The sequence below is a fragment of the Kitasatospora sp. NPDC087861 genome (assembly GCF_044742585.1).
Taxonomy (GTDB): domain Bacteria; phylum Actinomycetota; class Actinomycetes; order Streptomycetales; family Streptomycetaceae; genus Kitasatospora.
In genome coordinates this window covers 54625-166170 of record NZ_JBIUUS010000002.1, presented here as the reverse complement: position 1 = coordinate 166170, position 111546 = coordinate 54625, and the positions used below count along the sequence as shown (strand labels likewise).

The window sequence follows — 111546 nt, the reverse complement described above, 5'->3', positions numbered from 1 at the left end:
CTGGTGGCCACCGACCTCGACGGGACGATCGTGCGCGGCGACCGCACCGTCTCGGCCCGCACCGTCGCCGCCCTCGCCCGGGTCGAACGGGCCGGCGGGCTCGTCGTCCTGGTCACCGGGCGACCGCCGCGCCTGATGGGCGAGATCGCGGCGGCCTTCGGCCACCGGGGCGTCGCGATCTGCTCCAACGGCGCCTTCGGCTACGACATGCGCACCCGCGCGGTGATCGCCGAGAACCCGATCCCGGTCGACGTGCTCGGCGAGAGCGCCCGGCTGCTGCGCGAGGCCGTGCCGGGCATCGGACTGGCCGTCGAGTACGCCCAGGAGCTGGCCGGGGACGCGCAGTACGAGGCGGGCGCCTGGGATGCCGACACCACCGTGCAACGCCTGGACGACGCACGGCTGTTCGGCCGCCCGGCGCCCAAGCTGATCGGCCGCCACCCGGAGCTGTCCGCGGACGAGCTGCTGGCGCTGGCCCGCCCGGTGCTCGGCGACCTGGTGACCGTGTACCACGCGAACGGCGAGCGGCTGGTCGAGGTCGTCGCGAAGGGCGTGAGCAAGGCCGCCGCGCTCGGCGACCTGGCGCGACGGCGCGGGATCGCCCGCGAACAGGCGGTCGCGTTCGGTGACATGCCCAACGACCTGCCGATGATGGCCTGGGCGGGCACCTCGTACGGCGTCGCCAACGCCCACCCGGAGGTGCTGGCCACCGCGGACCACGTGATCGGCAGCAACGACGAGGACGGGGTGGCCGCCGTCCTGGAGGCCCTGTTCCCCGAGGGGTGAGCCGCGCGCGGAACGGACGTTCCCGGAACGTCCGTTCCCGGGCGGGGCGCAGCCGGAACGGTGGTTCCGGGCGGGCGCACGCCCGGAACCACCGTTCCCCGCCCGGGCGGTCAGGGCGCGCTGGTGTGGGTCAGGGTCTCCCATCCGATGAAGTAGTTGGCCCCGAACGGGCTGTGCGCGGCCACGTACTGCTCGGTCTGCGGCATCGCGAGGCCCTCGCGCAGGTGGTACTCGTTGTACGCGAGCTGGACGGCCGGGCCGAGGCCGGTCTTCACCGAGCCGTCGCAGAGCCAGTCCGGCACGTCCGCCCCGTTGTCGTAGGCGGCGTGGAACTCCAGCGCCTTGACCAGCCGTTCACGCCCCTCTCCCCACAGGTCGAGGCCCTGCAGCCGGGCGGTCTCGGCGGTCTGGGCGGCGGCCTCCAGGCCCCAGCCGGTGTGGCCGAAGTCGCGACAGGTCTCCTGCGACAGCCCGTCGACGAAGGTAGACTGGCCGGACCAGTACGTGACCAGCGCGGACTCGCCCTCGATCCCGGCCTTGGGCGGCGGCACCGGCAGGTCGCCGTCGGAGGCGAGGTAGACGTAGGCGGGCAGGCGCTTGCGCCACATGCCGGCGGCCTGGTCGAACAGGCCGTGGTCGTCCAGGAAGACCGCGATCCCCATCAGGGCGTCGGTCTCGATCAGCTCCCAGTTGCCGTTCTTGCGCGGGCTGCCGGGGGACAGCAGCGGCACGTAGACGGTGCGCAGCATGGTGGCGAAGCGGTCGATCGAGGCGGCCGACCAGCCCGCGCCGGAGTAGCGGATCAGCTCGGCGGCCCGGGACCAGTTGTTGCCCGACCAGCCGGTCTGCAGCGGGGCGTTGCTGTTGGTGTGCTCCTGGATCACGGCCGACCAGGCGTCCATGATCTCGATGGCCTTGTCGGCGTACCGCTGGTCGCGGGTGAGCGCCCACTGCAGGGCGTCGGCGTAGGCGGCCATCGCGTCGTCGCGCTCGTCGGAGCAGCCGTTGTTGGGGTTCGAGCTGGAGCCGCACTCGACGTTGGCGCGCGGCCGGGGCTTCCAGTCCAGTGCGGCGTACTTGCTGGACTGCAGATCCGCGAAGGCGGACTTCCAGGGCTCGGCCCCGGCGTCCAGTTTGCCCTTGACGAAGGCGAGTTGCTGGTTGCCGACCAGCACGCCCGGGTGCTGGAAGCCGGCCGCCCGGGTGTGCTGGGCGGGTTCCGCCGCCGCGCCGGTGGCCCCGGCCGGTGCGCCCGCGAGCGGGAGTAGGGCGGCGAGCGCCGCCGCGGCGATCAGTGCCCTGGTGGTGCGACGACCCATGGGAGGTCCTCTCGTGGGGGGAGGAGGTCGTGCTCTGATGTCAGGTTAGGAAAGTTGCCTAACATGAGAATTGAACCATTGGCTCATGGACACGCCAAGAGGCTGCAGATGAGGGGTGGCCGCGTCCGCACGCCCGGCCGCGGTGTGTTTATCGCCTGTTGATCGCCAAGGCCTAGCCTCGGGCCCATGAACGAGATGGTGGCCGAGTGGCCGGGGGCGGCGGCGCCCGAGGGGCGGATGACGGAGCAGGACGCCGGGCGGTTCCGGCAGTTGCTGGCGCGACTTGAGGGCTCGCTGGCGGCGGACCGGGCGGCGGCCCGGGTCGCGGACCAGGCGGCCGGCCGGGCGGCGACGGCGGGGCCCGATGCCTGACGGGCCCCGCCGCCGCCCGGTGGTCGTGAGGCCGCCGGAGGGCTGACGCTGCGTCAGCAGTCGCACCCGCAGTCGCAGCCGTCGCAGCAGTCACAACCATCGCAGCCGTTGCAGCAGTCGCACCCGTTGCACCCGTCGCAGCAGTCCGGGCAGTCGCAGTCGTGCCGCTGGCACCAGCCCTCGCGGCGCTCCCGGCTGAACGGGTCGTTGTGGTCGCAGCAGAGCAGCTGGCAGCTGCAGGCCATCAGCGCCCACACCGCGCAGCCGGCCAGCAGGTTGCGCGGCCGCGGCGGCTTCTCGCCGATCGGGCCGAAGCCCGGGCCCTGCGGCACCCACGGCGGGATCGGCGCCTGGCCCGGGTCCTGGCCGGGCGGCGCCTGGCGCGGCGGCGCGTCGTTCGGGTGCTCGCCGTCCGCGGAAGCGGCGGGCGAGCCGGGCCCGGCGTTCCGGGTGCGGCAGGCGGTGGTGTGGGCGGCCGGGCCGAAGACCCGGTCGACGGCCCGCTCGGTCTCGTGCGCGAGCAGCAGGTGCACCAGGGCCCGGTCGGTGAGTTCCACCTCGCGCAGCGCGAGCCGGATGCCGTGCACGGCGTCGCGGCAGAGGCGTTCGGCCTCGGCGCGGTCGGTGCCGGTGGCGGTGAGCGGGTTCCAGGCGCCGGTCTCGGCGTCGGCGGCCTGGTCCTCGGCGGCGTCGAGGAGGTGGGCGAGTCGGCCGAAGAGTCGCCCGGCCTCGGCGAGCGGGGCGGCGTTGCCGGGGCGCCCGGCGAGGACGGCGGTGTGCGCGAACGCGGCCGAGGTGGCGGTCTCGGTGGGCTCGGTGACCAGCAGGACGGAACCGCCCGGCGCCAGTGACCGCTCCAACGCGCCCTGCCGGGCGGCGGCTTCGAGCAGGACGCCGGTGTCGAAGCCGATCGTCGAGGCACTGCCGGCGCTCTGCCGGTCCCATCGCCGGGTGACCGCCCGGGCCCCGGCGGCGACCGGGCGGCGGGCGAAGACGCCGTCGCGGTCCTCGACGTGGTCGCGGATCTTGACCGAGGCGAGGGCGAGCGAGACGGCGGCGGCGAGCCGGGCGCCCTCGCCCCTGGCGACGGAGGCGGTGCGCATGCCGCGCAGCGGGCACGGCCCGGCGGTGCGCCGCCAGGAGGCGTCCTCGCGGGCGGCCTGGGCCTCGACCAGGACCGAGATGATCAGACCGTCGTAGTTGGTGGCGGTGCGGGCGAGTTGGCCGTGGTCGTCGCGCAGGGCGAGGCAGAGCCCGCACAGGTGCGCCATCCACGAGCTCTGGAGCCGCTCGGACAGCCGGTGCCTGCACGGTCTGATGATGCCGAACATGATTCCCCCAAGCCCTGGCCTGCGGCCGCTGACCGGCCCAGATCCGCCGCACATCATATGATCACCGCCCCTCCCGGGCCGAGGGGGCGGGAGGGGCGGAGGCCGTCGGGAGGGGCGGACCCTGGGACCTCAGGCCCGCCGGGTCGCCCGCAGCGCGTGGCCGTCCCGCCGTGCCCGGTGGAAGACCAGCGCCAGCGCCGCGGCGGTGAGCGCCACCAGGATCCCGGTCTCGACGAGTTGGATCGGTACGAAGTGGTCGGCAGGGTGGTACTCGATCCAGCTGTGGGTGGTGCTCGCGCAGCGCTCCCAGTGGCCCCGGCAGGAGTCCGTCGAGACCCACCGGCCGTCCGCGAGCACCGGCCCGCGGTCGACCAGCCACGCGTTGTGGGGCTGCCAGCCGTTGAGCGGGACCACCTCCTTCACCGTCGGGTAGAAGAAGGGGCGGGTCCACCGGACCAGGCCGTGGGCGGCGGCCACCAGGACGCCGGTGACCAGGATCGCGGCCACCGTGCGGCGCAGCAACTGCCCGACCAGCAGGCCCAGCGCCAGCGCGAACAGCGACCAGGCGACCGGCACCACCCCGAGGACGGGGTAGGTGAAACTCTGGAACGGCGGATCGAAGGCGACCGGGCCGTGCGCGATGTCCACCCACCACACCCAGGTCATCAACACGGCGAGCACCCCGGCGGCGGCCAGCGCCACCAGTCCGGGCAGGGCGATCCGCGCGCCGAGCCAGCGCAGCGGACTGACGGACTGGGTCCAGGCCAGGCGGACGGTTCCGCGCTCGTACTCCTGGGCCAGCAGCGGGGCGCCGACGAACATGCCGAGCAGCAGCGGGACGGCGGCGGCGGCCGGTTGGAGCCACTGGGTGTACACCACGGAGCGCCTGTCGATGGGGTCGATCAGGGACCAGCAGTTGATCGTGCTCCAGCTGTCGGAGTCGTGGCAGCCGGCCCGGTCCAGATCGTCGACCATCTGCTGGAGGGAGAAGTGGAGCCAGAGCAGGGTGGCCGAGGCGAGGACCAGCAGGCCGGCGATCGCCCACAGCGTGATGCGGCTCTGGCGCCAGGTCAGCCAGAGCAGCCTGCCCCGGCGGCGCGGGGTCGGCGGCTCTGGCGCGGCGGGCGCGGCGGGCGCGGCGGCGGCGCGCTCGGTCAGGACGTCGGTGGTCATGCGGCGATCCCGTTCTCGGTCGTCTGCGCCTGGGTGGCCGGCCCGGCGGTGGCCCCAGCGGTGACCGGGGCGGTGAGCGGGGCCCGGAGGTAGCCGAGCAGCAGCTCCTCCAGGCTCGGCCGGCCGCCCTCCCACGGGCCGTCCAGCGGTTCCCCGGTGCGGACCAGCACGTCGACCCGACGGCCGGTGGAGCGCTGCTCGACCAGGACGCCCGTGGGGACCGCGGTGCCTGCCGGGCCGGTGAGCAGCCGGTGCCCGTCCAGCAGGTCCTCCAGGTCGCCGCAGAGGCGGACCCGCCCGGACTGCACCAGCAGCAGGTGGTCGATGACGCCGTCCAGCTCGGGGAGCAGGTGCGAGGAGAGCACGATGGTGGTGCCGCGCTCGGCGGCCTCGGCCATCAGGGTGCCCATCAGCTGGTGCCGGGCGAGCGGGTCGAGGTCGGCCATCGGCTCGTCGAGCAGCAGCAGGTCGGGTCGCTTGCCGAGGGCGAGCGCGAGGGTGACCCGGGTGCGCTGGCCGCCGGAGAGCGAGCCGATCTTCGCCCTGGGCCTCAACTCGCCCTGGTCGATGATCTGCTGGGCGAAGTCCTGGTCCCAGGCCGGGTTCAGCTCCTGGCCGAGCCGCAGCGTCTCGGCCACCGTGAAGCCGGGGTAGAGCGGCTTGTCCTGGGCCACGTACGCGATCCGGCCGCGCAGGTCGTCGGTGGTGGACGGCTCACCGAACACCCGCAGCTCACCCTCGGTGGGGGTGAGCAGGCGGGCGGCGATGCCGAGCAGGGTGCTCTTGCCCGCGCCGTTGGCGCCGACCACCCCGCAGATCCGCCCGGCCGGGACGGCGAAGGTGCAGTCGCGCAGCGCCCAGTCGCGGCGGTACCGCTTGCCCAGGCCGTCGGCCGCCAGCGCCGCCGGTGCCTGCGGTGCTGCCGGTATCGAAGGCGCCGCCGATGCCGGCGGCGTGTTCGTCGGGTCGTTCACCCGGTCCCCCCAGTGTCCTTAACTCGGTGTTGCCGGGGAGACCCCGGTGTCGAATCGCTGTTCCAGGACGGAGGCCATCAGCGCGGAGATGTCCTCACGCTCCAGCCCGGCCTCCCGGGCCCGGTCCACCCAGCCGACCAGGTCCGCGCGCAGCGGCCCGTCGGCGGCCGCCTCCGGCCGGGCGAGCGAGCGCCGGACGAAGGTGCCGAGCCCCGGCCGGGGCTCGACCAGGCCCTCGCGTTCCAGTTCGCGGTAGGCCTTCAGCACGGTGTTGGGGTTGATCGCGGTCAGCTCGACCACCTCCCGTGCGGTCGGCAGTTTGTCTCCGGGCTGGAGCAGCCCGAGCCGCAGGGCCTGCTTCGTCTGCTGAACGATCTGCTGGTACGTGGAGACCCCGCTGCGCCGCTCGATGCGGTACTCGATCACACGCGATTCGACCTTTCACTAGTCCAATAGTGGAATGGTGGCGCAAGGCGGTGCGCGGGTCAAGCCGGACCGGGGGGTGCCGGGCGGTGCGGACGATCAGGGCCGGCGCAGCAGCAGGAGGTCGTCCGCGTCGATGACCCGCCGGTAGCCGCGTCGCTCGTACTCCGTCAGCATCCGGTCGGTGGCGGCCGTCGCGCACGGGGCCTGCACGCTCGGGTCCGTCCGGTCGGCGACCACCCACTCGGGCCCGGGCCCGGTCGGCTCCTGGCAGACCAGGGTGACGGTGTCCCGGCTGGTCAGCTGTGCGGCGAGCCGGTTGGAGGCGGCGACGGTCGCGCCGTCGGGTATCGAGTCGAGCACCGCCCGGACGTGGGTGAGCCGGGCGGAGGTGCGCCACGCCTCGGGCATCACCACCTCGTGCAGCGGATAGACCGGCACGGTCACGGCCGCCACCAGGGCGGCGGCGGTGAGCGCGCGCCGCGCCCGGCGCGGGTCGGCGCGGGTGAGGGCGTCCACCAGGGCCGCGATCACGAGCGGCATCAGTACCGCGCTGTAGTGGTAACTGACGCCCCAGTAGTGCGGGTTGGCCGAGAACAGTCGCCAGGCCAGGGTGGGTGCGCAGAGCAGGATCAGCGGCGAGCGCAGCCCGAGGAAGCCGGCGGTCGCGGCGAGCAGGAACAGCAGCAGCCACTTGACCGGGGGCCAGCCGATCCGGGCCGCCAGCGACCAACCGGAGGACTGCCCGCCGCCGTCGAGCTGCTGCCAGTAGTCGAAGCCGCCGTGCGGGTTGAACGAGGGCAGCACCACGAGCATGGTGAGCACGGTGGCCGCGACCCCGACGCCTGCGAGCGCGAGTCCCGGCAGCGGGCTGCGCCGGTCCTGCCGCGACTGCCAGGCGATCAGCAGGCCGACGGCGGCCACGGTCAGGCCGAGGTCCTCCTTCACCAGGAGCAGCGGCAGCGACCACAGCGCAGCGGTCAGGTGCCGGCGCCGGCCGAGCGCGGTGGCCGCGAAGGCCAACAGCGGGACGGCGAAGGCGATCTCGTGGAAGTCGTCACTGGCGGCCCGGACGATGCCCCAGGACACCCCGGTGACGCACCCGATGACCAGCGCGACTCGCGGCCCGCCCACCTCGTGCGCCCACCGGGTGAGCGGCACGACCGCCAGCGCCATCAGCAGCGCCTGCGCGACCAGCAGGGTGACCGGACTCGGAAACACCCGGTAGGCCGGGGCGAGCACGGCGATCAGCGGGTGGAAGTGGTCCCCGAGCAGGTGGTACCCGGGCCCCTTGAGCGGCACGATCGGTGCCTGGCCGTGCGCGTAGGCGCGGATGGCCTGCTCGAAGATGCCCAGGTCGTAGGCCTTGGTCAGGCCGCGCCGGTGCCGGTTGACGGCGACGCAGGTGTAGAGCGCGGCGAATCCCGCGGCCAGGCCCCAGGCCAGGGCGGCGGGTCGGCGTGACGGGGGGAACAGGCGCATGGGCAAAGTACCCTTTCACTATTCGATTAGTGGAAGGGTGATGGAAGGAGAGATCACCGTCAACTCCGGTCCGGCTGCGCCGACCGGGCCTGTGACCTGCCCGAATGCGGTCCGTCAGACGGTTGTCGAAGGCCCTCTGGGGTGGGGCGGGATCCGGTGGGGCGGGTTCGGTGCGCCCGTGGTCCGAGCGTCGTGCGCCGCCGGGCGCGCGTCAGTGGGCGGGTTCGATGCCCCAGGCGGCCGCTCGGGCGGCGGCGGCCGCGCGGTTGGGGAGGTCGAGCTTGGCGAGGATGTGCTCGATGTGGGTCCCGACCGTGCGCGGCGTGATGTACAGCCGCTCGGCGATCTCCCGGTTGGTGCGGCCGGCGGTCAGTTCGGCCAGCACCTGGAGCTCCCGTGGGGAGAGCCCGCCAGGCCGCCGGGCGGCCGCGGCGGGGCCGGCGGGCTTGGCGGGGCCGGCGGCGGCGACCTCCTCGGGCGGCGGGCCCGGGTGCGGGGCGACGGCCGCCGCGAGGGACTCGGTGAGCAGGGTGACCACGGCGCGCGCCGGATCGGACGAGCGCCGCGGTCGACGGGTGCTGACGTTCAGCATGCCGACGTACCGGCCGTCGGCGGCGAACAGGCACTGGGCCACGCCGTCCTCGATGCCGAGGGGGGACAGCACCTGCTGGAACCCCGGGGACGCCGCCAGGAGCTGCCCGGGGACGTCCCTGAGCCAGAGGCCGCCCCGGGCCGGGCTGCGGAGCACGGGGAACACCGGATCGTGGTGGAGGCGGGTCTCGATGTAGGCCGTGGCGTCGTCCGGGTAGCTGCCGGCCAGCGTGGTGTGGCGCCGACGCAGCGGATCCCAGCGGGCCAGGGAGGCGTGGTCGTAGTCCACCACCTCCGACAGCGCCGCCAGGACCGCGTCGACGCCGGTCGCGCCGCTCGTGGCGCTCCTGGCGGCCGCACGGACGTGGAGGGCCGCGTCCAGGATGTCCGCCGTGCTCCGCTCCGCTGCCATCATCCAAGGATGATCATGTGCCCGGAAGACGTCAATCGCGCAGGGTGTCGTGCACGACCCGCCCGTCCACGACGGTGAGGACGACGGGCAACTGCGGGATGTCGTGGGGGTCGGCGGTGAGCAGGTCCCCGTCGAGCACGCAGAGGTCGGCGACCTTGCCCGGCTCCAGGGAGCCCTTCCAGTCGTCGGCGAAGTCCTGCCAGGCCGCGTCGACGGTGTACGTGCGGATCGCCTCGGCCAGGCCGATGCGCTGCTCGGGGCCGCTGACCCGGCCGGCGGCCTTCGACTCGCGCAGCATCATGGTGGCGACGCCCTGGCGCCAGTCCGGGTACGTGACGGGGGCGTCGGACCCGCTCGCGACCCGCACGCCGGCGTCGAGGGCATCGCGGTAGGGCCATGCGTACGCGGCCCGTCCGGCGCCGACGAACTCCTCCTCCAGGTCGGCGACGGTCCACTTGATGGTGGGGTTCATGTTGACGCCGAAGCCGTGCGCGGCCAGCACCTTCATGCTGTGCGCGGTGAGGAAGTCGCCGTGGATGACGTAGTGGCGAGCGTCCGGCCGCGGGTGCTCGGCCATGGCCGCGGCGAAGGCGTCCGCGACGGTGTCGATGGCCCGGTCGCCGGTGACGTGGACGCCCAACTGGTGCCCGGCGGCGTGGGCGTGCCGGATGATGGCCCCGATCTCGGCGATCCGCTCGGCGTCGGTCTCGCCGCCGACGCACAGCGAGCCGCAGCCGCCGCCGACGTACGGCTCGTGCATCCAGGACGTCCTGTTGGGGACGATGCCGTCGGCGAAGATCTTGACCCCGTGGATCGCGAGGCGGCGCGGGTCGGTGTCGCCGGACTCGTCGAGGAGGGCGAGGGTGTGGGCGAACTCGTCGGCGCTGCTCGCCATTCCGGTGGGCAGGAGCAGGACGCCGACGCGGGCGGTCAGTTCGCCGTCGGCCAGCAGCCGGCGGTAGACGTCGAGGGTCTCCGCGCCGAGCGCGCCCCGCATGATGCCGTCGCCGCCGGGGCCGAGCCCGGGCTCGGTGTAGCTGGTCACGCCGAGCCGGGCGAGCGTGGCGAGGGTCGACCGGATCGCGTCGGTCCGCTCCTGCCGGCCGAGCGGCGGCAGCGCGTTCTGGACGAGGGCCTGCGCCCCCTCGTGGAGCAGCCCGGTCGGCTCCCCGGCCTCGTCCACGACGATCGCCCCGCCGGGCGGCGCGACGGTCTGCCGGTCGATCCCGATGAGCTCCAGGGCCTTGGAGTTGACCCAGGTGGCGTGCCCGGAGAAGGAGTACAGGACGACGGGGTGGTCCGGGCTCACGGCGTCGAGGTCGCGCCGCGAGGGCGACCGCGACGGATCGGCGAGGCACTCGTCGAGGTAACCGGTGTCCCAGCCGTGCCCCGTGATCCACTGTCCGGCCGGAAGCCGTCCGACGGCCTCCGCCACCGCCGCGACCACGTCCGCCAGCGAGGACACGGCCGGGTGGCCGAGGTCGAGGGAGAGCGGCGGCGTCGCCATGCCGAAGGCGCATCCGTGCAGATGCGAGTCGTTGATGCCGGGAAGCAGCGTCGCCCCGCGCAGGTCGACGACGCGGGTGGCGGGCCCGACGAGCGGCGCGACGTCGTCGCGCCCGCCGACGGCGCTGATGACCCCGCCGGTCACCGCCAGGGCCGAGGCGACGGTGAACTCCGCATCGACCGTGACCACCTTCCCACCGACGAACACCAGATCCGCATACGCGTCCACAGAAGGTCCTTTCGAAAACCGGGCGCACCGCACGGCCGCCCGCGAGCGATCTCCCGAGGACTATGGCCGCGCCCCCGCCCGCCGCACATCGGTCATTCCACCGATACGCGCTCCGGGCCCCGGACGTGATCTCATATCCGGGATAGCATCGCGAATATGGGAATCGAGACGGCCGCCGACGAGCGGCTCGCCAACCGGCTCGCCGAGTTGAGGGTGGAACGGGGCTGGACGCTGGAGGAGTTGGCCCGGCTGGCGGACATCAGCCGGTCCACGCTGTCGCGGGTCGAACGCGCCGAGGTCAGCCCGACCGCCGCGCTGCTCGGACGGCTCTGCGCCGTGTACGGACGGACCATGTCCCGGCTGCTCGCCGAGGTCGAGTCGGCGCCGGCCCGGCTGGTGCGGGTCGCGGACCAGCGGGTCTGGCGCGACGAGGCCACCGGCTTCGTCCGCCGGTCGGTCTCCCCGCCGCACGGCTCGCTGCGCGCCGAGATCGTCGAGGGCCGCCTGCCCGCCGGCGCCGACATCGCCTACGACCGCCCCTGCGTGGCGGACCTGGAACACCACCTCTGGGTGTTCCAGGGGACGTTGGAGCTGACCGTCGACGGTGAGATGCACCTGCTCGGCCCCGGCGACTGCCTGCGCTACGTCTCCGGGACCAGCCGCTTCCGCGCCCCCGGCCCGGACGAGGCCCGCTACGCGCTGGTGGTGGTCGAACCGTGAGGTCTCCGAAGGCCCGGATAGCCGCCGCGCCCCGCGAGCGCTTCGACGCCGCCGGGCGCCGCGTCCTGCTGGTCTGCGTCGCCGGCGGCTTCACCACGCTGCTCGACCAGTCCGTCCTCAACACCTCCATCCCGGCGCTGCGCGAGAGCCTGCACGCCCAGCCCGCCCACCTGCAGTGGATCGTCGCCGGCTACTCGCTCGCCTTCGGCCTCGCGCTGATCCCCGGCGGCCGGCTCGGCGACGTCCGGGGCCGCAAGTGGTTCTTCGTCACCGGCCTCGCCCTGTTCACCCTGGTCAGCCTGGTCTCCGCGACCGCCACCACACCCGGGGTGCTGATCGCCGCCCGGCTGCTCCAGGGCGTCGGCGCCGGACTGGTCAACTCACAGATGATCGGCACCCTCCAGGACGTCTTCGACGGCCAGCTGCGGGCCCGCGCCCTCGGCATGTACGCCGTCACCGGCGGGCTGGCCTTCGCGCTCGGCCCGCCGATCGGCGGCGCGGTCCTGGCGGCCGTCGGCCCGGAGCACGGCTGGCGGCTGACCTTCCTGCTCAACGTGCCGTTCGGCCTGGCCACCGTCGCGCTGGCGGTGCGTCACCTGCCCAGGCCCCGCCCGAGCGCCCGGCACGCCGACCTCGACCTGGTCGGCCTGCTGCTGGTCGCCGCGCTCACCCTCGCCCTGATGCTGCCGTTCGTCCAACCGCCCGGCTGGAGCGGCTGGCTGGCCTTCGCGGCCGCCGCCGTCCTGCTGCTCGGTGCGCTCGCCTGGTGGCAGCGCCGCTACGCCCGCGCCGGCGGCCACCCACTGATCCACCCGGCGCTCACCCGCTCCGCGCCGTACGCGCTCGGCACCGCGACCGCGATGGCGCAGTTCGGTTCCTCGCTCGCCGCCGGACTGGTGCTCACCATGTTCCTCCAGGACGGCCTCGGGCTCTCCCCGATGGGCGCGGCGCTGGTCGCACTGCCCTCGGCGCTGGCCATGGGCGTCGCCTCGGCGCTGGCCTGGCGGGTGGTGCAGCGCTTCGGCCGACGCACCGTCACCGCGGGCATGACCGGCTCCGCCCTGGTCATGCTGGCGAGCGGACTGGTCGCGCACTGGGCGCCCGCCGCCGTCCTGCCCTGGCTGCTGGCGCTGCTGCAACTGTGCGGCGGCGCCTCGATCGGCCTGATGAGCGCCACGAACCAGGCGTACGTGCTGCGCCACGCGCCCGCCGAGGCGGCCGGGGTGAGCGGGGCGATCCTGCAGATGGCGCAGCGGATCGCGGCGGCGGTCTCGGTCTCGGCGCTGTCCGGGGTGTACCTGCGGCAGACGGCCGGGGGCGGCGGCCACCGCTCCGCCTACCTGGCCACCAGCGCGGTGTGCGCGGCGGTCGCCGCCCTCGCCGTCCTGGCCTCGGTGTTCGCCGGCCGGGCGGCGGCCCGCGGCGCGACGGGCGAGCCCGTCGCGGTGAGCCGTGGGCGAACACCCGTCCGGTGACGGCCGGTCGGCGCGTACGGTGACGAGCATGACCGAGATCCGGACCGTGGAACTGCCCGAGCTGACGATCGCCTACCGCGCGAGCGGCCCGGCGGACGGCCCGCCGCTGGTGCTGCTGCACGCCCTCGGCGAGCGCGCCACTGACTGGGACGTCGTCCTGCCCGCCCTCGCGCCCGGGCACCACGTGTACGCGCTCGACCTGCGCGGCCACGGCGACAGCGGCCGCACCACCCCCTACGGCCTGGAGGAGATGCGCGACGACGTGCTCGCCTTCCTCGACGCGCTCGGCCTGGCCCGGGTCGACCTGGTCGGCCACTCGATGGGCGGCGCGGTCGGCTACCTGGTCGCCCAGGCCCGGCCGGAACGGATCGACCGCCTGGTCCTGGAGGACATCCCGGCGCCGTACTCGCGCCCGGCCAGTGCGGTGCCGGACGCGCCGGACGAACCGGTGCACTTCGACTGGGCCGTGGTGAAGGCGGTCAAGGCGCAGATCGACACCCCCGACCCGGCCTGGCGGGAGGGGATGAAGAGGATCACCGCCCGCACCCTGCTGGTCGCGGGCGGTTCGGCCAGCCACATCCCGCAGGAGCGGCTGGCCGAACTCGCCCGGCTGATCCCGGACTGCCGGCTGGTCACCATCGAGGCCGGGCACCTGGTGCACAGTGCCCGGCCCGCCGAGTACGTCGCCGCGGTGGCGCCGTTCCTGGCGCGCTGACGCGGACCTCGCCGGCGCGGACCTCGCTGATGCGGACCTCGCCGGCGCGGACCCCGTTGGTCCGGACCCTGTTGGTCCAGACCCTGTGACTCAGGCCCTGTGACTCAGACCCCGTGCTCGGCCGGCAGGCGGCCGCTGCGCACCGCCGCGACCAGGTCGGCGTGGTCGGCCTCGGTCCGGTCCGCGTACGCGACCGCGAAGGCGGCGACCGCCTCGTCCAGTTCCTCGCTCTTGCCGCAGTAGCCGGCCAGCAGGCCGGGGTCGGCGGTGTGCGCGTGCGCCCGGGCCAGCAGGGCGCCGGTGATCCGGGCGTAGTCGTCCAGTTGGCCCGGCAGCAGCGCGGCCGGGTCGACGCTGCCCTTGCGGTTGCGGAACTGCCGTACCTGGTAGGGCAGTCCGTCCACCGTCGTCCAACCCAGCAGGGTGTCGCTGACCACCTGCATGTGCTTCTGCCCGAGCACCACCCGGCGGCCCTCGTGGCCGTCCTGCCCGGCCACCGGGTGGCCGGCGCGCTCCAGGTAGGGCAGCAGCGCCGACGGACGGGCCTCCTTCACCTGGAGCACCAGCGGCTGGTCCCGGTGGTCGGTGAGCAGCACCACGTACGAGCGGGTGCCGACGCTGCCCGTGCCCACCACCCGGAACGCCACGTCCTGCACCCGGTAGCGGGACAGCAGGGTACGCACCTCGGCGGGCACCGTCGCCACGTACGGGCCGAGCGACTCCGCGACGGCCCGCGCGGTCGCGTCGGTCACCTCGGTGAGCACCGGGGGAGCGGCCGTGAACCGCAGGCCGCCGTCCGCCGTGCGGGCGGTGCTGCGGGCGGCGAATCTGGCGCTCGTGTTGCCCAGCGCCTTCGCGCCGACCTTCTGCAGCACCTCGGCCAGGTCGTGCGCCTCGGTGAAGGAGACCAACTGCTCGTCCGCGACGGCGTTCCAGGCGTCCAGCGCGGGCAGTTTGGCGAGCGTGCGCATGGTCCGGCGGTAGGAGCCGGCCGCGTGCTCGGCGGCCTCCCGGGCGGTGGCCTCGTCGGCCCCGGTCTCCCGGCCGGCCAGCACCAGACTCGCGGCCAGCCGCTTGAGGTCCCACTCCCAGGGACCGGGCACGGTTTCGTCGAAGTCGTTGATGTCCATCACCAGCCGGCCGCGGGCGTCCCCGTACAGGCCGAAGTTGGCGGCGTGCGCGTCCCCGCACAGCTGGGCGCCCACCCCGGTGTCCGGTGTGCCCATCAGATCGGCGGCCATCAGCCCGGCCGAACCGCGCAGGAACGCGAACGGCGTGGCGGCCATCCGCCCCACCCGGATCGGCACCAGCTCGGCGATCCGGCCCGCGTTGGAGGCCTCGATCGCCTCCACGGCCGTCGGCCGCCCCGCCGCGGGTGCGAACTCGGCATGCCGCTCCCGCGGCACCCGCCGGCGCAAGGCCTTCCCGCGCTCCCGCGCGCGCCCGTCCTGCCCCGAGGCGAACCCGGCCACCGCGAAGGCCCGGTGGCCCTGCGGCCCCACTCCGTTCGAGTCCGCCCTGCCCGCGTCCGTCACGGCCCTGTCCACCACGGCCCCGTCCACCGCACCGGTCACCTGTGTCACCGCTCCCCGCCCGTCCCTTCCGGCTCCCACCCGCCCACGACCTGCGCGAACGGCCTGCAGGGGGAGTGACGTCCGGCGCCTGACGTCGGTTCCTGCGGCGCGGGGTGCTTCCTGCGGCCGTCGGCGCGGACGGTGGTGCCCTCGCCCTGACCGCCTGCCAGCCCGGCGACGTGACGGGCTCGCCTCCGCTCGCCCCACCACGAGGAGCGCCGTAGCATCACCGCTGTGAAGGTCGCGATTCTGGACGACTACCAGGGCGTCGCCCTCGACTGCGCCGACTGGGGCCGGCTGGACGCCGAGATCGAGGTGTTCACCGACCACATCCCCGATGCGGACGAACTGGTTCGCAGGCTCGCCGGCTTCGAGGTCGTCGTCGCGATGCGCGAGCGCACGTGGTTCACCGCCGAGGTTCTGCGTCGGCTGCCCGATCTCAAGCTGCTGGTCACCACCGGCCCAGGGAACGCGGCGATAGACGTGGCGGCCGCCGCACGGCAGGGCATCGTGGTCTCCGCGACCGGATACTTCGGGTCGCCCACCGCCGAACTCACCTGGGCGTTGATCCTCGCCGCCGCACGCAACCTCCCGGTCGAGGAGCGTGCGATGCGGGACGGCGGCTGGCAACGCACGGTCGGCACCGGGCTGGACGGGAAAACCCTCGGCCTTCTCGGACTGGGAAACCTGGGCAGCAGCGTGGCCAGGATCGGCCAGGCGTTCGGTATGGGCACCATCGCCTGGAGCCAGCACCTCACACCCGAACGCGCGGCCGAGCACGGGGTGACGGCTGTGACCAAACAGGAGCTGTTCGCCGCCGCGGACGTGCTGTCGGTGCACCTGGTGCTCAGCGACCGCACCAGAGGACTGGTCGGCAGTGCGGAACTCGCCGCGATGAAACCGTCCGCGATCCTGGTGAACACCTCGCGGGGGCCGATCGTCGATCAGGACGCCCTGCTGGACACCCTGCGGCGCAAGGCGATCCGGTGCGCGGCGCTCGATGTCTACGACGTCGAGCCGCTGCCCGCCGACCATCCCTTCCGTACGCTGCCGAACACCGTCCTCACCCCGCACATCGGCTACGTGACCCGCGAGCTCTACGAGGTCTTCTACCGCGACGCGGTCGAGGACATCGCCGCCTTCCAGGCGGGACGACCGATACGCACCCTCACCTAGGGCCTGTCCGGCGGCCGGATGCGTGGTGCAAGGGTGCCGTCGCTGCGCCGACCGAGGTGTCGGCGCCTGCGGTGAGCGCTGCCGAGGCGTGCGGGTTACGATCCCTGCAGAGGGCGGGTCTGACAATGCCCATTCGCCATAGCGCGGCCGGCGGGCTCCAGCAGATTTCAAGCATTGATCGCCGCAACATCTCCGAGCCTCAACAGTCAACGGACTTTCCGGCAATCCAGTCACGCTTTTGGGTGATGTCGCACGCAGAAAGGTCGAGGTGATGAAGGCTATTCGGTTAGCTCGACACGGTGAGCCATCCGAGGTCCTGGAAGTCGAGGACGTGCCTGTCCCGGAGCCCGGGGACGGGCAGGTGAGGATTCGCATTCTGGCGGCCCCCGTGAACCCGTCGGACCTGCTGTACGTGCGGGGGTTCTACGCCGGCGTTCAGGCCAGGTTCCCGGCGCCGGTCGGATTCGAGGGCGTCGGAATCGTGGATGCCCTCGGGCCCGGGGTGAAAGGCCTGACCAGTGGGCAGCGGGTGTCGGTCGTCAACGGGCAGGGCGGAAACTGGGCGGAATACGCTGTCGTTCCTGCGGGTGATCTGTTCCAGGTGCCCGATGAGATCCCCGATGAACAGGTGGCCTCCTTCGTCATCAATCCCGCCTCCGTGGTCCTCATGGTCCGTCGTGTGCTGGCGGTCCCCAAGGGGGAGTGGCTGCTGCAGTCCGCGGCCGGTTCCGAGCTGGGACGCATGGTCATCAGGCTGGCCAAACGCGACGGTATCCGCACCCTGAACGTCGTCCGCAGACGCGAATCGGTGGCCGAGCTGGAAGCTCTCGGCGCTGACGCCGTCATCGTGTCCACCGAGGGGCCGATCGACGAACAGGTCCGCAAGATCGTCGGGCCCGAGGGTGTGAAGTACGCCATCGATCCGGTGGTCGGAGAGACCGGAACACAGATGTTCAAGGCGCTCCACGAGGACGGGCGGATGCTGGTGTACGGCTCCCTGACGGGCGAGCCGATCCGTGTCGGCGAGGACCCGCGGTACATCCTGGCGGGCCGCCGTATCGTGGAGGTCTACTGGCTCGGCTACTGGCTTCCGCGGCTCACCGAAGCAGAACGACGGCAGTTGGGGGAAGACATCGTGGCGCTGATGCGAGAGGGAATCATTGAAACCTCTCCCGGGCGTCAATATTCTCTCGACGAGATCGGTGACGCCGTCGCCCAAGCGGAGCAGAAGGGCCGGCGGGGAAAGGTGTTCCTCGTACCCGGGAAGTAGCGGGGGCCGGTCTTGCCGCCCGCAGCGGGGCGCCGGAAGCACGGCTGAACGCGATGTCCTCGCCGGTGCTTCCGGCCGCCTCCTGCGGGAATCCCGCACCGCTGATCCAGACGTCATCCTGGTCGGATCCCCGCCCGACGTCTGCGCTCGGCGACCGGTCGCAGAGCCAGGAGGTCGATGTGACGGAGTTGCGCTACGAGGTGCTGGTTTTCGACGGGGTGCGTCGCGAGCGGCCCATGCGCCTGCCCGACGGGGGACCGATCGTGTCCTCGCCGCTGGCGTGCACCTTGATCCTGGGTGAGACGGACGCGGTCCTGGTCGACGTGCCGTTCACCCGCGAGCAGGTGCAGGGCGTCGGCGACTGGATCGAGCGCTGGGGCAGGCGACTGGCTCACGTCTACGCCACCCACGGGCACGGCGACCACTGGTTCGGCACCGATCTGCTGATGCAGCGATTCCCCGACGCCGTGCCGTACGCGACCGAGGGCACGATCCGGCTGATGCACAAGCAGGCGACCGAGGGGCGCGAACAGATGTGGGACGTGGATTTTCCCGGACTCATTCCCGACAGTCCCGTGGCCTACCAGGTGATTCCCGCGGACGGGTTCGAACTGGAGGGCCACCGCCTCCTGGCGGTGGAGACGGGCCACACCGACACCGACGACACCACCGTCCTGCACGTGCCGTCGATCGGCCTCGTCGTGGCAGGTGACGTCGCGTACAACGGAGTCCACCAGTACCTGCTGGAAAGCCCCGGCGGCGGAATCGACAAGTGGCTCACCGCGCTCGACACCGTCACCGCACTGCGCCCGCGCGCGGTCGTCGCCGGCCACAAGAACAGAGAACTCCCCGACGACCCGTCGATCCTGGAACAGACCCGCGACTACCTGCTCGACGCGCAGCGTCTGCTGGCGGCGAAGCCGAGCCCACGCGAGTTCTTCGACCAGATGCTGCGGCTCCATCCGGACCGACTCAACGTGAGCCCGGTCTGGTACAGCGCGCTGGCACTCCTGTCATGACCGGCCTCGCCCACGGCGATCCCGTCTCGGTCAGGCTCGTGCCCGAACGGGCAGGTTGCCACGATGAACGGCGGCACTGACGTGGCGGGCGCGCGTGACGATGCGGTCCGCACCGAGGTCACGCAGTGGTTCTTCGACGACTACCTGCCGACCTGGGTAGGAGTGGGAAGCGGCGCGATCCCCCGCGGGCCGGAGTTCATCCTCGACTACTGGGCCGTGCCGCTGCACCACAGCTCGCCGGCGTCACGGGAGTGGCTCCTCGACAGCGAGGCCGTTATCGGGCTGCTCGAGAGCAACCAGGCCCCACTGAAGGCGCAGGGCTATTCCTACACGGCCGTGCCGGACCGGAGGGTGACGGTCTACCACGATGCCGGAGCGGCGATCGAGGCGATCTGGTCACGGCGTCGCTCGGACGGCAGCGAGATCGAGCGTCTCGCCGTTCACTTCGAGATCGCCCGGGAATCCGCCGGCTGGCGGATCGTCGGCATTCAGTACGCGCCGACGACGGCGGATTCCTTGGACGCGGCGGGCAGCTGGCTGAGCAGGATGCGGCACTGCGAGAGCGCTTGCGTCCCCGGCGCCGGACACCGGTCCCACGTCGAGCAACCCGCAGCCGTGGCGCGCATCCTCACAGACTTCGTGGACAGGATCGCAACCACACAGAGAGGTGAAGGTTCATGGGCTTCGAGGAGGTATTCGTGCCCGCCGCTGACAACGTACAGCTGCACGCCTGGGTCTTCCGCCCGCCCACGGGCAACGGTCCCTTTCCGGCGATCACCATGGCGCACGGCTTCGCCGGTGTGAAGTACCAGAGCCTGCAGGGCTATGCGGAACGCTTCAGCCGGGCCGGGTTCGTCGTCCTCCACCGACTGGTTCCGTGAGCAACTCACCGGACCGGGATGAGCACAACCCGCCGGCGCACCACGAGGGCGGAGGAGTCGCCGGTCGACGCGATCCCTTTCGGTTGGCGCGAGCTCGCCGTTTGCCGCCGGAGTCGACGACAGCGCGTTGCCCGGGTCGACAACGCGGCCGGTCAGGCCGCTGACCCGCCCGACGTCGTCGCGCCGGCTCGGACCTCTGAATCACGCATCCCGGTGCCGCACGGCATCGGAGCACCCCCGAGGAGGAAGCCATGAATCCGATGCCGACCCGCTGGAACGCCCGTTACCGGCGATGGGACACGGCGGCCAGGGGCCGCGCCGTGCTGGCCGATCCCCGGCTGAACAGGGGCACCGCCTTCACCGAGGACGAACGGCAGGCGCTCGACCTCGTCGGCCTGCTTCCGCCGCACGTGCTCACGATCGAGCAACAGTCCTCCCGCGCCCACGCGCAATTCCGGGCACAGCCCGACGACTTGGCCAAACACGTCAACCTGACCGCTCTACAGGACCGCAATGAGGTGCTGTTCTACCGGCTGGTCGGCGAGCACCTGGACGAGATGCTGCCGATCGTGTACACCCCGACCGTCGGCACCGCGATCGAGCGCTACAGCTCCCAGTACCGGCGACCCCGCGGGGTCTACCTGTCGGTCGACGCGCCCGAGGACGTCGAACGCTCGCTGCGGGCCACCGGACTGGGACCGGACGAGGTCGACCTGATCGTCGCCACCGACGGCGAAGCGATCCTGGGCATCGGCGACTGGGGGGTGGGCGGCATCAACATCTCGGTGGGCAAGCTCGCCGTGTACACCGCCGCGGGCGGCATCGATCCGGCTCGCACCCTGCCCGTCATGCTCGACGTGGGCACCAACCGCGAGGAACTGCTGGACGACCCGCTCTACCTCGGCAACCGCCACCCCCGGGTCGACCGGGAGACCTACGACGCCTTCGTCCAGACCTACACGGACACCGCGACCCGGCTCTTCCCCGGCGCCCTGCTGCACTGGGAGGACTTCGGGCCGGACAACGCGCGGCGCATCCTGGCGCGCTACCGCGACCAGGTGCTCACCTTCAACGACGACGTCCAGGGCACGGGTGCGGTGAACCTGGCGGCGGTGCTGTCCGGCGTGCGGGCGAGCGGCACACCACTGCGGGAGCACCGGGTGGTGATCTTCGGTGCGGGCACGGCGGGTGTCGGCATCGCCGACCAACTGCGTGACGCGCTCATCGCTGACGGTCTGACGCCGGGCGAGGCCACCCGCCGCATCTGGTGCATCGCCCGGCACGGCCTGCTCACGGACGGCACGACCGGCATGCGGGACTTCCAGGCCCCCTATGCACGCCCCGCGGACGAGGTGGTCGGCTGGGCACGCGACCCGAACGTCGGCGGCATCGCGCTGGCGGAGGTCGTGCACCGGGTCGAACCGACCGTGCTCATCGGCACCTCCGGCCAGGCCGGCGCCTTCACCGAACCCGTCGTCCGCGAGATGGCCGCAGCCGTACGACGCCCGATCATCCTGCCCATGTCCAACCCCACACCGCTCGCCGAGGCAACGCCCGCCGACCTGATCGCCTGGACCGACGGCCAGGCCCTGGTAGCCACCGGCAGCCCCTTCGCACCAGTGACCCACGACGGCATCACCCACCGGATCGGACAGGCCAACAACGCGCTGATCTTCCCCGGTCTCGGCCTGGGAGCCATTGTGGCCCGAGCCACCCGCATCACCGACGGCATGCTCACCGCCGCGGCCCACGCGGTCGCCGCACAGGTCGACTCGACCACCCCCGGAGCGCCGCTCCTCCCACCCACCCTGCAGCTGCGGGAGACCTCCGCCGCCGTGGCCGCGGCAGTCGCCCGGAGCGCCGCCCACGACGGGGTGGCGCGCGCAACCGTCGGCGACGACATCGGTGCCCGGGTCCGCGCGGCCATGTGGCAGCCGAACTACCCTCCGGTGCACGCGATCTGACCGCACCAACCGGAAGCCCGCAAAGGAACTGATCATGCTCGGAACACCGCTGAGTTGGAGTGTCCACACCGCGCCGTCGATCCCCACGGAGACCTCGGACCTGCCGCCCGGCCTGCCCCGACGCATGTGGTCACCGATCACGGCGACGCTCATCACCGGCGAGCGCGACGCGGTGCTGGTCGACGCGCTGATGACCACCGAGCAGGCCGGCCACCTGGCGGACCGGGTCGCCGCCAGCGGCAAGAACCTCACCACGGTCTTCGTGACCCACGGGCACGGTGACCACTGGTTCGGGCTGGGCATCCTGCTGGAGCGCTTCCCGCAGGCCCGCGCCGTCGCCACGCCGGCCGTGGTGGCGCAGATGGGGAAGCAGATGGCGCCGGAGTCCGTCGCGTCGCTCTGGAACACGCGTTTCCCCGGCCAGATCCCTGACAGGCTCGTCGTGGCCGAGCCGTTGGTCGGCGACCGGCTGGAGTTGGAAGGCCACGACCTCGTCGTCGTGGGGCTCGGGCACACCGACACCGACGACACCACGTGTCTGCACGTGCCCTCCATCGGCCTGGTCGTGGCCAGCGACGCCGTCTACAACGACGTCCACCTCTACCTCGCCGAATCGTCCGCCGAGGGCCGCCAGGCCTGGCTCCACGCACTCGACACCATCGCCGCCCTGGACCCACAGGCGGTCATCGCAGGGCACAAGCGCCCGGGCAGCCCCGACGACCCGGCGAACATCGCCGAGACCGCGAAGTACATCCACGACTTCGAGACGGTCGCCGAGCGCACCACAACCACCCTGGAGCTCTACCAGGGCATGCTGGACCTGCACCCGACCCGGGTCAACCGGGGCGCGCTCTGGGGCTCGGCCAGATCGGCCAAAGGCTGACCGCCGTCATCTCCTGCTCGTCCCGGTCCGCGTGCGGCAGCCGGTCCTCCACGTGTGCCCCGGTATCGGGCACGCCGTCACCCGCTCCCAGGACGTCAGCTGGAACCTCGAACCGGTGTGGACCAGCGGGAACCGGCGGGGAAGGACGCTGGTGCAGGGCCACGATCAGCCCTTCCTCACTATGGGCCTGTCCGGCGCACCGGGCTGCTTCCACAACGGGAAGTCCCGGGCCTCCACGTCGACCGGGAGCTGACCGGGCGTCCGGTACCTGACCGGGTATCCGGGGGCGCCCAGGGCGGCGTCCGGCGTCAGTCGTCCGTGGGGGCTTCCAGGAGCCACCAGACGCACAGCACGCACGGGGTGCCGAGCCCGCCCACGGCAATCGCGATCCACAGCGCCCAGTAGACGCCGCTGACCACGGCCGCCCGCTGCGGGTGCGCGGGATCGATCCGTACGCTCACCCGGTGCCCGTCGGGCCACCGGTGGTCCGCGCCCTCGCGGGTGCTGTACTCGTGCTCGCCCGCCGACCAGTGGTAGGTGCACTCGGTGCTGGAGTCGCCGGTGGACCGACAGCCGGTGACGGTGGCCGTCACCCGCAGCGTGGCGGCGTGGTCGCGGTCGCGCTCGTGGGACCAGTCGCTGAGGGCGAAGGCGAAGCAGCCGGCGAAGACGCAGAGCATCAGGGCGAGCAGGGTGCCGTTGAACAGGGCGAGGAGTGCGGCGCCGGGGCGCGGGCCCCGGCGCAGCAGCAGGCGCGCCGGTGCGGCCAGTGCCGCGAGCGCGGCTGCGGCGGCCGCGCCGATCCAGCCGTCGTACCAGGTGGTCGATCCCCATGGCGCGAAGGCCGTGGTCGCCGCGCCGACCAGGACGGCGGCCCAGGCGACGCGCTGGAGCGGGCGCGTGGCGCGGCGCGCCCGCTCGCGCAGCCGCCCGGACCGGCCCGCGCCAGCGGCCGGGGCGACGGCGGGGATACCGCCGGGGGCACTGGAGGGCCGGTGGTCCTCCGGAACGGTGGAGGGCCTGCGGTCCTCGGGGACAGGAGGCGGCGCGTCCGCGATCGTGGTCACCCGGCCACGCTGGCAGAGGGCCGCGCCGGGCACCAGAAAGCACAGCTCACTCCCGGCGTTCAGCAACGCTTACGGCGTCACGGTGGGCGGGCCCTGCCCGTCGGGTGCGGCCTGCTCGCTGGGGTCGACCAGGTGCCCGTTCACGCGTGGCTCGCCCTCGGTCAGCCCCTGGGCCGCCAGCCGCTCGCTCGCCATCAGCAGCGCGCTCTGCAGCGCCTCGGCCGCCGCCAGCACCGCCGGGGGCGCCCCCCACGGACCGGTGCGGCGCAGCAGGCGCACCAGGTAGGTGCCGGGCACCGGCAGGGTGGTGACGGTGCCGGCGCCCGGGCCGATCAGGGCGGCCGCGTGGGCGGGCAGGATCGCGGCGCCCAGGCGGGCGGCGAGCATGCTGTAGACGGCGAAGCGGTAGCGGGCGGTGTGCTCGACCGAGGGCGCGATGCCGTGCTGGGCGGCCAGGCGCTGGAAGGCCAGCTGCCGGGGCGAGCCGGCCGGGGCGCCGATCCAGGGGCGGGCGGACAGGTGGGCGGCGTCGGTGGGCGCGGGCCAGTCGTGCGGGACGACCAGGCGGTAGGCGTCCTCGACCATGACGCTCGCCTCCACGCCGTTCGGCAGCGGGGTCGGTTCCTGCTGGTCGTCCTCGATGACCAGCAGGTCCAGTTCGCCCAGCCGCAGCGCGCGCAGTCCGTCCTGCCGGTCGCTCTCCACCAGACGGGGGGCGAGGTCGGGGTGGGTGCGGGCGAGGACGTGGACGGCGGTCGTGGCGAAGAAGGTGATGGCGGGCGGCGGCACGCCGATGGCGACCGGGCCGGCGGCGGCGCCGCCGAGCGCGCGCAGGTCGCGGGCGGCGTCCTGGAGCGCCTGGCCGATCCGGTCGCCGTGGCCGGCCAGCAGGCGCCCGGCGGCGGTGAGTTCGGCCCGCCCGCCGGTGCGGTCCACCAGCGGGACGCCGACCTCGCGTTCCAGGCGGCCCAGCTGCTGGGAGACCGCGGACGGGGTGTGGCCCAGCGCGCGCGAGGCGCCCGCCACGCTGCCGGCGTCGGCGATCCGGCGCAGGATCAGCAGTCTCTTCGGGTCGAGCTCCACCGCACCGCCGTCCTTTCGCGCCGCCCGAGGTGGCGGACGCCCATCCTGGCAGAGCCCGCAGCGGAGGGCAGTTCGGTCAGGGCCCCGTCGCCGCCGGGGCGCCGGGTGCTGCGGACCGCGTGGGCGGCGTGGGCCGTGTGGACCACGCGGATCACCCGGGCCGCAGCACCTGAGGATGCTTGACGGATCGTCAGAGCGGCATCAGGTCGGGGCGCTTGGCCTCGACGTGGTCGCCCGAGGACTCCCCGCGCAGCCGTCGGCCGACCCAGGGCAGCAGGTACTCGCGGGCCCACTGGAGGTTCTCGCGCCGCTGGTCGGCGGCGGACAGCTCCGGAGTGGCCGGCCAGGGCGCCTCCGGGTCCTGTTCGGTGCGCAGCCCCAGCGAGCGGGCGGCCAGCAGGGCGACCCGCTGGTGGCCTTCGGGGGACAGGTGCAGCCGGTCCTCGCTCCAGGCCCGGCGGTCCTGGACGGCGCGCAGCGACCAGAGGTCGGCGACCTTGCAGCCGTTGCGGTCGGCGACCGCCCGCATGTGCCCGTTGTAGGTGGCGATCTTGCCGCGCAGGTGCTTGAACAGCGGCACGTCGCGGGTGTCGAAGCCGGTGCAGATCAGCACCGTCCCGCTGGACTCGGTGAGTTGGACGATCGCGGCCTCGAAGCGCTCGGCGACCTCGTCCGGGTCGCTGCCGGGCCGCAGGATGTCGTTCCCGCCGGCACAGAAGGTGACCAGGTCGGGCTGGAGCCGGCGGACCTGCGGCACCTGCTCGGCCGCGATCTGGTCCAGCAGCCGGCCGCGCACCGCGAGGTTGGCGTAGCGGAACCCGCCCGGCGGCCGTCCGTCGGCGAGCAGTCCGGCCAGGCGGTCGGCCCAGCCGGCGAAGGCGCCGTCGGCGCCGGGGTCGTTCAGACCCTCGGTGAAGCTGTCGCCGAGGGCGGCATACGAACTGAGGTCAAGGGTCTCCTGGAGGTTCGGCATGAAGGAGATAGTTCACCTATTCAAGTGACCTACGCCACCGTAGGTGCCCCCGGCGGCACGTGAGATGGGCCACGTGCCCCACCCGACTCGTAGAGCGCCGGGCCCCGGAAACCACAAGATCCCTGCCCCCTTCCGCTTTTGGGCCCGCCCGGACGATCCTCGAAGGGTGCGGCCGACGCGGCCGCCGTCCTTCCAGGGGGAACACATCCATGGCTATGAACCCGACCTCCGGCATGCCCGGACAGTGGTCCGTCGACGACCGCTGCACCAACTGCGACGTGGCCCGCCAGCTCGCGCCCGGACTGATCCGCGAGCACGCCGGCCGCTCCGAGCTGGTCCGCCAGCCGCGTGACGAGGCCGAGCACCGCAGCCTGCTCGCCGCCGCCCACGCCTGCCCCACCCGCTCCATCCGCCCGGGCACCGGCCCGCTCGACCCGGCCACCGACCCCTTCCCGCTCGCCCTCGACGACGGCCTGCTGCTGCTCGGCCACAACTCCCGCCACACTGCGGGGGCCAACTCCTACCTGCTGCGCCGCGCCACGGGCTGGTTGATGGTCGACACGCCCCGCTACGCCGAGCCGCTGGCCGCCCGCTACGAGGCGCTCGGCCCGGTCACCGACGTCCTGCTGACGCACCGTGACCACGCCGCGCACGGCCGGGCGTACGCCGAGCGGTTCGGCGCCCGGCTCTGGATCCACGAGGGCGACCTGGAGGCCGCGCCCGACGCCGACCGGGTGCTGCGCGGCGTCGACCCGGTGGAGATCGCCCCGGGCGTCACCGCCCACCCCTTCCCCGGCCACACCCGCGGCAGCGTGCTGTACCTGGCCGACGAGCGCTACTGCTTCACCGGCGACACCCTGTACTGGTCCCGCACCACCGGGGACCTGGAGGTGTACGACACCGTCACCTGGTACTCGATCGAGGAGCTCTCCGCCTCGCTGGACCGCAGCCTGGGCGCGCTGCGCTTCGAGTGGCTGCTCCCCGGCCACGGCGAGCGGCGCCGGATGCCCGCCGAGGAAGCGGCGGTGCGGCTGCGGGCGCTCGCCGACCGCTGCCGGGGTCGGCGGACCGCGCCGGTGGACTTCGGCGCGGTCCGCTGGTGACACCCGGGCACGCGTGCGCCGGTGCCCGCGCCGGGTGCGCGGGGGCCTGCGCCCGCCGGGGGCGCCCGCGCGGGTGTGCGAACGGCATCGACGGGGCAGCCGATGTGGAACGGAATCCCCGAACTCCCCCGCAACCGAGGACGGTTGAGCAATGCCCACGCAGACCCCGGAGCGCACCGCCCGGCCGCGGCGCTACCTGATGTGCCGACCGACCCACTTCACCGTGGACTACGCGATCAACCCGTGGATGGACCCGGCACAGCCCACCGACACCGCGCTCGCCGTCCGCCAGTGGGAGCGGCTGTACTGGCTCTACCGCCGCCTCGGCCACACCGTCGAGCTGATCGACCCGGTGCCCGGCCTGCCCGACATGGTGTACGCCGCCAACGGCGCGACCGTGCTGGACGGCCGGGCGCTGGTCGCCACCTTCCGCTACCCGGAGCGGGCCGCCGAATCCGAGGCCTACCAGGCCTGGTTCCGGGCGCACGGCTACCGGGAGGTGCGCCGCGCCGGGCACGTCAACGAGGGCGAGGGCGACCACCTGGTGGCCGGCCGCCGGCTGCTCGCCGGGACGGGCTTCCGCACCTCCCGGGCCGCGCACGCCGAGGCGGGCGAGGTGTTCGGCGTCCCGGTGGTGACCCTGACCCTGGTCGACCCGCGCTTCTACCACCTGGACACGGCGCTGGCGGTGCTCGCCGACGACCACGTCATGTACTACCCGGAGGCCTTCGACGCCGACAGCCGGGCCGTGCTGCGCACCCTGTACCCGGACGCGATCCTCGCCGACCGGGCCGACGCCGAGGTCTTCGGCCTCAACGCGGTCTCGGACGGCCGCCGGGTGCTGCTGCCCGAGGCGGCGAAGAACCTGACCGGGCGGCTCGCCGAGCACGGCTACGAGCCCGTCCCGGTGGACGTCTCGGAACTGCTGAAGGGCGGCGGCGGGGCCAAGTGCTGCACGCTGGAGCTCCGCCCGCGGTGAGCCGTTCGCACGAGTCCGGTCCGGTGACGCTGCGGCGGCCGCCGGTCAGCCCTCGACCAGCAGGACCTCCAGGGTGCGCGGGCCGTGCACGCCCTCGACCCGGTCGAGTTCGATGTCGCTGGTCGCGGAGGGCCCGGAGATCCAGGTCTGCGGGCGGGCCGGGTCGAGCCGGGGCAGGGCGAGCGGCACGGAGGCGACGACCTGCCCGGGGGCCCGGACGACGCACAGGTGGTGGTCCGGGACGAGGCTGAGCAGCCGCCGCCCCTGGCCCGGTCCGCCGTCCAGCACGATCGTCCCGGTCTCGGCGATCGCGAGCGCGCAGCCGGTGACGACGCTGTCCGCGGTGTCGAGCCGGGCGGCGGTGAGCGTGCCGTCGTCCGGGACGGCCGTGACGGCGGCGGCGCCGAGCCAGGCGGGCGGCAGACCGGGCGGCACGGCGACCGTACGGCTGCCGCGCTCGGCCAGCAACCCGGCCAGGGCACCAGGGAGTTCGGCCTCGTTGCAGCGGTGGACGCGGGCCCGGTAGTCGGCCAGGTTGTGGTGCAGCAGATCGAGCAGCGCCGCCGGATCGTCGGGGCTGTGGGTGCGCAGGTAGTCCCGGGGAATCGGCTGTTCCGGTGCCGGGGCGGGGTCGGCGAGGGCGGCGCGGATCCGGGCGAGGATCGACTCCCGTGAGGTCATGAGCGGTTCCTCCGCCACCAGTCGCGGAACGGTTCGGCGGGCACCTGCGGGAGGTCCCGGGTGTCGGTCCAGGCCCGGCCGGGGCCGGGCAGCCGCCGCGGGTGCAGGGCGCGGGTACGCCCGGCCAGCCGTTCGGCGGCCGCGAGCGCCGCCGGGTGGTCGAACAGGTACCCGGCGGCGGCGATCGCGGCCCGCTCCAGCGGGTGCCCGCCCTGCTCGGCGACCCGCTCGCGCAGGTGCACCAGCACCTCGGGGATGTCGATCGCCACCGGGCACACCTCGTAGCAGGCCCCGCAGAGCGAGGAGGCGTACGGCAGCGAGGCGTCCACCGGGCTTGTGATGCCGCGCAGTTGGGGCGTCAGGATGGCGCCGATCGGGCCCGGGTAGACCGAGCCGTACGCGTGGCCGCCGGCCCGCTCGTACACCGGGCACACGTTGAGGCAGGCCGAGCAGCGGATGCAGCGCAGCGCCTGGCGGCCGACCTGGTCGGCGAGCGCGGTGGTGCGCCCGTTGTCGAGCAGCACGAGATGGAACGCGGACGGGCCGTCGCCGTCGGCCCCCTTCGACGGCCCCAGCCCCGTCCACAGCGAGGTGTACGGGTTCATCCGCTCGGCGGTGGAGGAGCGGGGGAGCAGTTGCAGGAAGACCTCCAGGTCCCGCCAGGTGGGCACGACCTTCTCGATCCCGACCACGGAGATCAGGGTGCGCGGCAGGGTGAGGCACATCCGGCCGTTGCCCTCGGACTCGACGACCACCAGGGTGCCGGTCTCGGCGACCATGAAGTTGGCGCCGGAGACGGCGACCCGGGCGCGCAGGAACTTCTCCCGCAGGTGCAGCCGGGCGGCCTCGGCGAGTTCGGCGGGGGAGTCGGTGAGGTCCGCGGGCGCGGGGCGGCCCCAGGCGGCCATCCGCTCGGCGAAGATCTCCCGGATCTCGGCGCGGTTGCGGTGGATCGCGGGCACCAGGATGTGCGAGGGCCGGTCGTCGCCCAACTGGACGATCAGCTCGGCGAGATCGGTCTCGTAGGCGGTGATCCCCTCGGCGGCGAGTGCCTCGTTGAGCCCGATCTCCTGGGTGGCCATCGACTTGACCTTGACGACCTCCGTCTCGCCGGTGGCGTGGACCAGGTCGGCGACGATCCGGTTGGCCTCCTCGGCGTCGGCCGCCCAGTGCACGGCGCCGCCGGCGGCGGCGACCGCCTCCTCCAACTGGACGAGGTAGCGGTCGAGATGGCGCAGTGTGTGGTCCTTGATCGCCTTGCCGGCGGCACGCAGCTCGGCCCAGTCGTCGAGTTCGGCGACGGCCCGGGCCCGTTTGTCCCGGATGGTGTGGGTGGCGTGCCGCAGGTTGGCGCGCAGCCGCCCGTCCCGGAGGGCGGCCGCGGCGGCCTGCGGGAAGGCGGGCATGCCGAGGAAGGTGCCGGTCACGAGGGCCTCCACGGGTGCTGCTCGGTGCTGGCGAGGATCTCCGCGAGGTGCAGCGGGCGCAGCGCCTCGCCCCGGCGGTGCAGGGTGGCGCCGAGGTGCAGCAGGCAGGAGTTGTCGGCGCCGCACAGGACGTCGGCGCCGGTGCCGAGCGCGTGGGCGAGCTTGTCCTCGGCCATGGCCGCCGAGACCGCCGCGTTCTTGACCGCGAAGGTGCCGCCGAAGCCGCAGCACTCCTCGGCGCCGGGCAGCTCGACCAGCTCCAGCCCCCGGACGGCGCGCAGCAGCCGCAGCGGCCGCTCGCCGAGGCCGAGCACGCGCAGGCCGTGGCAGGACGGGTGGTAGGTGACGGTGTGCGGGAAGTACGCGCCGACGTCCTCGACGCCGAGCACGTCGGTGAGGAACTCGGTCAGTTCGTGGACCCGGGGCGCCAAGGCGTCGGCGGCCTCGGCGAGTTCGGTGCCCCGGCCGTCGGCGGCGGCCCGGGCGCCGATCCGGGGGTAGTTGTCCCGGACCATCGCGACGCAGGAGCCGGAGGGCGTCACCACGTGCTCGTACCCGGCGAAGGCCCGCGCGGTGCGCCGGACCAGCGGTTCGCAGGCCTGCCGGTAGCCGGTGTTGTACTGCGGCTGCCCGCAGCAGGTCTGCCCGGCGGGGAAGTCCACGTCCACGCCGAGGCGTTCCAGCAGCCGGACGGTCGCGACCGCCGTGGCGGGGAACAGCGCGTCGTTGACGCAGGTGGCGAACAGCGCGACCCGCATCGGACCTCCCTTCGTCCGACGCCGTCGTCGGCCCGCTCGTGATCGTACCGAGCGGGCCGCGGCGGGCGGGGGATCTCGGGTGAGCCCGCGTGGGACCTCAGGCGAGCCAGAGGTCCGGGCCGAACACCTTGTAGTGGATGTCCGCCGCCGGGACGCCCGCCGTGAGGAGCTGCTCGCGGACGGCGCGCAGGAAGGGCAGCGGCCCGCACAGGTAGGCGGTGGTGCCGGCCGGGACGTCGACGGTGGACAGGTCCACCAACCCGGTGCGCTCGGCGGGCCAGTCGCCGAGCGGCCGCTCGTAGAAGACGTGGGCGGTGGCGTTCGGCAGCTTGGCGGTGAGCTGGGCGAGGTCGGCGCGGAAGGCGTGGGTGAGCTGGTCGCGGTCGCCGTGTACCGAGACGACGGTCCGGGGGGAGCCGGCGGCGGCGAGGTGGTCGAGCATCGCGGTCATCGGGGTGTTGCCGATGCCGGCCGAGGCGAGCAGCACCGGCCCGTCGCCGTCGGCGAGGGCGATGTCGCCGAGCGGGGGCGCGAGTTCGACGGTGTCGCCGGTGTGCAGGTGGTCGTGTAGGTGGGCGGAGACCTCGCCGCCGGGCTCGCGCTTGACGGTGAAGCGCAGCGCGCCGTGGGCGCTGCCGGAGAGGCTGTACTGGCGGATCTGCCGGGCGCCGTCGGCCAGGCGGGTGCGCACCGAGACGTACTGGCCGGGGCGGGAGGCCGGGGTGGGACCGCCGTCGGCCGGGCGGACCAGGAAGGTGGTGACGTCGCCCGTCTCCTGGTAGCGGGCGACGACGGTGTAGGGGCGCCAGAGCTCGGCCGGGTCGCCGCCGGCGGCGGTCTCGGCGCGCAGCCGGTCCTCGATGGCGACGAGCGCGTTGGCCATCAGCCAGTACACCTCGTCCCAGGCGGCCGCGACCTCGGGGGTGACGGCTTCGCCGAGCACCTCGACGATGGCGGCGAAGAGGTGCTCGTGGACGATCCGGTACTGGTCGTCGGTGATGCCGACGGAGACGTGCTTGTGCGCGATCCGGGCGAGCATCGCGTCGGGCCGCTGGTCGGGGTGGGCGATCAGCGCACTCGCGAAGGCGGCTATCGCCCCGGCGAGCGCCTGCCGCTGGGCGCCGTTGGCCTGGTTGCCCCGGTTGAACAGGTCGCGCAGCAGCTCCGGGTGCGCGGCGAACAGGCGGTCGTAGAAGCGCGGGGTGATGTCCCCGATGGCGGCGCCCACGACGGGCAGGGTGGCCTCGACGACCTCGGCGGACTTGGTGGACAGCATCAGTCGGGCTCCTAACTGGTATATAAGATTCGCATTAAAGGCCGTGCGGAGGCGCGGCCCGGCCGGGGTCGGCCGATGGGGTGGGCGGGGTTCAGTCGGTGGAGCGGTTCGCGGGGCGGGTGGTGAGGCCGAGCAGCACCGGTCCGGTGGGGGAGGCCACCAGGTCGTCGATGCTGAGCGGGTCGAGCGCGGCGAAGAAGGCCTCCTGGGCGGTCCGCAGCGCACCGCGCAGGCGGCACGCGGCCCGCAGCGGGCACGGCGGGTCGTCCTCGCAGCCGACCACGTCGCCGACCCCCTCCAGCTCGCGCAGGAGCAGTCCGAGCGAGCCGGTGCGCCCGGCGAAGGTGAGCAGCAGCCCGCCGCCGCGCCCGCGCCGGGCCTCCACCACCCCGAGGTGCTGCAGCCGGCTGACCACCTTCGCCGCGTGGGTGTACGGCACGCCGACCGCCTCGGCCACCTCGCGGGTGGTCGGGTTGGCGTCCTCGCCCAGCACGGCCAGCCGCATGGCGATCCGCAGGGCGATGTCGGTGCTCTTGGTCAGCCTCACGTTCGAAACGCTATCGAATACGACTCCGGAACTCCAATTTTCTGCACGCACCCCCCAGAGGCCCCCGGGAGCCCCCCTCGGCAGGCTCCCGGGCGTTGGCGGCCGGCGGCGGGCGCCGGGACGGAAGGGGCGACCGGGGGCCGCCACGGCCGAATCCCGGTCGAATCTGAACAGTTGACGACATTACCGATCAGCTCCTGACGGATGGTCATACCGGCTTCTACGCTTCGTGCGGCTCCGGATCCGCAGGGGGTCGGAGCGACCGGCGTTGCATCCCTTGACCGACCATCCTGGAGAGACCCGTGAGAACACGTCGTGCACCTGGGCGCGCCTGGACGGCCGTGACCGCGATAGCTGCGGCCACGGCCGCACTGCTGTCCCAGCCCGCCGCCGCCGAGGCCGTCACCCCGCCGCCGACCGTCACGGCCCACGTGCCGGTGGCGCCCTACCCGGCGGGCCTGGCGCTCACGCCGGACGGCACCCGGGCCTACGTGGCCAGCCAGAGCAGCGGCGCGGTGAGCGTGCTGGACACCACGAGCAACACGGTGGCCGCCACCTTCACCGCCGGCACCGGCTCCTACGCGGTCGCCCTCTCGCCCGACGGGCACCGCGCCTACCTGACCCACCACCTCGACGGCGCCGTCAGCGTCGTCGACACCGCGAGCAACACCGTGACCGCCACCGTTCCGGTCGGCGCCCAGCCGTGGGGCCTCGCGCTCTCCGCGGACGGCTCGCGCGCCTACGTCGGCAACGCCGGGGCCGACACCGTGAGCGTGCTGGACACCGCCACCAACACCGTGACCGCCACCGTCCCGGTCGGTGCCGAGCCGCACGGGCTGGCCCTCTCGGCGGACGGCAAGCGGCTCTACGTCGCGGCCACCGGTGCCAAGGCGGTGAGCGTCGTCGACACCGTGAGCAGCACGGTGAGCGCCACCGTTCCCGTCGGCCACAGCGTCTTCGGCCTCGCGCTCAGCCCGGACGGCACCCGGCTCTGGGCGGCCGACGCCGACGACGGCACCGCCAGCGTCGTCGACACCACCGGCAACACGCTGGTCGGCACCGTCGCCGTCGGCTCCGGTCCGTACGCCGTCGCGCTGGCCCCGGACGGCAGCGCCGCGTACGTCTCCAACTACGCCGACAACACCGTCAGCGTGGTGGACACCGCCAGTCGGACGGTCACCGCGACCGTCCCGGTCGGCGCCAGCCCGTACACCCTGGCGGTCACCGGCGACGGCCGGCGCGGCTACCTCGCCGACTTCACCGGCAACGCCGTCGACGTGTTGAAGTTCCCGCTGCCCGTCCCGGCCGTCGCCGCGATCAGCCCGTCCGGCGGCTCGGGGACCGGCGGCACCACGGTGACCGTCACCGGCACCGACCTGAACGGCGCCACCGCCGTGACCTTCGGCGCGGCCGGGGCCGCCACCGCGTTCAGCTGCACGAAGACCAGCTGCACCGCCACGGCCCCCGCCACCACGGTGACCGGGCCGGTGGACGTCCAGGTCACCACGCCCGGCGGCACCAGTGCCGCCGTCGCCGCCGACCGCTTCACCTACACGGCCCCCAGTGCCCACCTCGGCGTCGCCCTCACCGCCACGCCGGTGAGCAACCTGCTGAGCGGCCGGGTCGACTACACCGTCACCCTGACCGGCCAGGGTCCCGACCCGGTCACCGCGGCCACCGTCTCCGCCGACCTCCCGGCCGGGCTGGCGGCGACCTCCGGTGACTGCGCGATCGCGGGCGGCAAGCTCACCTGCACGCTCGCCGCGCCGCTGGCCAAGGGCGCGAGCACCACCCGGCACTTCTCGATCTCGGTCGGCCTGCTCAGCCTGATCCGCAGCTTCGACGTCACCGTGGCCCGCACCGCCGGTGCGCCCGCCGACCCGTCCCCGGCCACCAGCCGGGACACCCGCAGCTGCACCGCCGTCCTCGGCATGCTGATCACCTGCCACTGATCGCCCCCGCGCACCGAAGGCCCCGCCCGGCCCATGACACTCCAGGAGTCGGCGGGGCCTTCGCCGGTCCAGCTCTGGACGAATCGTCCGGACTGGACGTACAGTCCAGGCATGACCACCGAAACCCCCGACCCGCGGGTCCGGACCTGGGGACCGGCCTGCCGCGCCGTGGCCCTGCTGCTCGGGCCGTACGCCGAGGTGGTGCTGCACGACGCCGCCACCGACCGGGTGCTGGCCGTCTGGAACCCGATGACCCCCCGGGCCCCCGGCGACCCGTCGATGCTCGGCGAACTCGACGCCCTCGACCCCTCCGCCCCCGACGTCTACGGCCCCTACGAGAAGCTGCTGCCCGACGGGCGCCGGCTCTCCTCCGTCAGCGCCGTGCTGCGCGACGACGCCGGACGGCCCTCGGCGATGCTGTGCGTCAACCTCGACCGGGGCCCGCTGGAGCAGGCCGCCGCCCTGCTGGCGGGCTTCGCCGCGCCCACCGCGCCCCGCCCCGAACCGCTCTTCGAGCGCGACTGGACCGAGCGGATGAACGACGTGATCGGCGGCTACGTCCGCGCGCAGGGCCGCCCGCTCGAACGCTTCGGTCGCGAGGACCGGCTCGCCGTGCTGCGCGAACTCGACCAGGCCGGGGTGTTCGCCGTCCGCCGCGCCGCTCCCGCCGTCGCCACCGCGCTGCGGATCTCCCGCTCGACCGTCTACACCCTGCTCGCCGAGCTCAAGCAGGCCCCCGCCCGCCGGAACGCGCACCAGAACCAGGACGAGAAATGACCATGCTCCCCGACTTCCGGCTCGAAACCTACTTCTCGCGCTGGGAGTTCACCGCCCGACACCACCTCACCGCCTCCGACGCCCAGACCATGACGATGGCCGAACTCCTCGCCCTGGCCGGCCCCGAGGACCGGCAGGCCTGGGACGGGCTCGCGCTCGGCTACACCGAGAGCTACGGGGACCCGGCGCTGCGCCGCGCCATCGCGGGGATGTACCAGGAGGTCGACGCCGACGACGTGATCTGCTTCGGCGGTGCCCAGGAGGGGCTCAACCTCGCCATGCAGGTGCTCCTCGACCGGGGTGACCACGCCGTGGTGGTGACCCCCAACTACCAGTCCGCCGAGACCATCCCGCTCTCCCTCTGCGAGGTCACCGGCGTCGCCCTGGACGAGCGGGACGACTGGGCGCTCGACCTCGACGCGGTCACGGCCGCGCTGCGCCCGAACACCCGGGTGCTGTCGGTGAACTTCCCCAACAACCCGACCGGCAAGGTGATCGACGCCGCCGACTTCGGGCGCCTGGTGGAGCTGTGCGAGGAACGCGGCATCCGGCTCTTCTCGGACGAGGTCTACCGCGGCCTGGAGCGCGATCCGGCCCGCGCCCTGCCGCAGGCCGCCGACCTCTCCGAGCGCGCCCTCTCGCTCAACGTCACCTCGAAGTCGCTCGGCCTGCCCGGCCTGCGGATCGGCTGGATCGCCTGCCGCGACCGGGAGTTGCGCTCCCGGCTGGAGCGGGCCAAGCACTACACCACGATCTGCAACTCGGCGCCGAGCGAGGTGCTGGCCCGGATCGCGATCAACGCCCGCGAGCGGATCCTGGCGCGCAACCGCGCGATCATCGCGGAGAACCTGCCGCAGTTCGACGCGTTCTTCGCCGAGTTCGCCGACCTCTTCGAGTGGCACGCCCCGGACGGCGGCTGCGTCGCCTACCCGCGCTACCTCGGGGCGGACGGGGTGGAGGACTTCTGCACCGCGCTGGTCGAGCAGGCGGGCGTCCTGCTGCTGCCCGCGAGCATGTACCGCTCCGAGCTGACGCCCACCCCCGCCGACCGCTTCCGGATCGGCCTCGGCCGTCGCGACCCCGGCCCCGCCCTGGCGGACTTCGCCGACTGGCTCCGCAGGCGCTGACCGTCGGGGTGGGGCCGGGACGTCATCCGGGCCGGTACCGGAAGCGACCGCTTCCGGTACCGGCCCGGGGGACCTCAGAGACCCTGCCAGGCCGGCTTGGCGGCGTAGGTGTCGCGGAAGTAGTCGGCGAGCCTGAGGCCGGAGGCGGCGGCCTCGTCGACCACCACGGTGGCGTGCGGGTGGAGCTGCAGCGCCGAGGCGGGGACGGCGGCGGACAGCGGACCCTCGACGGCGAGGGCGACGGCCTCGGCCTTGGCCTCGCCGGTGGCGAGCAGGACCAGGTGCCGCGCCTCCAGGATGGTCCCGATGCCCTGGGTGATGACGTGGTGCGGGACCTCGTCGAGGCTGTCGAAGAACCGGGCGTTGTCCTCGCGGGTCTGCCGGGTGAGCGTCTTGATCCGGGTGCGGGAGGCCAGCGAGGAGCAGGGCTCGTTGAAGCCGATGTGGCCGTCGGTGCCGATGCCGAGCAGCTGGAGGTCGACGCCGCCGGCCGCGGCCAGTGCGCGGTCGTAGGCGGCGGCCGCCGCGGCGATGTCCGTCGCGTTGCCGTCGGGGCCCAGGAAGGAGTCCTCGGTCAGGCCGAGCGGTTCGACGACCTCGCGCAGCACCACCGAACGGTAGGACTCGGGGTGGCCGGCGGGCAGGCCGACGTACTCGTCGAGCTGGCAGATGCGCGCCCGGGAGGCGTCGAGCCGGCCGTCGCGGACCCGCTCGGCGAGGGCCTGGTAGATCGGCAGCGGGGTCGAGCCGGTCGCCACGCCGAGCAGGGCCTCGGGCTTGCCGGACAGCAGATCGGTGATCGCCGCGGCGATGAGTTCGCCGGCCGCTGAGGCGTCAGGGACGATCACGATTTCCATACTGGTCCACCGTTCTAGCCGGATTTCTGGTCTAGACCTCCTTTGAGGTCTAGACCAGTTTGCCGTGAACGGGTGCCCCAGGTCCACCCGGGCCTGGTCAACGCCGTCCGTCCGGCTTGCGGGCGGCCTGCCCGGCACCGATCCGGCACCGATCGGCGGGGGCACGGACGCCGACGGGCCGGCCGCCACGTGCGGTGGCGGCCGGCCCTGGAGCCGGGGCGCGGGCGCCCCGGTTCACCCGGTCCGTGAGGTTCCGCGACGGCCCGGTGGCCGTTGTCGAGCCGGTGGCCGTTGACGACCGGGTGGCCGTTGACGACCCGACGCTCGTCGAGGAACCCGGTCGGTCAGAACGGGTTGGTACAGGTGGTGACCCGCTGGGTCGCCTCCAGCGCCGGGCCGGCGGTGGCGCAGATCATCCGCAGGTCGGTGGTGACGACGCGCGGGGTGACCGCCTTCGCGGAGCCGAGTCGCACGGTGGTGGCGGAGGCGACCGTCTCCCACGGGCTGCCCCAGGCCTTCTGCGTCCGGACCTCGACCCGGACCACCGTCAACTGGCCCGGGTCGGCCGAGACCTGGGCGACGCCGAAGACGCCCTCGCCGTCGTGCTGGTGGGAGATGCACGGCGTGTTGACCACTGCGGTGCAGGTCGCCGTGTCGTTCTCGGTCGTCGCCGCGGCCGCCGTGGCCGGTCCGGCCGTCAGGCCTGCGATCCCTGCCACCGCCATCATCACAGCTGCGATCCGAGCGCGCATGATATGAACCTCCTTGGAAATTAAGGGGATCTCACTCCTTGAGATGAGTCTTGCATAGAACGTGGACATGTCGAGTGTGTGTTGCGTCACACTCATGGTGATCGTTCAATTACGTAGTGCAACCATCCGCTCCGGTTGCTCGGCGGCCCGTCCGGCATCCGTCGGGCGGGCGCCTGACGGATGATCAGTCCGGCGGTCGGCAACTCCGCGAGGCCCGGGCCGGATTGGCCGCGTTCCTTCACTCGTCCGGGTGGCGAACTGCCGTCGGGGCGAATCGGGCGGATAGCATCGACCCCGAACCGCGGAGGTGTCTGCGTGGACACGGTCATCGTGCAACTGCCCGACCGGGGGCCTGTGGTGGCGTCCGGCGCACCGCCCGGCCTGCTGCGGATGGGCCCCGGTGAGGCCGCGGTGTTCGGACGCGGCGAGCCGGGCCGGCCGGTCCCCATCCCGCTGCCCGACCAGGGCGTGTCCCGCCGTGCGGGGGAGGTCACCGCCGCCGAGGACTACTGGCGGCTCTCCAACTTCAGCACCTCCGCCACCTATGTGGTGGAGAACCTGGAGGGCGCGGGCGAGCACGTCAAGGTGGCGCCCGGGCGGCTCGGCGCGCCCGTCCCGTTCGAGTTCTCCCGGGTGCTGCTGCCGGCCCTCGGCGAACCCGCCTCGTTCAAGGTCTTCGCCCCGCAACACGCCTACCTGGAGGGCCGGTCCGGCGGCGCCGAGGGCGAACGCACCGTCAGCCCGTTCGCCCTCGACCCGACCGCCAAGTACTTCCTGGTGCTGCTCGCGCTCTGCGAGCCCCGGCTGCGCTCGCCCTCCGCCGCCGCCGTCCCCGGCGTCACCGACGTGCTGGCCCGGCTGCGCGCCCTGCCCTCCTGTCGCGGCCTGACCCGCTCGGCGGTCAACTACCACATCGACTACCTGGTGTGGACGAAACTGCGGCTGCGCGAGCCGTACGAGGACGGCCCGGGCGGGGGCAAGCGCGAGGAACTCGTCGCCCTGGCACTGAAGTTCGACCTGGTCCGGGAGGAGCACCTGGCCCTGCTCCCGCCCCGGCGCCCGGTCGCCCGAACGTGAGGCCCTCCGACCCGGAGCACGACCGGCCGCCGGATCCGGACCGGCCCCCGCCGGCGGCAGGCCGGACCTCACCGGAGCCCGATCAGCCCTCCGACCAGCCGCCGGAGCGGCCGTTCGAGGTCCCGCCCGGCTACTCGCTCGCGGGCTACCGCACCGGCGCCTTCCTCGGCGAGGGCGCCTGGGGCAGCGTGTACGCGGCCGAAGGCCCCGACGGCACCCCGGCCGCCGTCAAGCTGCTCAGCCCCGCCCGGCTCAGCCCGGGCCAGCGCCGGACCATGGCCCAGATCGCCCGCAGCGAGATGCGCTTCAGCCGCCGCGCCGACCACCCCCACCTGATCCGCACCCTCGCGGTGACAGTCGTCGACGATCCGGCCGCCCCCGGCCTGGACGGCGCCGTCGCCCTGGTGATGGAACGCGCCGCCCGCAGCCTCCAGGACGTGCTCGCCGCCGCCCGCCCCGGCGCCCCGGTGCCCGGCGCCGAACGCGTGCTCACCGAGGTCTGCGCCGGGCTCACCCACATGCACCGGGTCGGCTGGGTGCACGGGGATCTCAAACCGGCCAACATCCTGCTGATGCCCGACGGCACCGCCAAGATCGCGGACTTCGGCCTCACCGCCGAGCTGGAGGGCACCCACGCCTACGCGCCGCCGCTCGGCTCGCCCGACCACGTCCCGCCCGAGTGGTGGTCCCAGCGCACCGGGGCGCGCGGCGTCGTCCTGCGGCCCAGCGCCGACATCTGGGCCTTCGGGGTGATCGCCCACCAACTGCTCACCGGCGGTCTGCACCCGTTCCTCGGCGCCACCGCCCGGGCCCGCTCGCTGGCCGCCCAGGCCTACGCGCGCGGCGCGGCGCCGCTGCGGCTGGACGATACGCTGCCCGGGCCCTGGCGGGGCGTGGTCGCCGCCTGCCTGACCCCCGGCCGGGAGGAGCGGACCCGCACCGACCTCGCCGCGCTGGTCGCCCGGGCCGCCGACGGTCCGCCCGGCCGTCGGCGCGCGGCGCTGCGGGCCGGCGCCTGTCTGCTGGCCTGCACCGCCACCGTCCTCGCCCTGACCGGTGCCCCCGAGCCGGACGGCGCGGGACTGGGTGCGGTCGGGCCGGCCGCCCACCCGGCCGCGCCCCCGCTGCCCGGTGCGATCCCGGCCGGCTCGGACGTCCCGGTGGCCTACCGGGGCGTGATCGAGAACGCCGCCCGGCGCTGCCCCGAGCCGGAGATCGCCCCGGTGCTGCTGGCCGCCATGCTGAAGGCCGAGAGCGGCTTCGACCCGAACGCGGCCAATCCCGACACCGGCGAGTACGGCATCGCCATGTGGACGCCCGCCGTCTTCGCGGCCTGGGCGAAGGCCGCCGCCCACGACGGTCCCACGTCCTACCTGGACCCGGGCGACGCGATCGCCGCGATGGGCAACTACGTCTGCTGGCTTGACCAGCAGCTCAAGCACCGCGGTTTCACCCACGACCTGCCGGCCCTGGTCACCGCCGCCTACCGGACCAGTGACAAGACGGTGGCGGACGCCGGCGGCGTCCCGGAGCGGATCCGCCCGCATGTCGACAAGGTGCTTCGGTATCTGGCCGACTACGGTGGGTGAACGCCCATATCGGGACGAGTTATGCCAGATCCGTCCATACCCCGGCGCGGGCAGCCGGGTGGACGGGTCCCGGTCTGGGATGCTCGGCCGCATGATCACGAAGCTCCGCGCGGCCACCGCGCAATGGACCGTCGTCGTTCCGGTGGTGTCGTTCGTCGTCCTCGCCCTGACCTGGCACCGGGACCTGCCGGGGTGGGTGGTGGGCATCGTCGCCTGCTTCCTGGCCGGCGCCGTGCTCGCCGCCGTGCACCACGCCGAGGTGATCGCGCACCGCGTCGGAGAGCCCTTCGGATCGCTCGTGCTCGCGGTGGCGGTCACCGTGATCGAGGTCGCCCTGATCGTGACGCTGATGATCGACGGCGGCAGCAAGTCCGCGACCCTGGCCCGGGACACGGTGTTCGCCGCCGTGATGATCACCTGCAACGGCATCCTCGGCCTGTCCATCCTCGTCACCGCGATCAAGTACCGGACGGCCGACTTCAACGCCGAGGGCACCGGCGCCGCGCTCGCCTGCATCGGCACCCTCGCCACCCTCAGCCTGGTGCTGCCGACCTTCACCACCAGCTCCCCGGGCCCGCAGTTCTCCACCACCCAGCTCGTCTTCGCGGCCACCGCCTCGCTCGTGCTGTACGGGCTGTTCGTGGCCACCCTGACCTTCCGGCACCGGGACTACTTCCTGTCGGTCACCGTCGAGGGCCGAGGGTTCATCGAGGAGGAGCACGCCGAGCCGCCGACCGCCAAGGCCGCCTGGCTCAGCCTGCTGCTGCTCGGCGTGGCCCTGGTCTCGGTGGTCGGCCTCGCCAAGGGCGTCTCGCCGACCATCGAGTCCGCGGTGGACGAGGCCGGACTGCCGGCCTCCGTCGTCGGCGTGGTGATCGCCATGCTCGTCCTGCTGCCGGAGACCATCGCGGCGCTGCGCGCGGCCCTGCGCAACCGGGTGCAGACCAGCCTCAACCTGGCCCTTGGCTCGGCGCTCGCCAGCATCGGCCTGACCATTCCGGCCGTCGCCATCGCCTCCACCTGGCTCTCCGGCCCGCTCGTCCTCGGCCTCGACCCGGCGCACATGGTGCTGCTGACCCTGACCATCGTGCTCGGCACCCTGACGGTCATCCCGCGCCGGGCCACCCCGCTGCAGGGCGCGGTGCACCTCGCGGTCCTGGCCGCATACGTGGTGCTGGCGGTGAACCCCTGACGGTGAACCCGTGACGGCGTTCCGGCCGTAGCAGGCTGCGGGAGCCCCTGTCCTCGACGGTGCCGTCGAGGACAGGGGCTCTCTGGTTCCCGAAGCGGTTCCCGGTCGCCACGCGTCGACGCACGGCCCGCCGACCGGCCCCGCGGCGCGGGGTGCGAGGATGTCCCCCGACCGCCCCCGACGGCGGACCTCCGCCGACCGGCCGCCCCCGTACCCCTGGGCGGCCCGATCCGGGCACACGGCGACGAGGTCCGCGCTGCGTACCCCGGCAGCCATGACCCCGGAGCGGGCCGGCCGGTTCCAGCTCGCCAACACCCACTTCCTGCAGTCCGGGCCGTACGGCATCACCGTCGCCAAGGACGCGCCCGACCTGCGGGACGTGATCTCCAAGGCCCTCGACCAGGTGATCCGCGGCGGTACGTACGACACGATCCTCGCCAAGTGGCACGTCGGCCCGGGCGCCGTCTCCAGCGCGGTGGTCAACGGCGGGCTCTGACCCGGCGGCGCCCGGCGCCCGCCCCGGTGGCCGGTATTGACCGGTCATCGGGACGGGCCCGCGTGTCGGGGCGGCGGCCGGGCACCGTGGTTCTCTATCGTCCGTCTCGGACGGCCCAGTTCGGCGGGTCCGCAGGAACCCGTCCGTGTCAGTCCGTGTCAGTTCGAGTCCGTCCGGGCCCTCCCGGCTCCGGCGGGCTCGCAGCCGATCCGACCCGTGGGAGTGCGTGATGCCCGGCCCAGAGCAGCAGGTGCCCGCAGACGGCGACCGGGCCCCCCGGCCCGCCCGGCCCGAGGAGAGCGCCGACGTCATCGTGGTCGGCGCCGGCCCGGCCGGCTCCACCGCCGCCTACCACCTCGCCCGCACCGGCCTGGACGTCCTGCTGCTGGAGAAGTCCGCGTTCCCGCGCGAGAAGGTCTGCGGGGACGGCCTCACCCCGCGCGCCGTCAAGCAGTTGACCGACCTCGGCATCGACGTCTCCGAACAGGCCGGCTGGCTGCACAACCAGGGGCTGCGGCTGATCTCCGGCCGGCGCGCGCTGGAGTTCGACTGGCCCGAGCTGTCGGCCTTCCCCGGCTACGGACTCGTCCGGCGGCGCGCCGACTTCGACGAACTGCTCGCCCGCCGGGCCGCCTCGGCCGGCGCCCGACTGGTCGAACGGGCAAACGTGGCAGGCCCGTTGGTGGACGAGCGGACCGGCCGGATCACCGGCGTCACCGCGAAACTCGGCGACGAGCGCCGACCCGTCAGCTACCGGGCACCGGTCGTCGTCGCCGCCGACGGCAACTCCACCCGCCTCTCCGTCGCGATGAAGCGCTACCGCCGCACCGACCGCGCCATGGGCGTCGCCTACCGCACCTACTTCACCACCCCCCGGCACGAGGACCGCTACCTGGAGGCCTGGCTCGACCTGCGCGACCCGACCGACCCCGCCCGGCGTCTACTGCCCGGCTACGCCTGGGTGTTCGGCATGGGCGACGGCACCGCCAACGTCGGCCTCGGCGTCCTCGACACCGCCGACATCGACCTCGACTGGCGGGACCTGCTCCGCCGCTGGTGCGAGGGCCTGCCGCCGGGGTACGGCTACAGCCCCGACGCCGTCACCGAACCCGTCCGCGGCTCCGCCCTGCCCATGGGCCTCAACCGCCGACCCCACTACGCCGACGGCCTGTTGCTCGTCGGCGACGCCGGCGGCACGGTCAGCCCGGGCACCGGCGAGGGCATCGCCTACGCCATGGAGTCCGGCCGCTACGCCGCCGAGACCATCGTCCAAGCCCTCGCCCGCCGGACCGACCGGGGTCGCGAACTCGCCCTGCGCGCCTACCCGCAGGCCCTGCGCTCCGCCTACGCCGGCTACTTCGCGCTCGGCCGCCTCGCCGCCGACCTGCTCGGCCGGCCCCGGCTGCTCGGCGCCGCCGGCGCCGTGGGGCTCGGGCACCCGGCGCTGCTGAAGGTGGCGTTCCGGCTGATGGTCAACCTCACCGAACCCAACTCCAAGGACGCCCTGGACCGGCTGCTCCACCTGGTCGGGCGGGTCGCGCCGGGGCGGTGACGGCGTCGGGGCCGGTCCGCTCGGGTCGGGGTCCTCCCGCGCGGGGAAAATTCGCTGGCGGGCGCCGGAGCAGGCGGGGTACGAAGGCCGGATGAGTGCCACCGAGACCTCCACCGACCGGCGCGTCTTCCACCCCGCCACCCTCGACCTGGGCGACGTCCTGCTGCGCCCCTGGGGGAGGGCCCTCGACCTGCCCGGCGGCACCGTCCCCGCCCTGACGGCGGCCTCGGCGGACCGGGAGATCGCCCGCTGGAACCCCTTGCGCGCCGCCGACCCCGCCGCCGCCGAGGCCTACCTCGACCGCTGCGACACCGGCTGGGCCGACGGGACCACGGCGGCCTTCGCGATCACCGACGCCGCCGACGGAACCCTCCTCGGCAACGTCGCCCTGCTCTGGACCAACCAGGCGGACGGCCTCGCCATGGTCGGCTACTGGCTGCTCCGCACCGCCCGGGGCCGGGGCATCGCCACCCGCGCCACCGTCGCCGTCACCCGCTGGGGCGTCACCACCGCCGACGCCCGCCGCATCGAGCTCTGCCACGACGTCGACAACGACGCCTCCTGCCGGGTCGCCGTCCGCAGCGGCTTCCCGTACGAGGGCACCCTGCGGGCCTCCTACCGCCACGTCGACGGCGACTACGTCGACGAACACCTCCACGCCCGCCTCGCCACCGACCCGGACGAGGGGTAGGGCCGGACAGGCCCTCGCTCGGGCCGGTCCGGCGGATCCTGCCGGGCCCGCGACGCCGGGCTCACCCGGCCTTCCCCGAGCCGGCGCAGGCCGGCTGCCCGCACCGTGCCCGGGCCAGGTCGGGGGCCAAGCGGGTTTTCCGAGCCCCGGGAGGTTCCTGGGCGGCAGGCTGCGCGCGGGGCGGGGGAGCGGCCTAACCTGGAAGGGCGCGTACGGCGCGTGGCCTGGGAACGAAAGCGGTGGGCCATGACGGTGATCTCGGCGGCTCTCTTCGGTACCGATTGGCGGTCTGCGTCGACCGGTTCCGCCGAGTTGCTGCGCGAGTGCGCCGCCCGGGGCTGGACGGTCGTCCTGACCGGCCCGGGGCCGGGCGGGGCGCCCGCCCTGACCGTGGCCGCCCCCGGGAGCGACCCGCTGCGGGCCGCGCTGGAGCTGGTCGGCGGCACGCCGTCGCACGCCGTGGCGGTGGCCGGGAGTGTGCGTGAGGTGTTGGCGGCGCGGCGGGTCGGGGTGCCGTGCGTCGCCGTGGCGGCCGGTGCGGAGGCCGGTCCGGAGCTGTGGGCGGCGGGCGCGGTCGAGGTCCACCGCGACCTCGACGCCCTGATGCGGGTCCTGGACGACAGCCTGCTGGCCCGACCCCGGGCCTTCGGCCCCGTGGGCGCCGGAACCGGCGGCCCCCCGAGCGGTTAGCGCCGGCCCGTACCGGGCAACCGCCGGGTGCGAGCACGTCACCGGAAGTGTCGGAGGTGACCGAGATGGACGGACCCGCGTTGAGCGGATGGGAGCGGCGGCTCCTTGCGGAGATCGAGTCCGATCTGCGCCAGGACACGCGCCTCGACCGGAAGTTGAGCACGATGGGTGCCAAGCGGCCGGGCCGGGTCCGGGGCGTGCTGCGGGGCGTGGGGCGCCGGGTGTCCGCCGGGGTGGTGCTGACCGCGCTGGTGATGGCGGCGATCTGCCTCAGTATCGGCGTGCGGACCCCGACCACCGGGGTGCTGACCGGCCTCGGGGTGGTCTGGGCGGCCTCGGTGGCGGTCGCGGTCGCCACCGCGGCCCTGCTGCGCCGCCGGGGCGCGGGGCGGGGCGAGGGCTGGGGAGACGAGGGAGCCGCAGGGCGGGACGGAGGCGAACGCGGTTCCGGGCCCTCCGATCGGGACGAACGCCGCGAACGCCGCCCCTGGGACCGGCCGGAGGCATGATGAGCACTGACCTGTGGGAGTACCGCCCGGGCCCCCACCACGCCGCCGAACTGAGCCTGACCGGGTACGAGGTGCAGGCGACCGACGGCCCGCTCGGGCGGGTCGAACAGGACACCGGGGACCACCTGCTGGTCGACGCCGGGCCCTGGGTGCCGGGCGCCCGGGTGTCCGTCCCGGTCGGCCTGGTGTCGCGGATCGACCACCTGGAACTGATCGTCCACCTGGACTGTCCGCGCGCCCGGCTCAGCGCCGCCCCGTCCGTCGCCGTCGACCTGGCCGGCCGCCACCCGCGCCCGCGCTGAGCCATGGGCTGGCCGTCCACCACGCTCACCGGCCGCACGATCGCCTTCCTGGTCGCGCCGTACGGGGCCGAGCAGGTCGAGCTGACCTCGCCGTGGCAGGCGGTGCAGGAGTCCGGTGGCACCCCGCGGCTGCTGTCCACCGCGCCCGGGCGCGTCCAGGCCGTCCGGGGACACACCCCGGGCGACACCTTCGCCGTCGACGCCGTCGTGGCCGAGGCGGACGCCGCCTCCTTCGACGGCCTGGTCCTGCCCGGCGGCGTCGCGAGCCCCGACCGCCTCCGGCTGGACGAGGCCGCGGTCGCGTTCGTCCGGGCCTGGTGCGCCTCCGGCCGCCCGGTCGCCGCGATCTGCCACGCCGCCTGGACCCTGATCGAGGCCGACGCCGTCCGCGGCCGCACCCTCACCTCCTGGCCCAGCCTGCGCACCGACCTGCGCAACGCGGGAGCGAACTGGGTCGACGAGGAGGTCCACACCTGCCGTGACGGCCCGGGCCCCCTCGTCTCCAGCCGCAGACCCGCCGACCTCCCGGTCTTCAACGACACCCTGGTCACCGTGTTCGCCCACGCCGCCAAGCGGAAGCGGTAACCCGGCTACCCCGTTACTCCGTCGCGGAGTTGAGGCGGGTGGCGGCAGCGGGCCGACCCCCGGGGGCTCCGGCGCCGCGCGGACCCCGGCCGCTCCGGCCCGCCGCGGGTGTCCGCCAAGGGCGGTGAGCCGGGGGCGCTCAGTCGCCGCGGAGGCGGACGAAGGTGGCGGTGGGCGGGCGGCCGGTGAGGGTGAGTTCGGCACGCAGGGGGGTGGTGAGGGGGTGGACCGGGCCGTGGTCGGGGTCGGTGGCGGGCGGGCCGAGGAGGGCGCCGGCGGCCTCGGCGACCTCGCGGGCCTGGACCGGGGTGAGCCGGGGGGTGGTCAGGAACACCCGGCCGTCGTCGAGTTCGAGGACGAGGGCGTGCGGGTGGGCGGCCGGGCCGGTGAGGGCGCGGACGGCGGCGTCGAGGGTGTCGCCGCGCCGGTACTTGACCCAGGCGTGCCCGGTGCCGCGCGGGCGGTAGGGGGAGCCGACGGCCTTGCAGACCAGGCCCTCGACGCCGGTGTCGGCGAGGCCCGCCATCCACTCCAGCGCCTCCGCCCGGTCGGTGGTGGCCAGCACCGGCTGGATCGGCGGCGGGACGTCGGCGAGGGCGGCGAGCAGCAGGCGGCGGCGGTCGGCGAGCGGCAGCCCGCGCAGGTCGCGGCCGGGCAGGGCGAGCAGGTCGAAGGCGATCAGGCCGAGGGCGACGTCCGGGGCGGCGCCCCGGGCCCGGCGGGTGCGCAGGAGCTCCCCGAAGGCGAACCGGCCGGCCCGCCAGGCGACGAGTTCGGCGTCCAGCACCAGCCCCTCGGGCAGCCGGGCGACGGCGGCGGCGATCGGCGGGAACGCGGGGGCGAGGTCGCGGCCGGTGCGGGACTGGAGGAAGGGCGGGCGGTCGCCGCGGGCGAAGGCCACGCAGCGGAAGCCGTCCAGCTTCAGCTCGTACTGCACGCCTGCGCCGCCCAGGCCGTCGGACGGCGGGACGGCGGTGACGGCGGCCGGGCGCATCACCTCGACCGGCGGGCGGAGCACCTGGCGGGGCCGCTCCGGCGGTTTCGCCGAGGCGGCAGGCCCGGCCGGGAGCGGCCGGGCCTGCTCCGGGTCCAGCAGCGGGGCGAACAGGTCACCGTGGGCGGCCAGCCGGTCCGGTACCTCGGAGAGGGTGAGGACCAGGTCGTCCACGGCGTGGGCGCGCTCCAGCTCGGCCCAGGAGAGCGGGGTGGAGACCGTCGGCAACGGCCGGGCCCGGAGGGTGTACGGCGCGGCGGTGGTCTTCCTGGCGTGGTTCTGCGACCAGTCGACCAGCACCCGGCCGGCCCGCCGGGCCTTCGCCATGGTGTGCACGACCAGGTCCGGGTGGTCGGCCTCCAGCGCGGCGGCGAGCGCCTTCGCGTAGGCGCTGACCCGGGCGCTGGGCGTGGGTTCGATCGGGGCCAGCAGGTGCAGGCCCTTGGCGCCGGAGGTCTTCACCCAGGCCGTCAGGCCGTCCGCCGCGAGCCGCTCGCGCAGCAGTAGGGCGACGGTGCGGCAGGTGAGGACGGACGCGCCCTCGCCGGGGTCGAGGTCCAGGACGAGGCGGTCGGCGAGCCCGGGCGCGGCCGCGTGCCACTGCGGGACGTGCAGCTCCAGACAGCCCAGGTTGGCGGCCCAGAGCAGGGCGGCGCCGTCGTCGAGGACCACCTGGCGCAGGTCGCCGCCGCTGCTCGGCACCTCGACGGTGCGTACCCAGCTGGGGGTACCGGCGGGCGGGTTCTTGGCGATGAACACCTCGGCCTCGACGCCGTCGGGGCAGCGCAGGAAGGACACCGGGCGGTCGCGCAGGTGGGGGAGGAGGGCGTCGTGCACGGCGGCGTAGTAGCGCAGCACCTCGCCCTTGCGGGTGCCGGTGCGCGGGTAGTACACCTTGTCGAGGTGGGAGAGCGCGAGGGTGCGCCCGTCCACCGTGAGCTGCGGCATGAGCCCTCTCCGAAGCCTGCGGCCCCCGCTGCCAGTCTGCCCGGGCGGCGGCGGGGGCGCCCGCTCACCCCTGTGCGGGGGCGGCGGGCCGGGGTGCACGGCGGGCGGGATGCCGAGCCGACGGTACCCGGAGCACCAGGCCACGTACGGGCGCAGCGCCGTCGCGGCGAGGACGTCCCGGGCCGTCTCGACTCCCGTGGCAGGACGGGCCGGTGGCAGGTGCACGAGCCATCCTGCGGGTGCCCGGATGGGGCGATCTTCGTCTCGGCAGGTGGATCATCCTTTCTTGCCAGGCGAGATGGGGGCACACTGGCGGACATGGGAAAGCAGTACGAGAGCATCGACGGCCGGCTGCGCGCATTCATCGAACGGCAGCCCGTCTACTTCGTCGCGACCGCGCCCCTCTCCGCCGACGGGCACGTCAACGTCTCGCCCAAGGGCCGCTCCGGCACGCTCGTGGTGATCGACGAACTCACCCTCGCCTACCTCGACTTCGGCGGATCCACCGCCGAGACCATCGCCCACCTCCGGGAGAACGGCCGGATCACGCTGATGTGGTGCGCCTTCGACGGCCCGCCGACCGTGGTGCGGGTGCACGGCCGGGGCGAGCCGGTGTTCCGCGACGACCCGCGCTTCGCCGCACTGCTGGGCCGCTTCGCGCCGGACGCCGACGGGTCGGGGCTGCGCGCGATCGTGCTGGTGAAGGCCGAACGGGTCAGCGACTCCTGCGGGTTCGCCGTCCCGCTGATGGACTACCGGGCCGACCGCGACCTGCACGCGCAGTACTTCGACCGCAAGGGCGAGGAGGAGTTCAGCGCCTACTGCGAGGGCAAGCAGTACGTCGGCACCAGCATCGACGGCCTGCCCGCGCTCCCGCTGCCACTGCCACCCCGCCCCTTCGAGAGCTGACCGACGGTCAGAGCTCCGGCGACCAGCGGTAGAGGTCGCGCAGCAGGGCGATCTCGGCGCCGTGGTGCAGCAGTTCCTGGTTGACCCACCAGACGATCTCCCAGAACGGCTCCTCCGCGTCGCCGCCGTACGGGTAGCCGCAGTACCCGACGGTGTCCAGCGTGGCGTCGTCCGCGGCCAGCACGGCCGCCCGCCATGCGGTGGCCGCAGCGTCGAAGGCGGCGATCGCGGACTGCGCGTCGCCGCTCGCCCGGTAGTCGTCCCTGGTGAGCGAGCGACTGCCGCCTGCGTGGTCGGCGCGCAGCAGCAACATCTCGGTGAGGTGGCTCAGCCGCCACGCCAGGGTGGTGAACCGGGCGGGCTCCGGGGGCGGGTAGCCCGCGCCGTCCCGTCCCCACTCGCCGCCGCCGACCAGCTGCGTCGCGCCCTCGCCGGGCCCGTCCGCGTGTCGCCGCACCGACCAGCAGCCGGGCACCGGTTCCCACCGGTACTCCTCGTCCGTGAGCGGCGTGACGGCCACCCGGGTGCCGTTGCCGCTGTCCAGGGTCGGACCGGCCAGCCGTTCGGTGAGGCGGGTGCGGGCGAAGTCGAACTCCGACAGCAGGGGGACGAGTCGGGGTGGCAGCGTCATCGGGCGGCTCCTGGGCGCGGGTACGGGCGTACGGACGGTGGGCAGGACCCGGCGCACGCTGCCACACCCGGCCGCGCGGCCGCGACCGGTTTTCCGGCCCGAGGGCGGGGAGTTGCGGCGCGCCACGGGCAGGCCTCGCCGACGCGCGGCGCGGTGCGGGTGACCAGCCGTCCGACGAGCGGCCGCAGACGGTCGCCGGAACGCCACCGGCACGGACGGTCCGTGGACACGACGACGCCGCCGCACCCCGGAAGAGGGGTGCGGCGGCGTCGGGGTGCCCGGGACGGACGGGCTTACTTGCCCAGGCCGGCCTTGACGGAGCAGATCGGCCAGGCGCCGGGGCCCTGGGCGGCGAGGACCTTCTCGCCGACGGCGATCTGCTGGTCCTTGGTGGCCTGGTGGGCCTGCGGAGCGTACGCGGTGCCGCCGAAGGCGGCCCAGGTGCTGGAGGTGAACTGCAGGCCGCCGTAGAAGCCGTTGCCGGAGTTCACGGCCCAGTTACCGGTCGCCTCGCACGCGGCGACCTTGTCCCAGACCCCGGCCGGCGCGGCGGCCGCCCACATGGTCGACGGCGCGTGACGAACCGCCCGCCTTCGGTGCCGAAATCGCCGCGCCGGTCGGCGCTCCGGGTGGCGCGCGCCACAGCCCTCACCGGGAGTGCCCCCTCCACCCGCGCGCGCAGTGGCGGGCATAGCCTCAGGGCCATGAGCAACGAGAGCGATGCAGAGGATGTGGCGGCCGTCGGCGGCGCCGACGAACCCGGGGTGGCGGTCGCCCCCGCGGGCTTCGAGCTGGGGACCGACGGGCCCAAGGTGATCCTGGCGGGGCTGGACGGCTCCGACTCCTCCTGGCGCGCCATCGCGTACGCCGCCGGACTGGCCCGCAGGCAGGGCGCCGCCCTCGCGGTCGCGTACGTCCAGCCCGTCCTCGCCGCCGCCACCGCCTTGGCCGGGGTCGCGGTGGAGGAGACCACCCAGGAGATCGCCGACGAACTGCTGGCCGCGCTGCGCGAGGCCGAGCACCGGGTGCGGGAGGTGTGGCGGGTGGAATGGCGCTTCCTCACCATGCGTGGCGACCCCTATACGGGGCTGGCCAAGCTCGCGGACGAGCTGCGGGCCGACGCCGTCGTGGTCGGCGCCTCCGAGCAGGCCGGACACCGGGTGATCGGCTCGGTGGCCGTGCGGCTGGTGAAGTCGGGCCGCTGGCCGGTCACCGTCGTCCCGTAGCGCCCGTCCGGCGCGTCCGGCGCGATCGGAGGGGTGGGTCGTGGGCCGGTCCGGGCCGCCCGGCGGGCGGCCGGGTGGCGGCGGGTAGGGTGCGTGACCATGACGGAAACGCCGGGCGCGCACCCCACCGGGCCCGCCCACCCGACCGGCAGCGACCTGCACCTCGACCTCCCCGCCGGCGGCGGCCGCCGCGCCGCGCTGATGGCGGCCCTGCGCGAGGCGATCCGCAGCGGCCGGCTCGCCCCCGGAACCCGGCTGCCGCCGTACCGCGCGCTCGCCGCCGACCTCGGCCTGGCCCGCAACACCGCCGCCGAGGCGTACGCCGAACTCGTCGCGGAGGGCTGGCTGACCGCCCGTCAGGGCTCCGGCACCGCCGTGGCCGAGCGCGCCGAGCCCGTCCCGCCGACCCGGGCCCGCCGCCCCTCGGTACGGCCCGGGCCCGTGCACGACCTGCGCCAGGGCCAGCCGGACGCCGCGTCCTTCCCGCGTGCCGCCTGGCTGGCCGCCGCCCGCCGGGCCCTCACCATGGCGCCCCACGAGGCCTTCGGGCCCGGCGATCCGCAGGGGCGGCGCGAGCTGCGCACCGTCCTCGCCGACTACCTGGCCCGCGCCCGCGGGGTGCGCGCCGACCCGGACCGGATCGTGGTCTGCTCCGGCTTCGCCCACGCACTGCGGCTGCTGTTCGACGGCGGGGCGCCCGTCCTGCCGCCCGAGACGAACGGGCGGCTGGCCGTCGAGGCGTACGGGCTGGGGTTCCACCGAGGGCTGCTGGCCACCGCCGGGGTCGCCACCACGCCGCTGCCGATCGACGATCACGGCGCCCACGTCGACGAGCTGGCGCACCACCAGGACGTCCGGACGGTCCTGCTCACTCCCGCCCACCAGTTCCCGACCGGCGGGCCGCTGCACGCGGGCCGGCGCGCCGCCGTGGTCGACTGGGCGCGCGGGCGCGGCGGACTGATCCTGGAGGACGACTACGACGGCGAGTTCCGCTACGACCGCCAGCCGGTCGGCGCCGTCCAGGGGCTCGACCCCGAGCGGGTGGTCTACCTCGGCTCCGTCAGCAAGAGCCTGTCGCCCGCGATCCGGCTCGGCTGGATGGTGCTGCCGGACCACCTGGTCGACCGGGTGCTCGCCGCCAAGGGTGAACGCGAGGGCTGGGCCAGCGCGTTGGACCAGCTGACCCTGGCCGAGCTGATCGACTCCGGCGGCTACGACCGGCACGTGCGGCGGATGCGCCGCCGCTACCGGGAGCGCCGCGACCACCTGGTGGCCGCCCTGGCGGCGAGCGCCCCGCACATCGGGGTCTCCGGCATCGCGGCCGGGCTGCACGCCGTCCTGCGGCTGGAGCCCGGCACCGAGCGTTCGGTGCTCCAGGCCGCCGCCTACCGGGGCCTGGCCCTCGACGGGCTCGCCGACTACCGGCACCCGGGGATCGGGCCGGAGGCCATGCCGGCCGCGGACGGCCTGGTCGTGGGCTACGCCGCGCCGCCCGACCACGCCTACCCGGCGGCGCTCGCCGCGCTCTGCGACATCCTGCCGCCGCTCGCCTGAACCGGTCGGGTCGGGCGGCCGGCTTCAGGTAGGGGCTCGGGGTGGCCGGGTTCGGGCAGCGGCATTCGGGCAGCCGGGCTCAGGTGGCCGGCGAAGGATAGGGCCCCGGGCGGGACGGCGGGGGCGGAACGCGTCCGGGACGGTCCACGGTGTCCGCCCCCGGCTCGTGCGTCGGTACGGATCCGGGCGGAGCGGGGCAACGGAACCGGTACCGCCCCCTACGCTCCTTGGTCATGCGCAGAACACATTTGAGCCGTGCCGCCCTCGCCGCGTGTCCGGCCCTCGCCGTCGGTCTGCTCCTCTCCGCCACGCCCGCCCAGGCCGACACCCCGCTGCCGTTCACGGCCGTCTCCGACCGGCAAACAACCGTCCGGGGCGGCGAGTTCACCCTCACCCTGACGCTCAGCAACCCGTACGACACACCGATCCAGTTCGTGTACCAGAGCGTCCAGCCGACCTACCAGACCAGTCTGGAGAACGGTCTCAAGTTCACCGCCACGGCCTGCGGCACCCAGACCAACGGGTGCAGCGACAACGTCCACGGCGGCATCGCCCGGTACAACGTGCCGCTGGCCCCGGGCGCCACGAGCAGCTTCACGGTCACCTACACCGTCGCGCCGGACTCGGCCTGCGGTGCTCAGACCCGGATCGACTTCTATTCGTACCTGTACTACGAGTACCAGGGAGGCGAGGCCAAGAACTCGGGCATCGTCGGCATCCCCGGCAGCCAGATCGCCTGCGCCTGACGCACCGCCCGGCCTGGCCCTCCCTCCCCGTCGCATCCCCGTCGCACCCCCACTGCGCATCTCCCCGTTCCCCCGTCAGGTGCCGGCCGCCCCCGTACCGGCACCTGACGGGCCATTTGCGTGTGCGGGCGCGGACGGCGGGTGCCGGAGGCGCAGGTGCAAGGGCGAACGGATGTTCTCGCGCTCTGGGGCCGACCGGGGTCGGACTGCTCCAGATTCACCCTATCGGGGGGTAGTCGGCCTCCGCGTGGGCCTGGCCGGGTCCTGGTGATCTAGGGTTCCGCATGGGCCGCCGGGAGACGGGGCCCGTGATCGCGATGAGATCGCCAACACCCCCACCAATACGCGCATCTGATGATCCATCATGACATCAGCCAGGGTGGACCGGTACGACTCCGACGCCGTACGGCCCTGACCGCGTGATCCGACCAGACGAATGGAGATCCTGCCGATGCCCGTGGACGCGAGCCCGGAGACACAGCAGGTCACGCAGCAGTCCAGCCTCACGACGGCCGCTGCCCGCAACCTTGCCACCACGACCAAGTCCGCGCCGCAGATGCAGGAGATCACCTCCCGCTGGCTGCTCAAGGTGCTGCCCTGGGTGCAGGCCGCAGGTGGCGCCTACCGCGTCAACCGACGGCTCACCTACACCGTCGGCAACGGTGTGGTCGAGTTCATCAAGACCGGTTCCCAGGTCCGCGTGATCCCCGCCGAGCTGGGCGAACTCGCCCTGCTGCGGGGCTTCGAGGACGAGGAGGTGCTCACCGCCCTCGCCGACCGCTGCGAGCAGCGCGACTTCGGCCCCGGCGAGGTGCTCACCACCCAGGGCGAGGCGGCCGACCGGATCTTCCTGATCGCGCACGGCAAGATCAACAAGATCGGCACCGGCAAGTACGGTGACGACACCGTGGTCGGCGTGGCCGGCGACGGCGACCGTTTCGGCGACGACGCCCTGCTGAACCCGGACGCGGTCTGGGAGTACACCGCGACGACCGCCACCGCCGGTGTCGCCCTCACCCTGACCCGCAGCGCCTTCGCCGCCATCCGGGACAACTCGCCGAGCCTCCAGGCGCACCTGCTGTCGTTCCTGGCCCTGCCGCAGCAGGCCCAGAACGAGCGCGGCGAGGCCGAGATCGCCATGTCGGCCGGCCACCACGGCGAGTACGAGCTCCCCGGCGCCTTCGTGGACTACGAGCTCAAGCCCCGCGAGTACGAGCTGAGCGTCGCGCAGACCATCCTCAAGGTCCACACCCGCGTCGCCGACCTCTACAACGAGCCGATGAACCAGACCGAGCACCAGCTCCGGCTGACCATCGAGGCGCTGCGCGAGCGCCAGGAGCACGAGCTGGTCAACAACCCGGAGTTCGGCCTGCTCAACAACGCCGACTTCGACCAGCGGATCCAGACCCACTCCGGCCCGCCCACCCCGGACGACCTGGACGAGCTGCTCAACCGCCGCCGTGACCCCGACTACCTGCTCGCCCACCCGCGGACCATCGCGGCGATCGGCCGCGAGTTCAACGCCCGTGGCCTGTACCCCCACCATGTCGACCTCGGCGGGCAGCAGGTGCCGGCCTGGCGCGGGGTGCCGATCCTGCCCTGCAGCAAGATCCCGATCACCAAGGAGAACACCAGCTCGATCCTGGTGATCCGTACCGGTGAGGACAACCAGGGCGTCATCGGCCTGCACCACACCGGCATCCCGGACGAGTACCAGCCGTCGCTGTCGGTCCGCTTCATGGGGATCGACGAGAAGGCGATCATCTCCTACCTGGTCAGCGCCTACTACTCGGCCGCGATCCTGGTGCCGGACGCGGTCGGCGTCCTGGAGAACGTCGAGATCGCGCACCGCCGCCACTGACGACGGCCTCCGCCGGGCCCGGGCCGTAACCGGTCGGCCCGAAGATCGTTTGACCTGATGACGGACGGCCCGCCCCTCGAAGGCGGGCCGTCCGGCTGATCGTGCCTGACCGAATCCGACTGCGGGACGGTCGACTGTGCCGCGTTCCGGCTCTGGTCAGACCCTGCTCCGATTCCGTCCGACCCCGTTCCGACCCCGTTCCGACCCCGTTCCGACCCCGTTCCGACCGTGTTCCGTCCCCTGGCGACCCGAGAGGTGAGTGGAGCCCATGCCGCAGCGCCGGCAGTCCCGACGGATATCGCAGGACGGCGGTGGGGGCGCGGCCTCCGGGCGGCGGACCCGGGTGATCGGCGCCGCGGTCGGCGTGGTCGCGATCTGTGCCCTGGTCAGCGGTGCCGCGGCGGCCGGTGCCGGACGCCACGGCGGGGAGCACCCGTCCATTCCTGCCGTCGACTCCTGCGTCTGCACCGGGACGGACGTGTCGGTGCAGGTCGGCCCGGGCGGGGACGTGCACGTGGGCGTCGACGTGGAGGTCCAGGTCGGCGTCACCGTCGCCCCGACGGCCGACGGTCGGAACCAGGGGCCGAGGCCCCCGCACTGGCACCACCCGTGCCACACACCGAGGGCCGCGCCCGGTCCGGTGTCGCCGTCGCCGTCGGCCGCCGCGGGGCTCCGCCACCAGCCCGGCCGCCCGGACGACGAGCACGGCGGGCATGAGGGCCACGACGGACACGGGGACGACGACGGGGACTGGTGGCCTCACCACCATCACCACCCGCACCCCTGCCCGACCACCCCGACACCCATGCCGACACCCACGCCGACCCCGACACCCACCCCGTCGCGGCCCCCCACGCCGACTCCGACACCGAGCTCGCCGCCGGCTCGTCCGACGCCCGCGCCCGTACCCCCGCCGCCGGCGTCGCCCGCACCTCCGCCGCCGCCCGCACCGGCGCCGGCCGCGCCACCCCCCGCGCACCCCGCGCCGCAGCCGCCCGCGCCCCTACCCTCGGCCCCGGCGGCGCCCGCGCCCCAACCACCACCGCCCGCACCCGTGCCGGCCCCGGTGGTGTCCGAACCGGCGCGCCCGAGCCCGGCGGTGCCGCCGGTCTACCCCGTGCGGGTGGCGAAGCCGCTGGCCCTGCCGCAGCACCACCACAACACCCCGGTGACCACCACCATGCTGCTGGTCACCGTGCCCGCCGTCCTGGCGGCGGCGGCCCTGCGCCCGGGCCGTGGACGCGGCCGCTCCGGGCGGTCCTGAGCACCCGGCCGCCAGCGGCCCGGCCCGGCGTGACCGCCGACCCGTCCACCGACCCGGCCCCGGGGCTGAGCCAGGCCGGTCGGGCCGGGCCGGGGCCCGGGGCCGAACCCGACATTCCTGTTCCGTCACAAGCCAAGCCAGAGAAGGGAGTTCCCATGTCCGAGTGGCTGGCATTGACCATCGCCATGGCGGCGGCCTGTGCCGTCGTGGTGGCGGTGGTGCTGCTGCGGCACCGCAGGGTGGGCGCCGAGAAGAACGTCGGCGAGACCCCGGACGTCATCGAGTACATCACGATGATGATCGGCGTGGTCTACGCGATCGTCCTCGGTCTCGCCATCGCGGGAGTCTGGGAGGCGCGCGGCGCCGCCCAGGACGACGTGTTCCGCGAGGCGCAGTCGATCCAGGAGGTGAGCGACCGGGCGGTGGTCTACCCGGCCGACTTCCGCGACAAGGTCCGGGCCGACGTGGACGCCTACGTCTCGTACGTGGTGAACGTCGAGTGGGACTACATGCGCGAGCACGGCGAGATCTCCGAGAAGGGGACCGAACTGCTGGACAAGCTGCGGGCGGACGTCGCCACCCGGCCGCCGGCCTCCGAGCTGGAGTCGCAGTCCTACCAGCCGATCATGGACCGGATCAGCCAGGTCGACGACGCCCGCAACTCGCGCGGGCAGAACGCCGGCCCGACCATGCCCGGGGTGGTCTGGTTCGGCCTGATCACCGGCGCCGTGGTGACTGTCGGTATGCTGTTCGCCCTGCAGATCCGGCGCACGCCACGGGAGTTGATCCTGGCAGGCTGTTTCAGCGCGTTGATCGCGTTCCTGCTCTTCATGATCTGGGACTTCGACGATCCGTTCGGCCGGAGCGTCTCGGTGACCACCCAGCCGTTCGTCGACCTCTTCCCCTCCCTCGGGCTCAAGGGCTGAGCCGCCCCGGGCGCGAGGTGCGGGCCGCGCGGGTGGGCCCGGTTCCGCCCCGCCGAGCGGCACCGGGCCCGCGCGGAATCCCGCGCGGGCCCTGCACCGTGCCGGACGTCAGCGCAGGCTGGCGTCCACGGAGTTGAGCAGCGTGCCGGAGGCGTCGTCGTTCTCCAGGGAGAAGGCGAACATGCCGCCGAGGCCCTTGCTCTTGGCGTAGGCCCCGCGCGCCTGGATGGCCTGCGGGGTGTCACCGGTCCAGAAGTCGGTGCCGTCGTAGACCCAGCTGCTCTCGGTGACCGGGTCCCAGTGGGTGGTGGCGGCGGTCGGGTTGAGCTCCTTCCAGGCGGCCAGTCCGGCCTCCTGGCTCAGCGGCTTGGCGGCCGTCGGCCCGGTCGCGCTCTGGTACAGGCCGTAGTCGGAGCCGGCCGGGACGCCGGTCCAGCCGCGCCAGTAGAACGGGATGCCGAGCACGATCTTGTTGGCGGGGAAGCCGCCGGGGATGCCGTACTCGGGCAGGCCGGTGGTGTACGCGGCGAGCATGGTGTCCACGTTGTACTTGCGGGTGCCGGGGGTGATCGGCGTGGTCGGGTCGGCCGGACTGTCGTGCAGGGGGTCCTGGTGGTTGGTCGGGCCCTTGGCGTCCCAGGCGCCGTGCATGTCGTAGGACATGACGTCGGCGTAGTCGAGGTAGCTGCCGATCTTGTCGGTCTCCAGCTGGGCGATCTTGTCCTGGCCGCTGGGCAGCGCGACGGTCAGCAGGTAGCGCTTGCCCTGGGCGGAGCCGAGCGCGTCCAGCTGGGTGCGGAACTCCTTGAGCAGCAGGGTGAAGTTCTGCTTGTCGGCGGGGGAGTAGTGGTTGCCGGTGTGGCCGCCGGCCGAGGCCGGGTACTCCCAGTCGAGGTCGATCCCGTCGAAGATGCCGGCCGCCGAGGCCGTGCCGCCGGAGGCGTCCCCGGCGACGCCGGTCGGCAGGTTCCCCTTGAGGAACATGTCGAGGCAGGAGGAGACGAAGGTCTTCCGGGAGGCGTCGGTGGCGGCCGCGTCGGAGAAGTACTTGGAGTACGTCCAGCCGCCGATCGAGAGGGTGAACCGCAGGTTCGGGTACTTGGCCTTGAGCTGGCGCAGCTGGTTGAAGTTGCCCTTGAGCGGCTGGTCCCAGTCGTCGGTGCTGCCGTCCACGCTGGTGCCGGAGGTGTAGCCGTCCTGGTAGTCCGCGTAGGCGTCGCCCGCACCGTCACCGGCGTTGGGGTTGTTCTCGTTGGCCGAGTCGGAGGCCTTCACGGTCTGGAAGCAGGTGAACCTGGTGGGGTCGATGTTGGCGAACGCGTAGTGGATGACGTCCAGCTTGCCCGCGGAGCCGCTGGTGTCGACGTTCTTCGGGTAGTACGCGTTCTCGTAGATGCCCCACTGGTCGAAGTAGGCGGAGCGGACCGGCTGTTGGGCGGGGGCGGCGGCGGTCGTGGTGCTCACCGGCGCGGACTGGGCGGAGGCGTGGCCGCCGGAGTAGCCCTGGATGCTGAAGGTGTAGGCCTTGCCGGGCAGCAGCGAGCTGACGGCGACCGAGGTGCCCATCGAGGTGGCGACCAACTGGCCGTTGGACCACACCTTGTAGGCGACCGGGCCGTCACCGCTGGTCAGCGTGGAGGGCTGCCAGTTGAGCACCACGGCGCCCGCGGTGACCTTGCTGACGGTGACACCGGTCGGCGTGGTGACCTTGCCGTCCCCGGCCGGGCCGCTGGCGGTGGCGGTCGGGCTGGTCGATGCGGTCGGGCTGCCGGACGCCGTGGGGCTGCCGGACGCGGTCGGGCTGCCCGAAGAGGTGGGACCGGCCGGGCCGGTCAGGCTGAGGTCGTCGGCGTAGTAGGTGCCGGTGCCGTACCAGCCGTGGGTGAAGACGGTGACCGAGGTGGCGGTGGCGCCGGTGGTGAAGGTGGTGCTCAGCTGGTTCCAGCCGGTGCCGCCGGGCGTCCAGACCGAGGAGTTGACGCCCGTCCCGATGGCGCCGAGGTAGACGTAGCTGCCCTGGACGAAGCCGGACAGGGTGTACGTGGTGTTCGGCTGGACGGTGACGGTCTGCTGGCACTGCGCGGTGTCGGAGGTGGACGCGGCGCCGCTGAGCGCGTAACTCCCGCCGTGCACCGGGGTGGTGACGACGGACCCGTTGGCGCAGGTCCAGCCGGCCAGGGCGCCGGCCTCGAAGTCGCCGTTGGCCAGCAGGTTCACCGGGGCGGCGGAGGCGGGGGCGAGGGTCAGGGCGAGCGCGACGCCGCTGGTGCTGAGGGTGGCGGCGAGGGCCAGGGCGGTGGCCCGTCTGCGCGGTGCGGCCCGGCGCCCGACGGACTCCTGGGTGGGCCGTGCGGGCATGACGCGGTCGTGCATGCGGTGTCCTCCGGATGCGTGGGGGTTCCGGCGGTGCGTGGCCCGGGTGGGCCGGGGGAGCCGCCCGGACGCGGTGGGGGCGCGCGGGCAGGGCGGAGCGCTGACGGACGGTACGCGGGCGCGGCGGGCCGACCGGCCCGCTCGCGTCACGACATCACAGATTGGACTGGACCAATATTCGCCGTCAAGGGTGTCCGCCCGCTGGACCGGGCCCGGCCGCCCCCGCCCGGGCCCGGTAGGTTGACCGCTACGGAGCAGGCCCGCCGAACGGAGGACTCGCCATGGACAGCCAGGACTGGGACGACCGCTACGCCGCGAGCGAGCTGGTGTGGGGCGTCGAACCCAACCGCTGGGTGGTCCGCGAACTGACCGGCCGTACCCCCGGTCACGCCCTCGACCTGGCCACCGGGGAAGGCCGCAACGCCATCTGGCTGGCCACCCAGGGCTGGGAGGTCACCGGGCTGGACTACTCCGCCGTCGCCCTCGAACGGGCCGAGCGGCTCACCGCCGACCTGCCCGACGAGGTCGCCGACCGGCTCACCTGGCGGCACGGCGACGCCCGCAGCTATGAGGCCCCGGCCGCCGGCTACGACCTGGTCCTGGTCGCCTACCTCCAGGTCCCTGCGGAGGACCGCCGGGCCGCGCTGCGCCGCGCGGCCGCCGCACTCGCTCCCGGCGGCACCCTGCTGGTGGTCGGACACGATCTCGGCAACCTCACCGAGGGCGTGGGCGGCCCGCAGGACCCGGCCGTGCTGTTCACCCCGCAGGACGTCCTCGCCGACCTCGCCGACCAGGGCCTGCGCACCGTCCGGGCCGAGCGGGTGCACCGGACGGTCGGTGCGGAGCCCGGGCACAAGGGCGAGGGCGGCGGCGTCGCGGTGGACGCGCTGGTGCGGCTGGAGCGGGGTGCCGAGTGACGGCGCGACCGGCCCGGCGGACGCTGCTCACCGGCCTGGCGGCCGCCGTCCCGGCGCTGTTGGCGGGCTGCTCGGGTTCCTCCGGCAGGTCGGGCAAACCCGGTGGGAACGCCTCGGCGGCGCGGGCGAGCGACGCCGGTGGCGAGGCCTTCGTGATGATCATCCGGCACGGCGAGAAGCCGGACGGCGCCCACCCGGGACTGGACGAGAACGGCAGCCACGACGGCAAGTCCCTGACCGAGCGCGGTTGGTCCCGCGCCCGGGCGCTGCCCAGCCTGTTCGCCCCGCCCGCCCCCGGCCTGCGCACGCCCGCCCGGATCCTCGCCGCCGCCGACCAGGGCCCGCTGGCCGGAGCGCACCGGATGCGGCAGACCGTCACCCCGCTCGCCGCCAAGCTCGGGCTGACCGTCGACACCGCCTACGCCGAGTCCCAGGAGACCGCGCTGGCCGGCGCCGCACTGGCCGGCTCCCAGCCGGTCCTGATCTGCTGGGAGCACTCGCGGATCCCGCGGATCGTCGAGGCGCTCGGCGCCGCCGGCAGCGGCGCCCCCGCCACCTGGCCGGACCGCTTCGACCTGGTCTGGGTGTTCGCCCGCGCGGCCGGCGGCGCCTGGACCTTCCGCGAGGTCCGCCAGCACCTGCTGGACGGCGACGCCTGATCCACCCGTGGGTGTACGCGCACTGATGTTCCGTCAATTAGCGTGACAGACATGAGGATTCGCGCGTTCTTCGGCGCCGCGGCCGTCGCGGTGCTGCTGCTCTCCGGCTGTGGCGGCTCCGGCTCCGAGGGCGGGCCGCAGCCCCGGCCGACCAGGGCCACCGGCACGGTGCCGACCGGCGGCGAGCGCCGCGCCGACGGTGCCGAACTGCTCTACCGGGCCGGGGGCGGGCACAGCGCGCAGAACCCGGCCTTCGCCCCGGACGGCCGCTCGATGCTGCTGACCGAGTTCAGCGAGGGCTACAACAAGGGTGCCGCCGCCCTCGGCGTGCTGCCGCTGGACGGCAGCCGTACGCCGCAGAAGGTCCTGGAGGATCCCGACAAGGCCGCCGTCAACCTCCCCGGCACCAGCTGGAACGCCGCCGCAGGGGCCTTCACCTTCGCCTCCGACCGGGAGTCCGGGCACGACGAGCTCTGGCTGATGACCCCCGGCGGCACCCCCGAGCGGGTGACCAGGCACGAGGACGGCAGCGGGTACAGCGAGCCGAGCTTCTCCCCGGACGGCGCGTGGATCGTCTTCCAGCAGAGCTGGGAACCGGAGCACACCGCCGGGAAAGGGGACTCCGCCGAGCAGGACTCGCTGTGGAAGGTCCGCCGCGACGGCGGCGACCCGGTCCGGCTGATCGATGGCCGGGGCACCGGCACCGACAACCGCCAGCCGAACTGGTCCCCGAGGGGCGACCGGATCGTCTTCCAGCGGCGCACCGCCGGGGGCGAGGGCTGGGCGCTGTGGACGGTGCACCCGGACGGCACCGGCCTGCGTCAGGTCACCGACGCGCCCGGCGAGCACACCGACCCGGCCTGGTCACCGGACGGGACGTACCTGGTGTTCTCCTCCAACCTCGGCGACCTGCCGAACGCCCAGGTCTTCGTGGTCGCGGCCGACGGCGGCCGCCCCGTCCGGGTGACCGGCGAGGCCGCGGCCTACGACGGCGCGCCGAGCTGGTCCCCGGACGGGAAGTGGATCGCCTTCGAGTCCTCCCCGGGCGGCGAGGCCGATCCCGCCGCCCTCTGGCGGATCCCCGCGCCCGCCCTCAAGCCCTGACCCGCGGTCACGGTGACCACCGAGTACTGCACGACGGTCAGCGGCACGCTGACCGTCGTCCCGGTGACGGTGTACGGGACGGGCTTGGGCGCCGGGTCGGTGCCGTCCGGTGTGGCGACGGTGACGGCGGCGACGGTGGCGCCGGCCGGAAGGGCATAGGAGAGCGTGCAGTTGGCGGGTGTGGTGAGGAAGGCCGCCGGGGTGTCGCCGAAGGTGGTGAAGTTCACCAGGTGGACGACGGTGTCGTTGCCGAGCCGCCGCGCGTCCAGGAAGATCCGCCGGTCCCCGGCCAGGGTGACGGCGGGCGGTGCGGACCGGCGGACCGGGGCGAGCAGTTGGTCGGCGGAGGCCTGGTCGGTCTTGTTGAGGTAGCTGAGTCCGGCCCGGTTGCGGACGTACCAGCAGGTGCCGCTACCGAAGGCGTTCTGCTTGGCGGCGGGCAGGGGATCGGCCCGGCGCAGGCCGAGCACGTCGGAGAGGGCGAACTCGGCGCGCTGGCCGCCCAGTTCGTCGATCGCGGTGGGCGCGGGGCCGGTGATCACGATCGTCCCGCCGGCCGCGACGAAGCCCCGCAGCACGGCCGCCTCGGCGTCCGAGACCGCCTGGAGGTCGGGCAGCAGCAGCACCTTGAAGCGGGCCAGGTCGGCGGCGGCCAGGCCGGGGCTGGGCACCGTGTCGAACGGGATGTGCGCGTACACCAGGGCCTTCACCGCGCCCCGGAACTCGCCCAGCCAGGGGACGGCGGCGCAGCTCTGCTCCGGATCGTCGCCGCCCCACCAGTCGGTGATTCCGGCCGGGGTGGTGGTGTTGACGTACATCCCGATGCCCGCGCCCGGGGCGACGTAGTCCCGGGACGGGCTGGAGTGGTAGACGCCGACCTGGGCGGCCGGGGCGGCGTTGTAGAGCCGCTCCTGGTTGGCCTGGACGAAGCGGTACATCCGGGCGCGCATCGCCGCGTCCACGGTGTCGTTCTTGTACGGCGTCTTCACCTCGTACGGGTTGCAGCCGGCGGCGATCAGCTGGGACATCACCAGCGAGGCGTCGTCCGGCTGCCAGCCGTAGGAGAACGCCCAGGCGGGCTTGGCACCGCTGGCGCCGCGCGCGTACTTGTACATCGAGATCAGGCAGACCCAGTCGTCGGCGGTGGCGTGCCGCATGCCGTCGTAGTTGCCGAGGATGTCCACCTCCCAGACCTGGCTGACGGCGCCCTCGGCCTGGCGCAGGTAGCCGCCGTCCAGGCCGATGGAGGTGGCGTAGCGGTAGTCCATCGAGACGGTCTCGACGAAGGTGACCAGATCGGGGTTGACCGAGCGGCCGGCGGCGGCGATGTCGAGCTGGAACCGGAGCAGGTTGCGGTGGCGCCACTCGACGTAGCGGCGGAACACCGGGTCGGCGAAGTCGGCGACCTTGGGCAGGGCCAGGCCGGTGTCGGCCTTGAAGGCGGCCGCGCCCCAGGTGGAGGCGTCGCACCAGGAGAGCACGCCGTCGAAGTAGATCGGGACGTCCGGCCAGATGCCGTCCACGCCGGTCGCGGCCACTCCCTTGATCCGCTTGAGGTAGTAGTCCCGCCAGGGCGAGTTGGGGCTGAGCCAGACGCTCTCGTCGCCCGGGTCGACCCACACCACCACGCTGCCGTAGAACACGTTGGGCTTGCCGCCGAGGTCGCGCTGCACCCAGGCGCCGCCCTGGTCGTTCTTGTAGAACGAGCGGCCCTTCTCGCCGCCGGGGGAGATCAGCTCCAGGGAGGGGTAGTACATGACGACCTTCAGGCCGGCGGCGTGCGCCAGGCCGGTGAAGGTCTTCACCTCGGCCATGTGGGCGGCGAACTCGGCGTCGGTGAGCCAGTTGGAGAGCAGGGTGTCGAGCTCGATGACGCTGACGTTCTGCGCCTTGAGGGCGTCGACGGCGCTCCGCATGTCGGCGGGCTCGTTGAAGGTGCCGTCGGCGATGCGCGCGAAGCGGGCCCAGTCCGGCCAGGGCTGCGCGGTGCCGGTGCCCGCGGAGACGGAGACGGGGCCGGGTGCGGGCAGGGGCTCCGGCGCGGGCGCCGGTGCGGCGGCCCAGGCCTGGCCGCCGGGCAGCAGGCGGACGGCGGCCAGCGCGCCGCCGGTGCCCAGGCCGGCCCGCAGCAGGCGGCGGCGGCCGAGGCGCGAGGTGGTGGCGGCGGTGGCGGGTGCGGGCGGTGTTCCTTCGGTCTCGGGCATGGTGGTCCCCCAGGGTGGGTTGGCGGATCCCGGGAACGTGCGCGCAACGCTCGGTGCGGAGACGGCCGTTCTCCCGGTCGGCGGCGCCTTCGAGCCGACCCTAGACCGCGGGTCGCCCGCCTGTTCGGCCCCTGCCCGCGGCTACGTCAGACGTCGGATCGCGGCCTCCCCGGATGACCGAGCCGGATCGCGCGTCCGGGTCGGGCGAGCTCCTCCCCGGGGCGCTTGACAGTGTGCAGACCGGCGCCGGTGGTGACGGCGGGGGGAGTGCGGGGTAGGGGTCTTCGGAGCCTGCTGGTCGGATGATCATGGATATTCGACAGTGCTGTAGATTCACGGCACGGAACGGCGGCAGGGACGAGGAGGGCACGATGAGCGTTTCGCTGGCCAAGGGGCAGAAGATCAGCCTGGAGAAGCCGGGCGGCGGACAGCTGAGTGTGGTCCGGATGGGCCTGGGCTGGAAGGCCGCACAGCCCAAGGGCTTCTTCGCCAAGCTGCTGGCCGCCGGCCGGGAGATCGACCTGGACGCCTCGGCGGTGCTGTTCTCCCAGGGGCGGCCGGTGGACGTGGTCTTCTTCCAGCACCTCAACAGCAACGACGGCTCGGTCCGGCACAGCGGCGACAACCTGGTGGGCGGCGCGGGCGACGCGACCGACGACGAGTCGATCACCGTCGACCTGACCCGGATGGCCGCCGAGGTCGACCAGATCGTCTTCACCGTCAACTCCTTCACCGGCCAGACCTTCCAGGAGGTCGAGGCGGCCTTCTGCCGACTGGTCGACGAGCAGACCGGCGCCGAGCTGGCCCGGTACACGCTGACCGGCGGCGGCCCGTACACCGCGCAGATCATGGCCAAGGTGCAGCGCACGCCCGGCGGTTGGCAGATGACCGCGATCGGGCAGCCGGCCAGCGGGCGGACCTTCCAGGACCTGATGCCGGAGCTGGTCAAGCACCTGTGACCCGGCCCGGGGCCGGCCGATCGCGGCCGGCCCCGTCCGGTCTGCGCGCCGTCCCGGGCCCCGACGCGGCTCGGAACGGCGCTCGGGCGTCAGCGCAGGTCCAGGTCGCGGCGCCGGAACCCGGCCAGCGCCAGGGCGATCAGCGCGGCCGCGACCAGGGTGAGCGCCGCGAGCGGCGTCCAGTCCATGGCGGCCGCCGGGAGCCGGGGCACCTGCCCGAACGGCGAGAGCCGTTCCAGGCCCGACGGCAGCTTCAACAGCGGGCCCAGGTACCCGATCACGAACGCGTACGCCGGGACGAGCCAGGCCAGCGGCGTCGCCCGGGGCAGCCAGCCGTACACGGCGGCGGCGAAGCCCACCGTCACCCACTGGGCGGGCGCGAACGCCAGGGCCGCGCCGACCAGTCGCGGGAACGCGCCGCCGTCACCGGTGGACAGCGCCCCCGCCAGGCCGAATCCCACCCCCGCCGCGAGCAGCACCGCGGTCGAGCCCAGCAGTGCTGCCACGAGGTGCCCGCCCAGCCAGCCGGACCGGGACACCCCGGTAGCCAGCACCGGTTCGGCCCGCCCGGCGGTCTCCTCGGCGCGCGGGCGCAGCGTCGCCAGGACCGCGTAGACCGCGCCGACCACGGCCACCACCAGCAGGGTCATCGCGGCGAAGGAGTCGGCGAGGGTGCGGCCGCCGAGCCGGGCGAGCGCCTCCTTCAGCTGGTCGACGTCCTTGAGCATCGAGTCGGCGTTGCCCAGCAGCGACCCGTACATCGCGCCGAGCAGCAGCAGCGCGACCGCGAAGCCGCCCAGCAGGCCGCGGTGCAGGCGCAGGGCGAGGCCGAGCGGGGTGCCGAGGAAGGGGCGGGCGGTGGGCGGTCCCGGGCGGGTGGCGCGCAGACCGGCGCCCACGTCCCGGCGGGTGCTCAGCGCGAAGCCGGCCGCGCCGGTGGCGGCGGCCAGGGCGAGCGCGGGCAGCAGCGGCCACCAGCGGTCGTCGAGGAAGGGGTAGGTGCGCTGCAGCCAGCCGATCGGGGAGGCCCAGGCGAGCCCGTTCGCGCCGGCGTCCCCGGCCGCGCGCAGCGCGTAGGCGGCGCCGAGCACGGCGAGGGCCAGCCCGGAGGCCGTCCGGGCGTGCTCGGTGACCTGGACGGCGACGGCGGCCACCGCCGCGAACAGCAGCCCGGCGGCGGCGGTCGCGGCCCCGAACAGCAGCGCGCCGCCGGTGTCGAGCCCGGGGACGCCGAGGCCGGGCAGCCCGGCGGCGAGCAGCAGGCCGAGCGCGAGGTCGGCGACGGCGGCGGTGGCCAGGGCGGCCGCGAGCTGGGCGTGCCGGCCGACGGCGGCGGAGCGGACCAGTTCGGCCCGCCCGCTCTCCTCCTCGGCCCGGGTGTGCCGGCTGACGATCAGGACGCTCATCAGCCCGGCCAGCACCGCCAGCAGGCCGAGCAGCCGGTGGCCGAGCATGGCGCCCCAGGTGTAGTCCACCAGGTAGTGCCCCGGGCCGGTCATGGCGAGCACGGCCGGGCCGGCGGAGGCGTGGGCGATCGAGGCCCGGTCGGCGGCGGTCGGGTAGACGGCGTGCACGCTGTTGGCGCTGGCGAGGGTGAGCAGGCCGAGGCCGAGCACCCAGGCGGGGATGCGGACGCGGTCGCGGCGCAGGTCGAAGCGGAGCAGGGCGGCGGTGCCGGCCAGCGTGGCGGACGAGCGCCGCGGTCGGCCCGGGGCCGCGGTGGGCGTGCCGGTCGCGGTCGTGGTGGCGGTCATCGGGCAGCCTCGCCGTCGACCGGGTGCCCGTTGGCGGCCAGCTCGTCGCCGTAGTGGCGCAGCATCAGCTCCTCCAGCGTGGGCGGGTGGCTGACCAGGCTGCGCAGCCCGGCCTCGCCGAGGCGGCGGACGGCGGCGTCCAGGTGGGCGCCGTCCACGGCGAAGCGCACCCGGGCGCCCTCGGTGCGGACGCCGTGCACGCCCTCCAGCGTCTCCAGCCCGGTGACCGGGCGGTGGGTCTCGGCCTCGACCGTGGTGCGGGTGAGGTGGCGCAGCTCGCCGAGGCTGCCGGTCTGCACCACCCGGCCGTGGCGGATGATGCTGACCCGGTCGCCCAGCTTCTCCACCTCGTCCAGGAGGTGGCTGGACAGCAGGACGGTGCGCCCCTGCCCCCGGGCCTGCCGGACGACGTCCTGGAAGACCACCTCCATCAGCGGGTCGAGGCCGGAGGTCGGTTCGTCGAGCAGCAGCAGTTCGGCGTCGGAGGCGAGTGCGGCGACGATGGCGACCTTCTGCCGGTTGCCCTTGGAGTAGCTGCGGCCCTTCTTGGTGGGGTCGAGGTCGAAGCGCTCGATCAGCTCGTCCCGGCGGCGGCGGTCGAACCGGCCGCGCAGCCGGGAGAGCAGGTCGATGGCCTCGCCGCCGGTGAGGTTGGGCCACAGTTCGACGTCGCCCGGGACGTAGGCGAGGCGGCGGTGCAGCTCGACGGCGTCGTGCCACGGGTCCTTGCCGAGCAGCCGGGCGCTGCCGCCGTCGGCGCGCAGCAGGCCGAGGAGCACCCGGATGGCGGTGGACTTCCCGGCGCCGTTGGGCCCCAGGAATCCGTGCACCTCGCCGGTCTCGACGGTGAGGTCGAGGCCGTCCAGCGCGGCGGTCCGGCCGAAGGTCTTGCGGAGGCCGGACAGGGTGATTGCCTTCGTCATGCTGCTGAAGCTACCGTAGTTTCAGAAAAACGTGAATATTGGGAAGGCGTTAAAGTTCGGTCGAGAACGTGATGATCACCGGGAAGGGGACGGCGCACGTGGTGGAGCGGGAGCCGGAGAAGGGCCGCGACGAGCAGGCGGTGTCGGACTTCGTCGAGCGGTTCGCGGCCGAGCTGGTGGTCGCGGGCATGAGCCGGATGCCGGCCCGGGTCTTCTCCTGCCTGATGGCCGAGGAGAGCGGCGTGCTGACCTCCGCCGAGCTCTCCGAACGGCTGCGGATCAGCCCGGCCGCGGTGTCCGGCGCGATGGGCTACCTCACCCAGGTCGGCCTGGTCTCCAAGGAGCGCGAGCCGGGCTCGCGGCGGGACCGCTACCGGGTGCTGAACGACGTCTGGTTCGAGTCGATGACCCGGCGCGACGAGATCCTGATGCGCTGGATCCGGGTGCTCAAGGACGGCGAGGCCACCGTCGGCGCGGGCACCGTCGCGGGGGACCGGCTGGGGGAGAGCGCGGCCTTCTTCACGTTCATGGTCGACGAGGTGCACGGCATGCTCGCGCGGTGGCGCGTTCACCGCGCGACGCTGGCGGCGGGGGCGGAGCCGGAGCCTGGGTCAAGGTCAGGGCCGGTATCGAGCTCGGGCCAGTAGCGGACGGGACGGGGAACGCCGACGGCCCGCACCGGGGGTGCGGGCCGTCAGCGGTGAAGGAGTCTCAGCGGGCCGGCGGCGCGGCGGAGGGGGAGAGCGACGCGCTGGGGGTCGGGCTCGCGGCGCCGGAGGGGGTGCCGCCCGGGGTGGGCGTGGCGGTGGGCGTCGCCGTGGCGCACGCGGGAGCGGTGGGAGTGCCGGTCGGGGTGGCGGTCGCCGTGGCCGTCGGCGACGGGGTGCCCGTCGGAGTGGCGGTCGCGGTGGCCGTCGGGCTCGGGCAGGTGGTGGGCGTCCCGGTCGGGGTCCCGGTGGGCGTCCCGGTCGGGGTGGCCGTCGGAGTTCCGGTCGGGGTGGCCGGCGGGGACGGGTTGCCGGAGGGGGTGCCCGACGGCGTGGTCGTCGGGGTCGCGGGCGGCGCGGTGCTCGGCGTGCCCGTGGGCGTGGTGCTCGGACCGGGCGTCGGCTGCGCGGATGCGGACGGGGACTGGCTCGGGGTCGACGCCGTCGGCTGGGTGCTCGGCGAGGACGGCGTCGGGGTGGTCGCGGGCGTGCTCGGCGTACCGGCCGTGGCGCCCGGCGTCGTCCCGGTCGGCGGGAGGAGCGGGGAGGGCGAGGAGCCCGGCGGGATCGAGGACGCCGGCCGGTTCGGCACGGTGGTGACGGCGCCGCTGCCGTAGTGGGCCATCCAGTTGCGGACCGTCCGCAGGTACTCGCCCGAGTTGTTGTAGCTGAGGACCGCCCGGTCGAGCTGCGCCGGGTCGGTGAGGTCGCGCCCGCCCGCGCACAGGTAGCGGGCGGCGCTCTCGGCGGCGTCGAAGACGTTGTTCGGGTCGGCCTTGCCGTCGCCGTTGGCGTCCGCGCCCCAGACCGCCCAGGTGGAGGGGATGAACTGCATCGGCCCGACGGCGCGGTCCCAGCGCGCGTCGCCGTCGTAGCGCCCGCCGTCGGTGTCGGGTATCGCGGCGAAGCCGTTGCCGTCCAGCGCCGGGCCGAGGATCGGGGTGAAGGTCGTGCCCGCCGCGTCCACCTGGCCGCCGTTGGCCTGGCCGGACTCGACCTGGCCGATCGCGGCCAGCAGCTGCCACGGCAGGTGGCAGCCGGGCGAGCGCTGCGCGGTCGAGGCCTCGGCCTGGCGGTAGGCGGCGAACACGGTCGCGGGCAGGGCCGCCCCGGTGGCGGCGAACGGGCCGGCGTTGGGCACGCCGGGCACGCCGGGCACGCCGGGCAGGCCGGGTACGGTGCCCGGGGGCTGCGGCAGTTGGACGGTGCCGCCGCCGTCGGCCGGGATGCCGGTGCCGAAGGTGCTGCCGACACCGGCGGTCGGGCCGCCGCCGACGGGTGAGCCGGCCTGGGAGGAGGTGGCGTCCGGCGCCGTCACGACGTCGGCGGCCGCGACCGGTGCGAGCCCGAAGCCCGTCATCTGAGAGCCGGTCAGCGCGGCGAGCGCCGTGAAGGCCGCCGCCGTCCCCGTGACCCGCTTGCCGAGCCGTAGCCCGCGCCCGCCCCGGGCCTTGCCGAACCGCTCCGTCATGCCGTGCCCCTCCCCGTCGCCGTCCGGACCTTCCCGGAACGGATGAGCCCTCGTCATCGTGCCTGCCGTTGCTTGACGGCTCCCACCGCCGGGACGATTAGTATCACGACCGTCTGACCGGGCCGGGGCGTCCGGCAGGGGCCCCGGGCCCCGCCGGTCGGTTGACACCGCAGTTCAGCGGGGGTGAGGCCGCCTCAGCTCCTTGGACGTCAGGCCCCCAGCCGCTTCGCGAAAATCCCGGCCAGGGCGGTCTCCGCGACGCCTTCCAGCGGGGCGTTCACCTCATCGCCCGGGGCGCGGCTCTTGGTCACCTCGACCAGGTAGAGGCGCCCGTCCGCCACGAAGTAGACGAACGGCCGGGCGCCGGTGCCCTTGCGGGTCGTCAGCACGGCCTCCTGGCCGACCGCCGGGAACGGGGTGACGGACAGCTCCGGGTCCGCCGTGACCCTGGCGAGGTTGGCCATCGGCATCTCCCGGATGGAGGCGTAGGACTCGCGGGAGCCCCAGGTGCAGCCCCACGGCCGGGTGCCGTCGGAGCCCGGGTCGGGGTGGGTGCCGGTGAACGGGCCGGAGGTGCCGACGGTCTGGACGACCTGCGGGGAGGTCAGCAGGGTGCAGGCGTCGTCGGGGCGCTTCCCGGCGGAGCCGGCGGCGCTCGTCGACGCGGCCGTCGGGGCGCTCGTCGAGGCCGTCGGGGTGCCGGTGGTCGCGGTCGTCGTGGTGGCGGCGGTGGTGGTCGGGGCGGGCGCTGCGGCGGTGTCGCGCTTCGGGGCGGAGGACGAGCAGCCGGTGAGTGCGGCGGCGGCGAGTGCGGCGGCCGGCAGCCAGGCGAGCCGACGGCCGTGCCGGAGAAGCGGGTTGGTGCGCATGCGAGTCCCCCAGAGGTCCTGTCCATCGGCCCGGCGCCGGTGGCGGATGCGGTACGGGAGGGATGCTACGGGCCGCGCTTCGGCGGTATCTCCCGGTTCGGTAACGGGAGTTGACCGAGGACGTAACGGCGGTGGGCGGAGCGTGCCGGCGGCCGGACGGGCGGTTCGGGGCGCGGGGGTGGTACGTGCGCGTCGTTCCGGGCTCCCCGGCGGCGCCCGTCGTCGACCGTCCTGACCTGCGCGGATGCCCGGCACCGGTGGGGCCGCTCCCTACCAGGGCGAGCACCCGGACGCCAGGGGGCGGCCCCAACTCGCCCCTGGACGGGTGACGTTCTGATGAAAGTGGGCATGCCAGGAATCTCCGCCCGGCATGCTGTGCCCTGTGACGATGCGGATGGAGGCCCAGACCGTGAGTGCGAACCTGCCGGAGACCGTCGCCGAGGGAGCGACCGTTCTCCCGGCGCCCCCTCGGGTGGTCGACGACCTGGCCCGCGACCTGACCCGCGCCGCGGCGGCGGTCCGGTCGGTGTCGCGGGCCGGCCGCAGCGGTGGGGACGTCGCCGTCGCCGCCTACACCGCCGTGGTGTGCACCGGGCGTTCGGCCGCCCGCGCGCTGGAGGAGGCCGCCGCGTGGTGCCGGCAGGCCCCCGAGGCCGAGGTGCACTCGCTCGCCTGGGCCCGGGTGCCCGGGCACCGCCACGACGTGGACGAGTACCGCGTCACCCTGGCCGTCAGCTTCCCCGACGACGAGACCGGCGAGCACCTCGGCGACACCCACCGCGCCCGCCGCTGACCCCCCGTATGATCATCCCGTGGATCATGGAGGTACGAACCGTGGGTGACGGGGGCACGAACGAGATGACGGGTGACCTGGCGGAGCAGACGCAGGACGCGGACGGCGGCGGCCCGCGCGAGCTCTCGCGGGCCGCCGCCGTGGCCGTGACGGTGCTCGCCGCCGTCTGCGGCGCCGTCGTGCTGCTGGCCGTGTTCCACTGGCTGGGCTGGGGTGTCCCCTGGATCGGCTGGCTGGTCGCCAAGGGCGGTATCAAACTCGCCGTCGGGGGCTTCGCCGGGCTGGCCGCCGCCTTCGCCTGGCTGCGGTCGCGGCTGCGGACCTGAGGGCCTGTCCGGCCGAGGCGGGCTGGGGACCTGAGTCGCGGCTGCGAACCTGACTGGAGCCGGTCGGGGGCCTGGCCGGAGCCCGCTGGGGTCAGCCCGCCTGCGGGGAGGGGCAGGTGAGGTCGTGCTCGGGGGCACGGTCGTCCAGCAGGTAGCCCTCGACCACGCCGGTGACACAGGTGTTGGCGGTCGGGTACTGGCCGTGGTCGCCGCTCCCGGTGACGGTCACCAGCTTGGAGCCGCGCAGCGCGCGGTGCGCGCCGAGTGCGGCCTCGTAGTAAGTGGCCGGGTCGTGCACCGAGTTGAGCATCAGCACCGTCGGCAGGTGGGCGCCGGTGACCTTGACCTTCGGGGCGGGCGCGGTCGGCCAGGCTGCGCAGACCGCGCTGAAGGCCAGCGTGCGCGCGCCCGCCAGCGGCCAGCGCGCGGTGTTCTCCGCGCCGCGCTCGACCCAGGTGTCCATGTCCTTGGTCCACGGGGTGTCGCCGCAGGTCACCGAGAAGTACTCGGCGAGGAACTCCGGGCTGAGGTACTGGCCGAACACCCGACCGGCCATCGTCTTGGCCGCCGGATCGGCCGCCTGCCAGTCGTCGACGGCGGTCAGGGACTGGGCGAGGAGGGGGAAGGTGGCCTCCTCGTAGATCGCGCTGATCGCGCCGTTGTCGAGCTGGTTCGGACCGATCGTCAACGACCCCTCGGTGATGGGCTGGTCGTGCAGCGCGGCGCGGCGCTGCTCCCAGTGCGCCTGCACCTGCTCGGGCGTCGAGCCCCAGTGGTAGGTGGCGTCCCGGGCGGCCAGCCACGGGACGAAGTCCTCGTCGAAGCGGCGCTGGAAGCTCATCGGCTGGCCCAGCTCGAACTTCTCCCAGGTGCCGTCGAAGCCGATGTTGCTGTCCAGGATCATCCGCTCGACCCGGTGCGGGAAGAGCGTCCCGTAGTAGGCGCCGATCATCGAGGCGTAGGACGGGCCGAAGTAGCTGATCTTCTGCTCGCCGAGCAGGCCGCGGAACAGGTCGATGTCGTGGGCGGTCTGCTCGGTGTTCAGGTAGGGCAGCAGGTCGCCGCTGTGCTCCTGGCAACTCGCGGCCAGCTTCTTGGAGTTGGCTATCACCTTGTCGATCGCCGCCGGGGACTGGTCGCGGTAGTCGCCGGCCAGGAACTCCGTGAACTCCTCCGGTGTCTGGCACACGGCCCGGGTGCTCTGGCCGACGCCGCGCTGGTCGAAGCCCACGATGTCGTACGCGGCGCCCACGGCGGGGGCCGCCGTGGCCAGGCCCGCCGGGCGCAGCAGGCCCGACGCGCCGGGGCCGCCGGCGGCCATCAGCAGCGTGCCCTTGCGCTTGGCCGGGTCGCCGGCGCGGTGCCGGGAGACGGCGATCTTCAGGTCGGCCCCGGTGTCGGGGTGGTGCCAGTCGCGCGGGACGGTCATGGTGGCGCAGTCCAGCGCGGGCTGCTGGGCGCAGGGCTGCCAGTCGAGGGTCTGGTGGGTGTAGCGGGCGGGCGCGGCCTCGGCGTCACCCGGGTTGCGGGCGGTGTCCGGGGCGGCGCTCGCGGGGGCCGGCAGGGCGAGGCCGGCCAGGACGGCGGCGGCGACGGCCACGGCGGCGCGCCGGGTGCGGGAGGCGGTGGCGCTCGGTGCACCGGCCTTCGAGGCGCCCGCGTTCGAGGCGGCGGTGCGGGACGCGGTGGTGTGGGACGCGGTGGCCGTCGAGGCGGTGATGTCGGATGCGGTGGTGTTCACGGGAACGATCCTGTCCGAGTGCGCTCTGACGGTCGATCATGCGAGGTTCCGTGTCCGGGGTGGTGCTGGGTACACCCCGGACCTGCGGCCCGCCCCCGTCAGTACGCGGCGGTGAAGCGGGTGCGGCGGTGGACGGGCTGCTCGGCCTCGTCGAGCAGGGCGACGGCGAGATCCTCCATGGAGATCGCCGAGAGGCCGTCGGCGTCGACCAGCAGTTCGTCCCGTCCGAGTCGGAAGCGGCCGGTGCGCTCGCCGGGTTCGAGCACGGCGGCGGGGCTGAGGTAGGTCCAGTCGACGTGGGCGTCGGCGCGGTAGAGGTCGAACTGCTCGCCGCAGGCCCGGGCGATCGGCAGGATCTCGGCGGGCAGGCCGGGGTCCTCGACGACGGTCAGGCCGCCGCGGCCGGGGATGGTGAGGCTGCCCGCGCCGCCGACGGCGAGCAGGCGCACGCCCGTCCCGGCGAGGCCGGCCAGCAGTCCCCGGGTGGCGGTCGGCAGCTCGTGCTCGCTGCCGGGTGCCGGGCGGGTGGCGGTGATCACCAGGTCCTGTCCGGCGGCTATGCGTGCGACGTCCTCGGCGTTGCGGGCGTCGCCGACGGTGAGGGCGGCGGCGGACGGCAGACCGTGCGGCTTGGCGGGGTCGCGGACTACGGCGGTCACCTGGTGGCCGCGGGCGAGCGCCTCGGCCACCACCCGGCCGCCGACGTTGCCGGTGGCGCCGAACACGGTGATGCGCATGAAGGTTCTCCTCGGGCGGGACTTCGTGGGACTTCGCGGGACTTCGTGGAACGTCAGGGGGCGTCCCGGGGGCGGGATCAGGCGTTCTCGCGGACGGTCGGGGGTGCGGCCTGCGGGTCGGCGGCCTGCGTGGGGGTGGGCTGGGCGGCGGCCTGCGCGGCGGGCGCGGCGGTGGCGCGGCGCCGCTGGGTCTGGGCCGCGACCAGCGAGCCGAGGACGATCAGCGCCCCGAGCGCCTGGAGCGGGCTGAGGTCCTGCCCGAGGGCCAGCCAGCCGATCGCGGTGGCGACCACCGGGCTGAGCAGGGAGAGGAAGGAGACCGAGGTCGGCGGCAGCGCCCGGATCCCGCGGAACCAGAGCGCGTACGTGAGCGCCGCACCGATCAGGCTCAGGTAGCCGTAGCCGAGCAGGTTGGCGGCGGTGAGATGGGAGGGCGGGCCGCCCTCGACGAGCAGCGCGACCGGCACCAGCAGCAGTCCGCCGGCGGTGAGCTGCCAGCCGGTGGTGGCGAGCAGCGGGGCGGGGGAGGTCCAGCGCTTGGAGAGGACGACGCCGGTGGCCATGACCACCGCGCCGGCGAGCGCCGCGACCACGCCGACGACGTCCAGCTGTGCGTTGGCCCGCAGGACCAGCAGGCTGACGCCGGCGACGCCCGCGATGCCGGACAGGACGGTCCGCAGGGTGAGCCGGTCGCCGAGCAGCGCGGCCGAGAGCCCGGCGGTGATCAGCGGCTGGACGGCGCCGACGGTGGCGGCGACCCCGCCGGGGAGGCGGTAGGCGGCGATGAACAGGAGGGCGAGGAAGGCGCCGATGTTGAGCGCGCCGAGGACCAGCGAGCGCCACCACCAGCTGCCCTGCGGCAGGCGGCGGGTCAGCGCGATCAGCAGCAGCCCGGCGGGCAGGGCCCGGAGGACGGCCGCGAGGAGCGGGCGATGGGGCGGGAGCAGTTCGGTGGTGACGATGTAGGTCGACCCCCAGACGGCGGGGGCTATGGCGGTCACCAGCACGATTCCGAGGCGATTTCTTAGCACTAAGCCAATGTATCTCAGCGCTAAGGCATCTTTCATCGCTCTGCGGGGGTGACGTGGCTCACGGTTACCTCATCGCTAAGGAATATCGGCGGAATCCCCTACTCTGAACCCGTGGCAGATCATGTGGACCGAGTAGTCGCGCAATGGGCGGTCGAGCGCCCCGACCTGGACGTCTCCCCGATGGAGGTGCTCGGCCGGCTCAAGCGCCTCTACCGCCTGGTGGACGCGGAGCTCAAGCGCACCTTCGGCGACCACGGCCTGGACGCCGCCTCCTTCGACGTCCTCGCCACGCTGAAACGCAGCGGCCCGCCGTACCGCCTCACCCCCACCGGGCTGATGCAGTCCGCGATGGTCACCTCCGGCGCCATCACCCAGCGCCTCGACCGGCTGGAGGCCCGCGGCCTGGTCACCCGCACCGCCAGCGACGTGGACGGCCGCAGCCGCGAGGTCGCCCTCACCCCCGAGGGCCACGACCTGATCGACCGCGCCCTGCCCGACCACCTCGCCACCGAGCGCCGCATCCTGGCCGGCCTCGACGAGGCCCAGGCCGCCGCCCTCGTCGACGCCATGCGCACCCTGCTGGTCGCCCTCGGCGACAGCCCGGAGGAGCGGTAGCCGGGCGGCCCTCCCGCCGGCGCTACGGGCTGACCGCCACGGCCTTGAAGAAGGTGTAGTGGAACGTGCCGCCCGGCTCGGCTGCGCGCCGCAGGTCGGCGACGCCCTGGTCGAAGGCGGCCGGGTGGCTTCGCCCGGTCGCCGGCTGCGCCCGGGCTGGGTACGCTGACGGACCGTATCCCACTGCCGACCGCAGGGAGACGTGATGGCCAGGCTCGGGCGCACCGTTCAGCTCGGAGCGGTGCTGGTGGTGCTGGCGGCCATGCTCGGGCCGGTTCCGGGCGAGGCGGCGCCGGTGCGCGGTGATGCCGACCTGCTGCGGCGGGGTACGCCCGTGGACGGGACGACGGGCGGGACGGCGGAGGGGACGACGGCGATGGCCGATCAGGATTCACGGCAGCTCGCCGGGCGCCGGATCGTGCTGTCCTACGCCGGTCCGACGCCGCCTCCGGGCGTGCTGCAGACGATCCGGGAGGGGCGGGCGGCCGGCGTCATCCTGTTCGCGGAGAACGTCACGAGCCCGGCGCAACTCGCCGAGGCCGTCGCACAGTTGCGGCAGGCGGCGGCGGACTCGCCGGCGCCCGGCGGGCTGCTGCTGATGACCGACCAGGAGGGCGGCAAGGTGCGCCGCCTGCCCGGCGAGCCCGAACTCTCCGCCCGCCGGGCAGGGCTGGATCCCGACCCGGTCGGTGCGGCGGCCCGTTCCGGCGTCGGCGCGGCCGGCGCGCTCGCGGACGCCGGGCTCAACGTGAACCTCGCGCCGGTGCTCGACGTGTACGACGCCCCGGGCAACTTCATCGACCGCGCCGAGCGTTCCTTCGGCCAGGACCCGGCCCGGGTCGGTGAGTTGGGCAGCGCCTACCTCGCCGCCCAGCAGGGCCTGGGGGTCGCCGCCACGGCCAAGCACTTCCCCGGGCTCGGCTCCGCCGCTCGCGACCAGAACACCGACACCCGCCCGGTCACCCTGCCCGTGCCCTTGGACGAGCTGCGCGCCCGTGGGGAGGCGCCCTACCGGGCGGCCATCGCGGCGGGTGTCCGGCTGGTGATGGCTTCCTGGGCGATCTACCCGGCGCTCGACCCGGTCCGTCCGGCGGGGCTGTCGCCCACCGTGGTCCAGGGGGAGCTGCGCGGCCGCCTGGGCTTCCGGGGCGTCACCGTCACCGACGCCCTGGAGGCCGAGGCCCTCGCCCCGTACGGCGGCACCGGCGCCCGTGCGGTGGCCGCTGCCGAGGCCGGGATGGACCTCATCCTCTGCTCCGCCCGCGACCCGCAGCAGGCCGAGGACGCCACCGCGGCCCTCGTCGACGCCCTGGACTCCGGCCGGCTCGACCGCGACGCCTTCACGGCCGCCGCCGCCCGCGTCGACGCCCTGCGCGCCGCACTGCACTGAACCGGAGGCGCCCGGTCGGCCCCGGCCGGCAGCGGGCGCAGCCGGCCACGAAGGGTGTGCGGGCGCTGACTTCTCGGGGCGTGATTGCGCCATCGAAGGTACAGATTTCAGTCTCCTTGGTAGTTCCAAGGCGGAACCGGGTCATGGCATAGGAATCGCATGGCAAAGTTCTCGTCGTGGCGCGGCTGTGAAATGTCACATGTGCTACCTCACCTGTCCAGATCGTTCCTCACACCCTCCGAAGGAGGAGTCCATGAACCGCATCACGCGGATCGCGGCGGGCGCGGCCGGTGCCGTCGCCCTGCTCTCGGCGCCGGTGCCGGCGTTCGCCGTACCGTCGAGTGGCGCCGCCGATGTCGCCGCCACGGTCACGACCTGCGGCTACAACGGCCTGCAGGCCGGGCTGTCGACCAAGGTCTGCGCCGAGGTCACCGGCAGCAGCGTCGTGCTGTACGGGCAGATCGGCCTGGCCGGGCCGCCCTCCCCGGGCACCCCGTGGCCGCCGGCGCCGCAGGAGCTACTGACCCACCTGTCGGCCGACGTGACCGGTGGCGCGTCGCTCGGTGCGGTGAGCGGGCGCACCGTGTTCACGGTCAGCACCGTGCGGGTCGACGGCATCAGTGCCACCGCGCCGTGCGGTTCGACCGTCCACGCCTCCTTCAGTGTCGAGTCGATCTGGCGGGGTCCGGCCCCGGTCGTGGTGGATGTGCCTGTAGTCTGCTGACGTCACGTCACCATAACGGCCGAGTCCGGGAGTTGGCAGCATCCCGGGCTCGGCTTCCGGCGTTCCCCGGGCCGCCCTGGAGGTGAGGCGACGCGCCCGGGCCGGGCTCGGCCGGTGCGGCGCGCCCGGGGCCCCGCCGGGACGGCCCGGCGGGTGCCCGCTGTGACGACTTGAAGAAATCTTCATCTGTCGCGATGATGCTTGCCGGCCGCCGGTGTGGACGCGCGGCCGGACGCCCACCGAGCCGTACCCGAGGGAGAGACGCGGACGATGCCGGTCCCGCTGTACCAGGCCAAGGCGGAGTTCTTCCGCACCCTCGGCCACCCGGTCCGGATCCGGGTGCTGGAACTGCTCCAGGACGGGCCCCGGCCGGTGCGCGAGCTGCTGGCCGAGATCGAGGTCGAGCCGTCCAACCTCTCCCAGCAGCTCGCGGTGCTGCGCCGCACCCAGCTGGTCGCGGCCACCCGTGAGGGCAACACCGTGGTCTACGCGCTCAGCACCCCGGACGTGGCGGAACTGCTGCGCGCCGCGCGCCGGATCCTGACCGAGCTGATCACCGACCAGGGCGCGCTGCTCACCGAGCTGCGCGCCCCCGGCGGCCGGCCGGCCCGCTGAGCCCGCGCCCGACCCGGCCGACCGACCCGAGGAGAACCCCCGCCATGAGCGAGAGCACGCGCCAGAGCGCGAGCGACGGTACGAGCGACGAGAAGCGCAGGCGCAAGGCCATGCTCATCCGGGCCGGGATCTACATCTTCGCCACGCACCTGTTCGCCGGCTTCGTACTGCTGCTGTTCGCGCTCGGGGGCCGCCACTGAGTGGCCCGTCCGCTCAGCGGCGCGGGCGGTCCGTCACGAGGTAGCGGTCGCTGGTGCTGGTCCAGGCCTGGACGCCCTCGACGAGCTCCCGGGTGCCGTCCAGGTACCAGCGCCCGGCCGGGTGGCGGCGACGCAGGTCGCTGCGCAGGGCGTCGTTCTCCCGTCGCAGCCGGGCGACCCGGGCGCGGACGGCGGCGACGGCCCGGCTGCGGGTGCAGCCTCGGATCCGCTGCAGGGCGAGGACGGTGTTGAAGGCGGCCGCGCTCTGGCGTTCCTCCCGCTCCAGCGAGTACAGGTCGTTGATCAGCGTGGCGGCGTCGGCGGTGTTGGCGCGCAGCCGGTGCAGTGCGGGCTCCGCGTGGAGTGCGGCGGGGGCGTCGGCGCCGTGGACCCGTTCCAGTATGTTCGTGAACGGGTAGAGGCAGCTGCTGTGGCGGCGCAGCCGCATGGTCTCGGGCAGGCCGAGGGCGGGGACGGTGCCGCGGGCGCGGTGCCCGGCCTCGGTGGGGAAGGTCTCCAGGCAGGCCTGCCACTCCCGGGCGGCCCGGGCGCGCCACTGCGGCGACATGCCCTGGGTCTGGCGCTCCCACAGGTCCTGCCAGGCGGCGAGCAGCAGGCCGTCCGGGCCGGGCGTCGGGCCGGGCGTCGGGATGGCGTGCGGGTCGCCGGTCGGGACGCCCGTCGGTCCGGAGGCGTCCGGTCGGCCGCCGGCGGCGCCGTGCAGGACGGCGATCAGCGGGTCGACGACGGCGCGGGCCTCGGCGGGGCGGCGCCCGGGCGGGCCGTCGAAGCGGTCGTCGAGGATGGTGAACCAGCCCAGCATGTCGACCAGCAGGTCGAGGTCGGCGCCGCGGGTCCGCGGGAAGGCGTGGCCGATCAACTCGTGGAGGGCGTAGGCCCGGTAGCCGGGCAGCTCGGCCGGGGCGAGCAGGCCGCGGCCGACCGCCCAGTCGGCGTGCCGCAGCGCGGCGGTGTGCAGTTCGCCGGGTCGGCGCGGAGTCCGGGGCGGGTCGGGTGCCGGGTCGGGTGCCGGGGTGAGGCCGGGGACGCGCACCGGACAGCGGCCCGCCGGGGGGGCTTCGACGGCCGCGCGGTCGGCCGGGGGGCTGTCGGGGCGCGGCGGCCGGGCGTCGCGCGGGTCCAGCCGGACCCGCAGCCCGTGCGCCTGGACCGTCGTCCACACCACCTCCCGGGCCCGCGCGCCGGGGACGGCCACCGGCCGCCAGCGGCGCAGGATCGCGGCCGCCGCGACCGTCAGCTCGGCCCAGGCGAAGGCCTCCCCGATGCACTTGTGCTTGCCCGCGCCGAACGGAAGGAAGGACTGCCGCCCGGCCCCGCCGCCGCCCTGCCAGCGCTCCGGACGGAAGCGCAGCGGCTCCGGGTAGCGGTGCGGGTCGCGGTGCAGCGCGGTGAGGCTGTAGAGCAGCTCGGTGCCGGCCGGGATCCGGTACGGGCCGAGCTCCACCGGCACCTGGGCGGTGCGCATCAGGAAGGCGTTGGGCGCGTGCAGCCGCACCACCTCCTGGGTGACGCTGCGGGTGTAGGTGAGCCTGGCCAGCGCCTCGGGGGTGGGGACGGCGCCGGCCGGCAGGTGCTCGTCGAGTTCGGCGAGCACCCTGGCCTCCACCTCGGGGTGGCGCAGGAGTTCGTCGAGGAGCCAGGTCAGCGTGGTGGAGACGGTCTCGGTGCCGGCGCCGAACATGGTGATCGCCTCGGACCGGACGTCGGCCTCGGTGAGCGGGCGGCCGGTGGCCGGGTCGGTGGCGGCGCGCAGCAGCGCGGGCAGGGTGCCGCCCCGCCCGGTGGAACCGGTGCCGCCGGCGGCCGGTGCATCGGCGCTCCGGGCGTCCGTCGGCCGTCCGCTGACGGCCTGGTCGACGACCTGGTTGAGCACCCGGACGGCGGCGTCGAAGCGCCGGTTGACCGGCAGTGGCAGCCGGGCGAGCGCCGGGTGCGGGTAGAGGGACTGGACGATCTGGCCCTTCACCATGTCCGGCAGCGCCCGGTGGAAGGCCAGCGTGGCGTCCTCGCTGAGCCGGGCGTCGAACAGCGAGCGGGTGACGATCTCCAGCGCGAGGTGGTTCATCTCCTTGGCCACGTCGAGGACCTGTCCCGGGCGCCAGCGCCCGGCCCGCTCCTCGGTGACCTGGTGCATCACGGCGACGTACTCGGCCATCCGGTCCGGGCCGAAGGCGGGTTGGACGACCCGGCGGCGGTCCCGGTGGGCCTGGCCCTCGGACATCAGCAGGCCGTCGCCGAAGGCCGTCTTGAGGGTGTCCTGGACGGCGCCGCGCGGGCAGTCGTAGGCGAGGGCGACGAGCAGGCTGTGGACCAGCGAGGCGTCGGTGACCACGCAGACGGTGCGCGGCCCGAGCCGGATCCGGACGACGCCGCCGTGCCGGGAGAGCGAGCCCAGGAATCCGAGCGGGTCGCGCAGCAGGGCGGCCGCGTGGCCGAGGCCGGGGAGCGCGCCGGGGGCGAGCGGGGGGACGGCCGCGCGGGTGGTGCGGGGCGCGGGCGGCGCGGTTCTCGGGGGGACGTCCCGTTTCCGCATCTCGGTCATCAGGGTCATGACAGTTCCTCTCATCGCAGGAGCTGGTGCGGACGGTACCGGGGGAGGCGCCGACGGGCCGGCCGGGAGGTCGGGGGCGGCCAGCGCGGGCCCCGCGTGCACCTCGACTGGAGGGCGCACGTCATGGCAAACGCGCCGGTTGGGCGGGCGTTGCGCCGAACGCGGGCGGATCACTCCAACGGTCGATCAGCCGGGCCCGCTCGGACTACCCGCGGGGAGGGCTCTGACCTGCGGCGACGGCCCCGCCGAAAAGATCCGCGCCGGGCCCTGCGGGCAGGGTCTTTGGACCCTCGCCGCCCGGCCGCGCGAGGTCCAGCATGGTCCGGGAGAAGGAGGACCCTGATGACCCGTCTGCGCCACCGGCCCACCCTGGACGTCCGGGTGGAGATCCGCGGCGAGCTGCCGCGCGAGGACGCCGAGTACGCCCGGGCGCAGGCGCTGGACACGGCGGCCGGACTCGGCCCCGGCGCCCGCGCGCTGCGCATCCGGCTCACCCGTACGCGCGCCCGGACGGTGACCCGGCCCGCCCTCGCGCAGGCCGACGTCGACCTGGCCGGCGCCGGCCCGGTCCGGGTGCAACTCGCCGCCGCCACCGCCCGGGAGGCCGTCGACCTCACCCTCGGGACCCTCGCCGGCCGGGCCGTCCGGCTGCGCGAGCAGGGCGACATCGGACTCGCCGCCGTCCACGAGAGCGCCTACCGCCCGCAGTACGCCGCCCGCCCGCTCGCCGAACGGCGGATCGCCCGGCGCAAGGAGGTGGTCCTCGCCCACCGCACCCCCGAGCAGGCCGCCCGCGAACTGCTCGCGCTGGACCGGCGGTTCCACCTCTTCGTGGACGCCACGACCGGCCGGGACAGCCTGGTCCACCGCTGCCCGCTCAGCGGCGCCCTGGAGTGCGCCGCCGCCGGGGCCGACCCCGCGGGCCCGCTCGACCTCCCCGAGGCGGCCCGCCGGCTCTGGCTGACCGGCGCCCCGTTCGTCTGCCACGCCGACCCCGGCGACGGCCGCGCCCGGGTGCTCTACCGCCGCTACGACGGCCACTACGGCCTGATAACGCCGGTAGCGGACCGCCGTTGACGGGCAGGACACCCACCGGGGCGGGCCCGCACCGCCCCTGACGGCCGCGAGCGCCCCGACCGCCACGACTTCCACGATTTCCACGACAGGGGAACCGGGACCATGGACTGCGACGACGTCATGCTGACCGTCCGGATCACCGCCGCCGAGCGCGCGCTGCTGCGGGACCTCGCGCGCGGCCACGGCGGGGACGTCTCCGAGGTCGTGGTGGACGGCCTGCTGGAGGTCATCCCCGCACTGCACGACGACGCCTCCGCGCTGCCGCTGCGGCGCGTCCTGGCCAGACCCGGCCCGTGCGCGCTGACCCTCTGGCTGCCCGCCCCGGTCGCGGACCTGTTGCCGCTGCTGGGCGAGCGGATCGCGCGGACCGGCGGCCCGTCGACCGGGCCGGCCAGCGCCGCGCTGTCCGCCGCGCTGCGGCTGTGGCTCGCCGGGGACCGGGACGGGCTGGCCGCCGGGCTGGCCCGGCTGCACGGCGGCTGCGCCGGCGGGCGGGCGGCGGTGCGGCCGGGGCCGGGGACGGTCTGGGCCGCTGCCTGACGATCCGTCGGCGCATGGCCCCAGCTGACGTGTCCTGGGCGGGAATCGGCCAGCTCAAGGATCTGGTCACGACCGGACGGCCAGGGCGTGTCCGGCTGTCGGAGCCCAGGCCCCGGGACTCCGGCCGGGTGGCCGCCACCACCCCCGTGCCGGGGAGCGCACACCACCCGATCGCGCTCCCCGGCACTGTCGTGTCCGGGGTCGTCCGCAGGTGCGGGAAACGCGATTCCGCAAGAGGTTTCTGTTATCCCCGCCCACCCTCCTCGCTCTCCGGAGTGTCGGACGGCCCGAGCCCCCTCACCCCGGGGCGCCCGGGCCCTCGCGCGAGGAGAGGAACGCGATGGGATCCCGGAGCACGGAGCTTCGCCGGCGTCGACCCCGACGCCCGCCGGTGGCCCCGTCGCGCCGTCGACCCGCTCCGCGCCGCCGACCCCGCTCCCGGCCTCGGGGACGACCTCCCTCCTCGGGTGACGGACAGTCATCTCGATTGAGATGTCGTGTGGTTGACCGGAGTCGACCGCTCCGGTCACGGTCGGCTGCGAGGTCCGGATCGTCGGCGCGTCAAGTCCGCGCTCCGGACGGCGTGTCGCGCACCAGCGGCAACTCGCCTCCTGCGCCGACGGGTTCACTTTCGCGGCGAACGACGGCGCGCTGGTTCGCGGGCTCGGCGGCCGCTGGCACTACGGTGGTTGGCTGTTGGAGCTGCAGCAGTCGAACGGTCGGACGGACCTGAACCGGTCGCTGCTGAAGACCTCCTGAGACCGCCCGGGGCGCCGGGTGCGGGCGCCGCCACCACCCGGTGGCGTCCGCACCCGGCGCCACCGCTGCCCGCCCCTCAGCCCTCACGAGGATTGCCCGCCATGCGAACCCGCCCCCTCGTCGCCGCCCTCGCCCTCGCCGGTGCGACCGTGCTGCCGGCCGCCGCACCGGCCGCCGTCCAGGGCGACACCGTCCACCTGGACGTCTCCGGACAGCGGAACGGCCACGTCAGCACCGTCGCCACCTGGGAGAACGACCACGACCCGGTCACCGGGGAGTTCGTCGGCACGCTCGCCGCGGCGTCCTCGGACGGGCGCACGGTCGGCCCCTGGCGCCTGGTCGCCGTCCCGGGCGAGGCGGGGACGTACACCACCCGGGAGATGCTCCCAGCCGGGCACTGGCGGGTGACCGTCGACTGCGCGTTCCCCTCGCCGGGCCACGGCGAGCGCGAACTCGACGTCGAGGCCCCGGTGATCGGCGACCCGCCGCTGTCGGGGGCCGCGGCGACGACGGGCCCCGCCTCGACCGCCATACCAGCGCCCGCGCCCCCGACCCAGACCTCGACCGTCCCGCCGGCCCTCGACGGCGCCGCCCCGGCCCGTCCCGTCGCCCGGGGCACCCCCTCCGACACCACGCCCGACGCCGCCACCTGGGCCGCGATCGGGACCGCCGCCGCGGCCGTCGTGCTGGTCGCCACCGGCTTCTGGCTCCGCCGCCGTCCGCACGGCTGAGCCGCCTCGGCCCGTCGGGGGACCGCCGGGACCCGGCCGGGGACCCGGTCGGGGGAACCGTCGGGCCCGAACCGTCGTCCCAGTGGTCACCGGGCGCCACCGGGTGTCCGGCCGACCGCAAGGGAGCGTCCGCGCATGAAGAAGGTCCTGATCACCGGCGGCGCGGGATTCATCGGTAGCACCGTGGCGTCCGCCCTCCTCGACCAGGGCATCACCCCGGTCATCCTGGACGACCTGTCCAAGGGCCGGGCCGAGTTCGTCGAGGGCCGGGTGTTCTACCAGGGCGACATCGCCGACGCCGCCCTGCTCGACCGGATCTTCGCCGAGCACCCGGACATCGACGCCACCCTGCACTGCGCCGCCAGGATCGTCGTGCCCGAGTCGGTGGCCAAACCGCTGTACTACTACCGGGAGAACGTCGCCAAGACCGTCGAGCTGCTCGACGCCCTCCAGCGCAACGGCTGCACCCGCGTCGTGTTCAGCAGCTCCGCCTCCATCTACGCGCCCACCCCGGACGCCCGGGTCGACGAGAGCTGCCCGGTCGACGCCAACAGCCCCTACGCGCGCACCAAGCAGATGATGGAGCAGGTCCTGCAGGACTGGACCCGTGGGGAGGGCGCCGAGCGGCAGCGGGTCATCGCCCTGCGGTACTTCAACCCGATCGGCGCCGACCCGAGGCTGCGCACCGGCCTGCAGGACCTCAACCCCACCCACGCCCTGGGCAAGCTGATCGAGGCGCACACCAACGGCACGCCGTTCACCATCACCGGCGTCGACTGGGCGACCAGGGACGGCTCCGGCATCCGCGACTACGTCCACGTCCAGGACCTGGCGGAGGCGCACGTCGCGGCGCTGGTCCGCTTCGACGAGGTGATCGCCTCCGGCGCCGGGGACCGCTACCGGGTCATCAACGTGGGGACGGGCGACGGCACCACCGTGCGTGAACTGGTCGCCGCCTTCGAGCAGGCCGTCGGCGGCACCCTCGACGTCCGCGAGACCGGCCCCCGCCCCGGCGACGTGATCGGCTGCTACGCCGTCGTCGACGCCGCCCGCGAGCTGCTCGGGTGGAAGCCGCGGCGGGGCATCGCCGAGGGCGTCGCCGACGCGCTCGCCTGGCGCGCGAAGTGGGCCGCCCGCCTCGGCGCCCACTGACCCTCGCCCGACCCTGGGCGCAGTGGCCCTGGGTCTGAAGACCCGGGGCTACTGCACGGCCGTGCCGGACTTCGCCCAGTTGTCGTGCAACCGGTCGAGGTAGGACTGCGCCTGGGAGCCCACCTTGACCCCGCGGGCGAAGGCCAGCATGTTGCCCGCGCCGGCGTTGTAGCCGAGGGCGAGGAGTTCGTCGTGGTTCAGCGGCGCGGCCGGGCGCGCCGGGAGCTGTCCGGCCAGGTCGTGCAGGTGCCAGGCGGCCGCCTGGATGGCCAGGTCGCGGTCGTCCGGCAGTTCCTCCCACCGGCGGGAGGCGAAGGGGCGGCCGGGCTTGGTGTCGTCGAAGGCGGCGCGGTGCATGTTGGCGATGCCGAAGGAGGCGTCGGGCTTGCTGCGCTGCCAGGCCCGTTCGAGCTCCGGGTCGTGCGGCTTGTACGACTCGTTGTAGAGGATCGCCATCAGCAGCTGCGGGTCGACCCCGGCCTCGGCGGCGTACCGGCGCACCGGGGCCGCGTAGTCGGCGGGGTCGTAGCGCCCGGAGGGTTTCGACGGCGCGGTGGAGGCGGGCGTGGAGGGTTTCGACGGCGCGGTGGAGGGCGCGGAACCGTCCGGCGAGGAGCCGGTGGTGGTCGTCGCGGCCGGGGAGGCGCCGGAGGATGCCGGGGCGGGGTGGCCGCCGCCCCGGACGATGCCCCACCCGGCCGCGACCAGCACGCCGACGACCAGCCAGCGCCCCCAGCGCGACCCCTTCTGCTCCTCGCTCACCGCTGCCGACCCCTCCCCGTCCGCCCGTGCCTTCGTTCGACCGTCGTACCGGCGATCGTGCCCGGTGGCAGGCTACTCGGCCGGCTTCTGCTCGCCGTCGAGGTTGCGCAGGAAGCCCTTGGCCTTCTCGACACCGGTGTCGATCTGGCCGCTGTACTTGCCGTCCGTCCGGTCGTCGATCACGTCGCCGACCTTGTCCAGACCCTGCCCGAGCACGTCGCTGTGCTCGCGGGCGAGGTCGGTGGCCTTGTCCGCGAGGTTCTTCAGACTCTCAAACATGGTGACGCTCTGCTCCTCTGGCGCGTTCCTGATGGTGTGCCGACGTGGCGGGGATCATGACCATCGTAACGACGGCCCGCCAGGCGCTTCGCCGCTGCCGGATGACGGCGGGTGACTTTGCTGAAATGGGTTTGTATGCTCCAGCCCAACCTCTACAGCCGTGTAGAAGCTGGGAACCGCCACAGGACGGAACGCGTCCCGGCACGCACGCGGCGCGCACGCGCCGCGGCAGCCGAAACGACCGAGGGAAGTGCGCATGGCCGGGCAGCGGGCAAGAACGCCGTACCAGGACGCGGGACCGCGCACCGACGACCCCGCCCTCCCCGCGCAGCGCTCGCGCGCGGCCGACGCGGCGGAACCCGCCGCACCACCCGCCGCCCGCGCCCAGCGGGCCGGGGCCTCCCGCCGCCGGCCGCAGGCCCGTCGGGGCGGCGGCCTGCCGGTGGTGCTCACCGCCGTCGGCCTGCCCGTCCTCGGCGGGGTCGCGGACGAGCTCGGCGGCCCCGGCATCGGCGTCCTGTTCGCGGTCGGCGCGGTCAGCGGGACGGGGGCCGCGGCGGCGCTGTGCAGCAGGGCCGGCCGTTGGTGGGTCGTCACCGCCGCCCCGCTCGTGGTGCTGTTCGGCGCCGCCGGCATCGAGTACCTGTGGAACCGGGACGCGTACCAGGGCAGGCAACTCGGCACCGGCGCGCTGCGGTGGGTGGTGGAGGCGTTCCCGGTGATGGCGGCGGCGGTGGGGGTGGCGCTGCTGGTCGTCGCGGTCCGGACCGCACTCGACCGCCGGCGACCCCGCAGCGCGGGCACGGCGACCGGAGGGAGCCGTCGTGGCTGAACGCCCCAACCGTCCCGGCCCCCGCCCGCGTGGCCACGTTCCGCGCCGCGGCGCCGCCCCGCTCGTCGTCGCCGGACGGACCCTCGCGTGCACCGTCTCCGTCGCCGTCCTCGGGGCCAGCGGCTTCACCTGGTACGAGTACCGCAGCCTCGACGACGGCATGACCAAGTCCACCGCGCTGAGCGAGGCCAAGAAGAACGCCCCGCCGCACCTCGACAAGTCGGTCAACCTGCTGCTGATCGGCCTCGACAGCCGGAAGGACATGGACGGCAACGACCTGCCCAAGCAGTTCGTGGAGGACGAACTGCACGCCGGGTCCAGCGAGATCGGCGGGTACAACACCAACGCCCTGATCGTCCTGCACATCCCGGCCAACGGCGGCAAGGTCACCGCGCTGTCCGTCCCGCGCGACAACTACGTGCAGACCGTCGGCGCCGACGGCAAGATGCACAAGATCAAGGAGGCCTACGGCATCGCCAAGGGGGCCGCCGAGCGGAAACTCGCCGGCAAGGGGCTCTCCAAGGCCGACCTGGAGCGGCAGAGCCGCGAAGCCGGACGCTCCGCCACCATCCAGACCGTGCAGAGCTTCCTCGACGTCCCGATCGACCACTTCGCCGAGGTCAACCTGATCGGCTTCTACGACATCGCCAGGGCCGTCGAGCCGATCCAGGTCTGTCTCAACCACCCGGTCGACGACCCGATCATCGCCCGCACCGCCACCCACGAGGGCGGCGGCACCGGGCTCAAGCTCCCGGCCGGGATCAGCTCCCTGAACGCCGCCCAGGCCCTGTCCTTCGTCCGCCAGCGCCACCACCTCACCAACGGCGACCTCGACCGCACCCACCGGCAGCAGGCGTTCATCTCCTCCGTCGAGTACCGGCTCAAGCAGCAGGGCGTCCTCAACGACTTCGGGCAGATGCAGAAGCTGTTCGGGGTGGTGAAGAAGGACGTCGTCATCGACAACGAGTGGAACATCCTCGACTTCGCCCGGCAGGCGCCCAACCTCACCGGTGGGAACGTCGAGTTCAACACCCTGCCGATCGCCGGGTTCAAGACCGTCGGCGGTCAGGAGGTCAACACCGTCAACGCGGAGCTGATCAAGAAGATCGTCCGGCAGCTGTTCAACCGCGAACCGGCCCCCGTCCAGGCCGCCCCCGCACCCACCGAGGCCGCCACCGAGACCGCCACCCCCTCTCCACCCGCCGCCTCCCCGACCGCGGCCAGGTCCGTCGTGGACGTCAACGCCGTCGCGGGCGCCGGCGCGGCCGCCACCGAGTCCAAGGCCCTCACCGAACTCGGCTACCAGCCCGGCAGGATCGGCGACGCCACCGCCAGGACCAGGGCCACCACCGTCACCTACGGCAGCGGTGCCAGGGCCGACGCGCAGCAGCTCGCCACCCGCTACGGGGTCACCCCCACGGCCGCCGCCGGGGTCACCCCCGGCCACATCCTCGTCACCCTCGCCGCCACCCGCACCCCCAGCCCGACCGCCACCCCCTCGCCGCCCGCCGCCGCGGCCACCGACCCCGTCGCAGGCCTGCCCATGCAGGGGCCCGCGGTCAAGGCCGGCGGCATCCCCTGCGTGGACTGACGGCGCGGGGCGGGCCGGTTCGGCGTGCGGCGGCCGAACCGGCCGTCACGGGTGGGGAGTTCCCTCCCGGACGCGCCGGGCGAGGAGGCCGACGACCCACAGCAGGACGGCCGTGGCACCCACCGCGGCGAGTACGTAGGTCGCGGGCATGTCGTCGTTGGGATACCGGTCACCGACGACCCGGACCGTGGCGGGGTCGTCCGCCGCCGCCTCCAGGGTGACGGTCACCCCGACGCGCGGCTTCCCGAGCCGCTTCAGGCCGAGCGCCGTCGTGCTGTAGGCGCGGTCCCCGACCCGGTACGTGACGGTGTAGAGCCACCCGCCCCTGCGCAGGGCCGCGGCGCTCACCGTCCCGTCCACCCGCAGCGGCGCGGCGTCGATCCGGCTGGCGGCCCGCCACTGCGCGGACGCGGCGCTCAGGCTCCAGCAGATCACCAGCAGCGAGACCGCCGCGCCCGCCAACGGCAGGGACCACGCCCGGCGTAAGACTGCCTTCATGGCCCGGACGATACCCGGCCCGCGACGCCGTGTCGGCGGCCGGTGCGAGGATCCCCGGCCTCCGGTGCGGCCGAAGCGGTGGCCGCCGGCCCGGGGCGGACGTGCTGCTGTGAGGGATCGTCAACTCTGCTTCCTCGCCCACCAGTAGGTCAGGGCGGCCAGGCTGGTGGCCGCGCCGAGGAGGCAGACGGCCGGCCAGCCCCAGTGGTCGTAGACGACGGTGGAGCCGATCGCGCCCACCGCGCAGCCGGCGGAGTAGAGGAGCATGTAACCGGCGGTCAGCCGGCTCTGCGCCTCGGGGCGGACCTGGTAGAGCAGGTGCTGGTTGGCCACGTGCACGGACTGCAGGCCGTAGTCGATCACCACCATGGCGAGCACCAGCCACCACACCGAGTGCGGCAGCAGGGCCGCCGGGAGCCAGGCGGCGAGCATCGCCAACAGGCCGATGCCGGCGGTGCGTTCGGCGTGTCCGCGGTCGGCCTGGCGGCCCGCGTGGCCGGCGCCCAGGGCTCCGGCGGCGCCGGCGAGGCCGAAGAGGCCGATCTCGGTGTGGCTGAGGTTGAACGGCGGGGCGGCGAGCGGGAGCACCATCGGGGTGAGCAGGACGGTGATCGAGGTGAAGGTGAGCAGCGCGAGGACGGCCCGGACCCGGAGCACGGGCTCCGCGGCGAAGAGCGTGAACACCGAGCCGATCAGCCGCAGGTAGCCGATCCGCCGGGTCCGGCGCCGCCGTTCGGCCGGGAGGGCGGCGGCGACGGCGAGGGCCATCGCGCCGGTGGCGACGGCGGACACGACGTAGACGGCGCGCCAGCCGGCCAGGTCCCCGAGGGTGCCGGCGACGGTACGGGCGAGCAGGATGCCGATCACGATGCCGCTGGTCACGGTGCCGACCACCCGGCCCTGGTCGGCGGGGGCGGCGAGCGAGGCCGAGTACGCGACGACGACCTGGGCGACCACCGCGAGGACGCCGACGCCGGCCATCGCGGCGAACATCAGCGGTGCGGAGGGCGCCACGGCGACGGCGCCGAGGGCGAGGACGGAGAGCCCGAGCTGGGCGGTGATCAGGGTGCGGCGGTTGACGTGGTCGCCGAGCGGGACGAGCAGCAGCAGGCCGAGCGCGTAGCCGATCTGGGTGAGGGTGCCGACGAGACCGATGGTGGCCGGGTCGATGCCGTAGTCCTCGGCGATGAGGTCCAGCAGGGGCTGCGAGTAGTAGACGTTGGCGACGGCGAGGCCGCAGGCGACGGAGAGCAGCCAGGCGACGGCGGGTGGCAGGCCGCGTGGGGGCGCGTCGGCGGCGGGGGAGGTCGCACGGGTGGTGCAGGTCATGGGCAGGTCTCCCTCGGGCGGCGGCATGCACAGGCTGGTTTCAAAGTGCTACCGCGCAACCCTGGCATATCCTGGTTTCAATAAGCAACCGCGAGCGCGCCGGTAGGCTGGCCGCCGACCGGTGGAAGGTGGGAGAAGTGCCGAAGCGCACCACGCACGAGGAGTCGACCTGTCCGGTCGCCCGGCCGCTCGACGTCGTCGGCGACGGCTGGACGCTGCTGATCGTCCGCGACGCCTTCGACGGGCTGCGCCGCTTCGGGCAGTTCCAGAAGAACCTGGGCCTCGCCAAGAACATCCTCTCGGCCCGCCTCGCCAACCTGGTCGCGAACGGCGTGTTCGAGCTCGCTCCGGCCGCCGACGGCAGCCCGTACCGGGAGTACGTGCTGACCGAGAAGGGGCGCGCGCTGTTCCCGGTGATCACCGCGCTGCGGCAGTGGGGCGACCAGTGGTTCTTCACCGCGGACGAGCCGCGTGCTCGGCTGGTGGAACGAGGGACGGGCGCGCCGATCGCGCCGATGACGGTCCGCTCGACCGACGGCCGGGTGCTCCGGCCCGAGGACGCCGAGGTGCTGCTGCCCTAGGGTCCTGGTCGTGCCGCCGCCACCGGCCGGGTGGCGGCCGGTGGCGGCGGGGGAGTCGGGCGGATCAGCTGGGAGTGGCGTTCTCCGTCGACGGGGTGATCTTGGGTGCGGTGGTCGTCGTCGTGGTGCCGGTGGTCCCCGCGGGGGCCCCGGTCGTCGGCGTCCCGTTGACCGCCGGAGGTTTGGTGGTCGGCGTCGGAGTGGGCACCGTGTAGGTGGACGGCCCCGCGGGCGAGCCCGTGGACGCGGACGAGGGGCCGGCCGTCTTGGTCGTCCCGCTGGGGGTGCCCGAGGAGGCGGACGACGTCGCGGCGGCGGAGCCCGTCCCCGTCGAGGCGCCGGAGGACTTCGCTCCGGAGGAGGTGCCCCCGGAGGAGGTTGCCCCGGAGGAGGTTGCCCCCGACGACGTGGCGCCGGAGGACTTCGCTCCGGAGGACGTGGCTCCGGAGGACGTGGCTCCGGAGGAGGTGGCCCCCGACGATGTGGCCCCGGAGGACTTCGCCCCGGAGGACGTGGCCCCGGACGAGGTCGCGCCGGACGAGGTGGCCCCCGAGGACGTGGCTCCCGAGGTCGTCGCCGAGCCGGAGCCGGAGGTCGCCCCGGAGGACGAGGTCGGCATCGAGGCCGTGGCCCCCGGCGTGGTCGGCGTCATCTTCCCCGGCGGCGGGACACCGGGCGCCAGCGGGCCCTTGGGCGGATCGACGTGCCGGTCGACCACCTCGATCCGCCCGGTCAGCCGGGAGAACCAGCCGCCCGTCTCGATGTTCACCAGGATGATCTCGGTCACCGGCTGCGGCGCCGGCACCACGACGACCAGCGTCGTCGGCTGGAAACCGGACCACGCTTTCCCGGTGTACTTGGCGTCGCTCACCAGCACCGGCGCCTTCAGCGGGTTGCCGCAGGCGCAGCGCACCCGGGGCACGCCCTGGGAGTCCACCAGCACGGCGGTGCCGGCCTGCAGCACGGACTGGTACTCGGTGCTGGCGCCGCTCTTGTAGGTGTGGTTGGTGACCCGGGTGTCCACCCGCAGGTACGCCGAGGTCAGCGAGCGCAGGTAGGACGGGATCGCGGACTGCTCGATGCCCGCGGCGGAGGCCCAGGCGCGGCCGGAGTCCCCGGTGGAGACCATCGTGATCAGGCGCTCGGTGTCGCAGCTGGGCTTGGACATCGTGCCGCCGTACAGCCCGGTGGAGCTGCCCTGCACGCTGTGGATCACCCTCGGGGAGGTCGCCGTGGATCCGCCGCCCTGCCCGGGCTGCGGCGCCTGCGACGGGGCGGGGGCGCTCACACCCTGGGTTTCCACCGATGGAGTGAACGGGGCGGGCCCCGGATCGGCCGGGGTCTGCAGCGCGACCTCGTTGGCGGCCGGTATGGCCTCGTTGTGGCCGCCCTGGTTGTTCACGATCAGCACGGTGGCCACCACGGCCACCGCCACCGTGCCCGCGGCCAGTGCGAGTCCCCGCCCGGAGCGCCACCACGGCGTGTGCGACCCGCCGCCACCGCCTGACGGCGGTCCGGAGGATCCGGGGGGCCCGGAAGACCCGGGTGGGGGGCCGGCCGGGCCTCCACCCGACGGGGGGCCGGCCAGCGGGCCGGACGGGGGGCCCGACGGGGGGCCGTAGGGGGGCTCGCTGGGCGGGCCGGACGGGGGCGGTTGGGAACTCATCGAGGCTCCGTTTCGCAGGCGGCCGGCGGACGCGCCGGCTCGGGAAGCTCCTGCCACTGGCTTCCATTTCCGCCCGGCACCTCACCTGCCGCAACAGCAGGTGTGCGCATCGTCGCCGGGCGTGCCCGCCGGGTGTCGGTCACCCTGGAACGCGTAGCCCGACAGCACCGGGGAGCCCAAACGCGCCGACGCCGCCCCAGCGGGTCGAGCCGAGGCGCCCGACGCGCCGAGGCGCCCGACAGCACCGAGGAGACGGTATGCAGCAGCCCACGACCCGGGCCGCCGGCCCGCCCGGCGCCCTGCGCGGCTGGCTGGACGCGCTCGCCGTGGTGCTGGCCGGGTTCGCCGCGATGGCGGCGGTGGCCGCGCTGGGCCTCTGGCTGGCCGGCGCCAACCGCCTCCCGGACGGCGGCTTCGCCTCCGTGCTGGCCGGGACGCTGGCGCTGGCCGTCGGCGGATCCGTCCAACTCGACGGAGGGGCCGGGCAGTTCGCCGCCGTGGATGCCGGGATCAGCGTCATGCCGCTCTCCGTCTCACTGGTCGGCGCGGTGGTGATGGCCGAGGTGTTCCTGCGTCAGCTGCGCTTTCGCGCGGTGGCCGGCGGCGGCGAACTGCTCGGCCGGATCGCCCGGACGGTGGTGCTCTGGCTGGTCGCCCTCGCGCTGCTCACCCTCGGCGCCCGGCACACCTTCGTCGTCCCGCTCGGCGGCGACCTCGCCCAGTCCATCGGCGGCGTGCTCGGGCTGACCCCGGAGGTCGGCTTCCACGCGGACGGCGCGAGCACGGTGGGCATCGGCCTGGCCTGGCTGCTCGTCGTCCTCGCGGGCACCTTCGCGGTGTCCCGGCGGGCGCCGTTGCCGCGCGCCCTGGTGCCCTACCAACTGGCCGTTCGCCCGGCCGCGTTCGCGCTCTGGCTGGTCCTGCTCGCGTACCTGGTGATCGGGGTGGCGGCCGGGGTGCTGACCGCGATCGTGCACGGCAACGCCCGGCAGACCATGGCCGTGGTGCTGCTCGCCCTGCCCGACCTGGTCTGGCTGGCCTTCGGCGTCGGCCTCGGCGCGCAGTGGCACGGACGGCTCGCCGGCGCGCTGGGCCTGCCGGTGCCCAAGCCGCTCGCCGAGGTGCTGCGCGCCCCGGAGGGGCAGCAGGCCACCATCAGCCTGGGCACCCTCGCCGACCAGGACGCGCGCAGCTGGTGGCTGCTGCCGCTGGCCGCGGTGCTGCTGCTCGCGGCCGGCTTCCTCGCCGCGTACCGCTCGCCGCGCACCGTCCGGCTCTGGCAGCACGCTGTCCGGTTCGCCCTGGCCACCGCGGCGACGGTACTGCTGGTCGGGCTCTGGACCCGGGCGGACGCCGACTACGGGCTGTCCGTGCTCGGCGTCGGCATCGGCCAGGGCGGCCTCGGCGACCTCCTCGGCTCCATCCTCGGCGGCTCCAACCCGCTGGCCGGCCTCGGCAGCGGCAGCCTCACCCTGCGCCCGGTGCTGTGGACGGCCGTGCCGCTGGCGGCGGGCTGGGGTCTGCTGGCCGGCGGGCTCGGCGCCCTGCTCGCCGCCCGCACCGGCCGCCGCGGCGACGTGACGGCCGCAGAGCGGGGCTGACACCGTCGCCGGGTGATCGGACGGCTGCGTACGGCCCCCGCCCGGCCGTCGGGCTGACCGCGGTCCCCGCCTGAGCGCCCTGGCTGCGCCGCGCGCTCAGAGCGCCTCGGCGAGCAGGATCGCCGCCGCCGGCACCGCCTGGCCGAGGGCGCCGCGCCAGAGCTTCGGCTCCGAGACGAAGAGGGTGATACCGCCGGCGACCATGAACGCGGCGATGTACGTGATCACGGCGCGGCCGGAGCCGTCGTGCCCGGTGTGCAGCAGGACCAGGCCGGCGACCAGGCCGAGGGCCAGGAACAGGTTGTAGAAGCCGACGTTGAAGCGCCACAGCCGGACCTCCGGGGCGTCCGCCGTGCTGCCGGTGAGCAGGAAGCGCACCCGCGGGTGCCCGTACAGGAAGCTCTCCAGCGGCCAGACGATGAGGTGGATCGCGGCGGCGAGCATCGCGAAGACCTGGCTCACGGCGTTCATGGCGGGTGGCTCCCTCGGGGTCGGCGGAGGACGGCTGACGGCGGCCGGCGCTCACCGCGGCGGCGGGCGGACGACCGGGGCGGCCCAGGCGGGCGGCTCGGGCACGGCGGCCGGCGGGGCGAGCCCGGGGACGACCGCCCGGACGACCTGGGTGGGCGGCCCGGCCCCGCTCCACGGCCCGGGCGCGGCGCTCCGCCCGGGTGCGAGGACGGTGGCCGCGCGCAGCTCGGCGATGAACTGCAGGCAGCTGGCGAACCGGTCCTGCGGCGCCTTGGCGAGCGCCCGGGCGACCACGGCCTCGACGGCGGCGGGCAGGTCGGGGCGGTGGTCGCGCAGCGCGGGCGGCGGGTCGTTGAGGTGGGCCCAGAGCAGGGCGAGGTCGCTCTCCCGGCGGAACGGCGGGGCGCCCGCGAGCATCTCGAAGACCACGCAGCCGAGGCCGTACTGGTCGCAGCGCCCGTCCAGCGGGCGGCCGGAGATCTGCTCGGGCGCGGCGTAGTCGAGGGTGCCGACGATCTGGCCGACACCGGTGAGCCCGCTGAGCGACAGGGACTTCTTGGTGAGCCCGAAGTCCGCCAGGTACAGGTGCTCGGGGTGCTCGCTGTCCGTCCCGGCGGCGACCAGCACGTTGCCGGGCTTGACGTCCCGGTGGACCAGGTCGTGGTCGTGTGCGGCGTCGAGCGCGGAGGCGATCTGCAGGGCCAGCCGGACGGTCCGCTCGATCGGGAACGGTCCGTCCTGGGTGAGCAGCGCGCGCAGGTCGCCGCCCTCGACGTAGCGCATCGCGATGAACAGGATGCCGTCGTGCTCGCCGGCCTCGAACACCGGGATGATGTGCGGGTGGTCGATCGCGGCGGCGGCCTCGGACTCGTGCATGAAGCGCTGCCGGAACACCTCGTTGCGGGCCAGTTCGGGGGCGAGCAGCTTGACCGCGACGGTCCGGCCGAGCCGCAGGTCCTTGGCCCGGTACACCACGGCCATGCCGCCGCGCCCGATCTCGCGCTCCAGCCGGTAGCCCGCGATCCGGCTCCCGACCATGCCGGCGGGCAGACCGGGCGCGGACGCCGGCTCGGGTGCGGACGGGTGCTCGGGCGCGGACAGCGGCGAGGGTCCGGACGGCGGCGAGGGGCCGGACGGCGGCCCGGGCGCCTGCTCGACCGGCCGGACGGTCGGGTGGTCGGAGGGCCGGGCGGTCGGCCGGTCGGGGGGTTGCGCGGAGGGGATCACGGCTCGCTCGTCCGGGTGGGGGCGTACGGGCCGCGCGCGGGCGCCTGCGGGGAGCCCGGCGCGGGCGTCGGGGCGGGCTTCGGCGCGGACGTCGGGGCGGGCGTCGGCCGCTGGGCGGCCGCGTACGTCTGGAGCTGCAGCCCGTCGCAGTAGCACCAGCGGTCGTGTGCCGGGTCGAACACCCAGAGCGCCTCGCCGTCGACGACCAGGCCGAGCCGCAGGCCGCGGGTCCACTCCTGGAAGCCCTCCAGGTCGAGGCCGCCCGTCGCCAGGTCCTCCAGCAGGGCGCGGTAGCGGGCCAGCCCGGCCTCGGCCTCGGCGAGCGCCGGGCGCGGGTCGGCGGTCCGGGCCGGTGGGCCGTCGGCGGCGGGCGGGGTGCCCGGGAGCGTGATCAGCAGGCGGCCGTCCACCCAGGCGGTCCAGCCGTTGGAGCAGAGGACCTGGGCCCAGTCGCCCTGCCGGGTGACCAGCCGCACCGGGAGCAGGGCGTCCAGCCGGGCGGCGGGCCGGGCCGGGTCGGGGGCCGCCCAGGTGGCCAGCCCGGCCGGCGGGGCGACGTGGGTGGGGCGGAACGCGAACTCGTCCATGGGCGGCTACATTTCCTCCGCCGCGCGAGCCGCGGCTGCGCGCGGCACTCGCACCACAGGTCGTTTTCCACTCTACCGGCGGCGGCCGGGCCCGGCCCGGGGCCGCGCAACCGAGTCCGGCGCCGCCCGACCGAGTCCGGCGCCGCCCGACCGAGCCCCCGCGCCGCACGGCGGCGCCCTACCGCCGCATGATCGCGGGCTCGTGCCGCCGCAGCAGGACCAGCACCAGCAGCCCGTACGCCACCGCGAGCGCGGGCAGCACCGCGATGGCCCGCAGCCAGCCGGCGCGCTCGTGGCGGAACATCGGGTCGGCGGTGATCGCGGTCGGGAAGATGCGGTGCAGCTCGACCGTGCGGGCCATCGCCGACATGCCCCAGCGGGACGGGATCAGCCAGGCGAACTGCTCCAGCCCGGGCACGCCGTGCAGCTTGAGCATCAGGCCGCTGAAGACGATCTGCACCACCGAGAGGAGCACCAGCAGCGGCATGGTGGCCTCCTCCTTGTCCACCAGCGCCGAGACCACCAGGCCGAGCATCATCGCCGAGAACGCCAGCAGCGCGACCGCGATGATCAGCTCGGGCAGCTGCGGCATCACCACGCCGGTCGGCACCGCCCAGGAGAGGTTCACCCCGGCCAGGCCGACCACGGTCAGCACCGCGGCCTGACCGACCGTGACCGTGCCGAGCACCACCACCTTGGAGACCAGGTACGCCGATCTGGACAGCCCGACCACGCGTTCGCGCCGGTAGATCGCCCGTTCCTTGACCACCTCGCGGACCGAGTTGGCGGCGCCGGTCAGCAGGCCGCCGATGCAGAGCGTGAGCAGGCAGTTGACGGCGTTGTCCGGGGTGAGCCGGGAGCCGGCCATCACCCGGCACATCAGGCCGATCACGAAGGGCAGCACCACCATGATGGTGAGGAACAGCCGGTCGGCGGCGAGCACCGCGGTGTACCGCCGCACCAGGGTGCCCAGCTGGGAGAACCAGCCCTGCGGCTTCTCCCAGCCGATCGGCGGCGACGGGTGTCCGTCGGCCGGCGCCGCGGGGACGGCTTCGGCGGCGACGTACCGCCCGTACTGCGGGGAGGCACGGAAGCGGCGCTGCCAGGCCTCGTGGTCCTCGTTCTCGAAGGCCTCGAAGGCCTCCGGCCACTCCTCGAAGCCGAAGAACTCCAGTGCCTCGCCCGGCGGGCCGTAGTAGGCCGTCCGGCCGCCGGGGGCGAGTACCAGCAGGCGGTCGCACACGTTGAGGCTCAGCACGCTGTGCGTCACCACGACCACCGTCCGGCCGTCGTCGGCGAGCCCGCGCAGCATGTGCATCACCGAGCGCTCCATGCCCGGGTCCAGGCCGGAGGTCGGCTCGTCGAGGAACAGCAGCGAGGGCTTGGTGAGCAGCTCCAACGCGACGCTGACCCGCTTGCGCTGGCCGCCGGAGAGGCTGCCGATCACCTGGTCGGCCCGGCTCGCCAGGCCCAACTCGTGGATCACCTCGGTGACCCTGGCCTCCCGCTCGTGCTTCGCGGTGTCGCCGGGGAAGCGCAGTTCGGCGGCGTAGGCGAGGGCGCGGCGGACGGTGAGCTGGGTGTGCAGGATGTCGTCCTGCGGCACCAGGCCGATCCGGCGCCGCAGTTCGGCGTAGTCGCGGTAGAGGTCCCGTCCGTCGTACAGCACCGTGCCCTCGTCGGCGGGGCGCAGCCCGGTGAGGGCGTTGAGCAGGGTGGACTTGCCGGCGCCGCTCGGGCCGGCCACCGCGAGCAGCGCCTTCTCGGCGAGCGGGAAGCTCACGTCGTCCAGCAGTACCCGGTGCTCGGAGCCGACCCGGACCACCAGGTGCTGCACGTCCAGGGAGATCTCGCCGGTGTCGGTGTACTCGACGAGGTGGCCGTCGGAGAGGCAGAGCGCGGAGTGGCCGATGCCGACGATGTCGGCCGGGCCGATCGGCGCCTGCTGGACCGGGCGGCCGTTCAGGTAGGTGCCGTTGTGGCTGTCCAGGTCGACGATCTCGTGGCCGCCGTCGGGCAGGTTCCGCAGTTCGGCGTGGTGGCGGGAGACCACCAGGTTGTCCAGGATCAGGTCGTTGTCGTGCGAGCGGCCGATCCGCACCGTGCCGCCGGGCAGCTGGAGCACCGAGCTGGGGCTGCGGAACGTCCCGGAGAGTTCGGGGGCGAGCAGCGAGGGCCGTTCGCCGGGGTCGGGGCGGGGCAGGCCGGCGAAGGTCGCGGACGGGCCGTCCGCCGGGTCGCCGAAGCGCAGCCGGGTGCCGGGGCCGACGTCCTGGCGGTCGATCCGGCGGCCCTGGTCGTAGGTGCCGTTGGTGCTGCCGACGTCCTCCAGCAGCCAGTGGCCGTCGGTGGCCCGCAGCACGGCGTGGTGCCAGGAGACCCGGGGATCGTCCAGCACGATCTCGCTGGTCGGGTCGCGGCCGAGGTGGTAGGCCAGGGCCGGGTCGATCAGCTGCGACTCGGTGCCGGTGACCAGGACGAGGGGTGGCGCGGTGGGTGCGCCCGGGCGCTGTCCCATGATGCGAATTCTATCGCCGCGGCGGGTCGGGGGCCTGTCCGGACAGCCGGTTCGGACGGCCTGTCCGGACCCTGGGATTGGACTGGACCACTGTCCCGGCGCGGCACTATCGTTCGGCGTGCCCGCACGCCACCCGACGACCACCCGGGGACGGAACGCATGAGTATCTGGCCGCAGTTGCGCCGTTCCCGGACCGTCAGAGCCGGCCGCGCCCCCGGCACGGTGCTGCACTGCGGCCTGATGGACACCATGCTGGCCGACCTCGCAGTCTCGGTCGTGCTCTACTTCGACCGGCCGCTGGACGACGACCGGCTCGCCGCCGGCCTGGCCCGCGCCCTGGACCGGGTGCCGGTGTTCGCCGGGCGGCTGCGCACCGACGGGGACGCCCTCGAAGCGGTCTGCGACGACTCCGGCGTCCCGCTGGACCTCTACGCCGTGGACGGCACGCTCGCCGAGGCGATGGGCCGGGTGACGGCCGCCGGCTCCGAGCTGGTCGACCCGGTGGACGCCCTGGCCGCGCGCGTCGGCGGCGCCCCGCTGCTCACCGTCCGGGTGACCCGCACCGCCGACGGTGGGACGGTGCTGGGCTGCTCCTGGCACCACGCGATCGGTGACCTGCACAGCTTCATGCTGCTGCTGCGGATCTGGTCGGCGGCGGTCGAGGGCGAGGAGCTTCCCGAGGCCGAACTGGTCGAGGACCAGGACGCGTTGCTGGACCGGGTGCTCCCGGCCGAGGACTGCGGGCGGCCCGGCTTCCGGGTGCCCTCGGCGGCGGAGGCGCAGCTGCTGGCCCGCGAGGTGGCGGCCGGGCCGCGCGCCAACCGGACCGTCCAGATCTACTTCGGGGGCGCCGAAGTCGACCGGATGCGCGCGGAGTTCGGTGCGGCGGCCGGCCGAAGACTCTCGTCCGGGGACGTGCTCTGCGCCCATGTCCTCGGCACGATCAGGGAGTTGGACGGCGACGAGGCCGAGCGCTGGCTGACCGTCCCGGTCAACGCCCGGCGCTGGCTGGGGCTCTCGCCCGCGCTGGTGGGCAACCTGCTGGGTGACGTCCACCTGCCGTACCGGCCCAAGGACGGCCCGGCGGCGCTCGCGGGCGCGCTGCGGGCGGCGGTCGAGGAGTTCCCGACCGCCCACCTCAACCTGCGTTCCAACCTGGGCTTCCTGGCCTCGCTCGGCCGTGCCCGGCTGCGCGACTGCGTGCCGCTGGGCTTCGACCCGCAGGCGCGCCGGTTCAGCTTCTCCAACTGGAGCCGGTTCGGGGCCTATCGGGTGAGCTTCCAGGGGCACCACCCGGTGTTCTTCAGCCCGGCCGCCAACTACCCACTGCCGTGGGTGAGTTGGACGGTCGAGGGGTTCGGCGGCGAGGGCTACCTGAGCACCGTGGTGCTGCCGGCCCGGCTCGCCGCCCGGGTGCGGGGTACGGAGGGCCGGGCCGCGCTGCACCGCTTCCGGCACGAGGCCGACGCGCTGCCCGCGTCGGCCTCGGCCGTTCCCAAGGTGATCTGAGGAGCACCTGGAAACTAGGCGAAGTCCGCCTCGATCGCGGTCCACAGCTGCACCCGGGCGCGCAGCGCGGTGCGGACGGTCTCGGCGCACTCGTCCCACTTGGCCTGGTCGTCGCCGCACAGGTCGATCAGCATCTGCATCGCCATCGGGGTGTGCTGCTCGCCGTCCACCTCGATGTGCCGGGCCAGGTAGTCCTTGAACACGGTGAGCACGCCGTCCGGGTCGTCGATGCCGACCACCTGGGCGAACATGTCCGGGATCAGGTCCTCGCGGCCGAAGGCGAAGGCGGCGGCCCGGCAGTGCACCGGCGCGGTCTCGATGATCGACCAGGTGGTGCCGGTGAAGTCGACGGCGGCCTGCGGCACCGGGGCGGCCTTCAGCGCCTCCGGCACGGCGGTGCCGGTGCCCAGCAGCTCCAGGAACTCCTCGACCGGGCGCGGGTCGGCGCCGGCCTGCCGCATGCCCTCGACGTACAGCTCGAAGTGGCTGGTGTAGTCCTCGCCGAGCTCGTCGCTCTCCTCGACCAGCACGATCTCGTTGATCAGCCGGCGGCTGGCGGTCGGCCCGCTCGGGACCCACGGGACCTCGACGCCGGTGAGGTCGCGCTGCAGGCTCTTCAGCAGTGACATGAAGTCCCAGACCGCGAAGACGTGGCTGTCCAGGAAGGTGCGGACGCGCTCGATGCTGGTCAGCCCGCCGTACACGGCGTGGCCGACCACCTCGCGGCGCAGCGGGTCGATGGCCTGCTGGAGGCTGGTCAGGCCGGGGTGCGAACGGTCCCAGTGGTAGCGGTTGATGGACAAGACGGCTCCTTCGGGTCAGGGGCTTCGGGCGTGCTTCGGGCGTGCTTCAGGGGTGCTTCAGGACGGCGTGCAGGGCGTGGCGCAGCTGCTCGCGGCCGGGCTGCAGGGCCCGGTCGAGGGCGGGGGCGAAGGGCAGGACGGCGCCGTCGGGGCGGGTGACCCGGCGGGGCGGGGCGATCAGGCGCATTTCCTCGGCGGCGGTGGCCAGCACCTCGGAGGCGAAGCCGCAGCTGCGGTTGGAGTCGTCGAACACGACCAGCCGGCCGGTGCGTTCCAGCGAGGCGGCGAGCGCGGCCCAGTCCATCGGGTACAGCGTGCGCGGGTCGAGGACCTCGACCGAGACGTCCTCGGCGACCTCCTCGGCCACGGCGAGCGCGTCGTGCACCAGGTGTCCGACGGCGACCACGGTGACGTCGGTGCCGGGGCGGTGGATCCGGGCCCGGCCGAGCGGGATCGGGGCGAGGTCCCAGGTGACGGTCTCGCGCACCGGGAGGGCGGCGGCGGGCGCGAACACCACGACCGGGTCCGGGTCGCGGATCGCCGAGCGCAGCAGCCCGTAGGCGTCGGTCGGGGTGGCGGGCACCACGGTCTTCACCCCGGCGTGGGCGAACAGGCTGTACGGGTGGTCGGAGTGCTGCCCGGCCCAGCCGTCCCGGGAGCCCGAGCCGGGCACCAGACAGGTCAGCGGGACGCTCGCCTGCCCGCCGGTCATCAGGGAGAACTTGTGGGCCTGGTTGACGAGTTGCTCGAAGACCAGGAACAGCAGCGAGGGGATCTGGAATTCCAGCACCGGCCGCCGGCCGGCGAGCGCGGCGCCGATCGCCATCGCGGTGAAGGCCTGCTCGGACAGCGGGGTGTCGACGATCCGCTCGGGACCGAAGCGGTCCAGCAGGCCGAGCGTCGGGCCGGCCATCCCGGCGCCGATGTCCTCGCCGAAGACGCAGACCGCCGGGTCGTCGGCGAGTTCGTCGGCGATCGCCCGGTTGAGGGCCTTGGTGTACGAGAGCCTGGTCATGCCACCGCCCCCGCCCGGGGCCGCAACCCGTCGGCGTACAGGTGGTCCAACGCGCCTGCCGGGTCCGGGTGTTCGGAGGCGAGGGCGAACTCCTCGGCGGCGCCGAGCTGCCGGGCCACCGCGGCGTCGAGCCCGGCGACGGTCGGTGGGTCCAGCAGGGCGGCGGCCCGGGGGAGCGGGTCGCGGGCGCGCCAGGCGTCGACCTCCTCGGAGGTGCGGTAGCGCAGTCTCATCCGGCGTTCCATGGTGTGGTGGCCCTCGTAGCGGTAGGTGCGGCACTCCAGGAAGCCGGGGCCGTCGCCGGAGCGGGCCCGGTCGACCGCGCGCCGTGCGGCGGCGCGGACGGCCTCGGTGTCCATGCCGTCCACCTCCTCGGCGGGGATGCCGAAGGCGGCCGCCCGCCCGGTCGCGCTGCCCGCGACCGCGGTGGCGGCGGGCAGGGTGGTGGCGTAGCCGTTGTTCTCGCAGACGAACACCACCGGGAGCCGCCACATCGCGGCGAGGTTGAACGACTCCAGCAGGACGCCCTGGTTGAGCGCGCCGTCGCCGAAGAAGGCCACCGCGACCCGTCCGTCCCCGGCCTGCCGGGCCGCCCAGGCGGCGCCGACCGCGATCGGGGCGCCGGCGCCGACGATGCCGTTGGCGCCGAGGATGCCCAGCGAGAGGTCGGCGGCGTGCATCGAGCCGCCCCGGCCGCCGTTCAACCCGTCGACGCGGCCCGCCAGTTCGGCGAGCAGCCGGTGCGGTGCGGCGCCGCGGGCGAGTACGTGGCCGTGGCCGCGGTGGGTGCTGGTGAGCCGGTCGGCGGGGCCGAGTGCCGAGCAGACGCCGACCGCGACGGCCTCCTGCCCGATGTACGGGTGGATGCCGCCGGGGATCGCGCCGGCCTTGACCAGGCCGAGCGCCAGCTCCTCGAAGCCGCGGATCAGCCGCAGCATCCGGTAGCGCTCGGCCGGGGTCTCCAGTGGAGCCGTCACAGCGCGCCTTGCCAGACCGTCGGGCAGAACTGCGGGTCGGCGTAGTCGGGCCGGCCGTCGGCGGTGCGGCGCACCAGCACGTCGTGGTTGTAGACCACCGGGCCGCCGTCCGTCCTGGTGTGGTGGCGGTACTCGTTGGCGCCGTCCTGCAGGTGCAGCGAGACGGCCCGGCGCGGGAAGGAGGCCAGGTTGGGGCCGCTGCCGTGGTAGGTGCGGCAGTGGTGGAAGGACATGTGGCCGCGCGGGATGAGCATCGGGACGGTGTGCACCTGCTGCCCGTTGTGGGCGGCGTTGGCGGCCAGGATGTCGTCCAGCTCGCTGCGGTCGCGCTCGGCGAAGTGCCGGGTGGAGTCCTCGCCGGAGTCCAGCTCCCGCCAGCGGTGGCTGCCGTCGACCATGGTGATGGTGCCGTTCTCCTCGCGGCAGTCGTGGAACGGGATGAACGCGGTGAGCATCTCCTCCGAGGTGGAGGTCTGCCAGTAGTGCTTGTCGAAGTGCCAGGGCACCTGGTTGCTCGGCTCCCCGGGCACCGGTGGCTTGTGGATCAGGGTGGCCTGGAAGATCCGGATCTCCTCGGCGCCGGCGAGCAGGGCGGCCACCGCGCCGACCAGCGGCTTGCGCAGGATCGCGCCGATGGCGTCACTCTCGTAGTGCACGTAGTCGTTGTGCCGCTGGATCGGGCCGTGCGAGGGCTCCCAGGCGGCCAGCCGCGGTGGCCGGACGGGCAGCTCGCGGTCGCGGTGGCCGGAGTAGTAGCGCTCGGTGGCGGCCTGGAGGGTGTCCAGCTCCTCGTCGCTGAACAGCTTCCGGGACAGGTACCAGCCGTGCTCGCGGTAGTGGGCCACCTCCTCGGGCGTGGGCAGCAGGGCGCGTTCGGCCTCGCTGAGGCGGAACGCGGCGACGGTGGTCATGGGCGGTGCCCCTTCTTCGGGTGCGGGCGGTCAGACGGTGGCGGCGGAGCTCTGCCGCTCGACGGCCTCGTACAGGGCCTTGATGTTCGCGGTGCCGAAGGTGCCCGCGCCCTGGCGCTCGATCAGCTCCAGGAAGTAGGTCCGCCGGGGGTGGGTGGAGCGGACGAAGATCTGGAACAGCTGGCCGCCGTGGTCCTGGTCGACCAGCACGTGCAGGTCGCGCAGGGTCTCCACCGGGATGGCGGTCTCGCCGAACCGCTCGGCCAGGGCGTCGAAGTAGGCGCCCGGGGTGCTCAGGAACTCCACGCCGCGGTCGCGGGCGGTCCGGACGGCGGTGGCGATGTCGCGGGTGCGGAAGGCGAGGTGCTGCACCCCGGCGCCGTCGTGGGCGGCCAGGAACTCGTCGATCTGGCCGGGGCGCCGGGTGGTGTCCGGCTCGATCAGGGTGAAGGTGACCTCGCCGGAGGCGCTCTGCACCACGCTGGAGTCCATGGCCTGCCGGCCGACCTCGATGTACTCGCCGAAGATCCGGTGGAAGCCGAGCGCGGCCTCGCAGAACCGTACGGCGTCGGCGAGTTGGCCCGCCGGGACGCAGATCGCGACGTGGTCCAGGGCGTCCAGCAGGCCCGGCTCGTCGGTGGGCTCGGCCGTGCGCAGCGGGACGAACCGCAGGGCGGTGTCGCCGAAGCCGGCGATCAGCCCGCCGGCCCGGTCCAGCACGCGGGCGCCGTGCCGCTCGGCGCGCTCCAGCGCGGCCTGCGGGTCGGTGCAGGCCAGGGCGAGCACGGCGACGCCGTCCCCGTGCCGGGCGACGTAGCCGGCCACCGGGTGGTCGAGGTCGGCGGCGGAGGCCAGGTGCATCCGGATCGTGCCCTGGCGCAGTCGGATGGTGCGGGCGCCGTCCGGCTCGGTCGCCGGGAGGTCGGCGGTGAAGCCGAAGTCGGCGCAGAGCCCGGCCGCCGTCTTGTCGGCGTCCGCGCAGTGGAATTCGACGTGGGTGATGAACTGGATGGACAACGGGATCTCCCCCGGAGGGATGGAAGGACGAGGATCGGCGCGCTACTTGGCGGCCCGGGTGGAGGCCGGACCGAGGATCAGGCTGAGGTTGTGGCCGCCGAAGGCGAAGGCGTTGCTCAGCGCGGCGCGCACCGGTGCGGACCGGGCCCCGCCCCGGATGTGGTCCAGGTCGCAGGCCGGGTCGGGGGCGGTCAGGTTGAGTGTCGGCGGCAGCGTCCCCCTCGCCACCGCCAGGGCGGTCACCACCGCCTCCAACGCGCCTGCGGCGCCCAGGAGATGGCCGGTGGCGCCCTTGGTGGAGCTGACCGCGGGCGGGTGCGCGCCGAAGACGGCGTGCAGGGCGGCGGTCTCGGCCACGTCGCCGAGCTTGGTGCCGGTGCCGTGGGCGTTCACGTAGTCGATGTCGCCCGGCGCCAGGCCCGCGTTGGCGAGTGCGGCGCGCATCGCGTCGGCGGCGCCCGCGCCGTCCGGGCGGGGCATGGTCGGGTGGTGGGCGTCGGTGGAGGCGCCCCAGCCGATGACGTCCGCGTATCCGGCGGCGCCGCGGGCGTCGGCGTGTTCGGCGCGCTCCAGGACGAGGACGGCGCTGCCCTCGCCGAGCACGAAGCCGTTGCGGCGGGCGTCGAAGGGCCGGCTGGCCTGCGCCGGGTCCTCCCAACCCTGGGCGAGCGCCCGGGCGTTGGTGAAGGCGGCGGCGATGGTGGGGTGCAGCGAGGACTCGGTGCCGCCGCACACCACCACGTCCGCGTCGCCGGCCCGGATCAGCCGCAGCCCCTCGGCGACCGCCTGGGCGCCGGCCGCGCAGGCCGTCACCACGGCCGAGCTGTAGCCGCGGATCCCGTGCTTGATGGCGATCCGGGCGGTGGCCATGTTGGAGAGCATCCCCGGCAGCAGGTACGGGCTGACGCCGGGGCGGCCGCGCTCCAGCCGGCGGTGGGACTGCTGCTCGAAGGTCTCCAGCCCGCCGCCGCCGGTGGCCAGCACCACGGCGGTGCGGTGCGGGTCGACGTCCTGGCCGACGACCAGGCCGGCGTCGGCGAGTGCGTCGTCGGCCGCGGCGAGGGCGAGCAGGACGAAGCGGTCCACGCAGCGGGTCTCGGTGGGCGGCAGCACCTCCCGGCCGTCCACGGCGGGGGCGATCCCGGCGGCGGGCAGCCAGCCGTGCGCGGCGTGGCCCTCGGGGACGGCGGACAGCCCGGAGCGCCCGGCGGTCAGCGCGTCGAACACCTCGGCGGGCTCGCGGCCGAGCGGTGAGACCAGGCCGAGGCCGGTGACGACGGCCCCCTCACGGCGGCTCATGCGCCCACCCCGCTGCGCCCGGCGGTCGGTCGGCGCACCGCGCGGCTGCCGGGGGCGACCTCGTCGTGCCCCGTCATCGGGCACCGGCCGCGGCGTCGAGGTAGCGCTGGCGCAGCAGCACCTTGCGGACCTTGCCGGTGGGGCCGAGCGGGATGTCGTCCCCGGAGACGACCAGCACCTGGCGCACGGTCGCGGCGGCGGCCTCCTCCAGGGCGGCGATGACGTCCTTGGTCCGGTCGGCGGCCGGGTCGGCGTCGGCGGCGAGGATCAGCAGCACGTCGGTGACCACGCGCTCGCCGTCCCGGACGGCGACCACGGTGCAGTCCGCCACGTCCGGGCGGGCGGCCAGTACCCGCTCCTCCGACATGGCGGTGAACAGCCGCTTGCCGTCGCCGAGTTCGACCGAGTCCACGGCCCGGTCGACGTGGTAGTAGTAGCCCTCCTCGTCCCGGTACATCAGGTCGCCGGTGAGGAAGCGGCCGCGGATCCTGGTGCGGAAGGTGGTCGCCGAGTCGTTCCAGTAGCCGAGTGCCAGGGTCGGTGAGGAGGTGGCGAGTTCGCCGACCTCGCCGGGCCCGAGCGGCTCGCCGTCGGGGCCGACCACCTCGCAGTCGACGAAGGCGTGCGGGCGGCCGACGCAGCGCCCGTAGCGCTCGGTGCCGGGGCCGTGGGTGATGAAGAAGTGCGAGTGGCCCATCTCGGTGGAGCCCAGGCCGTCCACGAACAGCGAACCCGGCGTGCGGACCCGGCCCTCGCGGGTGACGGACTCCCGGCTGCCGGTGGCGATCAGGCGGCGGATGTGCACCTCGTGCGCGCAGTCGCCGGTGTTCCACCACAGTGCGACGGTGTCCAGCTCCCGGGCGGCGAGGTCGTGGTGGGCGAGTTCGGCCCAGGTGGCGGCGAAGCCGATCACGCCGGTGGGCCGCCACTGCTCGATCGCGTCCAGTACTCCGGCGCCGGACTGCCGTGACAGCACGGCGAGTTCGGTGTGCGAGCTGAGCGCGAGGTTGAGCGCGATCAGGGTGGCGGCGTGTGGCGCGGGCAGGGCGCTGAGCATCCGGTCCTGGCCCTGCGGGCGGGGCAGCCGCAGCCGGTGGCGGATCGCCGCGTACAGGCCGGCGTGCGAGTGGACGACGGCCTTCGGCATCCCGGTGGTGCCGGAGGAGTGGGTGATCGCCACCGGGTCGCCGGACCAGTGCCGGTACGGCTCCGGGGCGGCCTGCGGGTCGCTGGAACCGAGCGTGCCGATCTCGGGCAGCAGTGGCGCGCCGACCTCGTGCCCGGCCAGTGCGGCCAGGCGGGCCGGGTCGGCGAGGACGCCGACGGCGCCGAGGCGGGCGATGTAGCGGGCGGCGCGCTCGCCGTCCACGTTGGGGTTGAGCAGCGCGGGGATGGCGCCGAGCCGGGTCAGGGCGAGGAAGGAGAGCACGTGGTCGGCGGCGTCGCCCGCGTAGACCACCACCGGGTCGCGCCGGGTGATGCCGAGGGCGTGCAGGGCGGCGGCGCGGGCCCGGACGGCGCGGTCGAGCTCGCGCAGGGTGAGGGGCTGCCAGGCGGGGTGGCCGTCCACCGGGGTGTCGAAGGTCAGCAGCGGCTCGTCCAGGCCGAGGCCGAGCGCGAGCCGGGCGGTCAGGACGTTGCCGGCGCCCACGTCGGGGTCGTCCGCGAGCAGGGAGCGGACACTGCGGATGGTCACGGGGGTGGATCCCTCCATCGGGGCCGGGGGCGGCCCGGGCGGCTGATCGGGTGGCGTGGGTCGGGCGGCCGCGCGGGCGGCGAAGGGCGTCGACGGGTGCGACGCAGGTGGCGATGGGAGCCGTCGACGGGGTCGTCAGGTGCGACGGGGGCCGGTGCTGGTCTGCCGGGTGCGGCTGCTTCAGGCGTCGGGCCTCACCAGTGGGGACGGCCGGTGGCGGTCGGCCGGTTCAGCCGGTGACCAGGACGGCCACCGCGTGGCCGCCGTCCTCTCCCTGTTCGGCGGCGATGACCAGCACCCGGTCGGCGTCGCCGTCCGCGAGGAGCAGCGCCGCGAGGTCGAGTGCGTCCTGCGGTACCCGTCCGGGGACGGTCCGCGCGGGGCTGATCGCCACGACGGGGCCGGTCAGGCCCCAGCGGGCGGCGATGTGCCCGAGGACGGCGTTGGGGTTGGACCGGAAGAACAGCAGCGGTGCCGGCCGCCGTCCGGGTTCGGCGCTCTGGTCGATGGCCCGTGCGGTGGCGCGGTCGCCGTCGGAGCTGGCGAGCAGCAGTGCGGTCCGTCCGGGGGCGGGCGGGGCGCCGTGGTGGGTGCGCAGGCAGCGGTCGGCGGTGTCGGCGACCAGCGGGTTGAAGCCGGAGGCGGCGAAGCCGGGCAGCGGTGGCGGTGGGCCCGCCAGGCCGGGGTCGGGTCGGCGGGCCTCGGCGAGGACCCGCAGGCCGGCGGCGGCGACGGCGTCGGTGGGTGTGACGTCGGTGGGTGTGTCGTCGGTGCGTGCGGTGTCGGTGGTCATCGTGTGGGTGCCGGGGTACGGGGTCGGTGCCGTCGGACGGCGGGCGGGGTCCGGTGGCCGGTCATGCGGGGGCCACCAGCAGGGCGGTGTTGGCGCCGCCGAAGGCGGAGTTGAGGCTGAGTGCGTAGCGGGGGCGGGCGGCGCGGGGGCCGTCCAGGACGAGGTCCAGGCCGACGTCCGGGTCCGGGCCGAGCCAGCCGGCGTTGACGGGGAGCAGTCCGGTGCCCAACGCGCCGATGGTGACGGCGAGTTCGAGCAGGGCGGAGGCCTCCAGGGCGTGTCCGTGCGCGGACTTGCTGGAACTGACCGGGAGTTCGGCGAGGTGCCGGCCGAACACCCGGCGCAGCGCGCTCGCCTCGGCCTGGTCGGCGAGGGTGGAACCGGTGCCGTTGGCGTTGACGTAGCCGATCTCGGCCGGGGCGACGTCCGCGCGGGCGAGCGCCGCCTCGACGGCCCGGGCGACCCCGGCGCCGCCCGGTTCGGGGCGGCAGACGTGGTGGGCGTCCCCGGCCCGGCCCCAGCCGGCCAGCCGGGCGAGTACGGCGGCGCCGCGCCGTTCGGCGGCCGGGGCGGCCTCGACCAGCACGGCGGCGGCCGCGTCGCCGAGCAGGGTGCCGGTCCGGCCGGCGCTGAACGGGCGCAGCTCGCCGTCCCGGGCCAGCGCGCGCCCGGCGTCGAAGACGGCGAACACGCCCGGCTCGACCAGGTGCCCGGCCGCGACCAGGACCCGTTCGTGCCGCCCGGCGGCGACCAGCGCCGCGGCGTCCGCGACGGCGGTCGCGGCCGCCACGCAGGCGCCGGTGTACACCCGGGTGACCCCGGCGGTGCCCCAGGTGGCGCGGACCCCGGCGGCCACCGCTTCGGCCGTGCTCCGGGTCCGCTCGTCGCTGTGCAGGGCGAGCAGGACGGGTGTGGGCGCGCCGTCGGCGGCGGTCAGCCCGGCCTGGCGGCAGGCCTGGCCGACGGCGTCGAGCACCGCGCGGGCCAGCGGGAAGGTGGGGGCGAGCGGCACGTCGTCGGGGAGCAGGGCGGCCCGGGTGGTGCGGCGGGCGCCCACGTCGAAGCGGGTGACCGGGCCGAACGCGGTCCTGCCGTGGGCGGTGGCCGCGGTCAACGGGCCGAGCCCGCGCCCGGCGGAGCTGAGCACACCGAGCCCGGTGACCACCGGCCGGCCGCGCGGCCGGTGCGCGGATGACGTACCGCCGGTCATGGCCGTGCGCCCGCTCGTTCGGCCAGGACGGCCGCGCGCAGCAGCTCGGTCGCGT

The 111546-nt window shown here is 74.4% G+C and carries 103 protein-coding genes and 2 pseudogenes (2 of these 105 cut by a window edge); 53 read left to right on the top strand and 52 right to left on the bottom strand.

Going from position 1 to position 111546, the window contains the following annotated elements; all coding sequences use genetic code 11:
* Positions 1 to 786 carry the 3' portion of an HAD family hydrolase gene (locus ACIOJE_RS03555; protein ID WP_280680786.1) on the top strand. Its footprint begins 57 nt before the window's first position, so 786 of the gene's 843 nt are visible here — the last part of the coding sequence; its start codon lies beyond the left edge, outside the window; it ends in the stop codon at positions 784 to 786.
* 110 nt (positions 787 to 896) lie between these two features.
* Here ACIOJE_RS03555 and ACIOJE_RS03550 read toward each other — a convergent pair whose 3' ends face one another.
* The gene (locus ACIOJE_RS03550) at positions 897 to 2105 is read right to left on the bottom strand and encodes an alginate lyase family protein (RefSeq protein ID WP_400773031.1); all 1209 of its coding nucleotides are present in this window, start codon (positions 2103 to 2105) and stop codon (positions 897 to 899) included.
* Between the two features lie 186 nt (positions 2106 to 2291).
* Here ACIOJE_RS03550 and ACIOJE_RS03545 point away from each other — a divergent pair, with 186 nt between their 5' ends.
* On the top strand, positions 2292 to 2477 hold the full coding sequence (locus ACIOJE_RS03545) for a hypothetical protein (RefSeq protein ID WP_280680781.1): 186 nt from the start codon (positions 2292 to 2294) through the stop codon (positions 2475 to 2477).
* Between the two features lie 53 nt (positions 2478 to 2530).
* Here the strand turns inward: ACIOJE_RS03545 and ACIOJE_RS03540 are convergent, their stop codons facing one another.
* From ACIOJE_RS03540 to ACIOJE_RS03510, 7 genes are all read right to left on the bottom strand, one after another.
* On the bottom strand, positions 2531 to 3808 hold the full coding sequence (locus ACIOJE_RS03540; protein ID WP_400773028.1) for a DUF5685 family protein: 1278 nt from the start codon (positions 3806 to 3808) through the stop codon (positions 2531 to 2533).
* A 129-nt stretch (positions 3809 to 3937) separates the two neighbouring features.
* Positions 3938 to 4981, bottom strand: coding sequence for a hypothetical protein (locus ACIOJE_RS03535; RefSeq protein ID WP_400773026.1), 1044 nt, complete (start codon positions 4979 to 4981; stop codon positions 3938 to 3940).
* Complete coding sequence (locus ACIOJE_RS03530; RefSeq protein WP_400773401.1) at positions 4978 to 5910, bottom strand: ABC transporter ATP-binding protein; 933 nt, start codon at positions 5908 to 5910, stop codon at positions 4978 to 4980. The genes ACIOJE_RS03535 and ACIOJE_RS03530 overlap by 4 nt, the downstream gene beginning before the upstream one ends.
* 63 nt (positions 5911 to 5973) lie before the next feature.
* Entirely contained in the window at positions 5974 to 6381 is a 408-nt protein-coding gene (locus tag ACIOJE_RS03525) for a GntR family transcriptional regulator (protein WP_280680774.1), read from the bottom strand.
* A gap of 96 nt (positions 6382 to 6477) precedes the next feature.
* Entirely contained in the window at positions 6478 to 7860 is a 1383-nt protein-coding gene (locus tag ACIOJE_RS03520) for a DUF2079 domain-containing protein (RefSeq protein WP_400773025.1), read from the bottom strand.
* A 211-nt stretch (positions 7861 to 8071) separates the two neighbouring features.
* Positions 8072 to 8866 (bottom strand): LuxR family transcriptional regulator, encoded by a 795-nt coding sequence (locus ACIOJE_RS03515; RefSeq protein WP_280680770.1) that lies wholly within the window; start codon positions 8864 to 8866, stop codon positions 8072 to 8074.
* A 28-nt stretch (positions 8867 to 8894) separates the two neighbouring features.
* The gene (locus ACIOJE_RS03510; protein ID WP_400773023.1) at positions 8895 to 10598 is read right to left on the bottom strand and encodes an amidohydrolase; all 1704 of its coding nucleotides are present in this window, start codon (positions 10596 to 10598) and stop codon (positions 8895 to 8897) included.
* A 156-nt stretch (positions 10599 to 10754) separates the two neighbouring features.
* Between ACIOJE_RS03510 and ACIOJE_RS03505 the strand changes: the two genes are divergently transcribed.
* Genes ACIOJE_RS03505 through ACIOJE_RS03495 form a run of 3 tightly spaced genes read left to right on the top strand, consistent with a single transcriptional unit; the run spans position 10755 to position 13508 of the window.
* Complete coding sequence (locus tag ACIOJE_RS03505; RefSeq protein ID WP_400773021.1) at positions 10755 to 11318, top strand: helix-turn-helix domain-containing protein; 564 nt, start codon at positions 10755 to 10757, stop codon at positions 11316 to 11318.
* On the top strand, positions 11315 to 12793 hold the full coding sequence (locus ACIOJE_RS03500) for an MFS transporter (protein ID WP_400773019.1): 1479 nt from the start codon (positions 11315 to 11317) through the stop codon (positions 12791 to 12793). Before ACIOJE_RS03505 ends, ACIOJE_RS03500 begins: the two co-directional genes overlap by 4 nt.
* Before the next feature lie 28 nt (positions 12794 to 12821).
* Positions 12822 to 13508, top strand: a complete 687-nt coding sequence (locus ACIOJE_RS03495) for an alpha/beta fold hydrolase (RefSeq protein ID WP_280680761.1) — start codon at positions 12822 to 12824, stop codon at positions 13506 to 13508.
* 104 nt (positions 13509 to 13612) lie between these two features.
* Here ACIOJE_RS03495 and ACIOJE_RS03490 read toward each other — a convergent pair whose 3' ends face one another.
* Complete coding sequence (locus tag ACIOJE_RS03490) at positions 13613 to 15091, bottom strand: DUF2252 domain-containing protein (RefSeq protein ID WP_400773017.1); 1479 nt, start codon at positions 15089 to 15091, stop codon at positions 13613 to 13615.
* Between the two features lie 225 nt (positions 15092 to 15316).
* Between ACIOJE_RS03490 and ACIOJE_RS03485 the strand changes: the two genes are divergently transcribed.
* The 6 genes from ACIOJE_RS03485 (at position 15317) to ACIOJE_RS03460 (ending at position 22275) form a co-directional block, all read left to right on the top strand.
* Entirely contained in the window at positions 15317 to 16258 is a 942-nt protein-coding gene (locus tag ACIOJE_RS03485) for a D-2-hydroxyacid dehydrogenase family protein (RefSeq protein WP_280680759.1), read from the top strand.
* Between the two features lie 361 nt (positions 16259 to 16619).
* A complete protein-coding gene (locus ACIOJE_RS03480; protein ID WP_280680756.1) occupies positions 16620 to 17528 on the top strand; it encodes a zinc-dependent alcohol dehydrogenase family protein in 909 nt (302 codons plus the stop codon).
* Positions 17529 to 17581: 53 nt separating this feature from the next.
* Positions 17582 to 18547 carry an MBL fold metallo-hydrolase gene (locus ACIOJE_RS03475; protein WP_400773014.1) on the top strand — a complete coding sequence of 322 codons (966 nt, stop codon included), beginning with the start codon at positions 17582 to 17584 and terminating at the stop codon, positions 18545 to 18547.
* Between the two features lie 63 nt (positions 18548 to 18610).
* A complete protein-coding gene (locus ACIOJE_RS03470; RefSeq protein ID WP_400773013.1) occupies positions 18611 to 19351 on the top strand; it encodes an alpha/beta fold hydrolase in 741 nt (246 codons plus the stop codon).
* A 337-nt stretch (positions 19352 to 19688) separates the two neighbouring features.
* Positions 19689 to 21392 carry an NAD-dependent malic enzyme gene (locus tag ACIOJE_RS03465; RefSeq protein WP_280680845.1) on the top strand — a complete coding sequence of 568 codons (1704 nt, stop codon included), beginning with the start codon at positions 19689 to 19691 and terminating at the stop codon, positions 21390 to 21392.
* Positions 21393 to 21426: 34 nt separating this feature from the next.
* Complete coding sequence (locus ACIOJE_RS03460; protein ID WP_400773011.1) at positions 21427 to 22275, top strand: MBL fold metallo-hydrolase; 849 nt, start codon at positions 21427 to 21429, stop codon at positions 22273 to 22275.
* A 308-nt stretch (positions 22276 to 22583) separates the two neighbouring features.
* On the opposite strand, the gene ACIOJE_RS03455 is transcribed toward ACIOJE_RS03460, so the two are convergent.
* The 3 genes from ACIOJE_RS03455 to ACIOJE_RS03445 all read right to left on the bottom strand — a co-directional run bounded on the left by ACIOJE_RS03455 (position 22584) and on the right by ACIOJE_RS03445 (position 25398).
* The gene (locus tag ACIOJE_RS03455) at positions 22584 to 23342 is read right to left on the bottom strand and encodes a DUF3592 domain-containing protein (protein ID WP_400773009.1); all 759 of its coding nucleotides are present in this window, start codon (positions 23340 to 23342) and stop codon (positions 22584 to 22586) included.
* Between the two features lie 69 nt (positions 23343 to 23411).
* Complete coding sequence (locus ACIOJE_RS03450) at positions 23412 to 24425, bottom strand: LysR family transcriptional regulator (RefSeq protein WP_280680748.1); 1014 nt, start codon at positions 24423 to 24425, stop codon at positions 23412 to 23414.
* 190 nt (positions 24426 to 24615) lie between these two features.
* Positions 24616 to 25398, bottom strand: coding sequence for an SGNH/GDSL hydrolase family protein (locus ACIOJE_RS03445; RefSeq protein ID WP_400773008.1), 783 nt, complete (start codon positions 25396 to 25398; stop codon positions 24616 to 24618).
* 209 nt (positions 25399 to 25607) lie between these two features.
* Between ACIOJE_RS03445 and ACIOJE_RS03440 the strand changes: the two genes are divergently transcribed.
* Both ACIOJE_RS03440 and ddaH read left to right on the top strand, forming a co-directional pair.
* A complete protein-coding gene (locus ACIOJE_RS03440; protein ID WP_400773006.1) occupies positions 25608 to 26501 on the top strand; it encodes an MBL fold metallo-hydrolase in 894 nt (297 codons plus the stop codon).
* A 151-nt stretch (positions 26502 to 26652) separates the two neighbouring features.
* On the top strand, positions 26653 to 27480 hold the full coding sequence (ddaH, locus tag ACIOJE_RS03435) for a dimethylargininase (protein WP_400773004.1): 828 nt from the start codon (positions 26653 to 26655) through the stop codon (positions 27478 to 27480).
* A gap of 45 nt (positions 27481 to 27525) precedes the next feature.
* Here ddaH and ACIOJE_RS03430 read toward each other — a convergent pair whose 3' ends face one another.
* From ACIOJE_RS03430 to ACIOJE_RS03410, 5 genes are all read right to left on the bottom strand, one after another.
* Entirely contained in the window at positions 27526 to 28161 is a 636-nt protein-coding gene (locus ACIOJE_RS03430; RefSeq protein ID WP_400773002.1) for a lactate utilization protein C, read from the bottom strand.
* On the bottom strand, positions 28158 to 29588 hold the full coding sequence (locus tag ACIOJE_RS03425; protein ID WP_400773000.1) for a lactate utilization protein B: 1431 nt from the start codon (positions 29586 to 29588) through the stop codon (positions 28158 to 28160). The genes ACIOJE_RS03430 and ACIOJE_RS03425 overlap by 4 nt, the downstream gene beginning before the upstream one ends.
* Positions 29585 to 30346: a (Fe-S)-binding protein gene (locus tag ACIOJE_RS03420; protein ID WP_280680739.1), complete on the bottom strand. Its 762-nt coding sequence runs from the start codon at positions 30344 to 30346 to the stop codon at positions 29585 to 29587. The genes ACIOJE_RS03425 and ACIOJE_RS03420 overlap by 4 nt, the downstream gene beginning before the upstream one ends.
* A 97-nt stretch (positions 30347 to 30443) precedes the next feature.
* The gene (locus tag ACIOJE_RS03415; protein ID WP_400772999.1) at positions 30444 to 31622 is read right to left on the bottom strand and encodes a globin domain-containing protein; all 1179 of its coding nucleotides are present in this window, start codon (positions 31620 to 31622) and stop codon (positions 30444 to 30446) included.
* A 91-nt stretch (positions 31623 to 31713) separates the two neighbouring features.
* The gene (locus ACIOJE_RS03410; RefSeq protein WP_280680737.1) at positions 31714 to 32169 is read right to left on the bottom strand and encodes an Rrf2 family transcriptional regulator; all 456 of its coding nucleotides are present in this window, start codon (positions 32167 to 32169) and stop codon (positions 31714 to 31716) included.
* A gap of 341 nt (positions 32170 to 32510) precedes the next feature.
* Between ACIOJE_RS03410 and ACIOJE_RS03405 the strand changes: the two genes are divergently transcribed.
* From ACIOJE_RS03405 to ACIOJE_RS03395, 3 genes are all read left to right on the top strand, one after another.
* Positions 32511 to 34121, top strand: coding sequence for a beta-propeller fold lactonase family protein (locus tag ACIOJE_RS03405; RefSeq protein WP_400772997.1), 1611 nt, complete (start codon positions 32511 to 32513; stop codon positions 34119 to 34121).
* A 111-nt stretch (positions 34122 to 34232) separates the two neighbouring features.
* Entirely contained in the window at positions 34233 to 34898 is a 666-nt protein-coding gene (locus ACIOJE_RS03400) for a transcriptional regulator (RefSeq protein WP_280680733.1), read from the top strand.
* Positions 34895 to 36025, top strand: a complete 1131-nt coding sequence (locus tag ACIOJE_RS03395; RefSeq protein WP_400772995.1) for an aminotransferase class I/II-fold pyridoxal phosphate-dependent enzyme — start codon at positions 34895 to 34897, stop codon at positions 36023 to 36025. Before ACIOJE_RS03400 ends, ACIOJE_RS03395 begins: the two co-directional genes overlap by 4 nt.
* A 74-nt stretch (positions 36026 to 36099) precedes the next feature.
* On the opposite strand, the gene ACIOJE_RS03390 is transcribed toward ACIOJE_RS03395, so the two are convergent.
* Both ACIOJE_RS03390 and ACIOJE_RS03385 read right to left on the bottom strand, forming a co-directional pair.
* Positions 36100 to 36882, bottom strand: a complete 783-nt coding sequence (locus tag ACIOJE_RS03390) for a glucosamine-6-phosphate deaminase (protein WP_400772993.1) — start codon at positions 36880 to 36882, stop codon at positions 36100 to 36102.
* 344 nt (positions 36883 to 37226) lie between these two features.
* Complete coding sequence (locus tag ACIOJE_RS03385) at positions 37227 to 37634, bottom strand: hypothetical protein (protein ID WP_400772992.1); 408 nt, start codon at positions 37632 to 37634, stop codon at positions 37227 to 37229.
* 315 nt (positions 37635 to 37949) lie between these two features.
* Between ACIOJE_RS03385 and ACIOJE_RS03380 the strand changes: the two genes are divergently transcribed.
* The 10 genes from ACIOJE_RS03380 (at position 37950) to ACIOJE_RS03335 (ending at position 46317) form a co-directional block, all read left to right on the top strand.
* Positions 37950 to 38711 carry a serine/threonine protein kinase gene (locus tag ACIOJE_RS03380; RefSeq protein ID WP_400772990.1) on the top strand — a complete coding sequence of 254 codons (762 nt, stop codon included), beginning with the start codon at positions 37950 to 37952 and terminating at the stop codon, positions 38709 to 38711.
* A complete protein-coding gene (locus ACIOJE_RS03375; protein ID WP_400772988.1) occupies positions 38708 to 40300 on the top strand; it encodes a serine/threonine-protein kinase in 1593 nt (530 codons plus the stop codon). Before ACIOJE_RS03380 ends, ACIOJE_RS03375 begins: the two co-directional genes overlap by 4 nt.
* A 91-nt stretch (positions 40301 to 40391) precedes the next feature.
* Positions 40392 to 41492: an ionic transporter y4hA gene (locus tag ACIOJE_RS03370; protein WP_280680726.1), complete on the top strand. Its 1101-nt coding sequence runs from the start codon at positions 40392 to 40394 to the stop codon at positions 41490 to 41492.
* 274 nt (positions 41493 to 41766) lie between these two features.
* Positions 41767 to 41988, top strand: coding sequence for a hypothetical protein (locus tag ACIOJE_RS03365; protein ID WP_400772985.1), 222 nt, complete (start codon positions 41767 to 41769; stop codon positions 41986 to 41988).
* 229 nt (positions 41989 to 42217) lie between these two features.
* Complete coding sequence (locus ACIOJE_RS03360) at positions 42218 to 43540, top strand: geranylgeranyl reductase family protein (protein WP_400772984.1); 1323 nt, start codon at positions 42218 to 42220, stop codon at positions 43538 to 43540.
* 91 nt (positions 43541 to 43631) lie between these two features.
* Entirely contained in the window at positions 43632 to 44231 is a 600-nt protein-coding gene (locus ACIOJE_RS03355) for a GNAT family N-acetyltransferase (protein WP_400772982.1), read from the top strand.
* A gap of 246 nt (positions 44232 to 44477) precedes the next feature.
* Entirely contained in the window at positions 44478 to 44921 is a 444-nt protein-coding gene (locus tag ACIOJE_RS03350) for a hypothetical protein (protein WP_280680720.1), read from the top strand.
* Positions 44922 to 44986: 65 nt separating this feature from the next.
* Positions 44987 to 45430, top strand: a complete 444-nt coding sequence (locus ACIOJE_RS03345) for a hypothetical protein (RefSeq protein WP_280680717.1) — start codon at positions 44987 to 44989, stop codon at positions 45428 to 45430.
* Positions 45427 to 45732 (top strand): PRC-barrel domain containing protein, encoded by a 306-nt coding sequence (locus ACIOJE_RS03340; RefSeq protein WP_280680716.1) that lies wholly within the window; start codon positions 45427 to 45429, stop codon positions 45730 to 45732. Before ACIOJE_RS03345 ends, ACIOJE_RS03340 begins: the two co-directional genes overlap by 4 nt.
* 3 nt (positions 45733 to 45735) lie before the next feature.
* A complete protein-coding gene (locus tag ACIOJE_RS03335; protein ID WP_280680711.1) occupies positions 45736 to 46317 on the top strand; it encodes a type 1 glutamine amidotransferase domain-containing protein in 582 nt (193 codons plus the stop codon).
* Positions 46318 to 46456: 139 nt separating this feature from the next.
* Here ACIOJE_RS03335 and ACIOJE_RS03330 read toward each other — a convergent pair whose 3' ends face one another.
* Entirely contained in the window at positions 46457 to 47311 is an 855-nt protein-coding gene (locus ACIOJE_RS03330) for a DNA ligase (RefSeq protein WP_400773398.1), read from the bottom strand.
* Positions 47312 to 47380: 69 nt separating this feature from the next.
* Positions 47381 to 48259: pseudogene (gene ligD / locus ACIOJE_RS03325) on the bottom strand (non-homologous end-joining DNA ligase); the annotation flags it as partial.
* 318 nt (positions 48260 to 48577) lie between these two features.
* Between ligD and ACIOJE_RS03320 the strand changes: the two are divergent.
* Entirely contained in the window at positions 48578 to 49168 is a 591-nt protein-coding gene (locus tag ACIOJE_RS03320) for a pyridoxamine 5'-phosphate oxidase family protein (RefSeq protein WP_400772980.1), read from the top strand.
* 7 nt (positions 49169 to 49175) lie between these two features.
* On the opposite strand, the gene ACIOJE_RS03315 is transcribed toward ACIOJE_RS03320, so the two are convergent.
* Complete coding sequence (locus ACIOJE_RS03315) at positions 49176 to 49799, bottom strand: DinB family protein (RefSeq protein ID WP_280680706.1); 624 nt, start codon at positions 49797 to 49799, stop codon at positions 49176 to 49178.
* A 302-nt stretch (positions 49800 to 50101) separates the two neighbouring features.
* A pseudogene (locus tag ACIOJE_RS03310) lies at positions 50102 to 50356 on the bottom strand (transglycosylase family protein); the annotation flags it as partial.
* Positions 50357 to 50503: 147 nt separating this feature from the next.
* Between ACIOJE_RS03310 and ACIOJE_RS03305 the strand changes: the two are divergent.
* The 6 genes from ACIOJE_RS03305 to ACIOJE_RS03280 all read left to right on the top strand — a co-directional run bounded on the left by ACIOJE_RS03305 (position 50504) and on the right by ACIOJE_RS03280 (position 57376).
* Entirely contained in the window at positions 50504 to 51025 is a 522-nt protein-coding gene (locus ACIOJE_RS03305; RefSeq protein ID WP_280680704.1) for a universal stress protein, read from the top strand.
* 99 nt (positions 51026 to 51124) lie between these two features.
* Positions 51125 to 52579 (top strand): PLP-dependent aminotransferase family protein, encoded by a 1455-nt coding sequence (locus ACIOJE_RS03300; RefSeq protein WP_400772977.1) that lies wholly within the window; start codon positions 51125 to 51127, stop codon positions 52577 to 52579.
* 233 nt (positions 52580 to 52812) lie between these two features.
* Positions 52813 to 53325, top strand: coding sequence for a hypothetical protein (locus ACIOJE_RS03295; protein WP_280680700.1), 513 nt, complete (start codon positions 52813 to 52815; stop codon positions 53323 to 53325).
* Positions 53326 to 53776: 451 nt separating this feature from the next.
* Complete coding sequence (locus ACIOJE_RS03290; protein WP_280680699.1) at positions 53777 to 55186, top strand: family 2B encapsulin nanocompartment shell protein; 1410 nt, start codon at positions 53777 to 53779, stop codon at positions 55184 to 55186.
* A 1123-nt stretch (positions 55187 to 56309) separates the two neighbouring features.
* A complete protein-coding gene (locus tag ACIOJE_RS03285; RefSeq protein WP_280680697.1) occupies positions 56310 to 56450 on the top strand; it encodes a hypothetical protein in 141 nt (46 codons plus the stop codon).
* Positions 56451 to 56605: 155 nt separating this feature from the next.
* Positions 56606 to 57376, top strand: coding sequence for a hypothetical protein (locus ACIOJE_RS03280; protein ID WP_400772974.1), 771 nt, complete (start codon positions 56606 to 56608; stop codon positions 57374 to 57376).
* A gap of 108 nt (positions 57377 to 57484) precedes the next feature.
* Here the strand turns inward: ACIOJE_RS03280 and ACIOJE_RS03275 are convergent, their stop codons facing one another.
* Complete coding sequence (locus ACIOJE_RS03275; RefSeq protein ID WP_400772973.1) at positions 57485 to 59749, bottom strand: glycosyl hydrolase family 18 protein; 2265 nt, start codon at positions 59747 to 59749, stop codon at positions 57485 to 57487.
* Positions 59750 to 60030: 281 nt separating this feature from the next.
* Between ACIOJE_RS03275 and ACIOJE_RS03270 the strand changes: the two genes are divergently transcribed.
* Positions 60031 to 60666: a class I SAM-dependent methyltransferase gene (locus ACIOJE_RS03270; RefSeq protein WP_280680692.1), complete on the top strand. Its 636-nt coding sequence runs from the start codon at positions 60031 to 60033 to the stop codon at positions 60664 to 60666.
* Complete coding sequence (locus ACIOJE_RS03265; protein ID WP_280680690.1) at positions 60663 to 61325, top strand: hypothetical protein; 663 nt, start codon at positions 60663 to 60665, stop codon at positions 61323 to 61325. The genes ACIOJE_RS03270 and ACIOJE_RS03265 overlap by 4 nt, the downstream gene beginning before the upstream one ends.
* Before the next feature lie 983 nt (positions 61326 to 62308).
* Here ACIOJE_RS03265 and ACIOJE_RS03260 read toward each other — a convergent pair.
* Positions 62309 to 64633 (bottom strand): hypothetical protein, encoded by a 2325-nt coding sequence (locus ACIOJE_RS03260; RefSeq protein WP_400772971.1) that lies wholly within the window; start codon positions 64631 to 64633, stop codon positions 62309 to 62311.
* Positions 64634 to 65004: 371 nt separating this feature from the next.
* On the opposite strand from ACIOJE_RS03260, the gene ACIOJE_RS03255 reads away from it, so the two are divergent.
* A complete protein-coding gene (locus ACIOJE_RS03255) occupies positions 65005 to 65592 on the top strand; it encodes a TerD family protein (protein WP_280680680.1) in 588 nt (195 codons plus the stop codon).
* Positions 65593 to 65681: 89 nt separating this feature from the next.
* On the opposite strand, the gene ACIOJE_RS03250 is transcribed toward ACIOJE_RS03255, so the two are convergent.
* Both ACIOJE_RS03250 and ACIOJE_RS03245 read right to left on the bottom strand, forming a co-directional pair.
* Positions 65682 to 67346: an ABC transporter permease gene (locus tag ACIOJE_RS03250; RefSeq protein WP_400772969.1), complete on the bottom strand. Its 1665-nt coding sequence runs from the start codon at positions 67344 to 67346 to the stop codon at positions 65682 to 65684.
* Positions 67343 to 68269 carry an ABC transporter ATP-binding protein gene (locus ACIOJE_RS03245; protein ID WP_400772968.1) on the bottom strand — a complete coding sequence of 309 codons (927 nt, stop codon included), beginning with the start codon at positions 68267 to 68269 and terminating at the stop codon, positions 67343 to 67345. Before ACIOJE_RS03245 ends, ACIOJE_RS03250 begins: the two co-directional genes overlap by 4 nt.
* Before the next feature lie 71 nt (positions 68270 to 68340).
* Here ACIOJE_RS03245 and ACIOJE_RS03240 point away from each other — a divergent pair, with 71 nt between their 5' ends.
* Positions 68341 to 68916, top strand: a complete 576-nt coding sequence (locus ACIOJE_RS03240) for a GbsR/MarR family transcriptional regulator (RefSeq protein ID WP_400773396.1) — start codon at positions 68341 to 68343, stop codon at positions 68914 to 68916.
* 64 nt (positions 68917 to 68980) lie between these two features.
* Here the strand turns inward: ACIOJE_RS03240 and ACIOJE_RS03235 are convergent, their stop codons facing one another.
* Positions 68981 to 70447 (bottom strand): lytic transglycosylase domain-containing protein, encoded by a 1467-nt coding sequence (locus ACIOJE_RS03235; protein WP_400772967.1) that lies wholly within the window; start codon positions 70445 to 70447, stop codon positions 68981 to 68983.
* A 209-nt stretch (positions 70448 to 70656) separates the two neighbouring features.
* Positions 70657 to 71316, bottom strand: a complete 660-nt coding sequence (locus ACIOJE_RS03230; RefSeq protein WP_400772965.1) for a hypothetical protein — start codon at positions 71314 to 71316, stop codon at positions 70657 to 70659.
* A gap of 409 nt (positions 71317 to 71725) precedes the next feature.
* On the opposite strand from ACIOJE_RS03230, the gene ACIOJE_RS03225 reads away from it, so the two are divergent.
* Positions 71726 to 72109, top strand: coding sequence for a hypothetical protein (locus tag ACIOJE_RS03225; protein ID WP_400772961.1), 384 nt, complete (start codon positions 71726 to 71728; stop codon positions 72107 to 72109).
* A gap of 26 nt (positions 72110 to 72135) precedes the next feature.
* On the top strand, positions 72136 to 72435 hold the full coding sequence (locus ACIOJE_RS03220; RefSeq protein WP_400772960.1) for a hypothetical protein: 300 nt from the start codon (positions 72136 to 72138) through the stop codon (positions 72433 to 72435).
* 91 nt (positions 72436 to 72526) lie between these two features.
* Here ACIOJE_RS03220 and ACIOJE_RS03215 read toward each other — a convergent pair whose 3' ends face one another.
* The 3 genes from ACIOJE_RS03215 to ACIOJE_RS03205 all read right to left on the bottom strand — a co-directional run bounded on the left by ACIOJE_RS03215 (position 72527) and on the right by ACIOJE_RS03205 (position 75920).
* Positions 72527 to 74176: an alpha/beta hydrolase gene (locus tag ACIOJE_RS03215; protein ID WP_400772958.1), complete on the bottom strand. Its 1650-nt coding sequence runs from the start codon at positions 74174 to 74176 to the stop codon at positions 72527 to 72529.
* A 98-nt stretch (positions 74177 to 74274) separates the two neighbouring features.
* Positions 74275 to 74913, bottom strand: a complete 639-nt coding sequence (locus tag ACIOJE_RS03210; protein ID WP_400772956.1) for an NAD(P)-dependent oxidoreductase — start codon at positions 74911 to 74913, stop codon at positions 74275 to 74277.
* A 77-nt stretch (positions 74914 to 74990) separates the two neighbouring features.
* The gene (locus ACIOJE_RS03205) at positions 74991 to 75920 is read right to left on the bottom strand and encodes an EamA family transporter (protein WP_400772954.1); all 930 of its coding nucleotides are present in this window, start codon (positions 75918 to 75920) and stop codon (positions 74991 to 74993) included.
* 135 nt (positions 75921 to 76055) lie between these two features.
* Between ACIOJE_RS03205 and ACIOJE_RS03200 the strand changes: the two genes are divergently transcribed.
* The 5 genes from ACIOJE_RS03200 (at position 76056) to ACIOJE_RS03180 (ending at position 79488) form a co-directional block, all read left to right on the top strand.
* Entirely contained in the window at positions 76056 to 76559 is a 504-nt protein-coding gene (locus ACIOJE_RS03200) for a MarR family winged helix-turn-helix transcriptional regulator (protein WP_400772952.1), read from the top strand.
* A gap of 205 nt (positions 76560 to 76764) precedes the next feature.
* Positions 76765 to 77949, top strand: a complete 1185-nt coding sequence (locus ACIOJE_RS03195) for a glycoside hydrolase family 3 N-terminal domain-containing protein (protein WP_400772951.1) — start codon at positions 76765 to 76767, stop codon at positions 77947 to 77949.
* 253 nt (positions 77950 to 78202) lie between these two features.
* On the top strand, positions 78203 to 78673 hold the full coding sequence (locus tag ACIOJE_RS03190; protein ID WP_280680655.1) for a hypothetical protein: 471 nt from the start codon (positions 78203 to 78205) through the stop codon (positions 78671 to 78673).
* 270 nt (positions 78674 to 78943) lie between these two features.
* The gene (locus ACIOJE_RS03185) at positions 78944 to 79288 is read left to right on the top strand and encodes a metalloregulator ArsR/SmtB family transcription factor (protein WP_280680653.1); all 345 of its coding nucleotides are present in this window, start codon (positions 78944 to 78946) and stop codon (positions 79286 to 79288) included.
* A gap of 44 nt (positions 79289 to 79332) precedes the next feature.
* A complete protein-coding gene (locus tag ACIOJE_RS03180; protein WP_400772948.1) occupies positions 79333 to 79488 on the top strand; it encodes a DUF6126 family protein in 156 nt (51 codons plus the stop codon).
* Positions 79489 to 79501: 13 nt separating this feature from the next.
* On the opposite strand, the gene ACIOJE_RS03175 is transcribed toward ACIOJE_RS03180, so the two are convergent.
* Positions 79502 to 82060 carry a cytochrome P450 gene (locus tag ACIOJE_RS03175; RefSeq protein WP_400772947.1) on the bottom strand — a complete coding sequence of 853 codons (2559 nt, stop codon included), beginning with the start codon at positions 82058 to 82060 and terminating at the stop codon, positions 79502 to 79504.
* A 342-nt stretch (positions 82061 to 82402) separates the two neighbouring features.
* Between ACIOJE_RS03175 and ACIOJE_RS03170 the strand changes: the two genes are divergently transcribed.
* The 4 genes from ACIOJE_RS03170 to galE all read left to right on the top strand — a co-directional run bounded on the left by ACIOJE_RS03170 (position 82403) and on the right by galE (position 86319).
* On the top strand, positions 82403 to 83137 hold the full coding sequence (locus tag ACIOJE_RS03170; protein ID WP_280680649.1) for a sigma 54 modulation/S30EA ribosomal C-terminal domain-containing protein: 735 nt from the start codon (positions 82403 to 82405) through the stop codon (positions 83135 to 83137).
* Between the two features lie 102 nt (positions 83138 to 83239).
* Positions 83240 to 83677, top strand: coding sequence for a hypothetical protein (locus ACIOJE_RS03165; RefSeq protein WP_400666058.1), 438 nt, complete (start codon positions 83240 to 83242; stop codon positions 83675 to 83677).
* A gap of 860 nt (positions 83678 to 84537) precedes the next feature.
* Positions 84538 to 85167 carry a hypothetical protein gene (locus ACIOJE_RS03160; RefSeq protein WP_280680646.1) on the top strand — a complete coding sequence of 210 codons (630 nt, stop codon included), beginning with the start codon at positions 84538 to 84540 and terminating at the stop codon, positions 85165 to 85167.
* Between the two features lie 135 nt (positions 85168 to 85302).
* Positions 85303 to 86319: a UDP-glucose 4-epimerase GalE gene (galE, locus tag ACIOJE_RS03155; RefSeq protein ID WP_400772944.1), complete on the top strand. Its 1017-nt coding sequence runs from the start codon at positions 85303 to 85305 to the stop codon at positions 86317 to 86319.
* Between the two features lie 48 nt (positions 86320 to 86367).
* On the opposite strand, the gene ACIOJE_RS03150 is transcribed toward galE, so the two are convergent.
* Positions 86368 to 87081 carry a transglycosylase SLT domain-containing protein gene (locus ACIOJE_RS03150; RefSeq protein WP_400772941.1) on the bottom strand — a complete coding sequence of 238 codons (714 nt, stop codon included), beginning with the start codon at positions 87079 to 87081 and terminating at the stop codon, positions 86368 to 86370.
* A gap of 72 nt (positions 87082 to 87153) precedes the next feature.
* Entirely contained in the window at positions 87154 to 87360 is a 207-nt protein-coding gene (locus ACIOJE_RS03145; RefSeq protein WP_280680643.1) for an antitoxin, read from the bottom strand.
* Positions 87361 to 87616: 256 nt separating this feature from the next.
* Here ACIOJE_RS03145 and ACIOJE_RS03140 point away from each other — a divergent pair, with 256 nt between their 5' ends.
* Positions 87617 to 88192 (top strand): DUF6542 domain-containing protein, encoded by a 576-nt coding sequence (locus ACIOJE_RS03140; protein WP_400772940.1) that lies wholly within the window; start codon positions 87617 to 87619, stop codon positions 88190 to 88192.
* On the top strand, positions 88185 to 89783 hold the full coding sequence (locus ACIOJE_RS03135) for an LCP family protein (RefSeq protein ID WP_400772938.1): 1599 nt from the start codon (positions 88185 to 88187) through the stop codon (positions 89781 to 89783). Before ACIOJE_RS03140 ends, ACIOJE_RS03135 begins: the two co-directional genes overlap by 8 nt.
* 45 nt (positions 89784 to 89828) lie before the next feature.
* Here the strand turns inward: ACIOJE_RS03135 and ACIOJE_RS03130 are convergent, their stop codons facing one another.
* Positions 89829 to 90281 (bottom strand): hypothetical protein, encoded by a 453-nt coding sequence (locus ACIOJE_RS03130; protein WP_400772937.1) that lies wholly within the window; start codon positions 90279 to 90281, stop codon positions 89829 to 89831.
* A gap of 120 nt (positions 90282 to 90401) precedes the next feature.
* A complete protein-coding gene (locus ACIOJE_RS03125; RefSeq protein ID WP_400772935.1) occupies positions 90402 to 91610 on the bottom strand; it encodes an MFS transporter in 1209 nt (402 codons plus the stop codon).
* Between the two features lie 137 nt (positions 91611 to 91747).
* Between ACIOJE_RS03125 and ACIOJE_RS03120 the strand changes: the two genes are divergently transcribed.
* The gene (locus ACIOJE_RS03120; RefSeq protein ID WP_400772933.1) at positions 91748 to 92191 is read left to right on the top strand and encodes a winged helix-turn-helix transcriptional regulator; all 444 of its coding nucleotides are present in this window, start codon (positions 91748 to 91750) and stop codon (positions 92189 to 92191) included.
* Positions 92192 to 92255: 64 nt separating this feature from the next.
* Here ACIOJE_RS03120 and ACIOJE_RS03115 read toward each other — a convergent pair whose 3' ends face one another.
* Positions 92256 to 93614, bottom strand: a complete 1359-nt coding sequence (locus tag ACIOJE_RS03115; protein ID WP_400772932.1) for a DUF6777 domain-containing protein — start codon at positions 93612 to 93614, stop codon at positions 92256 to 92258.
* A gap of 500 nt (positions 93615 to 94114) precedes the next feature.
* Here ACIOJE_RS03115 and ACIOJE_RS03110 point away from each other — a divergent pair, with 500 nt between their 5' ends.
* The gene (locus ACIOJE_RS03110; RefSeq protein WP_400772930.1) at positions 94115 to 95458 is read left to right on the top strand and encodes a streptophobe family protein; all 1344 of its coding nucleotides are present in this window, start codon (positions 94115 to 94117) and stop codon (positions 95456 to 95458) included.
* 96 nt (positions 95459 to 95554) lie between these two features.
* On the opposite strand, the gene ACIOJE_RS03105 is transcribed toward ACIOJE_RS03110, so the two are convergent.
* The 4 genes from ACIOJE_RS03105 to ACIOJE_RS03090 form a co-directional block, all read right to left on the bottom strand.
* Positions 95555 to 95929: a DUF1304 domain-containing protein gene (locus ACIOJE_RS03105; protein ID WP_400772928.1), complete on the bottom strand. Its 375-nt coding sequence runs from the start codon at positions 95927 to 95929 to the stop codon at positions 95555 to 95557.
* 51 nt (positions 95930 to 95980) lie between these two features.
* The gene (locus ACIOJE_RS03100; RefSeq protein ID WP_400773394.1) at positions 95981 to 96967 is read right to left on the bottom strand and encodes a serine/threonine-protein kinase; all 987 of its coding nucleotides are present in this window, start codon (positions 96965 to 96967) and stop codon (positions 95981 to 95983) included.
* Between the two features lie 185 nt (positions 96968 to 97152).
* Positions 97153 to 97743, bottom strand: a complete 591-nt coding sequence (locus ACIOJE_RS03095) for a hypothetical protein (protein WP_400772926.1) — start codon at positions 97741 to 97743, stop codon at positions 97153 to 97155.
* Between the two features lie 178 nt (positions 97744 to 97921).
* Positions 97922 to 100261, bottom strand: coding sequence for an FHA domain-containing protein (locus ACIOJE_RS03090; protein WP_400772924.1), 2340 nt, complete (start codon positions 100259 to 100261; stop codon positions 97922 to 97924).
* Between the two features lie 159 nt (positions 100262 to 100420).
* Between ACIOJE_RS03090 and ACIOJE_RS03085 the strand changes: the two genes are divergently transcribed.
* Complete coding sequence (locus tag ACIOJE_RS03085) at positions 100421 to 101770, top strand: acyltransferase (protein ID WP_400772922.1); 1350 nt, start codon at positions 100421 to 100423, stop codon at positions 101768 to 101770.
* A gap of 14 nt (positions 101771 to 101784) precedes the next feature.
* On the opposite strand, the gene ACIOJE_RS03080 is transcribed toward ACIOJE_RS03085, so the two are convergent.
* The 10 genes from ACIOJE_RS03080 to ACIOJE_RS03035 all read right to left on the bottom strand — a co-directional run.
* Positions 101785 to 102573, bottom strand: coding sequence for a DUF3050 domain-containing protein (locus ACIOJE_RS03080; RefSeq protein WP_400772921.1), 789 nt, complete (start codon positions 102571 to 102573; stop codon positions 101785 to 101787).
* A gap of 46 nt (positions 102574 to 102619) precedes the next feature.
* Positions 102620 to 103588: an alpha-ketoacid dehydrogenase subunit beta gene (locus tag ACIOJE_RS03075; protein ID WP_400772919.1), complete on the bottom strand. Its 969-nt coding sequence runs from the start codon at positions 103586 to 103588 to the stop codon at positions 102620 to 102622.
* Positions 103585 to 104565 (bottom strand): thiamine pyrophosphate-dependent dehydrogenase E1 component subunit alpha, encoded by a 981-nt coding sequence (locus ACIOJE_RS03070; protein ID WP_400772917.1) that lies wholly within the window; start codon positions 104563 to 104565, stop codon positions 103585 to 103587. The genes ACIOJE_RS03075 and ACIOJE_RS03070 overlap by 4 nt, the downstream gene beginning before the upstream one ends.
* Positions 104562 to 105476 carry a phytanoyl-CoA dioxygenase family protein gene (locus ACIOJE_RS03065; protein ID WP_400772916.1) on the bottom strand — a complete coding sequence of 305 codons (915 nt, stop codon included), beginning with the start codon at positions 105474 to 105476 and terminating at the stop codon, positions 104562 to 104564. Before ACIOJE_RS03065 ends, ACIOJE_RS03070 begins: the two co-directional genes overlap by 4 nt.
* Before the next feature lie 30 nt (positions 105477 to 105506).
* Positions 105507 to 106493: a 4-hydroxyphenylpyruvate dioxygenase gene (gene hppD / locus ACIOJE_RS03060; protein WP_400772914.1), complete on the bottom strand. Its 987-nt coding sequence runs from the start codon at positions 106491 to 106493 to the stop codon at positions 105507 to 105509.
* Between the two features lie 42 nt (positions 106494 to 106535).
* Positions 106536 to 107792, bottom strand: coding sequence for a beta-ketoacyl-[acyl-carrier-protein] synthase family protein (locus ACIOJE_RS03055; protein WP_400772912.1), 1257 nt, complete (start codon positions 107790 to 107792; stop codon positions 106536 to 106538).
* 73 nt (positions 107793 to 107865) lie between these two features.
* Entirely contained in the window at positions 107866 to 109488 is a 1623-nt protein-coding gene (locus tag ACIOJE_RS03050; RefSeq protein WP_400772911.1) for a class I adenylate-forming enzyme family protein, read from the bottom strand.
* Between the two features lie 229 nt (positions 109489 to 109717).
* Entirely contained in the window at positions 109718 to 110281 is a 564-nt protein-coding gene (locus ACIOJE_RS03045; RefSeq protein ID WP_400772909.1) for a hypothetical protein, read from the bottom strand.
* 61 nt (positions 110282 to 110342) lie between these two features.
* Entirely contained in the window at positions 110343 to 111491 is a 1149-nt protein-coding gene (locus ACIOJE_RS03040) for a beta-ketoacyl synthase N-terminal-like domain-containing protein (protein ID WP_400772907.1), read from the bottom strand.
* On the bottom strand, positions 111488 to 111546 hold the 3' portion of the coding sequence (locus ACIOJE_RS03035) for an acyl carrier protein (protein WP_280680622.1). 196 nt of this gene lie beyond the right edge of the window; 59 of the gene's 255 nt are visible here — the last part of the coding sequence; the start codon falls outside the window, past its right edge — the gene reads right to left on this strand; its stop codon occupies positions 111488 to 111490. Before ACIOJE_RS03035 ends, ACIOJE_RS03040 begins: the two co-directional genes overlap by 4 nt.

Bases quoted from the DNA above. Each gene is read 5' to 3' on its own strand.
- ACIOJE_RS03175 (WP_400772947.1), bottom strand. From the start codon at position 82,060: ATGACCCTGATGACCGAGATGCGGAAACGGGACGTCCCCCCGAGAACC.
- ACIOJE_RS03260 (WP_400772971.1), bottom strand. From the start codon at position 64,633: ATGCCCGAGACCGAAGGAACACCGCCCGCACCCGCCACCGCCGCCACC.
- ACIOJE_RS03370 (WP_280680726.1), top strand. From the start codon at position 40,392: ATGATCACGAAGCTCCGCGCGGCCACCGCGCAATGGACCGTCGTCGTT.
- ACIOJE_RS03505 (WP_400773021.1), top strand. From the start codon at position 10,755: ATGGGAATCGAGACGGCCGCCGACGAGCGGCTCGCCAACCGGCTCGCC.
- ACIOJE_RS03430 (WP_400773002.1), bottom strand. From the start codon at position 28,161: ATGACCTCACGGGAGTCGATCCTCGCCCGGATCCGCGCCGCCCTCGCC.
- ACIOJE_RS03240 (WP_400773396.1), top strand. From the start codon at position 68,341: ATGATCACCGGGAAGGGGACGGCGCACGTGGTGGAGCGGGAGCCGGAG.
- ACIOJE_RS03305 (WP_280680704.1), top strand. From the start codon at position 50,504: ATGAGCAACGAGAGCGATGCAGAGGATGTGGCGGCCGTCGGCGGCGCC.
- ACIOJE_RS03235 (WP_400772967.1), bottom strand. From the start codon at position 70,447: ATGACGGAGCGGTTCGGCAAGGCCCGGGGCGGGCGCGGGCTACGGCTC.
- ACIOJE_RS03125 (WP_400772935.1), bottom strand. From the start codon at position 91,610: ATGACCTGCACCACCCGTGCGACCTCCCCCGCCGCCGACGCGCCCCCA.
- ACIOJE_RS03355 (WP_400772982.1), top strand. From the start codon at position 43,632: ATGAGTGCCACCGAGACCTCCACCGACCGGCGCGTCTTCCACCCCGCC.
- ACIOJE_RS03195 (WP_400772951.1), top strand. From the start codon at position 76,765: ATGGCCAGGCTCGGGCGCACCGTTCAGCTCGGAGCGGTGCTGGTGGTG.
- ACIOJE_RS03055 (WP_400772912.1), bottom strand. From the start codon at position 107,792: ATGAGCCGCCGTGAGGGGGCCGTCGTCACCGGCCTCGGCCTGGTCTCA.
- ACIOJE_RS03270 (WP_280680692.1), top strand. From the start codon at position 60,031: ATGGACAGCCAGGACTGGGACGACCGCTACGCCGCGAGCGAGCTGGTG.
- ACIOJE_RS03365 (WP_400772985.1), top strand. From the start codon at position 41,767: ATGACCCCGGAGCGGGCCGGCCGGTTCCAGCTCGCCAACACCCACTTC.
- ACIOJE_RS03280 (WP_400772974.1), top strand. From the start codon at position 56,606: ATGTCCGAGTGGCTGGCATTGACCATCGCCATGGCGGCGGCCTGTGCC.
- ACIOJE_RS03520 (WP_400773025.1), bottom strand. From the start codon at position 7,860: ATGCGCCTGTTCCCCCCGTCACGCCGACCCGCCGCCCTGGCCTGGGGC.
- ACIOJE_RS03170 (WP_280680649.1), top strand. From the start codon at position 82,403: ATGACCCGTCTGCGCCACCGGCCCACCCTGGACGTCCGGGTGGAGATC.
- ACIOJE_RS03275 (WP_400772973.1), bottom strand. From the start codon at position 59,749: ATGCACGACCGCGTCATGCCCGCACGGCCCACCCAGGAGTCCGTCGGG.
- ACIOJE_RS03335 (WP_280680711.1), top strand. From the start codon at position 45,736: ATGGGCTGGCCGTCCACCACGCTCACCGGCCGCACGATCGCCTTCCTG.
- ACIOJE_RS03165 (WP_400666058.1), top strand. From the start codon at position 83,240: ATGGACTGCGACGACGTCATGCTGACCGTCCGGATCACCGCCGCCGAG.
- ACIOJE_RS03250 (WP_400772969.1), bottom strand. From the start codon at position 67,346: ATGACCGCCACCACGACCGCGACCGGCACGCCCACCGCGGCCCCGGGC.
- ddaH (WP_400773004.1), top strand. From the start codon at position 26,653: ATGCCCACGCAGACCCCGGAGCGCACCGCCCGGCCGCGGCGCTACCTG.
- ACIOJE_RS03160 (WP_280680646.1), top strand. From the start codon at position 84,538: ATGCGAACCCGCCCCCTCGTCGCCGCCCTCGCCCTCGCCGGTGCGACC.
- galE (WP_400772944.1), top strand. From the start codon at position 85,303: ATGAAGAAGGTCCTGATCACCGGCGGCGCGGGATTCATCGGTAGCACC.
- ACIOJE_RS03460 (WP_400773011.1), top strand. From the start codon at position 21,427: ATGCTCGGAACACCGCTGAGTTGGAGTGTCCACACCGCGCCGTCGATC.
- ACIOJE_RS03140 (WP_400772940.1), top strand. From the start codon at position 87,617: ATGGCCGGGCAGCGGGCAAGAACGCCGTACCAGGACGCGGGACCGCGC.
- ACIOJE_RS03110 (WP_400772930.1), top strand. From the start codon at position 94,115: ATGCAGCAGCCCACGACCCGGGCCGCCGGCCCGCCCGGCGCCCTGCGC.
- ACIOJE_RS03185 (WP_280680653.1), top strand. From the start codon at position 78,944: ATGCCGGTCCCGCTGTACCAGGCCAAGGCGGAGTTCTTCCGCACCCTC.
- ACIOJE_RS03105 (WP_400772928.1), bottom strand. From the start codon at position 95,929: ATGAACGCCGTGAGCCAGGTCTTCGCGATGCTCGCCGCCGCGATCCAC.
- ACIOJE_RS03475 (WP_400773014.1), top strand. From the start codon at position 17,582: ATGTCCTCGCCGGTGCTTCCGGCCGCCTCCTGCGGGAATCCCGCACCG.
- ACIOJE_RS03245 (WP_400772968.1), bottom strand. From the start codon at position 68,269: ATGACGAAGGCAATCACCCTGTCCGGCCTCCGCAAGACCTTCGGCCGG.
- ACIOJE_RS03440 (WP_400773006.1), top strand. From the start codon at position 25,608: ATGGCTATGAACCCGACCTCCGGCATGCCCGGACAGTGGTCCGTCGAC.
- ACIOJE_RS03360 (WP_400772984.1), top strand. From the start codon at position 42,218: ATGCCCGGCCCAGAGCAGCAGGTGCCCGCAGACGGCGACCGGGCCCCC.
- ACIOJE_RS03545 (WP_280680781.1), top strand. From the start codon at position 2,292: ATGAACGAGATGGTGGCCGAGTGGCCGGGGGCGGCGGCGCCCGAGGGG.
- ACIOJE_RS03190 (WP_280680655.1), top strand. From the start codon at position 78,203: ATGAACCGCATCACGCGGATCGCGGCGGGCGCGGCCGGTGCCGTCGCC.
- ACIOJE_RS03290 (WP_280680699.1), top strand. From the start codon at position 53,777: ATGCCCGTGGACGCGAGCCCGGAGACACAGCAGGTCACGCAGCAGTCC.
- ACIOJE_RS03340 (WP_280680716.1), top strand. From the start codon at position 45,427: ATGATGAGCACTGACCTGTGGGAGTACCGCCCGGGCCCCCACCACGCC.
- ACIOJE_RS03465 (WP_280680845.1), top strand. From the start codon at position 19,689: ATGCCGACCCGCTGGAACGCCCGTTACCGGCGATGGGACACGGCGGCC.
- ACIOJE_RS03320 (WP_400772980.1), top strand. From the start codon at position 48,578: ATGGGAAAGCAGTACGAGAGCATCGACGGCCGGCTGCGCGCATTCATC.
- ACIOJE_RS03315 (WP_280680706.1), bottom strand. From the start codon at position 49,799: ATGACGCTGCCACCCCGACTCGTCCCCCTGCTGTCGGAGTTCGACTTC.
- ACIOJE_RS03095 (WP_400772926.1), bottom strand. From the start codon at position 97,743: ATGGACGAGTTCGCGTTCCGCCCCACCCACGTCGCCCCGCCGGCCGGG.
- ACIOJE_RS03230 (WP_400772965.1), bottom strand. From the start codon at position 71,316: ATGCGCACCAACCCGCTTCTCCGGCACGGCCGTCGGCTCGCCTGGCTG.
- ACIOJE_RS03385 (WP_400772992.1), bottom strand. From the start codon at position 37,634: ATGCGCGCTCGGATCGCAGCTGTGATGATGGCGGTGGCAGGGATCGCA.
- ACIOJE_RS03535 (WP_400773026.1), bottom strand. From the start codon at position 4,981: ATGACCACCGACGTCCTGACCGAGCGCGCCGCCGCCGCGCCCGCCGCG.
- ACIOJE_RS03075 (WP_400772919.1), bottom strand. From the start codon at position 103,588: ATGACCAGGCTCTCGTACACCAAGGCCCTCAACCGGGCGATCGCCGAC.
- ACIOJE_RS03220 (WP_400772960.1), top strand. From the start codon at position 72,136: ATGGAGGTACGAACCGTGGGTGACGGGGGCACGAACGAGATGACGGGT.
- ACIOJE_RS03390 (WP_400772993.1), bottom strand. From the start codon at position 36,882: ATGGAAATCGTGATCGTCCCTGACGCCTCAGCGGCCGGCGAACTCATC.
- ACIOJE_RS03040 (WP_400772907.1), bottom strand. From the start codon at position 111,491: ATGACCGGCGGTACGTCATCCGCGCACCGGCCGCGCGGCCGGCCGGTG.
- ACIOJE_RS03045 (WP_400772909.1), bottom strand. From the start codon at position 110,281: ATGACCACCGACACCGCACGCACCGACGACACACCCACCGACGTCACA.
- ACIOJE_RS03295 (WP_280680700.1), top strand. From the start codon at position 52,813: ATGCGCAGAACACATTTGAGCCGTGCCGCCCTCGCCGCGTGTCCGGCC.
- ACIOJE_RS03420 (WP_280680739.1), bottom strand. From the start codon at position 30,346: ATGCGGGTCGCGCTGTTCGCCACCTGCGTCAACGACGCGCTGTTCCCC.
- ACIOJE_RS03255 (WP_280680680.1), top strand. From the start codon at position 65,005: ATGAGCGTTTCGCTGGCCAAGGGGCAGAAGATCAGCCTGGAGAAGCCG.
- ACIOJE_RS03145 (WP_280680643.1), bottom strand. From the start codon at position 87,360: ATGTTTGAGAGTCTGAAGAACCTCGCGGACAAGGCCACCGACCTCGCC.
- ACIOJE_RS03085 (WP_400772922.1), top strand. From the start codon at position 100,421: ATGAGTATCTGGCCGCAGTTGCGCCGTTCCCGGACCGTCAGAGCCGGC.
- ACIOJE_RS03515 (WP_280680770.1), bottom strand. From the start codon at position 8,866: ATGATGGCAGCGGAGCGGAGCACGGCGGACATCCTGGACGCGGCCCTC.
- ACIOJE_RS03210 (WP_400772956.1), bottom strand. From the start codon at position 74,913: ATGCGCATCACCGTGTTCGGCGCCACCGGCAACGTCGGCGGCCGGGTG.
- ACIOJE_RS03130 (WP_400772937.1), bottom strand. From the start codon at position 90,281: ATGAAGGCAGTCTTACGCCGGGCGTGGTCCCTGCCGTTGGCGGGCGCG.
- ACIOJE_RS03090 (WP_400772924.1), bottom strand. From the start codon at position 100,261: ATGGGACAGCGCCCGGGCGCACCCACCGCGCCACCCCTCGTCCTGGTC.
- ACIOJE_RS03400 (WP_280680733.1), top strand. From the start codon at position 34,233: ATGACCACCGAAACCCCCGACCCGCGGGTCCGGACCTGGGGACCGGCC.
- ACIOJE_RS03395 (WP_400772995.1), top strand. From the start codon at position 34,895: ATGACCATGCTCCCCGACTTCCGGCTCGAAACCTACTTCTCGCGCTGG.
- ACIOJE_RS03330 (WP_400773398.1), bottom strand. From the start codon at position 47,311: ATGCGCCCGGCCGCCGTCACCGCCGTCCCGCCGTCCGACGGCCTGGGC.
- ACIOJE_RS03100 (WP_400773394.1), bottom strand. From the start codon at position 96,967: ATGGTCGGGAGCCGGATCGCGGGCTACCGGCTGGAGCGCGAGATCGGG.
- ACIOJE_RS03540 (WP_400773028.1), bottom strand. From the start codon at position 3,808: ATGTTCGGCATCATCAGACCGTGCAGGCACCGGCTGTCCGAGCGGCTC.
- ACIOJE_RS03470 (WP_400773013.1), top strand. From the start codon at position 18,611: ATGAACGGCGGCACTGACGTGGCGGGCGCGCGTGACGATGCGGTCCGC.
- ACIOJE_RS03345 (WP_280680717.1), top strand. From the start codon at position 44,987: ATGGACGGACCCGCGTTGAGCGGATGGGAGCGGCGGCTCCTTGCGGAG.
- ACIOJE_RS03445 (WP_400773008.1), bottom strand. From the start codon at position 25,398: ATGCCGAACCTCCAGGAGACCCTTGACCTCAGTTCGTATGCCGCCCTC.
- ACIOJE_RS03495 (WP_280680761.1), top strand. From the start codon at position 12,822: ATGACCGAGATCCGGACCGTGGAACTGCCCGAGCTGACGATCGCCTAC.
- ACIOJE_RS03415 (WP_400772999.1), bottom strand. From the start codon at position 31,622: ATGCTGTCCACCAAGTCCGCCGAGGTCGTCGAGGCCACCCTGCCCGTC.
- ACIOJE_RS03350 (WP_280680720.1), top strand. From the start codon at position 44,478: ATGACGGTGATCTCGGCGGCTCTCTTCGGTACCGATTGGCGGTCTGCG.
- ACIOJE_RS03065 (WP_400772916.1), bottom strand. From the start codon at position 105,476: ATGACCACCGTCGCCGCGTTCCGCCTCAGCGAGGCCGAACGCGCCCTG.
- ACIOJE_RS03300 (WP_400772977.1), top strand. From the start codon at position 51,125: ATGACGGAAACGCCGGGCGCGCACCCCACCGGGCCCGCCCACCCGACC.
- ACIOJE_RS03180 (WP_400772948.1), top strand. From the start codon at position 79,333: ATGAGCGAGAGCACGCGCCAGAGCGCGAGCGACGGTACGAGCGACGAG.
- ACIOJE_RS03550 (WP_400773031.1), bottom strand. From the start codon at position 2,105: ATGGGTCGTCGCACCACCAGGGCACTGATCGCCGCGGCGGCGCTCGCC.